The organism is Fluviicola taffensis DSM 16823 (assembly GCF_000194605.1).
In the GTDB taxonomy this organism is placed as follows: Bacteria; Bacteroidota; Bacteroidia; order Flavobacteriales_D; family Crocinitomicaceae; genus Fluviicola; species Fluviicola taffensis.
Genome location: NC_015321.1, coordinates 3,402,617 through 3,517,959, shown reverse-complemented (window position 1 = coordinate 3,517,959; position 115,343 = coordinate 3,402,617). Strand labels below are relative to the sequence as shown.

The following is a 115,343-nucleotide window of genomic DNA, read 5'->3' as shown; positions in this document are numbered from 1 at the left end:
AAAGCACTTCCAAAGGATTGAAAGGTTTCAATAAGAAACTATAAGGCTTTGTTAATTTGGCCCGCTCAAAAATACTTCTATCTGTAGAACTTGTTAAAAACACAAATGGCCTGGCAGATTGTGGAACGTTATTGAGGGTTTCAGCAAAGGTGATTCCTTCAGGAATTCCATTTAGGAAAATATCTATGACAACAATATCTACTTTATTTGCATAAAATAATTGCAAGGCTTCCTGATGAGACCTGGCAACACCAACTACATCAAATTGACTGGAAGTTAATGTTTCGATCAATCTATCACTTTCAGCAACTGTATCTTCAACAATCAGTATTTTAATTTTTTCCATCAATCTATTTCTTTAAGGTCACACTCATTGTTGTTCCCTCCTCTTTTCGACTCCAAATATCCAACTTCCCTCCGTTTTTTGCTAGCATTGACTTACATAAATTCATACCCAATCCTGAGCCAATTTCTTTTTCATGATCTTTCTTTGTCAATTGAGGCGAATCGCTCAACAACTTTATACGTGTTTCCTCCGACATTCCTCTTCCAGTATCTTCCCAATTGAAACAAACCGACCCTTCCTCCTCTTTTTCTAGATTTACGGTAATTTTTGAGCCTGGATTTGAGAATTTGATGCTATTGTCCATGAAATTGCGCAATACAATCTTGAGTGATTCAGCATCTACAAATACTTTTACCGATTTTGGAATCGTATTTTCAAACTGAATGTCTTTCTGATTCAAAACACCTTTAAAATTATAAGCTACTTGATCGATCAACATGCTCAAACGATGCATTTCTTGTTTGAAATAACCGCCATTCGTTTGTAATAGTGCCCAATTCAACAAGTTATCGAGCATATTGTAGGTGTTCGTAGCAATTACGCTGCTTTCTTCCAATTGATTCTCCAAGCTGGAATACTCTTGCTTTTCAACTTTGTCTTTGAGTTGATTGTTACTGACACCCAAAGCATGAACAGAAGACCTAAGATCATGACTAACAATGGAAAATAGTTGATCTTTTGTAGCGTTCAATAAATCGAGTTCTTGTTTTTGATGTAAAATAACGCGCGAACGCAAAACGTTTTGACGGTAAAAGTAAATTCCGAAAACCAAGATTGAAGCAAGTAATATTGCCACAATGAGGTAAGAAGTTAAACGTGATTGTTTTAATTTATTTTCCGTTTCCAAAAGCTCAACTCGTTGCTGTTTTTGCTCTACTGCAAGCCTTTTTTCTATTTGAGCAACTTCGTATATTTTATTTTGATCATTGAGAGAATCCTTCCAAATTTCATATTCTTTTCGGTATTCTAACGCAATATCGAATCTTTTTCTATTTTCCTCTACAACCGCCATATTTAGCGCTGTATTCAGTTTCAATTCTTTTGATCCATATTTCCTTGATAGAATATAAGCTTTCTCAAAATAAGTTATTGCTTTATCGTCTTGATATTGTTCGTAGTAAAGGGTACTCAATGCAATGTATGAGTGGATTAGTGAAACGTAATCTTTTCTTTTTTCAATCTTCTGTATTGCTCTCAAAAGATAATTTTCCGATTTGACGTAACTTTGCAAATGCAAATAACAAATTCCTATGTTGTGTAGCAGAGCGTCAATACGAATCATATTAACCCCTTTTTTATCATTCGTATCAATACTTTTGAAAAGATCCAAGGCTTCATTATAGTTTTCCTGTAAAAGGAAGATTCCACCTCGATTGAAACGGACCATCGTCTTAAACTCAAAATCGTTTCTAACAAGAGAAAATTCTTTCAAGGCATATTTGAGAATTCCTTTTTTATGAAATGCTTCAGCACGATAATAATGAATAAAATCGAGAATTTTTGGATCCTTTACCTTTTGCACTAATTGTTGTGTATTCACCAAAACAGAGTCCCAGTTCTCATGCTGCGCAAAAACAACTACCCTTGATAACCTTTCTAGATCGGGAGACTTTTTAGCCAATATTTGTGTTTTCTCATCAATGAATTTATTATTATCAGACCGTTGAGAAAATGAATGAAAAGAAATAAAAAAAAGCACCACAATTAATGGCGCTTTTATCCAATTAACAAATGTATTCAAATAAAACATTCTTTATACTTCTGTAGTTCTGACTGAAGTCATAACTCCACGAGAAGTTTTTGGCCCAACAGTACAAACAACCATAGTGGAGATGCTTAAAACACTTCCCAAAGAGATTGCTCTACCTCTTGCATCAGTTGTACTTGCTCGAAACTTACAATTTACTTGCACAATTTCGGATGTTAAGTTTGATGCATAACTCGCATAAAAAGATAAGCTACTCGGCTCAGTGGACGAATAATATTGTTTGATCGATACTTGACTTGGGTTTACATTTGCAGGAATCATAAATGACATAATAACATTTAATTGTCCATTTGCAACTATGTATACTGCATCGATATTGAAAGTTTCTGCCAACGAATTTCCACTTGCCGGAAGAATCGGCAGCATAACTGGTTGTACAATATAAGTTTGGATTGCTCCGTCGGTTTCGTTCAATTTCTCGGTTTCGTTTGTGTCCATAAAAGGTTTCATTTAATTAAACAACTAGTTTGTATCCAAAAATGCTACTTTTTAAGCAAAGAAGAAAGAAGTTCTGATTAAAAGATGGAATAAAATAATTTTTGTTTAATCAATTAGCTCTATTTGAGATTCAAACAGATTTTCTTAGATTGAAAATTCATTGGACACATTTCTTGCTCTGAAAATTTCAAAAACAACCTCATCTTATGAAGCAATGTATTTTAACCTTCTCAACACCAAAGATGGTTTTCATTTTTTAGCTTCTTTCAGATTTTTCGGAACTAAAGCTAGTTAATCTCCCCAGCTACCAGAATAAAAGCAAGGATTCATTTACAAATCATTGAATGTAGTTTTTTGAAGGTAGAAAAAATCTAATAACGAGTTATTTCATTTTCTTCTTTTTAGCTGATCCCACAATTATTTCTTGATCCGCAATGTCCCAATGTTCCTGAAAATCCAGGTTTACTTTGATTACCTTAACTCTACAGTTTTTATTATTCTTTGCCAAATCTTCCCAAACTTTGACATGATTTTTGTTCAATTTACCAGTCCAAACCGCCCAGTAAATCAACACGTAGAAATCAGCTTTTTCAACTTCTTTGATTGGATTTCCTTTGAGATCTCGAAACTTGAATAATTCGACCGATAGATTTGAACTATCTGGCTGATTATACTTCGTATCCACATTCAAATTGGGAATAAATTCAAACAAACCAGCGTTGCAAGAAGTATCGCTTTGTCTGTATTCGATGTAATTCCCTCGACTATCGTAAATCGAAGCATCTGGAATGGAGCGTCCTTTTAACATTTTAGGATAAACCCGACTATATACTGTCACAATATTGCTCGTATCCATATCGTTTTTCAAAGCACTTTTCTTGATACCTTTTTCACTTTCAAGTTCTGGGTCTTTAATCCCATACATTTTCTTCATGATTGGATTACAGCTGAGCAAAAAGAAAACAGCCATTAGAGATAAGAAATGTTTTTTCATAGTATCGAAATACGTGTTGTTAGAATGCCGTAAATCTAGGTATTCAAGGCTATAAAAAGGCCTTTTTAACTCATTTTCACATGAAAAATCAGACAAGTACTAAAAATCAATCAGTTATCAGTTATCATTTAACTTGAATCAGCGTTTTTGAATACAACGTCAAATTTTCGCTTGAAAGACAAACTAGTTCTTTGTTTTCAAGAATCTTGAAGCTCCATGTTTCAGTTTCTTCATTTGCGTCAAAATCTTCCGGTGTTGGATCAGCAAACTGTGAATAAATCATCTTTAATTCAAGAATTCCATTATCTACCTTGCCACTTTTAACCAAGTAATAAGTACGACTTCTAGCTGTCCCGCTATACTCACTATAAACACCTGAAATTCCCTCATCTCCGATTGTGAAATCCAACGATGAATTATAAGGCACCATATCATGTGCAAACTGAGGAATATCCCGCGTATCTGACCATTGTCCGACGTAATATGCGTATTCTCCTGCTGGAAGATTCACCACTGGTTTCTTCCGTACCACATTCACTTCTGTAATAGCATCCGTTTCGCGAACAATCTTCCAGTCATTACCGAATTTTCTGAAATACAAATACGATTCGACATCAGTTTTTTTCTTGTTTTCGATGCAAATTTTAGTGAATTGAGCTACAAATTCTACTCCCAGTGTATCTCTGTCATTGTAATAAACTTCGGAATACCCCAATTCTTGTTTGTAAGATGCATGTTTTTTTAACCAGTCTGATTTTTGGGCAAGAATTGCTTGCTTGGTCATCTTTTTAGCATAATACAACACGTCATCTGCATACAGATTTTCAAGATCTGATAACTGGTGCTCACTAATTGCCTGATTCCATTTTTTTAGGATTTTTTTTACGGCATCGTAACGTCGAAACACGTTTTCGGTATTCGGGTCTCTATCCGATTCTTTGGATAAAGCGACCTCATCTTCCGAATGGGTTTTCTTTTGTACATCAACTTCAGAATCCGTTTTCGTTTTGTCTTCTTTCGTGTTTTCAGAACTACAGCCAGATAATCCAACTGCTAGCAGAAAAAAGACACCAATTTGTTTACCAATCATTCAGAGTAGTTTGGTTTGAAGGTAGAAAGAATCAGTTTATCAGTTCGTTCGGATCTCTTACAGGTAAGATGAAATCCGCCAAAGCAGTTCCTTGAAAACGAGTCATAAGTATGCCACGCGTGGTTGAATAAACAATAGATGCTAATGAATTTGCTAGACCACCGTTTATATCCAAATTAGTGTCATCTACTACAACCGTTAATTCCTTGAAGTTTTCGACATTAAAAATGTATGCAAAATGGAATTTTGCCGTTGCTTCCTCCAAATTTGTATTCTCTTTGCTTTCAGTTTTAATTTCAATAAAAAAATCTGATTTAATCAAATTTTCTTCCAAATTAAACGCCAAATCAAATTTTGTAGTGTTATCAAATAATTTAATCGCATTCGTGTCAAAATCGAATGGACTGTTCATTTCCGCATGAAGAATGCGAAATCCAGTTATATGGATTTTATCTGCGATCACTTTAGCTGACACGACTCGATGGGCTTTTATGGGTTGTAACATTAAACTTTTCAAACTTGCTATTTGAAGGATAGCTTCTGTTTCTCCAAACAGTAAAACTTACTTCCTTATGCAAGGAAGAATCAACCACATGCACAGAAGGGACCTGAATTAATTCTTCTCCTAATTCTGCCTGTAGTTTTGCAAGCGATCTTAATGTGAAATTGTGCTCACCATTTAGCCATTTGCTAATTTCTGAAGGTTTTTTATCCAAGCTTTCAGCCAATTCTTTTTGAGACATGCCTTTTTCAGTCAATATTTGATTGATTCTTTTGATGATATCTGCATACCAACGCACAAAGATCTCCACGTCTTTCGGAGTTTCGTCTAGAATTTCTTGTAAGATTTCACTTCTCATACTTCTAAATTTTAATGGTGTTTCAAGTATTCCTAATCAATGATTATTTCTTCTGTTTGACCAAACTGAAATTCACCGTAATTATATGCTTTAAGAATTTTAACTGCAAATTGTTGCGCCTCGTAAAATACCATGCTCGTTTTTCCATCTTGAGCAGCATCACTCGTTTTTTCATCACCATTGAATAATACAACTATTTCATTACTAATTCTCAAGCAATATAAGCGCAAAGGGTAATTTATATGAAAGAATGTAATGGTATCTTTTTCAATTTCACCTTTGGGTGGAATTCCATTTGCACTTCGCTCTTCTCTAAAATAAATGGAAAGAGCTCCGTCTACCTCACCAATTATAGTTGTTAAAAATTTTGCTATTTCTTGAAAATTTCTTTTTAGAGTGTCATTATTTCTGCTTTTTAAAAAGAATTTATCCGTTTCACTGTATGAAGCATCCAGTTGTTTAACTGTATACAATGTACATTTTGATCCCTCGTCATCCCACACTTCAACGGCAAAGCTATTCATTTATTTCAATGTTACAAATTATAATTCACTTATAAGTTAATTCTTGCTTTTTTTATCATATAGTTCATTTATTGTATTGAATTGAAAATCCTTTTTTGATACATAACTAAAATAAATGATAATAGATTCATTTTACTTTTTTGGCTGTAACAATTGATTCGCCATCATCAACAGGATTATCTGTAGATCCTAACTCACAAACTATTTCAGTAGCATCTGCATGAATAGCGTTAGTTATAGCTTCGTTAATGACATCAATTTGTGTCATACGAGGGCTGATATCTTCATCAACAATGCGCTTTATTTCGGCGTACATTTTACTCATAGCAATGCAATAAGTTCTATTAATGATTTTTTATTATTTGAGTATTTAATTGAATTCAATACATGTTCCATTGAATAATCAGGTAATGATTGATCCTTTATCAAAGCTTTCCATTTGTTATTGTAAAAAGTAATTAATTTACCGTCCCAATCTTGGGTTTGTGTTTCTCCATTTTTTACCCACTCAAAACATTTAATTTTAGGATTAGTCAATAAAATACCTTGTTCAGATTCAATCCACCTTAAATTCTCTTGCAATTCAATCATATACCTACGTGTTTGACCTAATTCGTTGTCGAAATCAAAATAAAGATGTTGACCTGCATCAAGTAAAATATTAAATGTGAAGCGCTCAAGTTTTGAAACTAAATCAAAAGCAAGATCTAATTCTCGTTTAAAAATTGGTGTTCCAATATTGTCATGAGAAAAAGGGTTAAAATACCAATCTTTTAAGTTTTTTAAATCAGTCAATTCTGAAGCATTAATACTATTGTCTTGACAAAAATCAATGAATTTTTCTAAATATTGATTTAAAGTTTTTAGTTTTTTGATTTCTGTTATTCCAGTTTCATGGTCAAAATACTCACCGTAATGCTTATTTGCTGGAAGTAGTTCTTTTATTCTCTTTTCTAAAGCTTTTCTAAGATGGTTTGCACAAGAAGGATAATCATGTTTAGAATAATAAAATTCAGCTTTTTGGATATAATCTAATGAATTAAAAAACAAAGGAGTATTGAATGCTAAACCTACTTTTTGATTCGCATATAATTCTAAATAACACCATTTTCCTTTAGATTTTGTTTCAAACCAGTTTTTAGCAACTTGAAACCAAAATCTATCATAAGTTGAAATGAAAATTTGATAATTTGTAAAGAAAGGTTCTGGCTCTGTTTGAATTACATCTGCATTACGTTTTATTCTTTCAATTATTTTATTATCATTCTCTTCATCAACAAAGTGTTCAATTATTGGTTTTTTGAAGTTTTTTAGAATATTTAAAAGAGGTAGTCGGTTACTCATGTCTAGACCTATAAAAATATCGTCTAAATAAAGAATTTTAAAATCAAAATTATTCTGGGGTGTGTTTATTAAAGCTGCAAAATAAATTGAAATTGCCAATGCGGACAATCGAGCTTCATTGAGTACCGTTAAATGATTTTCTTCATCATTTTCAGTATCCAAACCAAATAAACTAACTGATAAATCAATTTCACAAATCGGATGTTTTCCCGTTCGTTCTTTTTTAGAAGAATGTATATAGTCAATATAAGGCTCGATAAACACTAATTGAACTTCAAGATGTGGCTCGAAAAATTTAATAATTTCATTTAGGATTAAATTTATTCTTCGGATATCTAGATCCAAACCTTGAGCAAATAAAGCTAAGTTTTCTTCTTTATACCAAGCTCTAGGAGCAAAAAGAGATTCCCATGAGTGAAGATAAGATCTTTGAGTTACGCTATTTTTTTGTTTAGCCAGGATATTTTCAATTAATAGATTCGCAAACCTTCTTCGAAACTCGGTTCTATCCCGTAAATCATCCATTAAATATGTTTGTAGTAATTCACGATAAGATAGAAAACTATTCAATAAATTTGCTTGTGCAATATAATTTGCTCCTTGGATATTGTTATTTGTCACGCCAAATTCGCGTTGTTCACATCCGTGAACATCTGTAAAAGTTATTTTTACTGACACATCGTTTAATACTTCCGATTGTATATCGGTATCTTCATTTTTGATCCTTGTTTTTGAAACTGCGATGTGTCTTGACGGAATTACTTCTACAGTGTTATCCGAACTATTGAAAAATTGTTTCAAACCCTCATAAACACTTGATTTCCCACTTCCATTTTCACCATAAATCAAAACACTCTTTCCTTCTGGTATAATTATTTTATTTTCTTCACCTCTATTATAAAATGCTTTATAATTGACGAATTCTATTTCGGATATCCGTTTCATATTTTGCTACTGTTCATAATTAATTCAATTTGAGGAATAGCAAGCATATTAAACATAGCTTCTTTTAATGGGTGATTTTCTTGGTTTATTAAAACATAAATTTTCCGAAGTTGATGAACTGCTATTTCACTAATATTTAAATCTGGTAAATCACTTATATATTTAGCAATGTAAAGGTTACGAATTTTAAACTCTTCTTTAAAGTACAACTCAAATACCAAAGCATTGGCAATTTGCTCGAAATATATTAAAATAAAATTGTCATTGAATTCTTTAGAATTTTCCTTTTTAAGGGAGACTAAATAGTCAGTTATTTTAATAAATGGTATTTCTTCAGATTCAGAAACTCTTTTTACTGGAATTTTTTCAAAAAATATTTTTTGGAGTTTCCTACTGCCACCTTGCAATTCAGGGAAATCATCGGCAAAGCAATGATAAAATAATTTTGAATTAAATATACAAGTAAGATATTTCAAATGTTCACCACTCATAATGAAAAACCGATCAGTACACAAAAAGTGGTCATTTTCATCATAAACGAATGGAAAATACTTTGTAATGTCAAGAAAAATTATTTTATCTTTTTCAAAATCGTCATAATATGCGCATTTTCTTAATTCCCACCAATAGTCACCTTTATCATCACGTCTATATAATCCTTTATCTTTACCTGTATATGCGTCACCCTTGAACTTAAGATATTTATATATTGAAGGGAATGAATCTTTGAAAAATTGTTCTGGTTCTTTGCCGTTTCTGTAAAGATTTGTCCATCCGCTTTTGATAGTAATCAAAAATTTATTTTCAAAGTTAGGATACCATTTTTCAATATTTCGAGAACTACTAAGTATTGGTTTAATTATGTGTTCACAATTAGAATCTTCTTGAATTAAAAGGTTTTTGTCGTCTTCATGTATAATAAAACCTTCATTGAATCCAGTTAATAAACCCCTATTGATTTTAATTAACCAGTTTTTTAATGGTATCCCTTGATTTTCGATAAAATCTTTGATATCATAAATATCCTTATCGCCTACAACCCAGGCATTTGAATCTATATTTGTTAAAGGATACTTATTATTTAAAATATAGTGACTTATACTTTGTTGCTTTATATCAAAATCTGAATTTAATTTTATTACTTCAAAGTTTGTGAAGTCACTACTTTTCAAATATAATTTTGATTTCGTAAATAATATATTGGTATCTACAGTAGCCGTTCTAAAAACCTGTACATTTCCTAAATCTACTAAAAGAATTGGTGTCGTTTTTTTAGCGAAAAAATGGCGAAGACTCATTCCATATTTTGCTCTCATCCATTTATTTGAAGTAATGAAGCATAATATTCCTGTATCATTAAGTAATTCTATACTTCTTTCGTAGAAAAGCGAATATATGTCACCAGTTTTTTCAAATGTCTCATAATTTAAATGTTGGTATAGTTTTGCTAATTTCCCACCATCTTTTTGTAATTGAACATAAGGTGGATTTCCGATCACCAAATCAAATTGATTGACTCCAAACATCCAATCTGGATCAAACCACTCAGCTTTGTTATGACCAAATGGCTCCCAAGTACTTAATTTATAGGCTCTAGATTCAGTATCAACAAACAAGTTCATTTGTTCTTTAAAGATTTTCCGTTGAACTTGTGGAAATTGATCCTTAATCTTATATTTCTCATTTCCTGAACTTTGTAAATAATCTGTTCTAAGCTGCTCTAGTTCTTCTAGTTCTTCGAAATGATCAAATAAACCTCGTGACTGTTGTTCTGGAAGTTTCAACAAGGTGTTTGCAGTTACAAACTTAAATTCAAGGTTAGGTAATGGATCAATTCCACGGTTGGGTTTTGAATCATCAATGCGCTCATCGACCACTAAAGTCAAGAAGCAACGTAGTTTCGATATTTCAGCCGCTATCGGCTGAATATCTACTCCATATAGTGAGTTCTGAATAATTCCTATTTTACGTGCATACTGTGAATTTCCTTCTAATTTTTCTTTTACGGCTTTTCTCGCTGTTGCATTTTTATTTTCATTGATACGTTGCTTTATCCACCACACAGCATTTTTATCTAATTTTTGTAGGGCTAAAACGATTTTTTGTAGTACCCCCATTGGAAATGCTCCTGACCCGCAAGCAGGATCTAATATTTTCACTGTATCTAGGGCTTTCAGAATTCCAATTCTATCTGATTCATTGAATTCAATTTCAGCGTTTTCTGACATTTTAAAAACAGTACGCAATTTATGCTGAGAAATAGTTGTTTTATTATGAATGTACTGCACCAACGATTCTGTCGCCATATAATCAACTATCTCGCGGGGAGTATAAAAACTCCCTGTTGCTTTTCTCGCTGTTTCGCCACTATCCGGATCTATTTCTGCTAATAAGTTTTCGAAAATCCGCCCTAACATTTCTGGATCTACACTAACTTCAACATCGGTAACCGAGTTTTCGTCGATTGTAAAATTGTATTTTTCTAATTCTTCAAAAAAAGATTGAAACCATTTATCAGATATGATTAGAGTATCAATATTTTCGGAAAGACCTGTTAATTTATTAAGTCTGTAATAGTCATCAACACCTGGCTCAAAAAGCCCTCCATTTAAAAAGGGAACTTTTTCACAGCCGTATGGAAGATTATCCAACCGTTCGTCCATAGGTGTATTCAATGTTTGAAAGAACAATCTCTCCAGAATTGTATGGTAATAATTTTTATTAGCATTAACAGCTTTTGAGGAAAGTAATTCCTCTGCTATAAGAGAAGCCTCATTCTTTTCTTTTTTCATTTTGAGGAACCAACAAAATACAGAACGACCTATTAATCGGACTGCAAATTCTTGATATACCTGTCTTGCATCCTTTGTAAGATCTGGCAGAATTAACTTCCCATCTCCAAAATCCGTTTGTTTTTTTACGGATCCTATTTTACCCCCCACCAATTCATAGAATTTCTGTTGAATAATCTTGTAAAATTCTTCATTCAGTACATCTACACTAAATGATCTTCTGATATCCTCTAGAGAAAATACTTTTCCTGAAAGTTTACTAAGGAAAATAGTTGGTGTTTGCACTTGTTCCCCTTCTCCTAAAAGATATGTAAAACGTTTAGGTTCGGTTGCTTCAGTTATTACTTCTCCTTCATTATTTAAAACCTTTACTTCAGAAACAAATGACAACCTCCATTTATTCTCTTGTACAAAGACAACTAATGCTCCATCTACATCGTATTGATAAACCTCCCGCAATAATTTCCGTAACCCAACTTTATTGCGTTCTAAAAACACGTTCGCTTTTACTTCAATTTTATACAAACCTATAATTCGATCGTCTGTTGTTGTTATATTTCCTAATTCAAATGCACTGTCAGCAAGATCGTTTGTAGGAAGCGATATTTGTTTTGGTTGCACCAATAGTTGGCGTGCGCCAAATACGGTTTTTAATACTTCAAGCCAATTCTCATGGTTATAAGCATTTGAAAATATCTTTTGTAATTGTGCTTTATCCATGGTGTTTAAATGCTTTTCAATTCTTGGTTAATGAATGTGGTCAATTTTTCAATACTTGGTAACTGCAGGAGGTATTTACTGACAAAAAGGTTTTGATCCATTCCTGCAGTTGCATATTCTACCAATGCTTGGTTTGTATCAGTTACTAACAATATTCCAATTGGTTCATTGTCACCGATTTCCTTCATTTCTTTTTTGTAGTAGTTCAGGTATGTGTTTAGTTGACCAGCATTCGCATGATTGAACTCTTCCACTTTCAATTCAATGAGAATATGGCATTTCAATATACGATGGTAGAATACTAAATCAATGAAGTAGTATTCGTTGCCGATTAGGATTCTTTTTTGTCTTGCTTCCAAACAAAATCCATGACCCAATTCTAATATGAACTCACGTAAATGATCTAAGAGTGCTGATTCTAAATCTGATTCTTCAACAGCATCTTTGATCGGTAGTCCTAAAAATTCGAACGTATACACATCTTTTACCAAACCTTTTTGTTGTTCCGGAACTGTCTGAACAAGGGGTATTAACAATTCTGGCTTTTTAGAAATTCCAGAGCGTTCAAACAACAAGGCATTGATTTGTCGTTTTAGTTCGCGGACTGACCATGTACCTTTAATCGCTTCAATGATATAGAAGGTTCGTTTTAATGGATCTGAAATTGGAATGAGTAGTGTTATATGTGTGAATGATAGCGATTCAATCATTTTAGTAGCGAGAGAATCTTGTGTGCTATCAACGCTTTGGGTCCTGTTTTCCAACTCTTCGGTCAGTGACTGAAGAGTTCCCAATTCTACGTTTTTCAATTCTGCAGTCAGTGACTGCGAAATCTTATTTGAAGGGTTATCCAATACTGCAGTCACTGACTGCAGAATCTCAGGAAAAGCGAAATAAAACTCTCGAAACAAGTTTAAATTTCTAGAAGACAAACCTTTTACATTAGCGATTTTTAGATTTTCAGCTAGTGTTTCAATCAATTTATCGCCATAAGTTGCTCTTTCTTCACCTTTTTGTTCAAACTCAACAATGTAATGACCAATTAGCCAGTTACGCATTGTAAGCAATTGATTTACTGCTTTATTTGCTTGAACTGAAAGATTAGAATCGATCAGTTGAATTTGATGAACGAGGCTATTTATTTTCATGGAACAAAAGTTTCAGTGATCACAATGGAAGGAGTAATATTTACATCAATTTCTTGCTGAGAATCACTTGAATCTGTTTCACTGGAAGAAAGACTGTATTTTTTAGAAAGTAGAATAATCAGATTATCTACTTGACCGTGAGTAATCGAACGCTTATCCAACTCACGTTTCATTTTTCGAATTTCATTTGGCAAAGGAGTAAATGTTCCTTTATCTACCAATTCAATCAATTCAGTGCAAGCATTTTTGGTTTCTTCACTACGTGTAATCCCTTTTTGTTCACGTAAGAACTTTTTGGCTTGCGCACTAATTGCATCAGCTTTATCCGTCGTTGTAACACCTTCGTCAGTAGAACTGAAAAATTCTTTATCAAATTCATCTAATGCAGCTTGCACTTGACCAAAATGAGAAGTAGGCAATTCACCAGACAGTTCGGAAGCATTTGATTCAAAATACTCAGCAGCTTCAATGAAAGTTAAAGGCACTACCTTCTTTTCAGCAGAAACACTATAGAACTCCATTTTATATGGTGATTTCAAAAAGACCAAGCTTGCGTTATTCAATGAATCATCTTTTGCATTTGAATTCTTACGAGCTGTTCGCGCTTTCATAGGAAAAGCTTTGATACGCTTAAATTCAATAGGATTAGCATCTTTAAACTCCCGGATGAAACGCAAATATTTGAGGCGCTTATCTTCTTCGTCAGGCATTCCTTCTTTGAATAATTCAAACTGTTCAACTAACTCTTCATGCGTAAAGACTTGAGCATCTTCACCAAAGGCACTGTGAAATCCTTGAAGCTTAATTAGGGCATTTTTATACAATTTAATTTCTTCATCACCTTGTTGCGAGGGATAGAAGTTGTAATTGTAAACAACACCTGCAATACTTCCAATTCGATTAATACGCCCCGTTCTTTGCATTAAACGGGTTGCGTTCCATGGTGTATCATAATTTACTAATACATTCGCACGATGTAGGTTTACACCTTCAGCCAAAACATCTGTTGTAATTAGAATATGGTAATCGTCTTTTCGCTCACCAATGTAATTTGCATCAAAATTTTTCTGAATCGTTTCAAAAACCTTTTTCCTGTTTTCAGAAGAGATTTTCAACACACCTTTGCCGTCATAGTCCTTCAGCTTTTCATACAAATACTCTGCTGTATCATTGCTTTCTGTAAAAATTACTAACTGTCCAGTTGGGTTAATCTCTTTATTGAACAATTCGTTTTCAAAGGTCTTTAGAAGTTCATCCAACTTGGGGTCTTCTTTGATTTCGGACCATTGTTTGTACAAGTCTTTTAATAACGAATGGTCTTTTTTTAGCCCTTCCAAAAAATCCGGATCAAAATCCTCAGCTTTAAATACATTGTTTCTAGGATTTTCAACACTTATTTTTTCAATTAACTCTTCAATCTCTTCCATTGAAAAGCCTTTCTCAACTAACTCATTTATATTCAAATCAGGAGCAATTAGGACTTTGTCATTCTCAAACATTTGAATCATTCGTTCAGTTGAGACCATCAAATTTCTCAAGGTGATTTTAAACGAATGAAAACTACTTTCCAATCGTTTCACCATCAATGTTTTCATGATTCCAGCAAGCGACTTCGAAACGAGAACTGCTTGCTCATAATATTTATCTCTGTCGTCTTGATTCAAGAAGCGAATAGCTTGATACCTGAAATAGTTGACTTTATCTTCATCGGTTAAATAGAAAATGGTTTGATAAAATAACTTGCCTAATTTGGAATTCAAAGAGTATACAACTGGTTTTAAAGGAGCTATTTCAGGAAAAACAATTCCTTGTTCTTTCAAATCATCAATGTATTTAGGATAGTTCTTTAAATCGCGTCTTGTTCTACGCACGGTAATTTGAGAAATCACTCGCTCACGAATTTGATTATACATATCACGAATTCGCTGTATTTCCGGATTATCTTCCTTCATTATGTCTCTATACTCACGAACTATTGGTCCGAAAAAAGACTGGAGATTTGTTACAGGTAAAGTACTCTTTCTTGCATCCTGGAACAATAATAATTGGTAGTATAAATCTTGAGGTCTGTTATTTAATGGCGTAGCAGAAATCAACATTACTTTTTTGTTTTTTCCTTTTACCAATCCATCACCATTTCTTGGAGCCTTACAAATCCGCTGCAATTGAGCAAAAGTTGCTGAAGCGTGATTTCTATATTTGTGTGCCTCATCAACAAGAATCAAATCATAATCCTCTTTCAACCAATAATTGAGATCATCACCTTTGATAATCTTATCCAAACTACCATTGGTTATAAATTTTGTGTGTTTATCCAAACCAAACATTCGGAATGTGCTTTTCCAATTTTTTTCTAATGCAGGTGGATAAACAACCAATATTTTCGTGTTCATGGAGCCATTAGCTATCATAAAGCGTTTAGCAATCATTGAAGCAACTATTGTTTTACCTAAACCGACAACGTCCGAAAGGAAAAACCCATTATGCTCCATTAACATTGAGAAACCTTGGTTTACTGCATCAATTTGGTAACTTAATTTTTTATAGGTTTTGGGAAGATCTCCAACGGTATCAGGATCATAGTCTATATTCTTACCGAAATACTCGATTAGTAATTTCAGGTAAATCTCGAAAGGAGTATAATTTTGTCCAATATGCGTCTTCTTCTTGAATTCTTTAATATCTGCTGGAAGGATTGGAGTAGATTGCTCCCAAAGGATATTGAATTCTTTTTTAGTAAACTCAACATCATCATAATCTTTCAATGCAATGTTCAATTCATAATTTGGAGATTTTTTGATTCCAAGCCCAGCTTCAGTGAGATTTGAAGACCCCATTATTACCCAACCATCGGAATGCTCTGTATGTACTTCTGGAAGAAATAAATAGAACTTAGCATGCAAAGTTTTAGAGTTGTGTGCACGAACTTCAATTCTACCAGAAATCAAATCTTCAATGAATTTTAAAATTCCATTTTCAACTTCTTCTGAGTACTTCGCATCTTTCAAGTCTTGGATAAACCAATTCAAAAATTCATGTTTTGTTTTAGTTTCATCACCAAAATAGAGCAATCCTTTTCGTTGTGACTCTGCAAACATTTCATCAACATTGATTCCAACAAGGATTTTTATGTCTTTGATATCTTTTAAATATTCTTGCAAAGCAAAATAACCTGAAGATCTGAAATAACCAACCACTGCATGAAATGCATAAATGTCTTTCATGTTTTCAAGAATCCCTTTGAATTTTTGGAAAACGGTCTTATCCTCAGTATTTGTAAAAAACTTAGTGCTCATTCGATTGATCGTTTAATAATTCTTTTGGTGAAACAGATAATATTTTAGCAATTTGATATAAAACCTCAATTGTTGGTTGTCTTCGATTGTTGCAGTAATCATTAACCATATTGAAGCTTTTACCTAGCTTTTCTGCTAACCAGGTTTGCTTAATACCTTTTTCTTGAAGAACATCTTTTATTCGGTTCATGTGATAAAAATGAGATGATGAATTTAGGAAAAAATACCAACGGATAGTTGGTAAAAACAGGAGAGTTATGAACAACTTAATAATCGCAATTGGCTCAACCTTTATTTCCGCTTGTCAAAAGATGACAGCGGAAATAATATCAAATTAAACATACTCCGCAGCCGTGAACGAACCCGATTACCATACAGTTTCTCCAACTCATTCGCATTCAAATTGGTAGTGCCATGGGTTACAATTCCAAGATTTACATGTAAATCATATCTATGCAAAAGTATCTCTGCCATGGAGTTGGTTTCATTGCCGAACTGCTTGATGTTATTTTGGATAAAACAAAAAACTTAGCTTTAGATTTGTCTTCATATTTGCTGGCTAAAAAATTACTGTTTAGCGGATCAATCACAAAAGTTGGGGAGGAATTTGAATAGAATTTAGAACTTTGGAAAAAAAAGCGATTGGATCCACAAATTGAACTATTGAAACTGGTACTTCCAGAGTTATTGGTTGATTTCTTTGACTTCATGAAAGTTGAAAAGCAAAATGAAACGTTGCATCTTTACTTTGAAGAATTAAATAAACCACCAACAGAGCATCTTCATAAAGAATTAATCTCTAAAGGATTCCATGATGAAATTACGATTCAGGATTTTCCACTCAGAGGTAAACATGTTTTTCTGCATGTAAAGCGCAGAAGATGGACTGATAAGAACACCAAGGAGATTGTTCAAAGAGATTGGAATATCGTTGCTAAAGGTACTCGCATGACCGATGAGTTTGCCTCTTTTTTAAAACAAATCAGTCGCTTCTAAACCGTTCAGCTGTCATACTATTGGTTCATTTTATGGTGTCAAGGGTAAGAAACTACAACGACAGCATAAGGATTGGTTAAGTGATTTTAGGAACTGGGAACAGCTTGCTCATGCCAAAGAGTATTTACTTTTTACCGATAATATTGGAACTCATTTATCCCTGGATGAAACCTCTCTATCTCAGGGTGAGCTTTACACCATCATCACCAACAAAGCAGCCAAAGGAAAACAAGGATCCATTGTCGCAATTATAACAGGAACCAACTCCGAATACATTACAACAATACTTCAAAAAATTCCACTAAAGCTTCGTAAAAAGGTAGTAGAAATAACTCTGGATATGGCTGGAAGCATGAATTTGATTGCAAAAAGAAACTTTCCAGATGCTGTGCTTGTTACAGATCGTTTCCATGTCGAAAAACTAGCTTTGGAAGCCGTTCAGGAGCTTCGCGTAAAGCATCGATGGGAAGCGCTCGATGCAGAAAATGAAGCCATTGAAAAAGCAAAGAATCAAAAGAAAGCATACCATCCTGTTATCCTTGAAAACGGAGATACCATCAGGCAATTATTAGCAAGAAGCAGATACGTACTTTATAAAAAACCTTCTAAATGGACCTTCAATCAAAAACAACGAGCGGAAATCCTATTTTATCTTTATCCAGATATCCAAATAGCTTATCAACTAGCACAACAACTGAAAGGGATTTTTGAACAAACCAAAGACAAAATTTACGCTTACACCAAATTGGCCAAATGGCATGAAAAAGTAACTAAAGCTGGTTTTAAATCTTTCAACTCCATATCTAGAACAATCCAAAATCATTACAAAACAATCCTCAATTACTTTGATAACCGAAGTACAAATGCTTCCGCTGAAGCATTTAATGCCAAAATAAAAGCATTTAGATCTCAATTTAGAGGTGTTAGGGATATCCAATATTTTTTATTCCGATTAACGCAAATTTATGCTTAGTCCCCAGAATTTGGTCTTGATCCTATACTATTGGTTTGTAGCAATTCTCAGCCAGCAAGATATAACAGAAAATATGCTGGCTAAATAGCTAGCTGATTTTTTGTTTTTAATTGAAATTATTTGTTTTTGTTGAGAACAGATAAAAGCATGAAAACGCTGTACCTGCTTGAAATTTGGTAGGTATTAACGAAGAAAGCCTCCTTAAAGGAGGCTTTCTAGTGATCCCGCTGGAATCGTTTGTGATTCGGCTGGGACTAGCCAAATGCGGGGGAAACCCTTGTAAATACTATATTTTGTGAAAACTCGCTTAATTCAGGGACCCGAATGGGTCTCTTGAAAATTGCATTGTTTTGTATTGAATCAAAGAACTTTTCCTACACTACAAAGATACGACTTTACTTAGTATCTGCCTACAAAACAGACCAAATTTAATGAGGTAAAATCTTATTTTTTTCTCGTGCGTTGTGTGCGTTTTTTTGGAGATTCTGCAAGCCTTTATATGCTTTCGTATGTCGTAAGCCGTTCACTTCGTGATATGCTTTCAGCGTGAAGCCTTTTGCTTCTAAGGTGATCACGATGCGCCGCTGTTTTCTTTCGGTATAGTTTTCATACACTATCCATACTTTAAACATACTTACGCTATTCATTATGTCGCACCAAAATGAGCCGAATCACGGCAAATTTTATGATGGGTGAACCATGGTTTCAAAGTAAAGTAAACCAAAGCACCACAAGCGTTATTACACGTAAAAAAGGGTCGTTTTACCAACATAACTTTAACGTAACGGACTGAAATTCTATTCGCGATATGAATGATGTTTAAGGGTTGCGAAGGTCGCAATCGGCTAAATCAAAAACTATACGATTATGGCAAGACAAAAAGGTATCATTAAGCTGAAAGGAAAAGTTGGCGACCTCTCATTTTACCAGTCAAGGGATGGGAATCTTGTGCGTGAAAAAGGTGGTGTTGATGGAACGCGTATTGCAAACGATCCGGCATTTGCCAGGACTCGCGAAAACGGAGCCGAGTTTGGTTCTTCCGCGACTTCGGGAAAGTTGGTTCGCGATGCTGTCCGGACGTTGATGATGTCTGCGAGTGACGGAAGGGTAACCGCCCGTTTGACGAAGCTCATGACATCGATCAAGAATCTCGATGCGACGAGCGCGCGAGGTGAACGAACGGTTGGAACGGCAATGGCGCTTCCTGCTGCCAAAGCGCGCCTGAAGGGATTCAATTTCAACAACAGGGCTGTTTTGGGAAGTGTGCTGTACAAATCCTACCAGGTTGATACCGGTACGGGCGAGATCAACATCACGGACCTGGTTCCGTTGAACGATGTTGCTTTCCCGAGAGGTGCTACGCACATGACTTTGCGCGGTGGCTGGGCTAAGATTGACTTTGTGACGAATGAGCAAACGATTGAGTTTACAGATGCTGTAAACCTTCCTATCGATGCCACTCCAAGCAACGTCAACCTGGTTCCGGCTGCGGAACCAGCTGGCGCGGGTGTAGGCGTTTTTCTCCTGATGATTGAATTCTTCCAGGAAGTAAATGCTGTTCAATACTCGCTGAAGAATGGCGCTTTCAATGCGCTGTGCATTGTGGAAGTGGCGTAAAACTCCAGTAAATTATTTATTCATCCGGAAGGAGGTTCGGGCATGATGCCTGAATCTCTTCCACAAGAAAGGACCAATGAATATTATCAAACGCATGAAGTCACCCACCCCGAAGTTCTTCAGGAAGCTTCGAAATTTTGGTCTGATTGTGACAGCTGCGGGTGGCGCGCTTCTCGCCGCTCCTGTAGCCATTCCTGCCACTCTCGTAACCGTTGGCGGTTATTTGGTCGTTGCGGGTTCGGTTGCGACGGCGGTGGCGCAAGCGGTGGTGGCAGACAGACAATAGTTGAACCCTTAAAAAAGTACACATGGGAATTTTCTCAAAGAACCGCGTACCAAAAGATGACCTGGTGCTCCAGGTCAAGATCAGGAAGCGTCCGCGGTTTAAAGCCGGGGCTGAATTGAGCAGTGCTGTGAATCTCACCGTTGAGGTAAACGAAACGGAAGAGCGCGATTCGAATGTGATGGAACTTAAACTCCATCTGTATTCGAAAAGGCTCTTGAAAATTAAGTAAATCCCTATCGTGGGGAAAGTGTATAAACTCTAAAATCCAGTAAAAATGGAACAGAAAAAAGTAAAAAGTGAATTGGTCGTGACTATCAAGGATAAAAAACGACCTCGTTTCAAGGCAGGAACTGAACTGGCTGACAAAGTAAACCTTGTGGCAATTGAAGTTGACGAGGAAACCACCGAGGATACGGAAAGCCTGTTTCTGAGCGTGCATATTCAACGTTCTGCCTCCGTTGCTGCCTTGACGGCAGCTGAATAATTATTAACCGTTTAAAAGCAACTTTATGATTCAGCCAAATGAACATAGTACCGCACTGGGAACGGCAACCGGAACGGTGATCACCGTGGCCGCGAACATTGGTTCGCAGGATTATATCAAGACCGCGATCCTGGCAACTGTCGGAGCCATTGTAAGTTTTGGCGTATCGTTGTTTTTGAAGTGGCTGGTAAAGAAAATGAAACGTTAAAACGTTCTTTGAAATAAAATTGATCGTGAAGGTCGCCCGGGTTTCGGGCGACCTTTTTTAGTTTTACCTTAAAATGTCTCTTATCAGGGCGTACTTCAATTTATTTAAGGTTTTCAAAATCTCCCTATGACGCAGATCTTTAGTGGTTATCTCCTGAAGCAGTTCTATACCTGAATAAAAGATCTTGTTGTTTCTTTTACTGCCTTCAATTCCGTATTTCAGGCAGTTTTTCAGATCGTTGATCCTGATGAACGGGATTGCAGAACCGTAGAGGAATTCGCGGAAACGGTTTCCCTGCCACAACGCGAAAGTGATCCAGTAGAGGGATTCTTTTTCCTGTTCGGACTGGCAGATGCAAACGAAGCAGTTCGGGCAAGGCTCATTAAGCGGTTTTCCACTATTCAAACCCTTGTTGAGAATGAAGAAGTGGAAACCTTTGTATTCTTCGTTCACGCGGTGGCATTTTAGCTTAAACTGAAACATAATTATGGATTAAAAATTATGCTCTGTCGCTTCGCTCCGCGCAATTATTTCAAAAGAAGGAAGAAAAAAAACGGAAAAAAAAAGAAAAAAGAAAGCCCTTTTTCCGGGGCTTGGATTGACTGGATGCAAGGTTTTTTGCTCAAAAAATACTACCCGACCTCATCACGGGAATTGGTTGGGTAGTGTAGATTTGAACTACCAGGAAAAACGATACCAGGAACGAAAAACCAAGGGTGGAGATTATTTGAGTAAAACCCGAAGGGCTTGACCTTGCAGTAAGGCTAGCCAAGCCCCAACTTTGCGTTCATTTTTTATTTTTTAACTTGGCGATGAATTAAATGAAGAAGTTATTTGTTCTCCTTTGACCATTTTAGGTTTTGAGCGTATTTTGTATGGGGAGATATTTCATAATGATATTGTTTTGTACCAATATCATGACCCAAAGATTGAATTAATTCGTCAGTTGCCCAAATATATTCAGAGGCAGTTTGTTCTTGCAATTTCTCTAAGATTGGCTTTTGCTCATCATTTACAACAAGATCGAAAATATCAAAAATGAACATTCCTTTTCCTCCATTATCCATTGTAATAATTGGAGATCTTACTTGATCTTTAAATTTGTAATCAATGAATCGAAATTGTTTCCACGGGAGTATACTTGTGTCAATTAACTCCTCGCAAAACTCTCTCCAAGGTGAAATTTCTCTATCCTTTTTTGAATCAAACCATTTTAAAAAATCTATCACATATTTTCCTTTAACATATACTCGCAAATCATTTTTAGCAATACCTTTTTCTGTTTCAAATTTCCGATCCGGCTTAACTCCTAAATCTTCAAATTTCTGTTCAGAACCCGGAAGTGTTTTGTAACAGCCACCAACAGGCTGATAATAGTTTCTCGTTCTACTTTTCACTAAAAGATAAGAATTTCCAGATTTTATGCGGTATAGATATGCAATGGATATACGTATGTCTTTCTTTCCGTGAAGCCATTTTGTGATAAAATGAAATCTAATTTTTCCATAGTTATCCGTTATGAATGTAACAAGAAGTGTAATACATGTCACAATGCCAGCTTGACCAAACTTCGTTTCCCAAAAGTGCTTATTTTCAATAAAGCCAATAATCATTAGGATTATTGCCACTATAAATGGTATGAGTTTTTTCATATAATTTGAGGGCTAGGTTTTATTTTAGAAATTGTTTCCGTTAGAATTTCATATGTTAGTTCTTTGTCAGGAAATGAAGCAGCGATGGCTTCCGGAAGAATTCTAAGTCTGATATCAGAAAATGAAAAACCAAGTCCATCATTTTTTTCCGGACCCGTAATTTCTGCTAAATGTTCTAATTGCTTTGTGGAAAAGTCAATTCCTTCAAGACTTTGTTTAAATAACTCAATCCTTTCTTCTTTAATAGGTCTTTCGAATTCCAAAATAATTGCAGCACGTCTAACAATTGCTTCGTCAATAAAATGAAGACGATTTGTTGACATAAATAAGACTGCTCTGCCGTTCAGTTCACGTATTTCATCAATTTTTTGAATCAATGTGTTTACTGCTGCTTTTTCTTCCTGGTGCATTTGCATTGTTGATCTCGTTGATGCTATTGCATCAGCTTCATCAATCAAAAGAAAAGCAATTCTACGTTTTCCTGCTTGTCTCTTTAATTCAGAAAAAGCATCATTTACTAAATTTCCCATTTGACCATGCAAACCTTCTCCTCTAACTCTTGTATTTAATTTCAGGAAAAAACCTTCCTTTTTCAGCTCCCTTACCATCCTGTCAGCTATAGCTTCAGCCGAAACAGTTTTTCCAGTACCAGCATCTCCAGCGAGGATAATTAGCGGGTATTTATCTTTTAACTGACCAATAATTGGAAGTTCAACCTTGTGAAATTTCTTACTCCACTCAATCAATCCTTCTTGATCAAGCAACAATTTCAGATTTGAAAAGATTCGCTCAAATTTGCTTTCAAAACCGATCAGATTTTTTGTTCTTTCGGCAATTGAAGCACTAGGCAATTCTAGGATGTTATCAAATATTGATTCTATCATTTGTAGTTGGTTTTTTGAAGTTCATACCCTTTACTTGCGTATAATTGAGCGTCATTCTTCGCTAAATGAGGAAAACTGTTATCTATTGATGACGGTCCCCAGGAAACTTTAAAGTTTTCGGTCACATTTTTTTTACCTTCAGCAGTAAGCATTTTCCATTTCTGGGTGTATGACAAAATGACAGAAAGATGTGTGTTAGGAATATCAGTCCAATCATTATTTTTTCCGGCTCTGTCACTATCACTTGCATTTCCAAGTGAATTAACGAGGAATTTAGAAGCTCTTACAACCTTATCCGATACATTTTCTTGAAGTATAATATCAACTGAGTTTAAGTAATTTCCCTCAGCGAGTTTTAGTATGTCATGGAAAATATTATCCACGTATTCCATAGACCATTTTCCTGTTCTTCTAGCAATTGTTCTAATATCAGCTTCGCAGCCTTCAAATGTTTTTCTGATGTCAAGTACTGTGTAAGTACTGGTTTTAGTAGTAGTTCCGTACATAGTTATTTAATATTAAAAGATGGTCCAAAAACACTTTTCCATTCTTGGATGGTATCTCCTTCGTTATTTTTAGATTGTGCAATATTCAATGTGTCAAAAGCTGCCTCGGCTTCGTCAAATATTTCTTGCCATTTGGTGCGATCAAGTCGTTTAACGACATTATTTTCCTTATTTGTATTATCTGCTACATATATTGGTGAGTCAAATGTTGCAGGGACAGAATTAATCGAATCACTGAACTTAATTATCGGGAAATTTGGTGAGCTCATGAATTGGAAGAATCTAATAATTCCTTCTTCGATATTGGTTTCCACTCCAAACTCTTCATCCAAATACGCGACGATAAGTTCAATAGTAAAAGATGATAATCCAGGTTCTGAATCTGTTGGACATAGTTCTTTATAGTTCTTCCACCATTTTAGTGATCTAACAATAGACGTGTAAGAAGGATTATTCTTTCTGAGATTTGCTGAAAACCCTAATTGTTTTGAAATACTTGTAATGTACTTTTTTCCTCCCCGTCTGCTTGGTTGCCATACATATTCAGCTGGAGAGGCCAATGAAACTACAGGAACGATATCTACCTGTAATCCGGAACCTGTAAATGTAATCGTGAGCGATTTAGTGTTTCCTTCAGCATCGACATCTCTGTCAATATCTTTTTGAGGGTAAATCGCTTTCAGGTACTCAATGATGTAATCGTAGAGCTTTTTCAGATCATTTTGAACATTATTATCCCCTGAAACAAACAGAATCAAATCAATATCAATAGGGTTTTCCCCAGTTGGTTTTAATATTGTGTGTTTTTTCCATGAGCCAGCGATCAGATATTTGGTAACCTTCAAACCATTACTTGTGTCGTCAGATATCTTTTTTTCTAGTTTCTCTTTCAGATTTGTGAGTTGATCTCTGTACTTAGCCATATTTTCTGGCTGAAGTTTTATCTTTTTGACAAAGACGCCTAATTGATTATTATTCAGTAGCATGATTAGATTAATTTATAAATCTATCTCTATCAAACAGTGTTCCCAAAAACATTTAATGCCAAAATGACATAAATTTTATTATAGTCTAGGTAAAACAGCCCTGAGCGCTGCCGCGTGGAGCAAGGCAGCAGGCGAACAGCTGGAGGTTTCCGGAAGCTGTGAAGCAAGTGGAAGAAGGTACGACTGGAACGACGCGAGCCGCCCGCGAGTTGAGCGAGGGTGGAAATGGAGAACAGTTGGAAACTGTGGGAATGACCTATGCAGAATGCACGAGGGTTTGGCGGTTTTTTTGTTTTGCGCAAGTGGCTGTGCCTGGCTACAAAAAATGTGACAAACCCGAAGCCCGAGCGATGTAGCAGGCGAGCATTACTTAAGCGGCGGTGACACCCCATGAATTAATTGTGGACGAGAGTGAGGGACGAGCTTCCGGGAACACCTTTTCAGGGGCTTGGGGTGGCAGAGTAGCCGCGACTGACGACGCAGGACGAACAGGCGAAGAAAACAAGTGAACAGCCAAAAGTGAATTCTGAACTATTGGCTATAGTGAACGCTATAAACAAGGGCGCAGAGCAACGGAGCTTGTATTACCCTTGTTTTTATGTTTTATGAAGCTGTGAAGACCAGGAGGAAGACCGATTTACCTTCCCTGTGATTTTAGAAGGATTATGGATTGAAAACCTAATTGATTCCAACAGAAGATTAGTTTTCAGAAAGATCTACTTTGTACCTTTCTTCAATGAATTCGTTTATCTTTTTTTGATTTTTTTCTTTGATAAGGAAAGCAATTTCTTTTTTATCAAAAGGATAGATACCGAATCCTTTAATGTAATTCCGACTTAATGAGAAATAACCAGATCCGTAAGGCTTACTTGATTTTGTTACGTAGAACCAGAATAATCTTGAACCAAGTACTTTTCTCATTACCTGGATTTCTTCACGCGTTTTAGCAACTAAAGCAAGCCCATTGTAAAATAGAAGATTTTGTTCCTCATTCTCTACAAAGTTTGGACTTGTAGATGAAATGTGCGGGAAGAATAACTTAAATGGCATTTTTTCTAGTGACTGGTTTCGTCCGTATGCGTACCATTTCTCATACTTTCCTTTTCCTTTATCGCGATCAGCTAGAATTTTTTGTTTATCCCTCAAGTATTGATAAGCCATTGGATAAGCATCACGGAATTCTTGTTCATCGATTAATTGAACGTTGTTATCAACGTAGCGATATGGGAATATGGCTTTCTCTCGAATAGCATCAACAGACGACTGTTTAGTGAATTTGTTTGAGTTTATAATGTCTGTGCAAATTCCTCTTTCAATAGGATAAACATGACCATTTTGCAAGTAGTAGAAATTTTCATCTTCTTCGATTGGTTTGAAGATGTAAATATTGTTTTTTAATGTTGCTATTCCGTTTCTGGTCTTGAATTTGTCACCAAGTGGAGTGCCAACTGATTCGATTCGATTAAGTAATTCTATTTCCTGAAGATTCCAACCATTAAAATGATCCAATTCTTCAATACTAATTGTCTGAAATTGGATATTCTCATTTAGAGCCTCCAGAGAATTCAGTTTCGCGTAATTCAGTGTATCTGATGCGCGATTCTGAATGAAGCAGATGCATGTATAGGTAGACTTTGAATTGAATACTTGATATCCACCGAAATCAATAATTGTATTGTCAAATTGAGCTAAATATTCACGAACTGCCCGCCCATTGATGCTTTTAAAAAAGGAATTCATAGTGATATACCCAAGAATACCACCAGGTCTCAGGTAAGTCATTCCAAGTTCAAAAAAAGGAATGTACAAATCAGGGTGACCTGTAGAACACACTTGCCAATTCTGCAAAAGGTCTTTGGATTCATCATCAATATTTCTTGAACAGACATAAGGTGGATTTCCGGCAATTACATGGAATCCTTCAAAGCCCGTTATTTCTTCATTCCAATTAAACGAAAGAGCGTTTCCTGTGAATAAATTGAAATCGAAGTCAACATCTTCACCTTCAAGTAAGGCTGCTAAAGAAAGTAATATTTTGGACCTCTCAATTGAATACTCCTGTATATCCAAACCAAAAATATTGTCGCGATAAATCTGTTTGTAGGTTCTCCCAGTTTGCTGCTTTAAATATTTCGCAGCAGTGTATAGAAAACCTGCACAACCGCATGCCGGATCGCATAGGTTCACACCTGTTAAGTCATTCGTATTGGATAAAGTACTTGTGATAATATAATCCCTGATTGATTCAGGTGTGTAAACAGCCCCAGAAACTATTTTCTCCTGAGGTGAAATAACAAATTCAAATGCTTCAATTAAATCTTCAATCGATCGTAATGTATGAATTCGAGAGAATTCTTCAACCAATTTGAAATCTGGAGAGTTTTTCTTGATTCTTAGAGATGATAGTAATTTACCTTTAACCTTGTCTTTTGAATTAGCATTCAAAAAATTGGACACGATAAGCTTATTGACCTTGATCGGATCATACGAATAAGACTTGAGATATGTTTGTAATTCCTTATTCATTCTCTTTGAAAATACTATCCTGTATTTGATTTAGCATTAGTAATACTTGGTAATGAACTCCCTGAACCTCACTTCTCAGTGTTTCATCTGTTATTTTTTCTAGGGCGGAATTAATTTTGTCATTTTGAGATTTGAGTTTTTCTAGCTTCCACATAAGTTCGTGTACAGGAAGCCAAAGCTTTAGTTCGTCGATAATATATTTAGCTACTAAATCCCCTTCGTTAACCGGAATTATACGTCCTTCCTTCGATCTATTAAATCTCGATTTATAATCATCAATAGTCGGTTTGATAAAGCCCTCTTTTCCATCATTTGGATGGCTGGCATCTTTGGTTGGCCATTTGTTCGATTTATAAGTATTACAATAGTTACAAGCATAAATCAAATTGTAATAATCGTTTGGTGGAACAGTATGTGTGAAATCCTTTGGTTTTTGAGGAATGAAGTGGTCAATAGCAAAACTTCTAATTCGAATTAAATCTAAACTATCGCAGTACCCACAGCGATTTTCAAAATCCTCTCTCAGCGTAGTTCTGTATGAAGAATAATGGTCACAGACTGCTCTATCTGGCCTATGTTCCGGAGTTTTAATTCTAAATGGGTACATCAGTCTTTATTTTCAATTCGTGAAAGGAGTGCTTCTGTTTTTTCTATTAGTTGATCTAACTTTTTGTTGGTGTCTGTTGAATAAAAACTTCTCGGTATAGTACTCTTTGCGGATGTAGTTTTTTCAAGGAAATTATTCAGCTCAACATAGCGATCTTCCTCTGCAGGTAATAAACCCGTATCACTTTGACGTTTTTTCTCTAACTCTTGGACCTCATTTTCAGCTTCTGATAATCGAGACTTATATGACTGTATTATTTTCGATAATTTCTGTTTAAATACAGCAACATTTTTGCCCAACATATCCTCTTTACCATTAACTAGGTTCGCGTTAGAGATATGATCCAAAGCATCCAGTTCATGTGAAGTGAGAATTACAAGGGGGTAATAGTAATTTCGTTGCTGAATTTTTTCAATTAATGAATCTGCATTAAAGTCGAAATCCCCATTGTCATCTAAGCGAAAATCCAGCACCAACATATCGATGCCCGACTGGAAAACATCTTCAACGAGTGTATCTGCAGTTGTTGTATCGTTCATTTCAAAAAGAACGATGTCAAACTCATCTTTTAAAAAATGATAGAAGGAACTTCTTTGTCCCGCATCTTCATCAATATATCCGATTCTGTACATGTTATTGATTTTTTCTTTTAGGTACTGTTACTTTAATCGAAAATCCATCCGTTACAGGGATAAGCTCAACTTTTGCATCGTTATAATCATTAATAACCAATGAAACGATATAAAGACCCATTCCGGTTCCTATTTTATTCCCTTTGCGATCTCTTTTGGATGATTCGTTGTAAGTAAAGATTTTCTCAGGCTCGCTTTGATACTCTGGAGCTAGTCCACAACCGTTGTCTGAAAAAGTAATTTCAATTAATTCTCCTTTATCAACCCAATCAATGGTCACTTCCCTTTGATAATTGCCTTTTTTATCTTTGAATGCACTTAACGAGTTTGACAAAAGGTTATTGAAAATAGCATCCAAATCCACTTCAAACGCACGAATTACGTTTGTCGCGTTCTTATTACCTTTCAATATTACATTGACTTTTCGTTGTACCAATGCTTGATGCCAATTTGCTTCGAAAAGTTCAAAATACTCTCCAATGTTAATGTTGGTTCGTGTTCGCTTGTCTCTTTTCAAAGTACTCAATGAGTAATCAAGCCAGTGTTTGAGTTTTACATCTTCTTCCTGGATCAGTTGAATCATGTAAAATGGATTATCTTGTTGATTGACAGATTTAAGGTCTTCTTCTTTTATATATTTCTTTAATTCCGCGATTAAAAAATCAGTTCTCGGTGAGAGCCTGCTTCTAAGTCCCTTTAACTCGTGAGCAAACGACGAAATAATTAAGCCAACACTAGCTAATCCACGTAATAAACGGATCTCTTCATCCTTATCTTCTATTTCCTGTTCGAAAATTTTTGTTGCCTTCGCAAGAATTACTTCCGAAACGGTTGGTCCAGAGTTACTTGAATTATCATCTGTACCATTATTTGAATTATCGTCTGAATTTTCATCTGAATTTTCATTCGAATTATTATTGTTTTCAGCCTGTTCAGCTGCTTCTCTTAGAATTCGGTCTGCCTCCTCTTGAGCCTTTCTCTTGTCTTCGTCGTCCTTAAATTTCTGCTTAGCAAGCTGTGCAAGGCAAAACATTATTTTGTTCCGATCCTTTTCAAACTCTGCAATAACTTCAATAAGAATATTCTTGAACAGTTCGAAAACATCATTTTCCTGAATTCCTTCACGACCGGATTTATCTTGAAAACTTGAATTTGCAATTCTCGATATATTAACCGTTCCAGCAATTTGATTTGACCCAATTCTATAACCACCCAATCTTTGTCCTGGTCCTGCCGGGCTTTTTGCTTGTCTCTCTCCCAAACCAAGCCAATCTTGACCGCTCTCTCCATATGGACGTACTCTAAAATCATCCCGGAAAATTTTTACACCACCGAATTTTTCGAGCCATGCTTTTCTATTGGCAGAGGAAATATTTTTATATGGAAATCTTTTCTTGTCTTCCGGATCAATTTTGTTTTTTAGAAAGTAAAATGTAAAATCAAATTCTCCTATCTTGCTGATAAGATTTTCATCACTAGATTTAGAACCTATGAGTTCCGTTATAGTCTTGGATATTGTAAAAGTTTTTTTCTTGAAATCGGATAAGGTATATGGGAATTTCTTTAATAATTTATTATCAAATACTTCGCCATATGATTTCTCCAGTAAATTTACATCTAACTCTTCTCTTGTGATCGTTAGTTTAATACTGTGTGATTCGTCAGCCAAATACTCTGCTTTAACTTTATAGTCAAAATCATCGTAATACGCACTGTTTACCTTTCCAAATTCTTCAGGATGAGCCGTGGAAAATAAATGTACACTAAATTCCGGTTGCTCTTGAGGTGGAATCAAAACTTCAAGATTGTCAAACAAGCTTTTCATTGACTCTTCATCCCATTCATCTTTTGGTGGATGAATTTTTAATATTGTTCCGAACTTAAACTCTGTTTCTTCCAGTACCTCTTTGATTTTCTCAAAACCACCAAAATGTTCAAGTAAATAGGATTTGATATCCAGTTCCGCAACAGTATCTAGATTTGCGTTGACTTCATGTATTGCAACTCCTAGCTTTTCAAAGTCACTCCATTGTACACTCCAGATTGAGGCTTCAATAATTTTTGTCTCTTTATCTTCAGAAATAGTTTGCATTTCCGAACCAAGACCTAGCCGGTCAAGAGCAAAACGGCCAATACCTTTGGCTCCTGTTTTTACACGGCCACTTTCAGATAAATAGTTTTGAAGTTTATCATCTGTTCCAATTTTCATCCATTGATTTTTGATAATCTCACTAGTCATTCCAGTTCCATTATCAATCAAATAAATGCATGGAGTTTTACTAAAATCTCCATGATTTTCAAATATTATGATGCAATTTTTTGCATCGGCATCATAGGAGTTTTTAACAAGCTCCACAACCGCTCCTTCTGAGGTTGCGAAGTTCTCTTGGCCTATTAATTTTGCGGTTCTTGCCGATACTGTAAATGGAATTTTAGCCATCTTACTTAGAGATTAGTTTTAGATCTTTGAACACTACTTCCAAAATTTCAATTGGATTAACATCAATCGCCAACGCAACAAGATATAACTCTTCTGCTTTGAGATTAGTCGATTCGTTTAATGCTAACTCACTCAAACGAGAAGGGCTGATACCGGTTTTCCTTGAAACTTCAGCTTTCTTTATCGATTTTTTGTTTAAGTACTCTCCAAACCTGGTCATAATATTCAGTTTATCGATATTTTAATCCGCGCTAAATATAACAACATTTAGAATCCCTTGATTTTTTAAGTAGCCACATTAATTTATTTAATGCAATTTATTAGTATTTGACGGCTATCTATAAACACAGATTAGCTATCAATGGAAAGATTTGTTGTGGTATCAGTGTGCAGTGGCAAAAGCAAGTGTAAAAGCTGTAGGAGCGTAGAGTAACGGAGCGGAAACAGTGAATTACTCTTGTGTGCGGTGACAAAAGCGGCTTTTTATGGCGTTGGGCTGGTGAGATGGCACATGAAAAGCGGCTTTGGGCACAGGGCTTGTCAGGACGCAGGGAAATATTGCTGATAGGATTCGAAGACAAGTTGATACCTCTTGCTAATCGATCTTTGCTATTGATGAAGCGGGATCTTCAAACCGGATGGGAACATAGATAGCCAAGTCTGCAGCCATTAAACGTCCGAGGATAAATTTGACGTTTAGACTGGTCAGGACATTGCAATTAATCTTTCGTAGGATTCAATAATTCGCGAATATCTACTTTCAAGACATCAGCAATTTGAACCAAAGTTTCTAAAGAAGGCTGCATGTCATTGGTACACCATCTTGAAATAGTTGGTGTTGTTTTTCCAAGTTTATCAGCTAACCATTTGTTGGTTCGCCCTTGTTCAACAAGTACCACTTTGATTCTGTTAATTACTCTTTTAGTCATTTTAGTAACGGTATACGTGAACTTATTATCATTTCACAGCAAATATATGTTTTACAAAACAATCATGTTGATAACTTATTTTAGCAATAAAGTAACTTATTAAATCAATTTATTTTTCTAATTCATTTCTTTGTTATAATTTTACGTTATCTAAAAATGATTTAAAACTTTATTATAATAACCTTATTTGCGCACTTATGAGAGAATTATCATCTAAACAATTGATTCTTTCCTTAATCCAGGACGATCTACTCAATCAAAAGCTAATAAATAATCTCCGCGACATTGGTATAGATGCCGGAGATTATCATTTAAATCTCGGAAGTACCATATTCCGGTTGATGGGAATTCCTTTGCCAGCTGACGATATGAAGTATGACGAATATATGGAACTTGTAGCATTGGCGAAATATTTCCCGCTCCACGGTGACCGGAATTTCTCAAACTACGCCTTGGACATTTACGCTTATCTCGAAAGTCTTCAACCGCGACCATCTAAATTATATACCATGAAACAACAGATTTCAAAAAGCCAGATTATCCGCCTTATTACTATGGATCTGTTGAATATTAAGCTTACTACCAAGCTGTCTGAAATCCCACTGGTTCCGGATCATTATATGCTGGGGATAGACGAAATTGTGTTTGAAGTAATGGGTATTGAAGAATTGTCTGATACGCGTGTAGATCAGGTTTACCGGAATTATGCAGCACGGGCGATTAAAGTAAGAGACTTACAAGTACCATTCAACCAGGACAGGATCGACGAACTGGCGGAAGAATTATATGATTACCTTGAATCTGAATCGGTATAAAGACCTGAATGATAACTTTGCAGGGATGGTGTTCTCCTATTGCCTTATTTCGGGCACTTAGAATACGTATCCGTCCAGAGATTGATCGTGAAAAGTATGCGTTGAAAATACTTCGCGGTGATTCAGCCATAGAACGAAAGTCAAAAGTAAAAGTCACACTGGATTATTCCAATGTGACTTTTGATTCATATCAATTTTGAGCTGGACAATCCAACGGGTCGGACTGAATAATTCCGCTCCTCTCTATCTGAAACTATAATTCCCCTCTTTCATCTGCGAAAAAGCACCTGGTCCAAGATCCGTTGCAATTGCACGTCCGTCTATTACGGGATGAACTGTATGTTTTTCATTTAAATAAGAGGTAACTGCATCGTGTAAAGTGTAGTCCTGCAAAGAAACATCGACAGCATTCTTCAATCTGCACATCGTGGAAATCGGTTCTCCCGTTCTATTGCATGATGCCATTTTGTACGTTTTGTCTGGCTCTATGGGTTTACCTTTTATTGTGATCGACTCTACACGGCTACCCTTTTTTGCGGAACTATTAAATTTCACGGTCATTCCTGAAAAGCGGACAAGCCAGCCTCCAAAACGATCATGGTAATTGGAGGCAAAAACATTATTAATTTCCTTCTCGAGCCACTGTTTGATTTGCTTTCCCGTGACTGTACCTATTTTCATGTGCTCGTTTACTGGTAACATACGCCATAAGTCGGCGGTTGTTATCTCAGCTCTTCCGCTTTCATCAGGTACAATAGGAACTCCAAACCTGAAGCCATTCGAAGTAGCAAAATCAGCTCCTGTTTTCCAGCGCAACGCATCGGTAATGAAATTGTCCATTGGATTTTCGACCACGAGGTATCGGTATATAGGAGCTGAGGTATATCCCAATACCGTTTGCATTTCTTTCTTATAAGGCAGAATAGCTCTATCGACCAACTGCTGTACATGAGGGTCTGCTTTGTATTTTGATGGATTAACCTCTATCAAATCGTAGCTGTAGCTGACAATTTTATGGTTCTTAACTTTCAGTTCAAGCTTTCCTAGAAAAGAGCCGAACGCACCAGGCTCAACTACTTTCGCGTATTTTCCTTTTATCGGCTGTCTTATTCGTTCGTGAGTATCATTTCCCAGGATAAAGTCAACACCTTTGACTTTTGGATCATTAGATAACATGATTTGTTTGGAAATTCCGAGATGGGCAACAAGGAACAAAATATCCACCTTCTTTTCATTCTTAAGCTCAGCAATAAGCGATTGCAGATTTTTTTCTACGGAAGTGAATGTTATGCCTTCGCTGTAAGCCGGATTTTGCCGGTCTGGAACTTCAGGATCATTGTATGCTATAAAGCCTATTTTTACTCCTTTTCTCTCGGTGACCCAATAAGGAGGAAATAATGGGTCATTTCCCTCAGCATGGAACATATTGGCTGCGATAACATTTGTTTTATACTTACCCATTACCTCCATCATGATACGCTTACCATAAATAACTTCCCAATTGCCCGGAATCAACAAGTCGTAATTCATGGCCTGAATGATAGGAGGAAAAATCTTTCCTTGTGAACGTACACTGGCACCGCTACCTTGAATAAGATCTCCTCCGTCAATTAATAGCGTACCACCGGGATTTGTTTTCCGGATGCTGTCAGACAAGGTTTTCAATTGTGGCAGGCCTCCGGCTTCCCTAAAAACAACCTGACCATCCTGAACAAACAGATCGGTATGAGGATTCAGATAAGCGTGAATGTCTGATGTCTGCAATATGGTAATGGTCTTCACTGTGTTTTCTGGAGATTTTATCTGATCGCAGCCGACAAAAACTGCGGCCGCAACTACAACAAATACAATTTTCATAGCCTGGTTTTAAAGAATGATTGTTTTGTAACCATGTTCCTGTAAACCAAACAGATAAATTAATCCATTATCGGTTATCGGAACTTCTTTCGGAAGCGTGTTTTTGTCAATTTTCAATTGAGAAATAGACAAGCCGCAGAACAGGAATTTGACTTCTTTGTTCTGAATAGCTTCCAAGACTAAAGCTTGTAACAGACTATCGGCTGAGATTTCTTTTACAAGCTCTCCGCAGATAACAACCTGGAAATCTATATTGGGGCTTTTAGCCTTGAATTCTTTGCCTGTGATAATTGCAGCTTTCAAATGTTGAGCTTTCATGACCAGCATTGCATATTTTCCATTTTTTTTTATTGACTGCTCTGTTTTTGAAATTTCCAGAGATGTCTGAGCTTTTGCTGCGTTGGTTCCTGAAATGCAAAGAACGATCAGCAGGGTGATAAAATATGTTTTCATTTTTTTAATTTTTTATTGTAAATACTGTAAACCTTCGGATTATTGACAATGAAGAATAGCAAACCTCCAAACAATGCCATGTTTTTCCAAAGAGGACCATGAAGAAGGCCATTGCCTAATTGTATGGTGATCGTAATGGGAATGAGCACGAAAAGAAGTGCAATAGAAGCCCAGCGTACGTAGATTCCCATGAGCAACGCAAGACCTCCAGCAAGTAAAATATACCCGGTTATTAAGCCCAATAAATGGGGATCTCCAAAAAATACTGCGAACTTGTGAAATGCTGCCGTACTAATTCGGGCAGCAACTTTTTCTGGTTGTAAAAGGTGTGATATACCTGCCGAAATGAAAATGCCGCTCAGGAGTATACGAAAAATGAGAACGGAAGTACCATTCACCATGAGTTGTTTATTCATAACTAATATTTGATTAATAATGCGTTTACGATTAACTGTAAAACGATTTTAATCAAATCAGGAAGCGCTCAAATATCAGGTATGAAGGAATTTTTTCTTTTTGTTGCGAAAACAGATCAGGTAAGCTAATCATTGAGGTTAAGCCCTCCCTAAGTGGTTCGTCATTAGCAAGAGATACTCGAAGAACGGCTTTCTTACATTCTACTTTCTGATCACCTTCCCGTTGCGCATATAAACTTGAGCAAAGTGTTTTGGGGTTAGTTTTTCCATTGAGTGCTATGTCAGATGATCCTGGGCGAAGCAATTGGCTCAAATCCCTTTTCATCGAACACGGAATACCGACTAACATCACTAATGTGAGCAGCAAAATATTTCCGTATTTTATTCTAAACAATGACATGGATCAAAATTAATGAAGTAAAGCACGAACTTCAGTAACCTTTGTTACAATTTGTAACGAAACTTATGCCTCGATGATACTTTTTTGAAAAAAGATTGAGTACGCCTAATCTGCAATTAAAAACCTTTAAGCAATTTAATCTGATGGCGGTAAAGAAGTATCTTTTTGTCGTTTTCCAGTGCTTTCAAAAGGCGTGAGACGACGACCCTTGAGGAGGCAAGCTGTGTAGCGATCTGTTCGTGTGAAAGGTTGATGAGCGAAGAGTTTGTTGCCTTCGATTTTTCACGAAGAAAATTAACCAGCCGTTCATCCAGTTTTTGAAATGCAAGCTGATCGATCGCTTTCAACATTTCGTTGAAACGCTGCTGCATTGTTTTCATTACGAATATTCTCCATGAAGGGAATTTCAAAATCCATTGATCCATAATTTGAAGTGGCACAGCGAGTAATTCCACATCGTCCTCTGCTACTGCCGAAATTTCGCTTTCGTGCTGCTGCATACAACAGGAAAGTGTCATTGCGCAGCTTTCAAGTGGATTGACATAATACAACAATAATTCCCGCCCATCTTCATCTGTACGGGTAACCTTTACCGTGCCTGACAGAATGAGTGGAATATGTTTGATCAATTGTCCGGGCTGAAGAATTGGATCATCAGCCTTAAGTGACATTGCAATACTATTGTTTTCAATTTCTTGAATCAGTGCAGGTTCAAAAACAGTATTAAAAAACGAATCAATTTTCATTCAATAAAGGTAAACAAAATTAAAGCCCAAATTTTTTCACTAACTGTTCGCGCGAAGCTTCTCCAATATGTTTCCCTGTCTCTTTTCCCTCTTTGTATCCAATAAACAAAGGTATTTGGGTGATTCCCATCTGTGTAGCAAGTTCTTTACTCTGATCTATATCAATGCGTATAATTTTTGCTTTTCCCTCATAATCCTTGGATAACTGGTTAAGCATAGGTTCCATTCTTTTACATGGAGCACACCAGGGCGCATAAAAATCTACAATTATCACATCCCCAGAAGCAATTAGCTTCGCATAATCTTCCGGTGAAACACTGGATGCCGTGGGTTTGGTCGTTACTGTGGATTCCGGCATTCTGGCATTCCTCCAGGATAAAATACCACCGTTGAGTTCATACACTTTTTTGAAGCCTTTTTCGCGCAGATGAGCGGCTGCAGAAGCGCTACGGCCACCGCTGAGACAATATACGAAAACAGGCTGTGAAGGGTCAAGATCTTTTATTTTCTGATCAAAATCAGAACCGTTCCAATCTGCATTTTTGGCGTTTTCGATGTGTCCACCTTCAAACTCACCAGCAGTTCTCACATCTAAAATCGTTGCTTCCGGATTGGCTTTTAATTCAGAAGCAAACTGTTCGGCATTAAGGTTGGTTGACTGCCCGTTTGAGCAAGCGGTAAATAAAAAGACGATACTTGCTAAAAGAATTTGTTTCATATTTTATCGTTTTGTTTATGTCGTTTAGAGTAAGAGGGGTCGTAAGTAATAAAGAAATTTAACCAAATGAGCCGGGATACCCGAAAAGTAACCGGTACCAATAAAATAATCAACGATACGAGTGAAATAAGATATATGCTTACATCCAAATGGAGCCACCAGCTATCGATTATCCAAGTTACAACAAAAACTCCAACCATCAGGGCATAACTGACGTACATGGCGCCGAAATAATACCCGGGTTCCTTTTCGTATTTTTCATTGCAAATGGAACACACTTCGTTCATCTCCATAAAGTGCCGAAGATTGAAAGCGCTGCCTGTTTTAAAAACAGGTGTCTTGTGGCATTTCGGACACCGATTCTTTGCCACAGAATAAACAATATCCTTTATCATAACTCAATAATTTATTTTTCTTTTGGAACACGGCAGTTTCCAGTAGCGCATCCTATACCGAATATTGCAATCACCGTAAAGTAACCGCCTAATATGATACCGAACCACTGTCGCTCAGCACTTGAGGCAATAATTATTCCGATGCCTGCAACCACGTACAGTAATCGAACTAAATGCCAGCCGGTGAATACTCTCGAAATCATACTTTTAGCTTATTTTGTAAACTACTCCAACCCCCGCCATTATGAACATCGGCATAGCCATTTGATTCTAAAACTGTTTTTGCAGAGGCACTGCGCATACCACTTGCACAGCAAGTAATAATTGTGCGATCCTTTTTAGGGAGCTTAGCGAGTTCATTGCGCAATTGATCCAAGGGAATATTTATGGAACCACGAATATGCCCACCCTGAAACTCTCCTTTTGACCGTACGTCTACAATTAGAGCACCTTTAGTCATAAGATCCTTGTAATCAGCTTTTGGTCCTAAACCGAGTATGTTTTGTAAAAAACCCATTATTCTAATTTATTTATTTTGTAAATAATTAATGTCCATCCATGACCCGCCATTGACGCAGGAAATGTTCTGAGATGTTAACCAATTTTGAGCCTGAGCGCTTCGATTTCCAGATGCACAGCAGAGCACTAAAGGACTGGTCAATTGTCTGATTTCATCTATTCTTTCTTTCAATTCCTGCAATGGAATGTTCAATGAACCCGTAACGTGACCTGAACGGAATTCATCTCGAGACCGAACATCAACTATTGTGCATCCCTTTTTTGATAATGTTGTTTTCAAATCCATAAGTGAACTATTATTATTTTTTGTTTGTTGGTGATTTGATCATACTGAACAAAAGACCTCCCATGAGGGTACCGTAAAGCGTGCTGTTTACAGGACTGGATGTTATTGCACAGGTTCCGCTTGCACAACCAACAAAATAGTAGTACAAATATCCTCCCAATGCACCTGCTACAGCACCGATAATTGTCCACTTGTATGTATTAACAAGTTGCACAATTTTAGATTTTTCTCCGTTCATTATCTCCGTTTTTTCTTAGTTGATAAGCCAACCAGAGCATATAAAGGACAAAATCCTACCAAACTTGTAAGCAGGAAAATGACAGAAAATACGATCAAGATAATTCCTAATGTACCATGAATAACCCCATTGTAAAAAAGGACAATAGCTACTATTGCTAATAATGTGCGGATAACCCGATCCGCGGTTCCCATATTTGTTTTCATAGTCTGATATATTTCTACGAAGTTACCGTTTGAATCTGTCGGAATCTGTTACAAATGTTACATTTGAATTTGCTCTGTGGTAAGTAACTAAGTAGGTATTCCAATAATAATATACTGATCAAAAAAATGAAGACAACGAGTAAAATTTCTATCGGGCCAAAGTAGCCTCGACAAAACCAAACGATACAACCTTACAATAGTTAAGCAGTGCCTTTTAAAATTTTGTTCCTAATGTCCATGCCGGTTGATAATAATGATTTTCTGATAGTTCAATTATACCGATATTCAACCCCTTTCTTTTAAGAAGTAATTGTGATGCCACAGATAATCCAGCGTTTCCACCGCCAACGATAATTATTTGATAATGCTTTTCCATATTATTATGATTTTAGTGTGAACAACGTTTCTTTGAGAAGGATGTAAAGCCCCATTATCAGCACAAACCAACCAAAAATGGGCTTTAACTTCGTAGCCTTTATTAGTGTTGAAAGGTAACTGCCGATGAGTATACCAACTATAGCAATTGCCGCTATACTCAGCAAAAATCCCCATTGTACTGATGTGTGGGATAGGGAAAACAAAAATCCCATTAGCGAATTGATAGAAATAATAACCAATGATGTCCCCACAGCTGTTCTAATTGGTAACTTCAGTAGGTTTACCAGAGCTGGGATAATAAGAAAGCCACCACCGGCACCAATCAATCCGGTGATTGTACCAATAAAAACGCCCTGCAAAAGAATTTGAAAATAATTGAATGTTTGTTGGGATGGAATTTCTTCACTTGTCTGTTGATTTTTCTTTATCATACTGTACGATGCAGCAACCATCAACACTGCAAAAAGTAGCATAAGCAGTATGTCTTTTGTAACAGTGAAGCTTCCAATAGTAAATACATCCTGTGGGATAGCAGGAAGTATGTATCTTCTAGTTAGAAAAATAGCGGCAATGGATGGAATACCGAAAACGATAGCTGTTTTGATACTTACCAATCCTTTTTTGAAATAAGAAAAAGACCCTACAGCACTTGTGGAACCAACTATAAAAAGAGAATATGCAGTAGCTAATATTGTATCAAGACCAAATAAATAAACTAGAACAGGAACAGTAAGAATACTGCCTCCGCCACCAATTAGTCCTAAAGAGATCCCTATAAAAATTGATGCTATATACCCTATTACATCCATAGATTTTTGAATTGATACGACAAATTTGCATCAATTCAAAAACCTGCACAGCTACTTTTGTTACATAAAGAATATTTTATTTCTACCCAACCGAACCCTACTTATTCTTCTATGTGTTTGCGTAACCTCGACACTGTGAGCTTACCTAAAACGTGAAAGGCTACAATTAGTCCATTTTATTGGCTGGATATTGTATCTTTTTGTACAAGACATTTAAAAGTGAAGTAAAGATTTACGAATACGAACTATTAATGTATGGGAAATTAGAAACAGGAAATTGCCCAATCAGAAACAAAAACATCCTTGTGTAACCAAAGTAGCTGTACGAGGAAAAAGAACATTGTAATTTCGCATCCTGAAATAGAATAATAATTAAAACCAAAGAAATATGTTTTTTCAACACGTTTATGATAAAAGTCTGGCACAAGGTAGCTATGTTGTTGGTTGTCAAAGAACTGGGGAAGCTATAGTAATTGATGCACAACGCGATGTTGATGTATATCTCAACATTGCAAAACAAAACAATCTCCGCATTACACACATTGCTGAAACCCACATACACGCAGACTTTCTTTGTGGTTCAAGGGAACTTGCAGCAGTAACAAATGCAACAATGTACCTTTCAGACGAAGGAGGCAAAGACTGGCAGTACCAGTTCCCGCATGAAGGGCTTAAAGAGGGTGATATCATCAAGGTGGGCAACCTTTCTTTAGAAGTGATACATACGCCAGGTCACACGCCAGAAAGCATTAGTTATCTATTGACCGACCATCCGGCGACAGATAAGCCCGTTATGGTGTTCACAGGAGATTTTGTATTTGTAGGGGATATAGGCCGTCCTGATTTATTGGAAAAAGCTGCTGGGCTTGCTGGTACAAAAGAAGATGGAGCCAAACAAATGTTCCAGTCATTGAAAAAGTTTGCCGCACTTCCAGAATATGTTCAGGTATGGTCAGGGCATGGAGCAGGTTCAGCCTGTGGAAAAGCTTTAGGAGCCGTAGCGAGTTCTACAGTTGGATATGAGAAAATTAGAAACTGGGCTCTTCAATACAGCGAAAATGAAAAAGGCTTTATCGACTATCTTTTAGCCGACCAGCCCGAACCACCGAAGTACTTCGCCATGATGAAGCACTTGAATAAGGTTGATCGTCCATTATTGACAGAGGTTCTGAAACACCCCAAGTTAGACAAAGATCAGTTTATTTCTGCCTATGAAAAAGGTTTTAAGGTGATAGATACCCGAAATAAAGTGGAATTTGCCAAAGGTTTTATCCCTAACACTCTAAACATTCAGGGTAATAACTCTTTCTCTACTTGGTGCGGTTGGGTGTTGAACTATCAGGAGCAGTTTATTTTGGTAGCCGAAGACAGTCAGATGGAAGATTTGACCCGTAAACTGATGCGTATAGGCTTGGACAATATTTACGGCTACATTTCAGATGTAAATGCTATGGGAATTGAGCTACAAACGGCAGATGTCATTTCTTTGGAAGAATTTAAAAATTACGTTGGAAAGGAAAATGTGCAGATAGTAGATATTCGTGGTGCATCGGAATATGAAGCAGGACACATTGAGAATGCGGATCATGTATTTCTTGGAACATTGCAGGACAACTTGGATATGATCAGTAAAGACAAACAGGTAGTTATCCATTGTCAGGCAGGTGACCGATCATCGATTGCATATTCTATCCTTGCTAAAAACGGCTTTAAAAACGTTAAAAACTTTTCAGGCGGAATGAAAGAATGGTTAGCAGAAAATGGTAAAACAATTATGTCACTCGGTAAAATTTAAATCAGTTAGCAAAAATGATTAGTGAAGAAGAAAATGATATCAAATGTTGCGTAACGCAATGCGAAAATCCGCTAGACCAAAGCTATTGGAACGAACGTTGGCAAAAAAATGAAACAGGCTGGGATATTGGACAGGCTTCACCTGCCATTACGGATTATATGGCACAATACCACGATAAAAATGTAGCCATCCTGATTCCCGGTTGCGGCAATGCCTACGAAGCAGAATATCTTATTGCGAAAGGATTTGCAAACATTACCCTGATAGACATTGCGCCGAAAGCAATTGAAACGTTAAAAGAAAAGTTTGCCGACAAACCACAAATAAACGTTTTGTGCGAAGACTTTTTTCTTCATCAGGGTAGTTACGATTTAATCATTGAGCAAACATTTTTTTGTGCTATTCCACCCGATAGGCGAAATGAATATTCAGAAAAAACGGCTTCATTGCTCCATCCGAATGGTAAAATAATAGGTGTGTTGTTCGACAAACAATTTAACCAGTCGTTTCCACCTTTCGGCGGGTGCCCGTGCGAATACAAGCCGATTTTTGATCCGTATTTTACAATTAAAACGATGGACGATTGTTACAACAGTATTCCTTCAAGAGCCAATTCGGAAGTATTTATTAACCTCACAAAAAAATAGAAAATCAAAAGAATACGTGAGCAACCGATAAAGTTATTGTCTTCTTGTATTTGGCATTCAGGTAAAAGAATTGGAAATATTAATTAATGAAATAGATAAAAATAAATGCTAGAATTTTTAAAACAACCCTGGCCTTGGTACGTAGCTGGCCCTTTAATAGGACTAACCGTACCAGTACTTTTAATAATTGGTAACAAATCATTTGGAATAAGCTCGTCACTGAGACATATTTGTGCATCCTGCATACCTGCCAATATTCCATTCTTTAAGTATGATTGGAAGAAAGAAATTTGGAACCTCGTTTTTGTATTCGGGATATTCTTAGGTGGTATGATAGCCATCAATGTTTTGTCTAATCCTGAACCTATTCATATCAACCCAAAGTTGGCAAAAGAATTAGCTGGTTATGGTATAAACAATTACAATAACCTCGTACCTGAAGATATTATGAACTGGTCTGTCTTATTTACCCTTAAAGGCTTTATTTTAATGGTAGGCGGTGGCTTTTTGGTAGGTTTCGGGACGCGTTATGCGGGAGGTTGTACAAGCGGACACGCTATTATGGGACTATCTAATTTACAGTTACCCTCGCTCATTGCCACCATTTGCTTTATGATCGGTGGGTTTATTATGGCGAACCTTATCCTACCATTTATACTTTCACTTTAATATCCACACGAGATGCAACAAAACAGAGATATAGAAAAAGATTTACAAAATCGTGAATTAGACGCAATGTGTGTAAATGAAAGCTTGTTGAAGCACAAATGGTATCATAATATCAAATACCTGATTGTAGGCATATTGTTTGGCATCATCTTCGTAAAATCAGAAGTTATCAGCTGGTTTCGCATACAAGAAATGTTTCGCTTACAATCTTTTCACATGTATGGCATCATTGGAAGTGCTGTAATAACTGGTATGATTTCGGTTTTATTCATCAAAAAATTCAACATCAAAACCATTTACGGCGAACCCATTAAAATTGCATCTAAAACATTGAATAAAGGTCAAATCTATGGTGGTCTTATTTTCGGTTTGGGCTGGGCCATTACCGGAGCATGCCCAGGTCCACTCTTTGCACAGATTGGTACTGGAGCGACTGTTATTGCAGTAACTTTGCTAAGTGCCATTGGTGGAACATGGGTTTATGGTCTTCTCAGAGAGAAGCTGCCTCATTAAATAATAACGTTTATGTATTGGTTTCGGAAATTGCTGATAACAGCGATGTGGATATCTATTGTCCAAAATTTACAGGCACAACATCATTACAATGCTTGGTTTCGAGGTACGTTAAGCATTCCAGTCGGCGAAAAATTCAAAATAGTTAACGAGTTTCAGCATAGGAGACAAAACGGCTTTGAAAACGAGAATATATTTGATAATAATTTGATGTTTGCTTACAGGAACTGGGTGCATTACCAACACAGTGAAGATGTAAAGTTTTCAATTTCGCCATTCGCTTATTTTTCAAATTATAAAATCATACAAGAGCAGGCAGACGAAACAGCTATACCAAACAGTGAAATTCGTTTTTCGGTAGCAGTTGAATTACAACACGAGATCCTGAAAAATTTTTATATAGTAGATAGGTCAGCCCTTGAATACCGGATATTTGACAATCATCAATCAGACATCACACGATTACGAAACCGTTTTGGCATTCGCTACGATTTTACCCGAAAGCTAAAAGTGAGCATTTTTGACGAGCTGCTTTTTAACCTTTCTGGAACGACACATCATCATTTCTTTGATCATGACCGTTTAGGACTGAATATCGAATACAAACTTTTACCAAATTTAAAATTTGATATTGGTTATATGCACATTACCCGATTATCTTTGGCTAGTACAACAAAAGGGCACGAAAACAATCTCTATCTGAATTTTACGTATCAACTGAAAAACCTAAAATCGAAATGAATGCTCAACAACAAGCAAGTAAAAAGCATCTTAAAAATCAGTAACCTTCTTAATCAGATTGGTGCGTGTGTGAGGGTGTTCTTGTTGCTATTAGGATCAATGAACGAAGTGTTCTTTTTCTCATAGCACAATCATGGGATACACTCGACTAAAACAAGGAGCAATCACGTTTTAACCCATGCAAAAAGTGACCTCAAAGCGGGCTCACTTTTCTTTTTACGTCCATTTTTGTATTTACTCCAAATCAAATGGGAAATAATCTCTATTTTCCGAAGGGGGGAATTTAGATCTCTCTTCGTTTTTAGGTTCTTTAAAACAAATTCTATTTTCTCTTATCCTTTGCCGAAGCCGGGAATGAGATCAAATTGAACATTTCCCGCAGCCTTGACCGCACACGATTTCCATACATAGCTTCAAGTTCATTCGCATTCAAGTTTGTAGTTCCATGCGTGAGTACTTTGGAGTAGATGAGGTGATCATACCGACTTAGCAGGATCTCGGCCATGGTATTGCATTCGTTTCCGAAATGCTTGATGTTTTGCTCAATGCCTAGATCGTCGAAGCAATAAATGTTGGATGACTTGCCGTATTTGTGAATGACCTGGTAACCATCTTTGATGAATTCGAAGGTGATATCGCGCGCGGGCTTCATGAGGTGTCTGCGATCCGGATCGAAGAACGGACGGACCAAGTTCATGAGTGAGGTTTTGCCACAGCCGACCGGACCACTCAACAGGATTCCTTTCCGCAAATCAATGTTGCTTTCCCGGCATCCGTCTTCATCCTTGATTGCGTAAAGCAACAATTTCATGATGATGGAATGGTCTTCGCGCTGCAGCTGGAAATTTTGGCCGTACTGCGCTTTTCCAGCTTCATTCAAATAATGGAAACAGGCTGCGCTATCGTAAATTTTCTTGTTGTCCTGGATGGTATAGAGCTGCATAATTTGACTTTTCGAGTGTTTTACAATGGTTCGGAGTAGTTTTTATCCGGATCGGTGCTCAACTTGTTTTTTGGAACGAACGGAGATTTGAATTTTTCGTGGTTGAGCATCCAGTTCCTGGCTGCTGCCTGCCAGTTTTTCATGGGTGTTTTTCCGCTGACGAGCCAGCCGTTGGATTCGAAGTGGTTGAAGAATTTCTGCGCTTCGAGTTCCGGAAAGTTCTTTTCCTTGAAATGTTCGCGGACGGTTCGCAGATCCGGCTTAACAAACTGATTTGATTTTGATTTTTCAGCTTTCATATTCCCTGGCTTTTGTGAGGAAGAATTTTTTTCTTCCTCCAAATTGTTTACTTGTTTCATCTGTTTCTTATTGTTTATAGAAGGTCGCACTGCCCTTACACGACCTTTATCACTACTATTATCACTACCCTTATCAGTACTATTATCAAAATTGTACAGGTTAACGAGGCTTCCACGGAGTGGACTGTAAGAGGGTAAATATTGGATGTACCCGAACTTGTCGAGTTCCTTCAGGCATTTGGTATACGTGTTGGCAGAACCGATCTTGGAAACTGCCATGATCTCTGCACGGGTGATGGATATGGGATTAGCGAACCTATTCATGTTCCAGAACTGGAAAAGGGCGATGTACAAGCTGACGTGGCAAGGCGTGAGACGCTTGTCTTGTGCGAATTTATCGAGGACTCCTGAAAGGTGCCTGATGTAGTTGACCTGGAATTCATTTTGATGCATTCGGGATTCGGTTGCGCATGTTTTGCTGCATGACGTTGTTGATGTCTTCCTGCGAATAGAGGATTACACCGCCGACCTTTGTGAAAGGAATTGTGCCATTGATACGCAGGTTCTGCAAGGTACCTGGGGAAATGCTCAACAGTCTTTGCACCTGGTGCGATTTGAGCCAGCGCACTTCGTTTTTCTTGGTTTCTTTTTCCGCAGGGTGGGAAATGATCTCGCGGAGTTCCTCGAGCAATTCGATCTTGAACTGTGCAAGATCTTCCTGTGTGATGATGTTTGCTGCCATTCATTTGATTTTAATGGGTTATGGCGACAAATGTGAAGTGTTTGGTGGAAAGGGTTTCATGACTCATGAACAGGTCATGAAAGATTTGGGGTGAATTGGTTGTGTTTGTTGTGGTTTGGGTACAGGATCATGCACCGGGTTGAAACCCGCTGTTGCAAGCCTTGCGATTTTTGTGCTTTTGGCGGATCATGATCCGCCACTACATGTTATTTTGAATCTTTGATTGGGTAATTTTTGGAAATCATTAGTTCATCATGAGTCATGAATGTAGTCTTCATCGATTCTTCTGGAAAGCGCGTCTTTGAGTTTATCCAGGAACTTGGTTACATCAGTCTTTCGGTTCTTGATCTCGCTGAAGGATTGGTAAGGTGAATCAATCTTCAACCCGAAGAACAATTCAAATTCGCTGATGATGTCTTTGATATCTATGTTGCCGTTATTGATTGCATTGGATGAAGCCAGGGCGTAAATAAGTTCGATCATGGCGACTTTGCTTCCTGTCCATTTAAGTTTATTGATCCTTGCTTTTCCTTCTGGCTTTTCATCCTTCAGGTTGCGCAGCTCTTTTTCAACGTAGACATAGAGCATATCGTTGGAAAGCAGTTCTGCGATGATCAGGTCATTCTTCGAGTCACCGGGACTGGACAGTGCAACGATTGTTTTTTCCGTACAAGTGGAATCAAAGCAGTTTTTACGTGTAAAGTATTCGTGATCCTTATTCGTCTGGTTGCTCCGGTAGTAGTCAATGAAGTCGATGTTTTTCTCATGAAAAGATTGCATCCGCTTTTTCTCTTTTCGGAAGAACTTTCTGATCTGTTTCGGACTTTGGTGTTTCTTACGGACCTCAAACTCGAAGAGCCTGTAAAAGTAGATGTACCTGGAAAGCAGTTTCGGCTTGTAATGTTTGAAGTATGCTATTTCATCTTCCAGACTTTTAAATTGGGTTTCGGATTCAGTGTCTTTCAGTTTGGAGGAATAGGTACTTACGATTTCCAGTGAAGTACTGGCCAATTCTTCCGAACTGGATGTGTCGATGTCAATGAAACTCAACTTGTGTTCCATTTCGAATAGTAGGGTTTGTATTTTACTTAGCATCCCAGTGGTGTGTTTCAGTGGTGTTAATAAACGATTAAGCCACTGTTAAGGTTACATTTGGACTAAAAAAGTAATTTAGCAAGGTTCGCGAATAATGGGAATCGGGCGCATTTTTTTGAGGGTGAAAGCTTTGCCTTTGTTTAAACGTCGGGCGACGATCTGTTGACCGTGCTGAACTTGAAAGCGCAGAAGTAGACGGCTTTCGCAATTAAAAAAATGTGCTTCCAAACGGCAGCTGCTGTTGATCAAGGCACAGCTGATGCATCCGTGCGGAAGGCGAAGGACAAAAGCCACATCCGGGCGACGTGGCTTTTGATTAATGGTTACCCGATTTTGGAAAGAGGACTTGTGTTCGCCAGTGATAGCTTATCGCGTAGAGTTTTCATATCATCGCTCACTTTCTTTTCTACAACCTTGGCATATACTTGGGTGGTACGGATGCTTTTGTGACCAAGCATGGAACTGACGGTTTCGATTGGAACGCCATTGGCCAACGTAACGGTTGTTGCAAAGGTGTGACGGGCAATATGAGTGGTCAGGTGCTTTTTAATGCCGCAGATGTCAGCCAGTTCTTTCAGGTAGGAATTGTATCGCTGGTTGCTGTTTACTGGCAGAAGCTTGTTTGACTTGATGCAGTATTCGTCGTTTTTGTACTTTTCGATGATCTGCAGAGGAATCGGAAGCAGGGGAACGCTTTCGCGTGTGCCTGTTTTCTGGCGATTGGTGGAGAGCCAGTATTCCTTATCCAAGCCGACAATGACAGCGTCGTGCTGAAACTGGTAAACATCGCTGTAGGCGAAGCCTGTGTAACAGCAGAACACGAACACGTCGCGCACTTCTACCAAGCGTTGAACGCTGATCGGCTTCAGGCGAAGAACTTCCAGTTCGTCCTGGTTCAGGATTTCTCTGTCTGTGCTGACGTAGGAGCATTTGAACAGGTTGAAAGGATTGGACGGAATCCAGTCCAGGCCAACGGCCATGTTCATGATCTTCTTCAAGTTCTTGATGTATTTGTGCGCGGTGTTTGACTGGATCCGGTCTACTGTCAACAAATGGTGCTCGAACTCGGTGATGAATGCCAGGCGCAGTTCGTGTAACGGCATATCTGAAAGCTTGAACTTCCGTTCCATGTATGCTACAACCTTGTTTTTGGTGATCTGATAGCGCATCAGTGTCTTGGGCGAAATCTTGCTGATCTTGACCATATCTGCCATTTTGAGGTTGTGGTAGTCGAAAGCATCGCAGATGGTTTTGTACTCCGGTTTATCTTCTACTCCCAAAAGTTGGTTCTTAATTTCATCCGGAGTGGGAATGCGATCTTGTAATGACAGATCGAAGTGAATGCGGTCAACCTTGCTAAGCAAGGTTTGCAGAAAGGTGTTGGTTAGACGAATGTCTTCTGTATTTCCTCTAACTGTTTGTGTAGTTGCGTTCCACTTGTCAAGAGCAACCCATTTCTTGGTTGAAATTTCAACGCGCAGTCCGTCAATTGTAATGCGCAAATAAATAGGCGCTTCACCATTCTGGCGGACTTTGGTTTTCTTCACCATTAGAATTCTACTGTACGTGAAATTGAGTTTCATATCTCATCGTTTTTTGGTCACCGAGAGGTCACCGATTAGCATTTATGTCCTTGTAGCTCTAATGCTCCAAAACCCAATATTTACAATGCTTTTCGAGATTTAGCGAGACCTCTTTTCACGAAGATATAGCAGGTCTCCGAATAGGTCTCCTGAAATATGTTATTAGTTGTTTTCTGATGAATTTTGATTTAAAAAGAAAACCCTGCAAACATTAAATTTACAGGGTTTTGATAAAAAACAAAGGGAAGCTCTCGCTTCCCTTGTGATCCCGCTGGGATAGTAATGTGATCCGTCTGGGGACCATAATATCTTTGAAAACTACCACTTTCCTTACTATTTCGTAATATCCAAATTTCTGCTGGCTGATTTGCTGGCTGAAAATTTGCATTGAATTAACGCTATTTGAAAGATCGTTTTTCTTACGGTAAAGATACAAAATGATTCGCAATTAACAGCAAAAACAGTCAAATTATAGGATAAAATCACTCACTTTTTCAGGATCTAAACCAAGGTATTGAGCAAACTCTGAAACAGTTATTACTTGGTGTTGTTCCTTCTGAAAATGTGTTTTCATTTTCTTCATTAAGTAACGACAATAGCGCTCACTTTTGCCAGTAATTAGCATGATGTCTTTGGGATATATGACTAAGCGCTTTTCTTTCATTATTTCATATACTATCCATAGGTAATCTGTGGGTGACCCTGGGTGTAACTATACACAAAATTAGGTACTATTTGAGGCTTTTCAAGGTGCAAAAACGGCACAAAACAGCATAAAGTTTATGATACGGTATAGGTCTATTGTAATGCTTTGCAATTCGTTGAATGTTTGTCTTGTCAATATGCTTCAGACGCGCGCAAATCTAGATTTCTGATTCATCTTGAAAGGTGAAATGACCTACCTAGAAATCGGTCAAACAGAAATACGAAATACAATGGCACGACAAACAGGCCTTATCAAATTAAAAGGCACATTAGACAATGTCAATTTCTACAAATCGAAAGATGGAAATCTTGCGCGCATGAAAACGTCTGTTGACGGTAAGCGTATCGCAAATGACCCAGCTTTCGTTCGAACTCGTGAGAACAACTCCGAATTTGGTTCTTCTGCAAAATCTGGGAAGCTCGTAAGAAGTTCTTTGCGCCCATTGATGCAGACTGCAAGTGATGGTGGCGTAACCGCGAGAATGACGAAAGTAATGACCTTGATTAAGGATTTTGATACTCAAAGTTCTCGAGGTGGACGAACTGTTGCTGGTGGCATCACCGATGCTGCAGCAAAAGAATTATTGAAAGGGTTCAATTTCAACAACCGTTCAGCTTTGGGAAGTGTATTCTTCAAACCCTTCACAGTTGACGTGAACACTGGAGCGATTACCATTAACAACTTGATTCCGATCAATGATATTAACTATCCTCAAGGTGCAACTCACGTAACATTAAAATGTGCCTGGGCAAAAGTTGACTTCGCGACTGGAGAAACTGACACTCAAATCTCACCGGAATCAAACTTACCACTTGATTCAACGTCAACAGATGTGACGTTAACACCTCCACAAGCTCCAGCAGGACAAGGAACAAACGTTTTTGTTTTGTGCTTGGAGTTCTTCCAAGAAGTAAATGCAGCGCAGTACTCGTTGAAAAACGGTGCATTCAATGTGTTGTCAATCGTTGAAGTAAGCTAAACTATTGAGTCATGAAAAATTCAAATTTACAAGACCCGAAGTTTAAAGACCATTTGAAGTCTTTCTTCGCGCGTTGCACTAGCGAAACGCCTCCTTTCTTCAAAAAACTCCGTTTGGCTGGATTAGTAACAGTAGCTGCAGGAACGGCATTGTTGGCCGCTCCAGTTGCTCTGCCCGCAGCACTTGTAACCGTTGCAGGTTACTTGATCGTGGGTGGAACTGTGGCTTCAGCTATGAGTCAAGCGGCAATTGCTGACGATGGGAAGAAAAACGATGAATAATTGAAGGATTTCTCATCAAAAAGAAAACCGAGTAATTAATCCAAAAGCAACTAGCAATGACGCCACATCAGGACACCACAACAGTTGCAGGAACGGTTACAGGTACAGTGTTTACCATTGCTGCGAACATCGATTCGCAAGATTTTTCAAAGACAGTGATTCTCGCATGTGTTGGTGCAGTGGCCAGTTTCATTGTTAGTTTGATTCTCAAGCGGATTTGGAAGTATTTATCAGAATAAATGAACGGCACTCGAAAGGGTGCCGTATTTTTTTGGTTAACTATTTTCAACTATACTTTTAGCAATTAAATCTAAAATTGGTTGAACTATATTCATCATCCAAGTCTCTTCTTTAAATACGAGCATTTTACAATCTTCAACTTCCATATTACTACTTAATCGAAATAGTTCCTCTGTAACTTTGCTATCATTTTCAAACATCATCAAGCTAAACTGGTCCATAATTATAAGATAAACATCTCTACGGGGTGAAGCAAATATCAAATTTGAAGTTTGATCTTTGAAAGTTTCAGATGTAATTATGGATATTGGATAAAGAGGAATTTTATTCATTGATAAAAACACTTTTTGTAATTCTGACTTATTCACTGATTTATGTAAAACAAGTGATTCCCGAATTTTTTCCTCAATTTCAGGTATTATCTGAAAACGATTGAAAACAGCATGATTTGTAACACTACTTCTCCAGAAAATAGAATAAATCATTAATCTAAAGACCTTGCTATTCATTGTTTTAAAAAAAACAATTGAAAACAGTTTCTTGTATGACGTTAGGGTATATTCCCCATTATTTGATTTTTGCTTCCATGTGTTAAAGACATCAGAACAAATTGTTTCTAGTAAACTGAAATAATCTTCGCATTCTGGGCACAGAATATAATTTTCTTTAGGTGAATCTTGAATTGTATGTTTGGGATGATTAATTGGATTCGAACTTGATACTTGAAATCCTTTTTTTTGCTGTTTAGGACCAAATAATTCCTTCGAAAGAAATTTAGGTAGAATGTGAGAATTTGTCTTCGTTGAAGGGTTTGTTAAACATAGGAGACAAATATCAGAAGCGCTTCTCTTCATAGGATTAAGTTTAACGATTGGTGATGCTAAAAATACGTGAATTTCATTTTTCCAGTTAATTAAAACCCAAAAGAAAAAGAGAAAAAAGAAAGAGCAAACCCGAGTGGCTAACATTTTAGGCATGCAAGGTTTTTGGAGAAAAAATGATTACACCGAATGTAATTTGAAAGTTGATTGTTCTGTGAACTAGGATTTGGTAGTTGAAACCTGCATTTTTTATTCAAAATTCATTTTAACCTTGCAGGGCTGAAATGAGACACTATCTTGCTTTTGTTTTTTTTTATTATTCAATTATGTAGATTTTTGATTGAACAACAAATTACCAAATAAACGAATTTGATATAAATCAATATGATTGCCCCATAGACGACCAGCTAACATATTTCAAGATGGATGATTCTGAAGAACCAGTTAGCTTACATTCAACATTTAGGTATAGATCTATTTTATTGTGAAATGAAACTGAACATTCTATTTCATCATTTTCAAAAAAAATCCGATTATCAGTTATTGTGATGCTTTTATGGGCAAAGTACGAACAAGGTCTAGTTCTATAATGTTCTAGGAGTCTTAAAAAATCAATTTGAAAAATGGGGACATAATCGAGGTAAAATTGAGCTGGATTAGCAGGGTCATTAGTATTGCGTTTAAAACAAATGACTTCGTAATAAGAATGAGTCTTTGCACCAAAAATCGCATCACTTATGGAATTAATGTAACCAAGCACGTTTTTTTTTACTTCAACCGATCTTACATAAATCCCATCTAAATGAAATGGAGTTTCTACCATATAGTTCTTTTAAATGTTGGTTAAATATAGATATATTATTAATCCATTTAAAGAACCTATTTAACTATGGAAGATAATTAATGATTGTAAAACGATGGGTAAAACAGCCTTGAGCGCTGCCGGTGGAGCAAGGCAGCTGGCTTAGTGGTAAAAGGAAAGCATTAAGTGCATTTCCAAAAGAAACATAGGTTAGAATTGTAGCGTTTATCTCCAGTAAGAACCATGATTTATATGCTTTTCTTACCACTAAAGCAAAACGGAGTGTTTTGAATGGCTTTGCTTTAGCAATATAAACGGCCAGAGAAACATGGAGAGCGCGAGCCGCCCGCGAGTTGAGGGAAGGTGGAAGACAGAAATGGGCAGGGACTGAACAGCTGGCGACCTATGCAGGATGCACAAGGGATTGGCTGAGTTTTTGTTTCGTGAGTGGATGCGCGTCGGCTAGACCAGCTGTTACTTGCAACGCAGTGGAGAGTAAGGGCTGGTGTGCGTTGCGAAAATGCTCCCTGGCGAAATCATCCTGTAAGGTGATACGACAGGAGGCATTTTGCAAATGGAAAAGCAAAGGCCTTAGGACTAGGTACGACGGCTCTAAGGCTTTTGTTGTGTGGAACGGAAAGTTGCTGATTGATATTTTGCAGATGGGAACCAGTTTACGGAACCAAGGGCGCAAAATGAGAACAGCTACTTGAAGTGGGGATTACAAAAACTGTGACAAGCCCGAAGCCTGACTGATTTAGCAGGCGAGCATACACAAACAGCGGTGACACCCAATGAAACTAAAAGGAAGGGAGTGACGGGACTAGCTTCCCTGACGAACTAATTGGGGAACATCCGTAGTAAGCTTTCAGCTACTACGGTGTGATGGGTGGCAAAGGAGCTGTGACTGACAACGAAGGATGAACAGGCTAAGAAAACAAATGAACAGCCAAAAGGGAATTCTGAGCGTTGGCTAAGTGAGTGCTAAAAACAAGGGCGCAGAGCAACGGAGCTTGTATTACCCTTGTTTTTATGTTTTTCTGAAGCTGTGAGAACTAGGCGGAAGACCGCTTTACCGTGTCTAGGATTTCAGGAGGATTTTCTTAGGATAACGGACTTTATCAATAGGATCTGACAGAATAATAAGCGTTGGATATTATACTTGGGTTTATTATATTTGAACTGATTTAGGTGGTTAGGTTAGGTTGATTAAAAAGCAGTAAGACTCCCGTTTTGCTGCTTTTTTTTGTTTTATTCAATAAAGAAGAAACATTAAAAAACATTGGTTTGATTAGATATTTTTCTGAATCTATGAGAATTAAACCTGATGTACAAAATCTTAAATCTCCTTATCTATTTCTTCATCAATTTTATCCAGATACGATTGAAGATTTATTGCTGGAACGGTCCCAATAGCTTGCTGTAAATAACGTGTAAGTTGCATGAAGAATGTTACCAGTGAATTCTCTTGTTTACTGAAGCGTATTTCATTAAAATTTCTTGCTGCATAGAATTCCAAATATTTTTCTTGGCCAGTCTCCATAATTTCTTCATTTGGCTCATAGTCAACAAAAAAACTTCCGTAATCTGCAATACAACCTAAATCGATACTTTTTAACCCTATCTGCTTTTTGATATGTTCCTGAATAGTATCATTATTCTTGTGAGTATATGTATTTGTACTACACAATATACCTCCAAGAATCTTTGTCAATGGACGAGGCGGGAACTTTTTGCCAGAATTGATCATATCAGTACTAGTTCTATGTAATTTTCTTACACTTTCGATTTTATTAGCTGCATATTCGATATATGTTTGATCATCAACATTTCCCTTTATATCAGGTTTCACCTCAAAAACAGCATATACTCCTTCCGCTGGAATATAATGAAATCCATTTTGCGTGAAAATAAATGGAGTAAACCAATTATCATAAATCACAATATCCATTTGATGACTTGTATTTCCCTCGTGATCAATCACTATGGCCTTATCGACACTGTACCTATTTGGCAAATAGGCTCGTAACCATTCAATCCAAGCATTTTCAAGCGCATCACCTTTGGATCCAGGATGTGTTATGAATTCTCTATTTGTACTTAGGGCTGCGTTCATTTGATTTTGTAAGCCCTTAAACAAGGACTTAATATCAATCTTTTTATTTTCACTCATCGTGCTAAATCGGTTTTTAAATTTTCTATCTGATTTTTCAGGTATTCATCTCCCAGTCTTTTAATCTCTTCCCATTTATTCAAATGACAATTCTTGAATTTCTTATTGGATCCACAAGTACAAGGTTCATTGCGACCAATCCATTTGGAGGTTCTAATTTCATTTAGTTCCAAAAGCACTTGCTTTTTATCTGTGTTGTCTAATTTTTTTATATAGAACTCCCAAATACCTGCATTACCATGATCATATTCCCCATCAGCATATTCCCCATTCAGTTCCCGAAATGTTTCTCTACTTAAATGAGGCACAAGTACTTTATCCAAAAAGAATTTAAAGGTTATCCCGTTTTTTGAAATCAATCGTTCTTCAGGTTCTACAGCAAGGCAAAGAGTACCGTCTGGATTAACGTGACGGAAATCTTTCCTTGGTATTTTCTTACTCGTCTCTATAACTTTGGGGAAGCAATTGGGGTAACATTTCAGAAAGCTTATTGAAACACTATAACGATCGACCTCTCCATATTCTCGGTCTGAAAGTACTATGTCACCTTCGACCAATAGAAATTTTCCATTTTCTATGATTTTTAGTAGTGGAAAATGCGTAATCGCTTTCCTTATGTCATTCAGCTGATTTCTCATCTATTACACCAAGGTTGACTAATTACACCTGAACGTGACAAGTTTAAAGCTGCTTGTTTTCGCTTCGCTTCTTCCTCTTCTTCATTGTAGAAATCATCATTAACAGGAAAATAAATTTTTAAGTTCTCGTCATTAAGCTCAACCATTTCTAGAATCTGTTTCATATCTAAGTGAAGGTTGTATTTCTCAGAATCTGTCATTGTACTAGATACAACGTTATTGGAATTAGCTGGGTCTACTAAACGGATGGTTTCAACGTTATCTCGTATATACTCCATTACCATTTTCAATTGCTCCCAAAGCCCTGTTGGTATTTCAGTACAATTCTCAAATGCCCGAATTGTTATGAGTTCGACGAAAAATGATTTTACTCTACTCTGATTCTTGTTAGTTTTCCATACTTTAAGAAGTCGAACAATGCTTCTCTCAGCATTTTTACCCTTTACAAGATTGATATGCTCTTGTATATTGGTTTGAGTTGTACTTGCAGGTTGAAGTAGTTTTGGACGAACGTGAAGATTTAGTCTGTTGGTCTGAGCATAGTCATCAGCAAGTAATTCACGACCCGGAACAACATCCATTTGAATTTCATCACCGTCAATTACAAAAGTAATACCAGTCGAAACTCTTTGTTTTCGAGTTTTGTATTTGACCAAATCGTCATCTTCGAATTCTTCGTTTAAGAAATCGTAAACAGCATCAGCCATTTCCTCCAATGTCGTAAATGCATTTCTTTTGAAGGGTTGGCATAAATCCAAATCAAACTTCGTATTAATTGCATCATGTTTTGCATATGAGCCTGAGTTAATTGCACGAGTTACAATTTGATCTTTAAATTTTGTTTGAAGAGCATCTTTGACGATTTCTCTTTTCTCGATGTACTTTGCCAATAGATCATCTACATGACTCATTCTGTGGCTCTCAAGTGCGCTAGCTAAATAATTATTTTTATTCATTTTATAGTATTAACCTTGTTTATTAAAAAAGGGCCTTTCACCCTTCTGGTTTTTATTTTGAAACTGCGCGAACGATCGCTGCTATTCCAAAGAACAACAACATAATTGTTGCTCCTTTTGCAATCATTTCAGCATTTTTACCATTTGCTTGGATACAGTTATCCTTGTGGCAAATGCTTACCTGATCATTTTTAAGTAAAAATTTATTCATAAAATAAGTTTTATGTTTCTATTCATGGCCTCTTTAGAAAGCAGAGAGGTTCGCTCTTTTTTGTAGTAGTTTATTTCTTTCCTTTGCTGTCAGAACGATTACTACGAATGTGTTCGGGAACGGTAATCGTTTTCCCATTAACAACACGAGTATGTTCAGGAATTCTATTAAACTTCTTTCCTGATGAGTCTTTTGCCATCTTTTTAGTATTTATATTATACAATACTCCTTCACCTCTCGTCAGAAAGAAATTGACGTGATTTTGACGCAAATCAATAGCGCAACCCAGCGTTGGATTGAAAATGTAATACAGGAATTTTAGAGAGAATTTATTGTTAGGTCAAAAATAGTAGTAAGTTTGCACCTTAAAATTCAAAACTCAGGTATCCTTTTACCTGTTTTTGTTTCCAATTAAAAGTCCTTTTGATTTGGTCGTCGGAGGACTTTTTAATTTATCTAACTTTTTCACCGCTAATCTCGTAACAGCGTTGATTAATGACAACTTGTCAGTTTTCATTAAAATGTGTTGTAATTTATGTGAAAAAGAATCTTGTCTCATTTGTGAAACACAATTCTCGACAAAGAAACATAAAATTTATTGTTTCACCAAAGAAACAATCGTATATTTGTCGAAACGTTATCCACATTTTTAACCAATTATCAACATGAGCTCATCAATAGATACACTAAAGTTCTCTGAGATGATCAAATCGAAAAGAGGCAATACTGGACTGCGACAGCTATCAAGTGAAATAATGGTTAGTCCTTCAACCCTATCAAGAATAGAGCAAGGAAGTTTACCAGATATTGAAACATATTTGAAAATTTGCAACTGGCTAGAAGTTTCACCTGAGTTTTTTACGGTTCATTCTGAAAACAGGGACGAGAAAAATGTAGTAATTGCACATTTACGTGCTGACACTAGTTTACCTTCGGCAACAGCAGAAGCATTGATACAAATGATAAATATTGCCTATGCCTCCGTTGAAAAAGAACTCATTTAAAAAGGGCTTTAAAACTTGGGCTGACAAAAAATCAATTGAATTGCGTAAAGACCTTGGATTGAATTCGAATGATGCTTTGTGTGCATTCGACTTGATTGCGCATTTGAATATCCCACTATTTGTTCCTCAAGATTTCAAGGAATTAGACACGAAGCATTTGGATGAACTTCTAGGTAATGGCAAAGAACATTGGTCTGCTGTAACAATACCTTTAAAAAACGATAAATACCTAATCATACATAATCCAGAACATTCAGCACAACGACAACAAAGTAATTTGATGCACGAGCTTGCGCATGTAATTTGTGACCATAAAGTTGATCCAAAGATTGAAGAAACTGGATTGGCAGGAATGCTAAGACATCATGATCAAGAACAAGAAAATGAAGCTATTTGGTTTGGAGGATGTTTACAACTTCCAAGAGAAGCATTGATATGGGCATTGAAGAAAAGTATGACTAACAATGAAATTGCTGAGCATTTTAATGCAAGTGTAGAAATGGTTAGATATAGGATTGGTGTAACTGGTGCCAAAATACAATTAGTGAGGATGAGGTATTAAGATTGAACTTATTAATTAATAATCTATTATTCCTAAATCACGCGCAATATCTTGCATAAATTTGGACATTGGGCGTTTATGAATATCCTGTACACGTGGGTAGTTACCTAAAATAATCCTTTCAAAATGCTCTTTAGAAAGGAAAAGCTTAGGAAAACTATGATTCAAACTTTTTTTATAGTGAAAATCATAAATCAGACTCTTATCGATTAAATCCAAAATAAGATCATTTTGAGTGCTATATATTCCTTTTATATCAAATGTGGCTTGAAAAGAACTGAATCCTTCGGGTAGATTTGAGTTTTCAATAAAATCGAAATCAATGTCTTTATTCTTTTTATCGAGCAAATATTTTGCCTCATCATACGACGATAATTTAAAACTGAAACTTGAATTATCTATTAAATGCTGATCGTCTGAATACAAATGAAATTGAACCTTCTTCTCAAGTTTCACATTATTACATGAGGCACAAGAAGGATACAAGTTGAAAAGCGAAATACTTAACATTGGAAATTCCGATTTCGGATAATAATGATCAACCTGAAACTTCGCACGGACCTCATCACGCCCTTCATTATCGATTCTATCTACAGATACTGTCAAACTTGAATTGCAATATACACAAGCTTTAATGCCAATTTCTTTGAAGTAAGCTGGATAAAAATCAGATCTAAGTTTAGTATAATTAAGTGCTTTTAAAATTTCATTCTTAATTGAACTCTTTACTATTTCAATCTTGTTTTTCACTTTTTTTTCAACTAATGGTACAGCTGGTAAAGAGGGAATGAGTAATTCAATATCTAGTGGTGATTTTAATAAAAAATCACTCTCATTTTTAAACAATTCAATGGTTTCATATAGATAAATACAATCAGCTGTTGACGAGGGCGCTAATTCATTTAATTTTTTTAATGCTTCATTATGTTGCCCAATGATTTCTATTCTGAATTTTTCTTGAACTACTTTTATTCTATTTATATCAATAGCAATCATCATTTTAGATTTTGAAGTTCAAGCAATTTATCGATTTGAAATTGTAAAAAATCATTTTTACTTTCAGGGTATGCTTTTGCATACAAACTGTTGAGACTATTGGTTAGAAGTGGCTCGCCTATAATTTGAATTATCTTTTCAATTTCTGTAAGACGCTTAGGAAGAATACTTATTTTCGCTTCAATTACTCCTTGTAATTCCTCGATGATTTCACTTATCTTGATTTTAGCAAACTCCCCCATAAATCCATTTTCTAAAAAGAAGTCATTTGCTAATAAATCATGAATGTTTGCGCCAAAAGTTTGATTTTCTTCATTAATTGGTAAACCATCTTTCAATTTCAGGATATTGGATGACGGGATATCTGACAAAATAAACGGTGAATGAGTTAAGAAAAGAATGTTAATACTAGAGTCTTTTGGTAATCCAAGACGATTAATTGAATCAATCATTTTTTTTATTAATTGTCTCTGGTATTCGGGGTGAAAATATAACTCGACTTCGTCAAGAATAATATTAAATGAATTATATTCATTTTCATTAGAAACCAAATTGCGCAGATGATAGTTGACTGTTTCGATCGTATTGACAAATTGTTTTTGACCGGAGCTGAATTTCGAATATTGTGATCTGTCTTCAAACTGATAATCAATTTCAAAAATTGAACTCAACGAAATCAGTAAATCAGGATCTTGAATTAAATCCAACATTTGCTGGAATTCATCAAACTCCATCCATTTATCGTCCTTACTCGCTAATAATATTTCAGTAGCAATTTTCAATTTATTTTTAAAAACATCAATGAGCTGTTTTAACTTTAAATGCTTGTGTGATTTGCTTTTCCAAATTGTTTCTATGCAATAATTAGTTACTTGATTCAACTCAAAGCCAGAATAATCAGCACTTGAAACAAATTTATTGAAACCATACAATTTATCTGTCTTGAACAATTTTCCAATAAAGTATGCCGCAATAAAATCTACTATTTCAGATAAAGCGTCATCGTACATCTTCTTTTCTTCTTCGGAAACGTCTTCTTCAGCTGGTTTCGATGTTAACTTTGTATCATTAGTTGGCTGACCGAATAGTTTCGATAGAAATTCAAGATTCGATTTTCCCTCATTGTGAAACTTGTATTCCGCTATTTCTGGAACGATGTTCACAAACAAAGAATCTGTCTCCCAGTTGTAAGTAACTTCGTAATTAGTGTATCTTTCTTTTAATGAAAATCGAACCTTCGTTATTTTTAGATCTAAAATTTTACCTGACTCAAAAGCTGAACGATTGATTCTATATTTACTAAGCTCCTCTTCTCGATTGACGTCAATGTTACCATTTGATTTTTGTGGATTAATTACAACAGGAGTTTGATATCCATCATTTTTGTGATACAGATAATCTATCCATTTTCCGATATCCTTTCCGTTTAAACCGTAAATGGAATAATTAAGAAAGATTGTATAGAAAATTGAGCTGAATTTCAGCTTTTCACCTTTCGGTTCCACTCCGGCAATCAGTATAGTTTCAACCCCCTTTAACTTCTTTATAATTATAGTTTCACCCTCACTATTATTGAAAATCAGCTCAAAACACAAACTACTTTTCTTAAACTTTTCAAGTCTCTTTTGGTATTTTAGTGTGCTTAAATTTCGTTGAGCAAATTCAGATCGTTTTTTACCTAATTCACTAAGTTTTTCTTCTTTTGTTTCAGAATCTGATTCAAGGAGAAGGTTCTTAATTTGTTCTTCAAGAATTTTAACCTGGTTATTATTATATTCCTGGTTCGTTTGATTTTGAAGGATTAGTTTTTTTTCGGTGATCCACTCTTCTTGAATGGATAAATCAAACATTGCTTTAAGGAATATTTCCGTTAACGCACTCTTTCCACTGCCGTTTTCACCAACCACAGCAGAGATGTTTATTTTCAAATCTTCTGATGAATAAAGATTTTGTTCTTCATTGAGAGAAGTGAAGGATTCAATTGGTACTCCCTTAAATTTTTCGTAATTATTATGTGTTAACTTGACTTGAACTTTGTTTTCAAGAATGAAATATTCATAGTCTTGATAAAACTTATAAATCATTCCTTCCTTTAAATTCTTTAAGAATTTTGGGTCACACCCTTCAAGCGGTCTTATCGCCAATAATTTAAATCCATTCATTTTCGATTGTCCATTCACCGTTTTACTTCCACCAATTTATTTCGTTACCTACAATCTGTTTGTAGTCAACTACATTTAATTCAAAATGCTCTATTCAACATTAAATTTTTTCATCTATTTCTTTATACTTCTCGATAAACAAGGAAATCTTTTTAAATACATTCTGCTTTTTTGTCAAATACTGTGGGTTCAATGGACTCATTTTAGGCAAAATTGCATTCAACTCGGTTCCATTTTCACTTGTGTATTTGCGTTTTAGAGAAGCTGATATGTATCGTATTGCTTCTTCCTCATTTAAGTTTTCCTCTTCAATCAGTTCTGAAGCCTCTATCTTTAATTTCTCCTGAGCGTATGCATAGAATAAATCTAAAACATTTGCTTTGTCTTGAATTGTTTCGAGGTCTGTTTCATTAATGAAATCAACAACTAGGCCTTCTTTTGCTCTATTTCCTATACTGGCACGAACAACTCTACGAATTTCTTCTATTAAAGAGGCTTTGTCTTTGTTCTTTTTGTTTTGCTCGAAAATTAATTCAAGGATATAATCAAGGTTTATTTCTTGCGATTTAAGTAGGTCTATTTCAAAAACCACATCATCCCAATCAATTTTTGATTCTTCTGCTTCCTTTCCACCTTTCTCTCTTCTTAACCAATCACGAATATCATTGTAGGTTGACCTATAATCTTGTACGGTTCTTTCTGGAAGTAATTCGATTTCTTGCAATACTACAATGTCATCGTCTGATAAAAAGTGAGTTTCTTTAAACGTTTCAATAGCTTCTGGATCGTTTTTGTCTATTGCCTGAAATGCTTTGAGATTGCTAAATTCATCGTAATTCTGAAGGATGTTTTCAACTCGCAAGTACTCTCCAAAGAGTTTTGAAAATTCTTTTTTACTTTTTTCTGTTTCAATTTCATCTGGATTCGGGAACTTTTCATTCAGTTCATTTACGACCTCTATATATCCTCTGCGTGCATCGCCTGTGGTACTATCTGTAAATCCTTCTAAGTATTCTTTGAAACTCTTTTCAAGTACTACATTCTTGGTGTTTTTGTCACCAAATAGGGTGATTGCCTCAACTGTGGCATTTTCTAAATCTCTGAATGTAATAATGTTTCCAAAAGTTTTTGTAGCATCATAAATTCGGTTGGTACGAGAAAAAGCTTGCATTAAGCCATGATAACGCAGGTTCTTGTCTACAAATAAGGTATTCAAAGTTGGTGCATCAAAACCAGTAAGAAACATACCAACAACTATGATTAGATCAACTTCTTTACTCTTTACCCGTTTGGCAAGGTCACGATAGTAGTTTTGAAACTCTTTACTTTCGACACCAAAACTGGTTTTAAACATTTTGTTGTAGTCATTGATGGCTTCAGTTAAAAACTCTTTGGAACTGCTGTCCAACGCATTTGGCTCAAAAGACTCGTCGACAATTTCACCAATGGCATTTTGTTCTTCATTTGCTGCGAATGAGAATATGGTTGCTATTTTTAGCGGCTTATCACTCTCTTTTTGTAAACGGTTTATTTCTTCATAATAGCATTTGGCAGCATCAACACTACTTACTGCAAACATAGCATTAAAGCCCTTGTTGCTTCCTTGATTTCTATGGGTTTTTATCCTGAAGTTTTGTAAAATGTATTGAGAAATCTCACTTATACGAGCGGGATGCAAGAAGGCCTTTTTATTTTCTGCAGCACTCAGTTTTTTCTCATCAATTTCTGTTTCTATACTTTTAAAATGAGGGCGTACATCGTTATAATCTACTTTGAATTTCAATACCTTCTCATCCCTAATCGCATCCGTAATTACATAAGAGTGTAATTCAGTACCAAAGACACTTGCAGTTGTCTCTGCACCTAAAGCATTTACAGGAAATATTGGAGTGCCCGTAAAACCAAATTGATAGAATTTTTTAAACTTTTTGTTCAGGTTCTTTTGAGCTTCACCAAATTGAGAGCGATGCGCTTCATCAAAGATGAACACTACTTGCTTTTGGTAAATGGCTAAATCACTCTCCGTTTTCATCAGGTTGTTTAGCTTCTGAATGGTTGTGACAATAATCTTATTGTCTTCTTTTTCGATATTACTTTTTAATCCTGCTGTGCTATCTGATCCATTAACGCTATCCGGAGAGAACCTTTGGTATTCTTTCATTGTTTGAAAGTCCAAATCTTTACGATCGACTACGAAGAATACTTTATCGATAAAATCCAGTTGGGTTGCTAATCTTGCCGCTTTAAAGCTGGTAAGGGTTTTTCCTGAACCTGTAGTATGCCAGATATAACCACCGCCTTCGGTCTTAGACCAATTTTTAGATTGAAATGAACTATTGATTTTCCATAAGATTCTTTCGGTTGCAGCAATTTGATAAGGTCTCATGGTCAGCAGTGTATCGCTAGTATCAAAAACGGAATAGGTTAATAGTACTTGTAAAAGCGTCTGTTTCTGAAAAAATGTTGCAGTAAAATCCTTAAGGTCCTTAATTAAAGCATTGTCAGACTTCGCCCAATTCATCGTAAAGTCAAAGCTGTTTTTATTTCGCTCAACTGTATTAGCAAAATAACGGCTGTCGGTGCCATTGGAGATAACAAAAATCTGTACGTATTTGAAAAGAGAATTAGTGCTATTCAGACTCTCTTTGGTATAGCGATGTACTTGATTAAAAGCTTCACGTATAGCAACCCCTCGCTTTTTTAACTCTACTTGTACTAAGGGCAAGCCATTGACTAAAATTGTAACATCATAGCGATTTGCATGTGTTCCTTTTTGCCCAAATTGTGAGATTACCTGAACTTTATTGCAAGCGACATTCTTTTTATCGACTAAGTAGATATTTTGGATATGTCCATCATCAAAAACAAAATCGTATATATAATTGTCATGGATTTTCCGTGTCTTTTCAACCAAGTTATCACTTGGTTTGTCCAAATACTCTTCTACGTACCTAATCCATTCACTATCAGTGAACTCCATATCGTTCAGTGTTTGAAGCTGAATTCTGGCATTTGCAAGCATAGCTTCAATCGTGTTGAGATTGGTAGGGTTGTCATACCCTTGATTGATTAGGTCCTGTAAAAATTCCTTTTCTAGCGCTGATTCTGTTTGGTAAACTGCAGGAGCTTCATTCCAAGCTGAAAATTTGATGTATTGATCAAGAACAATAAAATTGTTTGATTCTGCGATGGTTTTATACTGTTTCATTTTGTTCTATTAATTCAGAGAATTTATAATTACTCTCTAAATAATTTACTAATTCAATTAGCTTATCTATATCGTTTTCTTGAACTTCTCCAATTTCATCACCTGCATGAGCAGAATGACTTGAAAGGTTTAAAATACGATTTGCAAAAGGGTCTGGTTCTCCATTTACAATTGGTAATAATTTTTCCCAATTAGAATACCCCAAAAAAGTAGCAGTTTTCTCCAAAACATTTCTAATAAAATTAAAATGAAATTTTTTTATTAGGATAGGATTGTTTTTAGCTTTTTGAATTTCCCTAAGAAGTTGTAAATGATATGAAAAAGGAGTTTTTCTGCCAAGTTGTTCGAGGCTAAAATTACCATCCGAAAATTTAACAAAACGATACTTTATAGAATTGTCAGAGTGATATATCCATTTTTTTACACCAATATTTTGTTCACCTATTATATACAAAGGATTTGGTATGTTATTATTGAGTTCGTTTGAAATAACATTATAAAACAACGGGTTGTGTGTTGTTATTATAAATTTAAGTTCTGAACTACTATTTTTTATTAATCCAGAAAGACTAACTGCTAATTCAATGAGATGATTATCATCCAATGAACTCACTGGGTCATCTATGAAAACATATTCTAAATTATTAAATTCATTTGTTGCACGATTAGTTTCATCGGTCTCGTTTAGTGTCTCAATTGCCTCTTCTAATAAACTATAAAAAACACACCAAATAAAATTACTTTCTTCTGCTTTAGAAATTTTAATATTAGGCAAACCTTGGTCGTCACCACTTGCCAATGAAAATGTCACCTCTGAATATGCCTTAATGATAATATCATTCCTATGCTCATCTTGAGTAGTATATTCTTCATTAAAAACCGGGGTTATTGAAGCATTAGAATAATGCTGAAAATTGGTAATAATATTATTATCTAAACCTTGGTCTTTTAAATATTTTAATGCAAATCCCGTAAAGTTGTTAGGTCTTATGATTAACTTTCGATTAGTGTCTGAATTTAGATCATTATCCCAATAAAAAAGGTCCTCAGTAAAGGCATTGTAATACAGGACTTTAATTCCTGTATTTTCTTCATCTTCCACATCTTTTGGAGCAACCTCAAGCCTGAACTTTCTTGATAAGCGTGTTTTACCAGTTCCATTGAATGCATAAATCAACTGTACCTTTTTATTTGCAAGTTCCAGTGTTTTTGCTATTTCAGTTAATGTCTGTCCCATTTGAATAAGTTTAATTTTCTTTTGGAAAGGATAGAAGTAAATCCCGGTAATATTCATATTGCTTTTTACGCAATTCTATTTCTTTGGGTAAGCCTTCGCTTATTGAATCGGTAAGTGTGTCAAACTTGTCTAAAATGGATACAATTCGTTCTTGTTCTTTGAGAGATTTTTTTGGATCATTTGGATAAGGAATTGGGATTTTTGTTTTCTTTAGATTGTCATTGTAAAGTCTCTGAATTGTTCCTCCATCTGCAATTTCCCACTTTACAATTTGGTAAAAATAAAATAGGTATTTGTTTAATACTTTGCTTTCGTTGTTTTCAATCCAAACAATATTACTATCCTGAAAATATGCATCATGACCATCGAAAATGACAGCTCTACCAATTGTTCCACTTGCAGAAATTAGGACTTCTCCAACTTTTGGATAATTATATTTTGACCGATATTCGTCAAATAATTCCTTGGAAATATAGGCATTAGGTTCTTTCCCAAAAGTGCCTATTTTATAAAACGGAATAACCCCTATTTCTGTGGTTTGTTCCTTTAGAATACGTTTGCACATGCGAACATCTCCAACCCAACCCAAACTCTTCAATTCCACTTCTATTTCATCAAAACGAAACAATTGCACCCGATAATAATTATACTGCTGTTTACGCGCTGTAAGTTCTGCTGTAAGTTCTGCTGTAAGTTCTGCTGTAAGTTCTGTAAAGACATCAAGAATGGCAACTATCTTTTGTTGAATTTCGAGGGGTGGGATGGGGATTTGAATACCTCCAACTTTAGTAGTATTTATTGTTGGGACTCCCCCTTCGCTTTGTAATTCTGTTATGCTCTTCTCGTTTGTTTTAAGGACATAAAACAAAAACTTGTTGTCAATTTTAGACTTATAATTTTCAATAGGTAGAACTGAGAAACATTTGTCGTTTAAGTAGAATTTACTTACTATGAAGCTAACATAACCTGCATTAGCTCCAACTCGTGAAATCGTAACAGAATTTTCTCTTCTATTGAATTTTTCAAAGTATCCCATTGGTTCCTTTCCTCCACTAATGATCGGATATGGTGCAGAGTCGGAACTGTCATTTTTGGTTATACCTTTCCCTGTTTTAATTTCACAAGTATCCCGTAGTGTTTTCCATTCAACTTCTACACCTTCCAATAATTTTCCTAATTCACTCATGCTTCAATTTCTTTTATAATTGCATCAATATCAGCACGTAACGCATTTATCTTTTCTACTGTTTTTTTTACCTCCTTGTTCAAATCAAGGATGTTAATCTGCTCTCTATTGTCTTTGGCTTCCACATAAGAACTAACAGAAAGATTATACTCGTTTTCAGCAATTTTGGTATTGTCTATAGATATTGCTTCATATGGGACATCTTCTTTGCTATCAAATAGCTCCATAACTTTCTCAATGTGTGTATCAGTCATCACATTGTTATTCGTTACCTTCTTAAAGAAATCTTCACCACTCACATCAATAAACTGTGTTTTGGTATCCGTTTTATGTTTTGAAAGCACTAGAATAGTTACGGAAATAGAAGTGCCATAAAACAAGTTTGGAGCTAAAGCGATAACAGTTTCTACAAAATTATTATCAACCAAGTATTTTCTAATCTTTTGTTCGGCACCACCACGGTAAAAAATACCAGGAAAACAAACTATGGCTGCCCTTCCTTTACTGGAAAGGTAACTTAGTGCATGAAGTACAAATGCAAAATCTGCTTTTGATTTAGGTGCTAGTACACCTGCAGGTGCAAAACGGTCATCGTTAATCAATGTAGGGTCTCCATCACCAATCCAGTTTACAGAGTAAGGAGGATTTGAAACAATGGCATCAAACGGTTTATCGTCGCCAAAATGTGGATCTATAAGGGTGTTGCCAAGTGCAATATTAAACTTGTCGTAATTCACGTTATGCAAAAACATATTCATACGGGCCAAGTTATAAGTCGTATGGTTTATTTCTTGTCCAAAAAAGCCTTCTTCAATGACATGATTATCAAAGTGTTTTTTTGCTTGAAGCAGTAAAGAGCCAGAACCTGCTGCAGGATCATAAATTTTGTTTACTTTTTCTTGTTTGTGCATTGCCAATTGCGCAATGAGCTTAGATACGTGCACAGGTGTAAAAAACTCACCGCCCGATTTACCTGCATTAGCTGCATAATTACCAATGAGAAATTCATAGGCATCGCCAAAAAGTTCTATTTCGCTGTCTTCAAAATTGCCGAAATTTAGTTGCTCTACACCTTTCAAAACGGAAGCTAAACGGCTGTTTTTATTTTCAACGGTATTGCCTAGTCGGGAACTAGTTGTGTCAAAATCTGCAAATAAACCTTTTATATCTTCTTCCGACGGATATCCAAACGCAGAACTTTCTATCGATACAAAAATGGCTTTTAAATCTGTATTGAGGTTTGGATTGGTGTTTGCGGTTTTCGCAACATTTACAAAAAGCTGGCTAGGATAAATGAAATATCCTTTCGTTTTAATCGCATCATCTTTTATTTCTGGTGTAATTACATCATCAGATAGGTTTGGGTAGTCCACACCATCATCACCACCTTCAATGTATTTCGTGAAATTTTCACTAATAAATCGATAGAAAAGCGCACCCAACACAAAGTGTTTGAAATCCCATCCATCCACAGAGCCACGTACTTCGTTGGCTATTTTCCATATTTTAGCTTGTAATTCAGCTCTTTGCGCAATGCTTGTCATTTTTTGTCTTTTAATAATTCTTTTGGTTCTACATTTAGAATCTCTGCAATTCTATATAGCACCTCCAAACTTGGTTGGGTTCTATTTGAAGCATACCCGTTAACAATATTGTAGCTTTTGCCCAATTGCTCAGCTAACCATACTTGTTTAATGCCTTTTTCTTCAAGAACTTCTTTAATGCGATTCATAAATCGATATTCAAAAGCCGTGAATATAGGAATTACACACAGAAAACACACTAAAAAACGGTGAGATTATTTTGTTTATCAGACTCGAATCACACTCTGATTTCACTTCCTTTTATCCAAACTGGACTCCACAAATGATATGAGATTAAACATACTCCGCAACCGCGAGCGAACCCGATTCCCATACAATTTCTCCAATTCATTCGCATTCAAATTTGTAGTTCCATGGGTTACAATTCCAAGATTTACGTGTAAATCATATCTGTGCAAAAGTATCTCTGCCATGGAGTTGGTTTCGTTGCCGAATTGCTTGATGTTGTTTTCTATTCCTAGATCATCAAAGCAGTAGACTTTTCTGGATTTTCCGTATTTGTGGATTACTTGGAAACCGTCTGCATGGAATTCTGAAGTAACGTTTCTTGTAGAGACAACTGGATAATCAAATTCAGGGAAAACAAAGAGCTTTAAGAGGTTCATTAAGGAGGTTTTACCACAACCGACTGGACCAATTAGAAGTATTCCCTTGTTCAGGTCTATTCCATGTTCAATGCAATTATCTTCTGCACGAATGGCGTAGATGATGAGCTTGTAGATGATTTCTTTGTCTTCAGCATGGAGACGGAAGTTGGAGCCGTATTTTTGCTTTCCTGCATGATTGATATAGGCAATGCATGTTTTGAAATCAAACTGACGGATGTTGTTTTCGATAGTGAAGCATTTTTCGAGCATATTGTTGGTTTTGGTCAAGGCGATAAATCACCTTGACGGGGTTAAAGTGGAACCGAGTAATCTTTGTTTTGGTTGGTATGCAGGTTTCCAGACTGTGGAGCTTCTGAAGAATTCCATTTGCGAGAATTGATAATCCAATTGCGCGCTGCAGCTTTCCAGTTTTTCATTTTGGATTTTCCACCAACTAACCAACCGTTAGATTCGAAGTAATTGAAGAATTTATGAGCTTCTGAATCCGTAGATTCTTGTTCTAAAAAGAAACTTTCTATTTCTTCTGATTTGGGAGGAGAAAAACGCAGTTTTTCGTTTTCCCCTTTATTTGTTTTAGGCTGTTTTAATTGTTTAGTATGTTTTATATTGTTTATATAAGGTCTCACGCGTGGTTCACTCGTTGTATCAGTGCTAGTATCTTCATAGTTCTTTGCTAGTTCACTCGTTGTATCAAATATGAACAAGTAAACTAGACTACCTTTTTGCGGATTTCTGGAAGGTTCGTATTTCAGATAACCGAACTTGTCGAGTTCTTTCAAACACTTCAAATAGGTATTTACTGAACCAATTTTTGAGGCTTTCATCATTTCAAAACGACTGATTGAAACATACTCTGGAAACTTTGCATGATTCCAGAGATGAAACAAAGCATAGTACAAACTCACATGCCAAGGAGACAGGCGCTCATCTTCCACAAAGAGATCGTTGATTTTTTCAATATGAGTGATGTAATTCATCTTTGGACAGTAAGAATAGAAGACATAAACCGTGTGAATGAAAGGCGAATGGAGCTTGATTAAAGCGAAAGAAGCATTTGAATGAGTTCGGGTTGTGGATGACAATCACTCCGGTCTTTACGGAAATTGACTGATGAAAAAATGCCTGGCTTACCATCTAATGCAGCAAGAGAAATATCCCATTGCTCTGTGGCAATTTGTTTGGGAATCTGATAAGTTGCGCAAAGTTTTTGAAGCAACTGATTAAGACTTTGAAGCTGCTCGTCTGTGTAGCGATGGAAATAACGAGAACCTCTAAATTCTTGACCGTAATCGATTATTTCCGAAACATCAACTAATGAATTTGTCATAGAGTAAAATAGACCATCTATGTTTTTTAATGGCCCTAAACAGGAAAGTGTAATGCCAATAGAATGTTGGTCGAGCGAAGTAAAATCTTTGCCTTTGATACCAATGTGATGGATCCAATAATGAGATTCGAATGTTTGGTAAATGGTGCCATCGCGATCAATGATAAAAGGCGAGCCAAATTTTGTTGGATTGGTGTGCCAAAAGGAAACAGTATCCTTTGGAGACGAATCACTGTTTGAACCGTGTAACACAATTTGCTTTTTGGTGTATGCCGTTCGGAAATAACGTGATTCCAGCAACGGAAGTTGAATAATTTTCATGAGGAATGATTTAGAAAAGTGAGATTAGAATTTGTTTCGCATGTTGTCTTCAAACAGGCGGTTGATGTCTGCTTCATCGTAGAAAAGGACACCGCCAATTTTTGTAAACGGAAGTGTGCCGTTCAAACGAAGTGTTTGAAGAGTACCAGGAGAAATGCTGAGCAAGCGTTGAACCTGATGCGATTTCAGCCAGTTCTTTTTTGGCTCTTCATTTTTCTGTGGTCCGATATTGAGTTGGTTCTCAATGATGGTTTTAAATTCGAAGATGAGGTCTGATTTGAATTGCTCCAGATCCTCAACAGTTACAATTTGTGCTGCCATAAAATTTGATTTTTATTTGTATCAAAGAGAACCGAATAAAATGAGGAATTGGGGTGGTAGTGGGTTGCACCACCCCACATCAACCCCTTATAAACACTAAGAAAAATCTAAATGAAAATTTTTGATAGAAAATTTGAATTGGATTAAAGATGATTCAACTTGTTCAGCATTTGAATGACTTTTTCCTTGATAGCATTTATCGTGTTAGTGTCAGGTTCATAGTACTTGTTCGACAAACTTTTGATGGAAATATCCTGCACTTTTGACGTTTGAAAATTGTCCGTAATTTGTTCCATTAACTCACGGTGTGTTTTACTGGAAACCAAATCTGTTTCTGAGAGCATTCTTACCAATAATGCGAGTTCGCTCACCGAGCAGTTCATCTTCACTTTCTCACTTTGATTAACATTTGCTGAACTGGGTTCATTTGGCAATTGAAGGTGAACCGGACAAGTAGATTTCAAAAACCAGATTTCTTCTTCCAGCCATCCGATTACACTTGATTTTAGCGACACTACATTTCTGTCGTACTGAACTTCATTGGAAGCAACGATTTGATTCACACTTTTCAACCAAGAATAAAGCGTGTGCTGCTTTGATTCGAGGGATGGGAGTTTGCTCAATTCCTCCGAAAACTTAAACGCGAGATATGTGAAATAGCTTGGGTTATTGTAATTCATCTCAATCAAGTACCCGTGTAATAATTCAATGCTATTGGCCTTTTGATTTTCCTTCGCGAAGAACCGAAGTAGTTTGTTGGTGAAGCATTCAATAAACATCAACTGATGGTAGGTTAATCGGTTTTTTGGATTGACGTTGGAAACCAATAGAAGCGGTTGAAATAATGCCTCTAGGAATTCAGCATCATAATACTGACTAATAATATTGAGTTTCAAGCGTTCTACGCGAGGTTTCAGGCAATTAACCCGCGAAGAAATCACATTGAATGGCACGAATAATTCACGATCCAAATACTTCGAGTAGAACCGCTCCAAGTGTACCAAAATGTTCTCTAAACAATCGTAACCAAGTGCGAAAATGGAAGTTTTGTCGTAGAGCTTTATCGACCTAGAACGCGTTAAACGATCCAGGTGAAAAAGCTGAATCACATCGATTGACCAAGTTAACAGTGTTCGTTGAATTTTTCGAATAGCGCTGTACAAATGCTTTTCTTTACATGCGTTAATTGTTTCCTTCAGAAATGTATAGCATTGTTTCTCCAGCTCCAGAAAACGATTCGAAAAATAGACAAACCGCAACTCTTCAAATGAGATTTTGGACCAATGACTTGAACTCAAAACCAACACTGTATCGCTTGCCTGTTTTAGTGGTTTTTGGAAGGACAGGAATTGTTCAGGTGCGACATTGAGCACCTTAAGAATTTCTTGAGAGACAGGAACATCAAAATCAAGAAGGACTCCTTGAACCGAAGGTGAAAGATAGGCCTTTGCAGTTGGATGTACTTGTACAAATGATTCAACGATTTTGATTTTCTTCTGTGTCTGCTTGTTTCTCCACCTGATAACATTGACCTCAATACATTCACCGAACTTATTGAAAAGCCAATTTTCGTATTTGTTTCTGTCTGTTTGCGGATGATCATAGCCAGTGTTTATTTCATCCAATAATGCATCGAAGGTAATGGTTGAGGTCATACAGGAAGAAGTTAAGCGTCAGTTGAATTAACAGTAACGTAACAAAACGCTAATATGACATAAACGGCACGAAAAAAAATGTTAAAAGTTTGATTAGACGGAAAATGACCTGATTATTCTTCCTCTTCACCAAAATCTAATTGAAGATTGAATAGGCTGCCAAGCGTATTTCCATGGTCTTAAAAATCGCGGTCTAATTCTTAGCTATTTATGATCCATTTATCGAAATGGTTACATTTGTACTTAGTGAATAGTGGTTAGGTATAGTGGTAATACGAGTTCTTCGCATTACCACTATTTTAATTTAATCAACACAGCTAATGACCAGTTTATTCTCATTGAGTTCTATTTTCACTTCTTGCCCTGCTTTAAAACCCATTTCTGCTAACCATTTTCCTTTTAATAAGATTTCTGGAACGATGGTTTTATCATATTTCCGAAGGATAAAACGTGGTTGTATTTTGATTTTTCGTGATTTCATGGTTAGCTGATTTTGGTTAATGATTTATCTGATATAGGAGAAAGTTTTGCTCTCAAAACATTCATATCGTCGCTGACTTTTTGTTCCACGACCTTTGCATAGATTTGAGTAGTTCGAATATTGGTATGGCCAAGCATGCGACTTACAGTTTCAATAGGAACGCCATTTGCGAGCGTGACAGTAGTTGCAAACGTATGGCGAGCAATATGGGAAGTGAGTTTCTTATTGATTCCGCATAGGTCCACGATTTCTTTCAAATACGAATTGTAGCGTTGATTGCTATTAACAGGCAACAGTTTATTATACTTTTTACAATACTCATGTTCCTGGTACTTTGCAATTATTTCTAGTGGAATGGGAAGTAATGGAACACTTTCTTTGGTTCCAGTCTTTTGACGAGCTGTGGACAACCACAAATTGCCATCTAAACCTTTCATTACCGCTTCCTTTTCGAATTGGTATACATCTGCATAAGCGAAGCCAGTATAACAGCAGAAAATGAACACATCGCGCACTTCTTCTAAACGTTCTGTGTGCAGTTTCTTATTCATGATGATGTTCAATTCATCTTGGTTCAAAATCTCGCGTTCCGGATTAGTGTATGAACATTTGAAATGGTTGAATGGGTTCGACGGAATCCAATCTAAACCAACGGCCATGTTCATGATTTTCTTCAGGTTCTTGATGTACTTATGCGCCGTATTTGATTGAATGCGCTCGACGGTCAAAAGGTAGTGCTCAAATTCAGTGACAAACGCTAGACGCATCTCTGGAAGTGCCTTGTCATTTGTTTTGAACTGCTTCTTGATGAATTTTTCGACTTTGTTGCGTGTGATTATATATCGTGCATGCGTTTTAGCAACTACTTGCCCCGCTTTTACTTTCTCGAGCATTTTTAGATTGTGATAATCGAAAGCTTCGAGGATTGTTTTGTGTTTTGGAGCGTCTTCTTTTTTTGGTTTGTTCAGGTAAAGGTCTCTGAGATCTTTACTTGTTATGAAGCCGAATTTGGTTGTTTCCACAACGAACAAATGCGAGATATCGCTTTTTGCTTTGTCCAAAAAGTTATTGATAATGTGCGCGTATTTGTATATGTTTTTTACGCGAGAAGATTTTGAATCCCACATTGATAATGGGACAGAATGAGGGGTTGAGAACTCTGCTCTTTTACCGTCAACGTATATTCGAATATACAACGGAGCAAGTTCATCTTTCGACCTTTGTTTGTTCAGATAGAACAAAAAACTGAGCTTAAGATTTGTCTTCATATTTGCTGGCTAAAAAATTACTGTTTTAGCGATCTTAAAACGCTAAAACGATGCAAATAAAATGCTCTATAACCTATAGTGTGATTAGGATAGAGCAATTCTCAGCCAGCAAGATATTACAAAAAATCTGCTGGCTGTACAGCTGGCTGATTTTTTGAATTTAATTGATTTTATTTGTTTTTGATGAGAACAGATAAAAGCTTGAAAACGCAGTACCTGCTTGAAATTTGATGGGTATTAACGAAAAAAGCCACTCGAAAGAGTGGCTTTTTGTGATCCCGCTGGGAACCAGTATGGTTTTAGAAAGCCCTTTGTTTACAAGGGGTTCAACAATTTGAGTTATTTGGGTGACAAAATAGGTGACATAAAATCAACTGTGTTTTGCCTTAATTTGAAAGAACGAATTACTTGCGTAAAGATAGTGATTTATACCCCAAACCCAACTAAAAACCAATAAATTAAATGATTCTTTTTGATACCTCATCAGGGTCTAAACCGAGGTATGAACACATTTCTGTGATGGTGATACACTGATGGTCCAATTTGTTGAAATGTGCTTTCATTCGCTTCTGGAGATAGCGAGAATAGCGTTCACTTTTGCCAGTGATCAGCATGATGTCTTTCGGATAAATGACTAAGCGCTTTTCGTTCATGGTTTTTCATACTCTATCCATACTTAATCCATACTCAATCCTTTCTGTATGATAATGGAAGATTGATACAAATTTAAGTCCTCTGCCACCCTTTTCAAGGTGCAAAAACGGCATAAACAAGCACAAAGTTTATGTATCGGTATAGGTCGCTTGTGTGAATTTGATTTTCAATGAATGTTTGCACTGTCCATGTGTTTGATGAGCGCGCGAATCTAGAATCAAACAAACACCTGGACAGGTGAACTGGCCGACCTCAAAACTGGTCACATTTAAAATCTAGAAATCATGGCAAGACAAACCGGTCTTATCAAGTTGAAGGGAACGTTGGATAACGTGAACTTCTACAAGTCGAAGGATGGGAACATGGCGCGAATGAAAACATCAGTTGATGGAGCGCGAATTGCGAATGATCCAGCGTTCGTTAGAACGCGTGAGAATGGACAGGAATTCGGTTCTTCGGCGAAAGCAGGAAAGTTGGTTCGCGGAGCATTGCGTACTTTGTTACAAGTAGCTAGCGATGGCGGAGTAACTGCCCGCATGACCAAGGTAATGACCTTGATCAAAAATTTCGATACACAGAGTGCACGTGGTGGACGAACTGTAGCGAATGGTATTGCTGACCCAGCTGCAAAAGAATTGTTGAAGGGCTTCAACTTCAACAATCGTTCAGCGATGGGAAGCGTATTCTTCAAACCTTTCACTGTTGATACCAACACGGGAGAAATCAGCATTCCTGGATTAATTCCAATCAATGATTTGAATTTTCCGCAAGGTGCAACCCACGTAAGCTTTAAGAGCGGATGGGCAAAAGTGGACTTCATGGACGGAGGATCAGAAGTTCAACTTTCACCTGCAGCGAATTTGTTGATTGATTCAACATTAGCGAACGTGAACTTGACTCCGCCTCAAGCACCTCAAGGAGCTGGAACCAACATTTTCGTGTTGTGTATCGAGTTCTTTCAAGAAGTGAACGGAGCGCAGTACTCTTTGAAAAACGGAGCTTACAACGTGCTTACGATTGTTGATGTGAGCTAATCGAAGTAAGCGAACTAATCAAATTAGTGTCAAACTTCATGGTCCTGGTTCTTTTGAATCAGGATCTTGAAAAATCAGAGAAATCATGAAGATTAAAGATCGATTGAAATCAAAAACACCAAAATTCTTCCGTGTGGTTCGCACTGTAGGAATTAGCCTCGTTGCTGCAGGCGGTGTTTTAGTAGCTGCTCCTGTTGCCATTCCTGCTGGTTTGGTTGCAATGGGTGGTTACCTCATCGTAGCAGGAACCGTTGCGACTGCTGTAGCGCAAGCAACGGTTCTAGAGGAAAAAAAGTAATTGTCTCACTTCTAAAAGTAAGCATCATGTCAGAAGTATCAAAAATGGTAGAACCTACGAAGGTTCATTTAAAAGTAAAACGTCCACGACGTTTCAAAGCTGGAGCGGAGTTAAGCGGAGCAGTCAACTTGGTAGGTGTTGAAATCACCGAAGAAGTTGATGCGGAGATGAGTCGTTTTGAGTTGGTAATCAGCTTAGAAACGACTTACACTGAGCACGACAGCTGCGAAGAGTAAGAACATCGTTTAAATTAAACAAGTAAAGCCATGCAACACACAAGCGATCACACAACCAGTGTTGGAACAACAGCCGGAACGGTGCTTACCGTTATTGCGAATATTGGATCGCAAGATTATATCAAAACCATTGTGCTGGCACTAGTGGGTGCAGTCGTCAGTTTTGGCGCATCTTGGTTATTGAAACGGCTTACAAAAGGAAAATAATTAAATAGTAACGGCACTCGAAAGGGTGCCGTTTTGTTTTTTGTTTAACGGTTTGCAGCTACCCGAAGGTGGCGATTTAGAAGCACTTCACTGTCAACCAAGCAGAAACTTTGATTGAAGCACAAAGCTTAATTTAACCACCGAACTGCCACTTTTGGGTAAGGGCTGTTGTGTGCTGCCTCTTTTCAAATCGTCTTAATTATGTCAAGGGTCAACTTTCTAATTTCACTTTCAAATTTTGAACCCTCTGATGTTATACCGTCAAAATAAGAAGGCTGTATTGGATTTTCATATAAACCATCATTTGTCAGTACTTTATTCAGACTATTGAAACTATTGATTAAAGGTTCGTTTACCGTTGAGTATTTTGAACTATTGCAATCTTTTAATAAATCTAAGAACACTTTAATCTCTTTATCTAAAATGTTTGTTCTTGAAATTATTTCTTTTCTCTGTTCTTCTGTCAATACTGTCAACGACCTTAACTCATGACAATAGGATTTTAAGTTAATTAGTTGTGCTGAGATACTCTTTAAATCGTCGAGTAAATAGTTCTTGATGATTTTGTTGTTCTCGTATTGATTTTTAAAGTAGTAACCAATAATAATACCTATGACAATTGTTGTTAGCCAATTTAGAATTTCTGAATACCTAATTTTCTCATCAATTGATATGGGAACTTTACTTTGAAATATTATTCCAGCAATAGCGCCTATGATTAGAAAAAGCAAACAAATTAGTATCACTTTTATTCTAGAAGAAATAAAATCTATTGCTTTTTTCATTTTTTCGTAATTGGGTTATTAATTTCGTCTTGAAATGCTTTTATCTTAGCATTACTATCACTGCAAACGAAAGAAATATGTTTTAACAATAAATTTGAAGCTTCTTTTTTACCAATTAGTTTACCAAGCTCATATGAAAATTTTCCAAACGAACCTGATATAAAGGAGGATGGGTAGCCATTCATACCTGTCAAGTCTACTTCTAATAAAACATTTTCATAAATAGCTGCTGTAAGTTTTGCCATCAAATGGTCGTATAGAAATACTTCACCCGATGTTTTTCCCTCAGTTCTATAACGACCAGCAGGATACGGTGAAAAATCCTTTGCTATGTTTATTTTGTATTTAATTTCCATTTTATATGTTGTTTGAATATGAAACTTCAAAGTGAATAAAAGTGCCGTCAAAGTTATGACTTAAACTTTGATTAGTCTTATCTTTAACATTGATCATTTGGTCATTTGTTATGATTGTGAATTTTGTAAATTCTGGATTTTTAGCACAGTTTATAATTTGTTTAACCCCTTTACCACTAATCTCATTGTCATTTTCTCTTGAAGAAATTATTTTTCCTTCTAAGAAAGGCTTAACTAATAAATTATTTCCAGGAATAAAAACATTAGCAATCCGTCTGTATGAATCAAAACTTGCACTCTTGAATATACCAATTCCCAAGTCAATGAATGAATATTTTATCGTTTTTTCACTTTCATCAATAAAATAATATAACCACCAATTAATGTTAGCCTTTTTCTTGTCAGCGTGATTTATTGTGTTTGACATTGCTTCAACAAGTAAGTTATAAATATTATCTGTGTCATAGTTTATTCCATTTTGCTGGAAGAGACTTTTGCAAACTGCGACTGCTTCACCTGCAATTTCGCCTTTGACTTGATTATTTGTGGAATGCTTCCATAGCTTATTGTTGTCAGCAACTCTCTTTTTTCCACGACTACTAACGAAATTATACAACCCTGATTCTATAAATAGCTTTCTAAGATTTGGGTCTTCTGGTGCATTACCATATATTCCGACCTTCATACTTTTCCTGTCTTTTAAAACAGCAATTTGTAATATAATTATGTCAGGTGAAAGATTTGTAATTTTTGAAATGTCAATTTTAACAGGCTGGTCAGATTCTACATTCTCTTTAATCAAATTGAAGTATTTTACAACCTCGTCTGAATTATCAATAAATGAAAATTTTTGGGGTGCTTCAAGATTGATAATTCCTTTATTGATTCGTTCAATATGTTTATGAATTTGAAGTCGTCTTTGCAGTTTGTTATATGCTTTTCTTTTCTTCCATTTTTTAGTTCTTCGATTAGCTTCATATTTGGCTCTTATGATTTGCCTTTGAAATGATTGTTTGTTCATAAATAGTCAAATATATTTTAAAGAGTTTGTTCTGTCTTTAAGGTTGCATACGACTTAATTATATTTCCATAAAAATGAGACTTAGACATCAAATAGGTGGTGTAAAGGCCTCACAGTATCTCTTTATTTATTTCAAATATATTGAATTATATATATCTCCAAACAAATCAGCATAAAAAAGCCAGTCTCAAAGACTGGCTGCTGCAGCAACTTCCAATTGCTTCAATTTTTCAATCATACTCAGGTGCTTTTTCATGTTTTGCTCAAGGTATCGGAGTAACAACATGCGTTTTTTGAAGTGCGGACATTCCGGATTGATTTGGTTTAAGCGTTCCTGGATTAATTTATCCATTGTTTGAATCCGAATGTATGGAATTACGGATCCGATTAATTCGCGTTCGCAGTTTTTGCCTTTCCAAAGCGCATAACAAATCCAGAAAAGCAATTCACTTTCTTCTTGGTTTTTGGCTTCGCAAACAAAGCAATTTGCAGTTGGCTTGTTCAATGGCTTTCCTGCATTTTTTCCTTTGCACAAAATGAAGAAAACAAACTCTGTGCGTGATTTTCCATCGCTGTACTGTGATAACTTGTAATTAAGCATAACTATCGTTTTAAAAGATATGCTTTAGCGCTTCGCGCACATAGTTTTAACCCAAAAGAAAAAAGGAAAAAAAAGAAAGTGCAGCTTTCAGGCAGACAGTTGCCAACAGGCAAGGTTTTTAAAGACTTTTTTTGAAAAATTTAAAGCAGATGTATATATTTTAAACTTTGAAGAAATTGTTTGAGAAACGATTAAAAAAAGTGTTTAAAACCCGAAGGGCTTGACCTTGCAGGTTTGCAGCCAGTGCCTAACTTGCATTTGTTTTTTAATCTTTCTTGAAAACAGAACTAGCCTCTGTTTCTTTTTGGTTTTGATGTGAAACCTTTTTGTTGTAGCACAACACACCACTGATACAAGGACACAAACATTTGACGACGATTGGAACCAGGAGCGGAAATAGCTGCCTGACGACGAATGTAACGCATGTGTATAGCTAACTGATTTTGAGACATTGAAGCCAAGATTGTTTTGATAACTGCTGGATTAATGTGATACATGACCTTTTGGAATTATGGGGAATGTATTCACAGCAAGACAGCTAGGTTTAAATTCTACTATAAGCAATCCATCACATCAAAAAAACAGACGGCGAAAGCGAAGCGAAGCTCCTAGCCATTTATGGCTTCTTGGGCGTCAGCTCGTTTTAAGAGAAGATAGAATCGATGGTTAGAACCACAGATTGCAAACAGAACCACTATTTATCGGATGATTGTTCTTAGAATTAAAAAAGGGAAAACAGCCTTGAGCGCTGCCACGTGGAGCACGGCAGCACGGCTAAGCGCTTTGGAAAAGCATGAGGGTTGCGAAATGCTTCCGAAGCGCTTAAGTCAGTGGAAGGAACTGAAATGGAGGTACGGAATGAGGGACTGGAGCGCGCGAGCCGCCCGCGAGTTGAACGAAGGTGGAAGACCAAAGAGGAACCCAGAGGGGGACGTGGACGACCTATGCAGCATGCACAAAGGTTTGGCACACTTCAGCAAGCTAGGTGGTCATTTTGAAAACCACCTAGCTTGGTTTTTGTTTGAGGAGGAAGAGAATTGGAAGGACCAGCTTTTTTGTGGCGCGTAGCAGAGCAAAAGTGCTGGAGTGCGGTGCGATTGCCTGCCAAAGCTGCATCCTGTAAGGTGCTGCCTTTGGCTGGGAATGCGCACATGGGAAAAACAAGTGTGTTCATTTCATTGGGCTTAGCCCGAAATGGACACTCTTGTTGTGGGGATTGGATAGCTCTTGGATGTAGATTGGCTGATGGGATGCTGTAAGCCTCAGCCGCCAAGCAAGACCATGGGCTAGCCAATTGAGGGACAAAAACTGTGACAAACCTGCAGCCTGAGAGAAGTAGCAGGCGAGCATCAACACAAGCAGCGGCGACACCCCAACTAACTCAAGTGAAGGGAGTGACGGGACTAGCTTCCCTGAACACATTATTAGGGGTTTGGGGTGTCAGAGAGCTGCGACTGACGACGCTGGAAGAACAGGCAAAGAAAACAAGTGGAAACCCGCATGCTGGAATTTTGGAAGCACGGAATGGAACGGTCCCGAAAAGCCCGGGCTTCGACAGGCTCAGCCAACGGACCCGCTTGTATTAGGCTTTATTCGGGATGTTTTTCTGAAGCTGTGAAGACAAGGAGGAAGACCGCTTTACCTGGTCGTTGGGTTTTGGAGGAATGTTAGGCCGAAGCCAGAACCCATCCTGCCCCACTGGAAACGGAAAGCTTGGTGAATGGTTTGGCTCAATTGCAAGCTAAAAATAGCGACCTTGGAAGCTCATAATTTAACTTCAAGCAATGTGCCATAAACCATTTGCCAACTTGGAGTAGAAAGCGGATTAGGCAGCCTGAAAAACGAAATTATTATACTTTGCGACTATTGTGATATGAACTATTGTGATTCTTTTGTATCTTTAACCCGATTTAGGTGGTTAGGTTAGGTTGATTAAAAGAGAAGCAAGACGCCCGTTTTGCTTCTCTTTTGTTTTGAAACAAACCCATTTACACCTCAATTAAAATCAAAGAGAAATTATCTGATGCCTCGTTATGAAGTCTTTTTTCAATCCTAGACATCGCTTCTTGATTGTTATCTGATGTATTTAAAATTTGTTGGATTTGAATTGGAGAAAAAATGTCATGAACCCCATCCGAGCAAATAATTAATAGATCCTCTTTTTGAAGATCCTCAATTAAATGGAAGTCTGCTGTTGAATTGGTTATGTCTCCATTGATTGATCTGGTAACAATATGTTTGTATTTCACTATTTTATCAGGATCATTAATTATTGAGGTGGATTTCATTTCATTAATTAATGTATGCGATTTGGATTCAAATTTCAGTTTGTTATTTCTGAAATGAAAAATTTGAACATCCCCAACCCAAAAGCACAATGCATTTTGTTTGGATAAAATGATACCACCGACTGTGGCGCCCATTTTTGATTGAATTGCTTCAATTTTCTCCCTAAGGAGAACATTTGAATTATCAATTGCTAATTGTATACCATCATAATTGATTTCATTCATTCCATCAAGTACTGACAGAATAACATCATTAGTCAATTTTGCCGCAATATCACCATTAGAATAACCACCCATCCCATCAGCCACTATCAACAAATATTTTTCAGATGATAGAGTGCTAATTAAGATTGAATCTTGATTAGTTTGTCTTTTTCCGGTATGTGAAAATGTTATTGTTTTCATTTTTTGCCAGTTGCTTGAATGGTTGCTCCTCCATGTTTAGTTACACGAGGTCTAGTTGAAATTTTTATAGGACCATTTGAAATAGACTTGTCAGTTGCTTTTGTTGACCATAAAAATCCTTCACCAGGATTTAACGAACTCATGTCTGCCGCTTGAAGTGGTGTTAATTGTGTAATTGATTTTTGAATATGTTTTAGCCACTGCGGACTATTAAATTTATGCAACAACACAATTGAGCTCAATTCAATGATTTCATTTGGTAAACTCGGTGGGTCTTGACTTGCAATCATAATACTTACACCTTTATGTCTCATTTCCCTAATGGCAGTAACAATGGTCGATGTCAAATCCTTGTTATCCATGTATTTATGTGCTTCGTCAAACACTATAAATTTGTTGAAATGATTTCCATCTACAGCTTTTACGGATGAAAATATATTCAGCATAATTACGAACAATCCTAACGCTTCCTCCTTCACAATAAATTCATCCCTTAGGTCGACAATAATTAAACGTCCTGGTTTGAGCGTATCCTTTAAAACAAAGCTATCATCAATATATTCTCTTGCGAAACTTAATTTTTGACGAGCCAAAGCCTTTTGACCATTAGAAAGTAAAATTGAATCTTCTACACCTTGTGAAATACCATCGATAGATAAATTTCTTCTTTGCTCCTTCATAATAGCTTTTAATTGCTTTATGTAGGCAGAATCATTACCAATCGCGCCTAATAGAAACATCCAATCTTGAACGTTTAGTTCATTTGAATTAAATGCAATTGGAAGAACCTTAATTGATGGGAATTCAGACTGACGTTCTTCAATTTTATCCATTGGAGTAAGGATTATTACATCATCAACATTTTTTGGATCAGCACCATACTTTTCTTTAAGTTTTCTTAATTCACCGTCCTTATCATTGGGGTAAATCATAGAAGTAAATTCCGGTTCATAATCCATACTTTCACTGTAATGAAAAATTACTCCAGCTAATGGAGAAGGAAGCAAATTTACTTTTTCAAAATTCTTCAAAACCATTTCGGAAATTGTTCCAATTGTATAACTCTTTCCACCCCCTTGAACTCCGAATAAGCTAATTGTATTTGTTTCACTAAGATCAATTGCGATCTTTTTTCCATGTATTGTTTCACCTAAAATCCCGTATTGTTCACTTGGCGAAGTTTTACCAATTAATATGTCGAAATTTGGCGCTTCAAAGATTTTGTTACTGACTATTGGCTTATCAGGTACATTTTCTATCACAGCTTCCGTTTCATTTTCTACAACTCCCGATTCTGTAATTTCTTCTTGTTTTGCAAACTGGCTTTTTAATAGATCGTATTGCGTTCCTGTTAATTTAGAATTTGGATTTGGATCAATCTTTATTCCTTTTGAATCTAGAAAGCTTACAAGGGTTGTTATTCCCATATTTAATAAACCTGCAACTTTACCCAACCGAATTGGTTTACCTTGATTATTTTCAGTTGGATTAACGATTTCCATTTCAGAATCTATATTTTGATCATTATTAATCTCAAATTCTTCTGCAATAGAATTTTCCTTCTCAAAAACAATTGAGTCAATTGGCGTAATCGATTCCCTCTTTGGGGAGGTAAGTTCTGCAAATTGTTGAATAAAAGGTTTAAGTTGATTTTTGACACCAAGAGCCTCAAGAAGATCAATATCTTCTTCCTGATCTTCCAATCTTTTTGTATTCAAATCAGAATCTGGATCTAAAATATCTTCTATAAGACGATGTCCGAAAGTGAAGAATGTTATTTCATCACCGGAGATTTCCTTGACTTGCTTTTTATTTGCTGAAAAGTTGTAAATGAGCCCTATTCTATTAAAGTCTAAATTGAATCCTTGATCTAATTCTTGCAAGAAAGATAAGTAGGTAGCGTAAGCATTTTCACTTAAATAATTGTATCGATAAGCCCTTTCAATATAAAAAGTAAGCAATGACCTTAATTCTTTATTTTTGATCTCGCGATCAAGCCTGTCGAATGAAAATTGATATGTTGAATCAAAATGATAACGCAATGCTTCGATAGTGTTTTCAATTTGTTCTTTCATTTTTATTTTAAGTTCTTCATTCTCTCTATCTGCAAGCGATTTGCGACATTTAATTTCGATAACTGTGATCTTAATTGATTTTTTGTCCGGATCAATTGAAACAAGAAGATTGTCAGCCCTACTTTTATTATTGAGAGGTAATTTTTCAAATAGTTCTTGATGTAAATCTATTGGGATTAAAAAAGCATCAGTAAGTAACCCCTTTTTTTCCAATACTCTTTTTGTAAAAGCAGATCCAATTACTTCAAACGCTTTATTTTTAGTAGAATTCAATTGTAAGACTAAGGAGCTACTTATCGCCCGAAGGTCCTCTAATAATATTTTTATTCTTCTTTCATCCTTAGGATCATGAATGTTTAATCCAAAATCAGAAAAATGTGGACCAAGTAAACCAAGAACTTCTGACGTTGGACGAGTGGTGAGAAAAGATGATATGCCATTTACTTCTTCACCCGGAACATAATCTAACAAGAAAGGAATTTTACCTTCTTTTGAAGGTTGATCATATATTTGTGGCCCTAAATTCTTGTCGAAGGTTACTACCCAATCCGAATGATCATGTAAGTGTGCCAAAAGTACTTTATCCTTATCGTTAAGCCTCAATTGTGTAGATGGTATTGAATCAGTTGGTTTTGAAGCTAAAGCTCCACCTGTAAAACTCTGTATTGCATTAAAGATTCTTATCCCTAATTCTCCTGAATCACTATAGTGTTTGATTAATTCATTACCAATTAGAAAACGATTCCACTTGATTTCATTATTATTTTCTTCAACATAAATTGAAGCCTCTGAAACTAAACCATTCAGGAAGAAGTTTCTTTGTTTTTGGAATGGTTTGATTAGTTCAATTGTTACTGGAAATGGGCTTACTACAAAACTTAAATGAGCATTAAATCGAGCTGGTGCAGAAAGATAATCGTCAATTTCATTGATTGAGTATCGCAATTTAGGAAAAAGTCTATTTTTTGAAGGTTGGGAGAATGATTCTGCTTCTTCAGTAATGTTGTATTCTGGATTCAATAATCTTTTAAATCCTTCACCATGCTCGATTATTTTATCTTCCCCTTTAAAAATTCTAATTTCATATTTTAGATTTTTAAATTGTTGTTCCTTTTCAAGTTCAACTAAACTATCAGAAAAAATCGAAGCATCACCAGCATTAATAAGGTTGATAACTAGTGAATCTGTGTAAGGATGTTGATAAACGTAATTTTTTAGATGCTTAATAATCAGTTTTTGACTTATTTCAGTTTCAACATAGTTTTCTTTGGAAATGTTTAATAACTGACGAAAATACTGCTTTAAATGGCGTGTATTTGATGTGAATCGTTGTTTATCATCTTGCGTTTCAGATAAAAGATAGATACCCCATCCAAAAGATAATTCACCTGCATAATGGTAATTTGAATATTCATTTGGATCAACAATTATCAATGGGTTGTTTTCGTTTGATAATTTACCTTCGAACATTTCATCTAAAGATTTGGTCCAATTTTCAACATGACCTCTAAATTCGTTTGTTTCGGATTCCCAATTTACAAATACGTCTAACAAACTTATTGACCAAATTAAACGTAAAGGATGAAGAGGTGAGAGAATTAATGCATCTACTCGCTCTCCGTTTGGAAGTTTAGTTTTTACTTTTGCTAAATCCAAAAATTGAAGCTCTGACAGAAACTGTTGAAGTTTTGATGTTTCATCTGCATCAATGTCCTTACTCAATAATTTTTCATTCAAATTATCAATCCAATCTGCAAAAAGCCTAATATACAACAAGACATCACTTGAAAAGTTAAACAAATCAGCTGTTTCGATTACGCCATTGTCGGTTTCATTTGAAGAAATTATTTTAGAAAATAAAATTTCACGTGCTTCGATTAATTTCTCAGGAACAATTGAATTTATACTGCTTTCAACGAACTTTATGCTTTCAAAACCGATTGCTGCAGAATTTGATTTCAGAACACCTTTTACATAACCAAATTGATTATTGTGTTTCAAAAATTCATTCTCTATTAAACGAAGTTTAGAGGATAAATTAATCTGATAATTGTGTTTTTCCGAATATCTAATATGAAAGGTAGAAGTATGTTTTGTAATATCATTGATCCAGATATTTGAACCCTCAATAGGTTTAGGTATTGATACAGAATTACCGGCTTTTAAATTATCTATACGGAATTTAAAAAATGCCTGTAGTACATTGTTAAGTTTATCTTTACGTTGATTTTCTTCCCTTTCAACTGCCTCATCAAGTACAAAGAAAAAATCTTCAGTGTCGGAAGTTCGCTTATAAGGGAATTCACTTTTAGAAAGCTCTGGGTTGTCTGCACGGTTTAATTCCCATGCCGATTGAATCTTTGATTCTTTAAAGTCATCATCAAAATTCAGTGTATTTCCATGTTCGTCTTCTGCAACGACTTTAAAAAAGTAAGAGCCTTCTTCAGTAATATTTGAATTTAAATCAACGGAAACCTCTCTGTAAGGTCGGGAGGAAGTTGAGTTTTTCAATTTTCGAAGAACTGAAATTTCCTCTCCAGCATAGCCATCCACAGCCATTAGGATAACCTTGAAATATTTAAGGTCATTGGTTGAGTTGGGTGGTGGATTTGTATTGAATTTTATTTTTACGGTTGAATTGGAATTTGCCCGGGAATGAAGAACTTTTATACCGTCTTCTACTTTAAAATCATTGGATTTTATTTCCTCAATTGACAATTTAAATTCTTTAAAATTCAGGTCTGGAATTGACCAATTGGAAAAGTTTAAATTGGGATAATCATTATAAATTGAAAAACAAATTTCTTCTACGCTCTTGGAATTACTCTCTGCTTTTAAGAAGTCAATTATTTCCTTTTGCAATGTATGTGCTTCTAGTGGTAATTCACTGATACGATCATACAATGGCTTATTGAAAGAAGCTAATAAATGTGAACTTTCAACATTGAAATTCAATCTTGATTTGATTTTATCCAAATCAATAGTTAGTGCACTGTCAGGAATTAAATTTAAATGATAAAGTAAATTACCAATGTTGTTCTCTTCATATCCAATCTCTTCTAAATTGAGTAAATATTGAATTATTTGGACAGTTTTGATTCCCGTGCTTCTGAGATGTCCAAAAATGTCATTTGTGATAATCTGCGAATATTCCGGGGGAATACTTTTGATCAATTCATTTTTTAAACTTTCTTCAATTCCATCTAATGAAATTTCTTTGAATGTTGCATTGCCATAGGAATCTTCCGCAGCAGTTCTGCTATTTGAAGGAATCAAAATCAATAATGGTGAAGATTCCTGGTTTCGATATTCAATTAATTTAGAGGCCGAAATACACTTCTCATTATCTATAATATTGGAAACGATAAATACATTTATTTCAGGAAACTCAGTTTTTACGCGAGACCATAAAAATTCTAATTCATTAAATCCAAGCCCTGTGATTTTCATACAATGACCCGGAATAGCAATTTTTAAATCTTCCTTATATAGATTAAGAATTAATTCAATTACTCTTTGATAGTACTTACTTATCATACAATTAGTTATTTAATTCATAGCGTGGACGAATTCTTTGAAGAATATAGGCATCACTCAAATCGTTATAAAAACCGATTTGACGCAGTTTTAATTTGAATGCATCAACATTTTCTTTAAAGGCTAAATGGGTGCTGAGGTCAGAATCTTTAAATCTATTCTCTGATAAACCATTGATAATGATTCCATACCTATCCCTAATTTGCTGGATCAGCTCTTCAATTGATAGACTTTTTGTTTGAAATTGACCATTTTCAGCTTCTAACACTAAAATTTGAACCAACGTTTCTAATAACCTTGTCCCCATAACAAATCTTCTAGGATGCTTTTTACTTCTTCCTTGAGCCATGAATCCGCGATCTGTGTTTTTCTGAGAAAGGTTGTCAATAAACTGAACGTTGTATCTATATTGGTACGAACCGCGCGCTTTTACAATAAGTTCTATGTACTTGTCGAAGTAATTATCTTCATATCGAACCATATCATCAATCAAAATCTTATCGTCCTCGTCTAATTGATTATAAAGATTATCCCATTGAGTTTCAAAGTAAATTTCAAAATTTGCGTTACGTTGTTTTAATGCTTCAAGTGCTTTATCTATGTTGTCGGAATTTGTTTTGTCCAAATGCAATCTTCTCAAAGCAGCATTTATTTGAAACGTTGCTTTGATATAATCATAAATATGATTTGTTAGGTTTTCTGCATCAGATGCTGAGATTTCAGCCACTTTACTTTCAAAATTGTCAGTTGCATCAACAACAATATTCCATTCGCTATCAACTTCCGTATTGCCTTCTTTTACCATTTTAGGAAGTGAGTAGACAAGTTTCTGGATATACAAGGAAAGGTGAAAGGAAGTGATAGTTTTTAAATAATCAATTAATACATTTCTTGGAATCAATCTTTTATAAACTAATAATCTCCTTACATCATCACAAAAGAGTTCAGCTTGTTTTAGTAATAAAGGTTTTATTTGATTTAATGAATTGCCAGTTTGAAGGAAACCTGGATTTACATTTTTTATCAAATGTAATAAACCTAAACTATCAACATCAAGCTTATTTCCAGGTGATATTTGATTTGTTGTTGAATCCCATCCTTCTAATAGAAAACTTTTCAATTCTTCACGTACTGTTGGATTTGCGCCTAACATTAAATATACTTGATCAGCTGTATTATAATCACGAGTATTGGATGCGTTTCTTACACGATAACTTTCAAGGTGAATGGGTCTCATGGATGATATTTTTTCCTTTTCGACATTTCCCCTGAATACCATGTTAACAAGGTTACTTCTTAGCCAATATTCGGCAGCTTCGGGGAATTCAGAAAATCCCTCTGCATGCCCATCTTCCTCCACTTTTTGGAAAGCCTTGATCAGATTCGATAATTCAATGAAAGTATTTCCACCCGCTCTTGCTCTTTGTGAAGGACGTTGCCCATTCCACTGCAGAAGCATGAATAAATTCACTAATGTGTTGTCAATATTAATCGCTTTCGCATCAGCTGTGAAAATAAGTTCATTGCGAAATAAACTTTCCTCTCTATTTAATTTTATTGCCATTATTCAGTGATCATTGGTTCAATTCGTAAATGGTTATTTGCATTTTTTGAAATTCTAAAGAATTCAAAGTTGTCTTTAGTTACAACAACCTCTGAATAATAAAGATTTTCAAGTAAATTTTTGAATATTAACAATTCAATAAAACGACCTCTTAGATCATTTAAGGATGGTGTAAATCCACGTTGTATGAAATAGAGCATTTCATATAAATCCAAGCTGATTGTTAATTTGATATGTTTCTCTTCTTTATGTCTGAACGTCAAACTATCAGGTTCATATTCGAGATATTTTACTAAATGATCTGTTCGATTTACAAATAACTCAAATGAAGTCAAATCAAACAATCTGAATGATTTACTAATTGGATCAATTATTTCACTCGATGAGAGTACTAGGTATTTTTGATCGATACCAGGATTATCACATCCCTCATTCAACGAAATTGCTCTTGAAATACTTGATTTCGTTAAATCACCCTTATCTCCCTGTTTTAAAACATCAACAAATCTGTAAACGGAATGGTATGGGAGTCTTTTTAAAAAAGAAGGAGTAAGACCAGATTGATCGTTTTCCGTGGAAGTTGGAATATCGGATTGAATCATTTCAGACTTACCTTCAAAATATTGATGTCTAATGAATGTTTTTTGAATGACTTTTACACGTTTTACAATTAGTTCATTTTGTTCGTGGACTGGAACCCAAATCTTGTTGTTGTTGAATTCATGAAGCAGGTCTGATTCACGATTTGAGAATTCCATGAAATTTTTTTGTGTATGCTGACCAAAAAATAAATCTCTGTCTGATTCAGGAATTGAAACTTCTCCAATATCAGTTTCCCTTAACAACTTAATCAACCTGTCTTGATTCCCTGTATCTTGAGTTGAAGGGTTCGTAATATTGAAGTAATAATACTGCCAATATTGTTCAGGATTTAATTTATTGGATTCAATTAATGAGCTAATATTTTCGCAATGGTTATCACGTGTAAGAACAAAAGCAATGAATGATCTCAAATCACGCATTGTGATGTGAAGTTCACGTTTAAGATTTGCTGTTCTCAACAGCCATTCCATTCTCGTTATCACTTCATCACCTGAAGAAGAATCATTAAATGAATCAACATTATATTTAATGAAACAGTTTGATGACAATTTACAACTATCACATTTGTTCCATAGAGATTTGTTTGTAAGAGCTTTTATTTGTTGTCTAAAAAGGCTTGATTCTTCTTGATTAGATGATGTAACAGATCTTAAATTTAAGTTAATGATCATCATTCCATCTGGAAGCGGATGATGGCCTTCATTGTAAAAATAATTCTCTATTGAATCATGAAGTGATTTATGCTTGGAAGATGTCTTTAAGAACTCGACTAGGCGACCTTCATTAATCGCAATTATTCTGCCTTCAGATGCATCAGAGTATCTTGATAAGTTTTCAAATGGTTTAAAAAATTGTTCAAGGACTTCATTATTTGCTTTTTCATCTTCATCTTGTGAACCATCATAATTACTTTCAAACAGAACGTCACCTATTTTGAATTTCGCTCCATTTTTATGTTCAAAGTTTATTAATTCCCTAATGCTCGGATCTGTTTCTATTTTTCGAATAAAAGCCGTTTTCCCGTCTCCCGCATTCCCAGTAATAATCAATAGTTTATATCTACCGTCTAGAATATCCGGGATTAATTTTCGGTCTAATTTTGAAGGAGTATACGTTAAGTCATCGAACTCATTTGAAGAAATCGATGCTCGTGTCCCGAAATTCCCTTTTTTTGATTGACTGTATAGTGAATTAATGTATTCGACAAAATCTAATCCTTCGACATCTACCTTGAATTGTGCAAGTTTATCATGATGTTCCTCGAAAACATTAATCAATTGGTCATATAGTTTATTAATATTTCCATCATTGAAATTCCTAGCGCCACCTTGCCAAAACGGTTCTTTTATAATAGTCTGGTTGTCGACTAATAGAGTCAACTCAATTTTGTCGTTCAATGAAATGCTTGTTCTATAACCATTGAGCTTGTTTTTGAACTTGTCGAAAGTGGATAGTAAAGTGTTTTTTAAGTCAAAATATTTGGTCATACCATCTATCAAGGTTATTCTTAAATTCGGTTGATGTATAAATAACTGAATGTGGTAGAGATGATTTTCTTTAATAATTGGTCCAGATTCTTCGACTTTTTCTTTCAATAAATTTTCTTCACCGATCAATTCAAGTGCTTCAAGCATTTGTTGTGCATTTGTAAATCGATCATTTGTATTTGTTCTAATAGATTTAGCAAGGAAATCATTAAAAGCATCCGAAATTTTATCATTGAATTGATTCGGAGAGATGGGCTGAGTGCTCATCATTGGATATTTCTGTGGAAACCATGGGTATTTTTTACAGACTAATTCATATAGAGTAATACCCAATGCAAATGTATCTGCTGAAGTATTCCAATTCACTTTCATTCCATCCGCAATCAAATCTGGTGCTAAATATGGATTTGTACCAACAAAGTCTTTGTTGTCATCAACGAAGGATGCAACATTAAAATCTATTAATACGAAACGCTCCTGGTTATCCCAAACGATGTTTTGAGGTTTAAGATCGCGATGGATAATTGCCTTAGGTAAACTTTGCATTGAAACAAGAGCACTTAAAATATCATGAGCCAATTGGTATACTCTATGAATTGGAAGTCTTGCATCAGTGTTAGTATATGTACTAAGGTTTTCCCCTTCCAAGTATTCCATTACAGTAAAAAACTGACCAGTAGGAGCCATGTCATTCCAAACGAACTTCACAATATTCTTGTGATTCAAATCCTTCAAAGCGTTATACTCATCGGTTACTGATTTTATATTAACGCTCTCATGGAAAAGTTTCAGTGTAAAATATTTGTCTTGAATACTATGCTTGACCTTAAAAACACGTGAATAGCCCCCTTTTCCTAACACTTGATGAATAACATAAGCGCTGATTCTATCTCCCTCCTTTAAATCATACGAATTGACATAAGGCTGTGAAGTGTCAATTTTCGGTAAATTATCTTGCTCAGTTTTTACACCCTCAATTGAATTTTTAATCAATAATTCTAATTCATCAATTGAATCTAATCTTTTAGAGTCATCCGTAAGTATTGTTTTCAAACAGATCTCATCAATCCATTTTGGTAAGGCATGGTTTTTTGAAGTTGGCAATCTATCAGTTGGAAGCTGCCCTCCAATTCGATCTAATTCATAGGGTGATTTGATTGGTTCTTCACCAACAAAAAGCCAATAAATGAGAATTCCAAGTGAATACAAATCAGAAGCTCTGGAGGCATCACCAACAGTTAATTCCAAGGGGTGATATGCAGTTGCATTTTGCTCATTGATTGTGGCCATTACTGTGTAGCCTTGATCATTATGATCAGTAAAATAGGATTTGCCGAAATTTCCCAAATAAGCATAACCGGCACTCATGTATACATTATCGGGATTAATATCTCGATGATAAATATTTTCTTTATGCGCCTCTTTTAAAGCTGCAGTAATATTTTTAATGATGTTAATCTTTTCTTGAAATGTGAATGTTTTTGACCTTGCTTCAGCTCTCAATGAGTTTTCATCTAAAAAATCTGAAATTTCATAAAACAAATGATTTTCCTCATCAATTTTAAACTCAACGTTTAAAATAAATGGTTTAGCTTTTATTTTTTGAAGAGCGCTATACTGGTTTTTAATAGAATCTTCTCTACGGCGCAATTCTTCTGATGAGAGCCCAGCTACTTGCAAAGAAAACTCTTTAACTCTCTTTTGAATGGAAGAAGTTACTCCCTTTGGCTTAACTAAATATTCCGTGAAATTAGGTTCCTGTTGTAATACTTCAAGAATCTCGTAACCTTCAACTTCTCGTTTTTCTCCAGGTGATTTCTTACTTTGATTACCAATTAAAAATTGAACGATTTGATCCGCTAATTCTTGAATGTCATTTGGTTCTTTTCCAATAGAATCTGGATTTGTAATAAACTCGATTAATTTATTGTTTAATTGAAAGGTCAACTTTCCAGCTTCCTGATAAAATATTGGAAGAGATGTATTAGGGAAGGAAAGAGTGACCATGTTTTGAATCCATGATTTGCCCCAGCTGGGATTGGTTTCTTTTAATTTTGAAGCCAAAATCGAGGTCTTTTGACGTCCAGTTTTAAGCGGATTGGCTTTTTGACGATCATTTAGGTACCAATAATTGTCATCACCTTCAATTCGTCCTTTCCAGTCCTTATTTTCAATGTTATAAATTCCATGTGGCGCTACAACTATTAGGTCGTACTCCCAATATTGGGTTCTATTGTTCCTTGGATTAGTAGAAGCGATCTCAACATTCGGGATTAAGTAATAGTTGTCTGGTAAATTGATTTCCAAGAAATCAAGTAAGCGTTTTTCACCGGTGTTTACTACCGATTCAAAGTAGGGAGGTTTAGTTATTTTTGCCATGATTCAATTTCTTTTTCAATGAGTTCATTTGAATTAAATTCGTTTAAAGCCGCTTTATCAATTTTTGAACTTGCTTCTTTAACTTCTTTATTGAATCTCATTATTAATTTTTCTTCAAGAAGAAATTTTGGTATAGGAATTCTTTCAATGTAGTCACTGTTTATAACTTCTTGAACAGAACCATATTTTTGAAATTCGATCAATTTTTGGCCATAAAATGATTTAAGATAAATGAAAATTAAACCTGAATAATTTTCATTTGGTTTTACCCTAATCATATGGTCATCGATATAGATGTCGGCTAGTGTTTTATTAATTCTAACAACATTTCCAACTGTCCCTGTTCTAGAGATTAAACTCCAACCTTCTTTGACTTGAAGTTTAGAATATAGATCCACCTTACGTAATGATAATACAAAGTCAGTTTCAGGTTTCATTTTCATCATAGATGAACTCTTAAAAAGAAAATTCCCATTTTCAGAACCTTTTAATTGCTTCTTACCAAAAAGCATTGGATGAAAAATTTCTGAAATATCCTTTAGTGTGATATGATCTTGTTTAGAAATAACATCATAAATTCTTCTACCTGGTCCACAATTATATGATGCATCTAAACGCTTTTCAAACATTTTAATATCACGAATTTTTCTAAAAGAATATTTTATATTTTTTCTCTCAATTTCTATTTCAAGTAAAGTATTTATTTCATTAATTAATTTGCTGAATGTGTTATTTGCCTCTGTTCTCAGATGACTTGCCTCTTTAATTAATTCATGGATTTTTACTTGTTTTTCTCGTGAAATGATAGGGACTGGTAATTTTGAAATTGTATTGGGTTCAATTCTTGGGACAACAGAACCATATATATAAGATTGAATATAATTATAGGCTGTCGGTGTTGAAAGATATGCAAATAAATAACCATATAACATTTTCGAGTTATCAGCGATTATTCTTATAATATCTTGAGATCCAATGATTCCATCTAGTTCATTTCCTATCAATCTAACATTACCTACCGTTCCTGCGCAACTTAAAAGTATTTGGTTATGTCTTAGGGTCATATCTTCCTGACGAGGCGTGTATTTTTTTGAAATTATTTTCGAAACATCCAATGGATTTAAATTCATCATATGTTGAGCAGAAATATAAGGAATTCCGTACTCTGGATTAGAAATGAAAATTCGTTTAAAAATACCCCCAGTAAATACTTTTTTAGTTACTTCTCCTAAAGGTAAAAATGGACAACCATTTTTTTGTGCTGCTCCAATTCTTTTTTTTCCATAATTCAAATGAAAATTCGGCTTTAAAATTCCTGAATTAGAGTTAATTGTGTTACTAGAAACAATTGCTTTTTTCATAATCAATTTTCTTTTAAAAAATTGATATACTCTTGAGCAATGATCGGCAGATCATCATCAAGTTGTTTCAACTTTTCCTTTCGAATTTTAACTTCATTCGCGCCATCTTTTTTGCGAATAATATATTTGGTTTCTATATCAAAAAGCAATTCAGCGCCATCTTCATCACGTAAATAGATTGGATTGCCCCGACGATCTTTACCTAACTTTTCGGCAATAGCCATAAAAACATTATAATCATCATCACCATCTAGAGCTAAATTTCTTTCCAACTCAGATTTTTTTTGTAGAAATAATAACGAGGCTTGAACACCAACTTGGGGTAAAAAGGCCTCTACTGCCAAATCTATGGAGGCAAGGATTTTAAATTTTTCAAGGATCCATTCACGAACATGAATGGTGTTTGGATTTCCTAATATGCCATCAGGTAATACAATAGCCATTTTACCACCTTCCTTTAGAAAATCATAACATGCTTCAATAAATAATACTTCAGGTGCATCGCTATATTTTGATAGAAAATAGCGTGATGCTATTTCTTGTTCAACTTTCACTTTTGCTCCAAAGGGTGGATTGGTAAAAATCACATCGAATTTACCCCTTGCATCAGAGCCATAAGATAGATCATCCTTCATATTCCTTAGGCTATTATTAATCGACATATTTATTTTTTCAATTTCTGCCGGATGCTCCCAATTTGGATAAGCTAATGAATTGACATGAAAAATATTGGCATGACCATCACCAGCCATCACCATGTTCATGCGAGCCGCCTTCTTTAAGTCTGGGTCAAAATCAAAACCAAATATGTTGTTTTCGGCATATTCACGGACTTTTTCATTTACTTCATATGTATTGTATTTTTCTGCAAGTAAAGGGCCATCAAGATCAGGAAACATCTGTTCCGTTATTTTTTTTCTAACATGATCCAATACCATAACAAGGAATCCCCCTGAGCCACATGCTGGATCCAGAACACGGTCAGTTTCTGTTGGGTCTAACATTTCAACCATTGCTTTAACAATATTTCTTGGTGTGAAAAATTGACCAGCTTCTTGTTTTAATGTATTACTAACAATTGTTTCATAAGCCATTCCTTTAACATCAATAGACGCGTCAAGGAATGAATATTTGGCTAGTTCTCCTGCAATAAATGCAAGTCCTTTGTCAGTTAATGCAATCGATTCATTACCATCAAAAACTTCTGAAAAAACCTGATCATTTTTTAATTCGTCAAATAATCCTTTTATTCTTTTTGCAACTGCTTTTCTGCCTTCCTCTGTGTTTTGTTCTTTAACACCAACCCAGAACTTTCTTCTATAACTCTCTCCCTTTTCTGCGCAAATAAAACGACGCTTTTCATCGTATAATTTACAAAAGATGAGGTTTAGTAATTGCCAAAACGCATCTTTTTTACGCCCCTCGTTTCCATAGATGTAATCATGCGAGCGCTTGAAGACTTTAATAAGTGAGTCATTAGCAGGTTTCCTACTGCTTGAACGATCTGCACGATCGATGTCCTCTAAGGTTTCACCTTCACCAGGAAAGTCCGAAAGATCGGTGAATTCAACATCGTAGCCTAAAGCATCTTCTTCTTTTTGAAGAAAATGATAGCTTGATCCATTTGCCCAAAGTCCAAATTCACAACTTGCAACTGCGCCCATTGCATTTTCTAATGTCGGAGCAATTCCCTTTTTCTTATCTGTATCTTTGATTTTATCGTCTTGAACTATACAGATCCTGATAATATTATCTTGGATGTGTGATTTACTTTTTTCAAACACAACTAATTCAACTTTCTGCTTCTTCGGTTTGTTTGTGTCTGGATCAATAAAATCAATTTTAAAATCACGTTCCATATCTTCAAGATCATACCCGTATTCTTCGTTCAACATTCTGATGATCGATTGAAGGTTTGATTCGAGCGCAGACACTTTTTTTACTTCATTGGTCAGAATACAAACTAACTGGTTGTCCTCCAATATTATTTCATCCTGTACTTCGATTTCCTCTGACATAGTATTTTTATTTTTCAAGTTCTTTGATTAGGTTTTGAAGTGAGGTGTGCACTTCATCGTATTTTAATTCACTATGAGTTTCTAATATTTGGTTGATTAATTTGCTATCTTCTTCAAGTTCTAATTGACTGCTAATTATGTTGACGAATTTTGATTTTGCAGTTAAATTTCCATTTATAAGATTTGCTATGTCTTTTGCCAATAATACTGAACCACCGGTTATTCTTGAAAAAGGTTCGGCATAAACTTCATGATAGTACTGAGATGCACGAGACTCATGTAAATCCAGATATTTCTTCATGATAAAACCAATATCTTCGGCATCGCGATTTCCCGATAAATTACGGTCTGCCCATGCTATTATCTTTAAATAGAAAACACCATCAATTGTTGCTATTTTGATGCTAATTTCATTGTCAAGTTCAACTTTTATAGTTGCTTCTTCAACTTCTGAAAAACCCACTACAGACATTTCTATACTATCATCTGGAGGCCAAGATATTTTCGAGTCATGATTCATTATGGAACCAAAGGGAACAATATCTAAACTAAATTGATCTTTATAAATAAACCTTTGCTTATTATCTGGATCTTTTTTAAAAGAACCCAGGCTTAACAATCCTTTCTCCACAATTTCAAACTGATTCCAATCATTTATTGCAACTGCCAAATCCAAATCATAAGTCAGTCGTGCTTTTGATTCACGATCAAATAATTGCATGTATATATCTCTTGCAGCTGCACCAATAACAAAGAATTGTATACCTGTATTATTAAAATACTGATTTACCTCTTGAAATATAGGTTTAAGTAGAGGATGGGTCAGTTGATCACTTGATATGCTGTAATTCATTTTCAAAGATCATTTTAGCTGTTTCAATATTTCGTTCATACCCGCTTGTCATTAGATCAGCATAAATAATTAATGGAGGAGCTGTAATGTCTGTTTTAGCCTTTTGATTCCAGAATATTTGATAGATATCCACATTGCCTTCTAAATCAGGAATCATTTCAAGGGTTCTAGACAAATCAGCCAATTCGTTATTTGTGTAAAGTGTAAATTTTTCAGGTCTTAGATAATTAGTAATTATTGATGCTCCTGGTTCTCCGCCCCATACACATGGATCGGTCATGTTGAGTATTGAAGCATCTTTAAAATTATGTTTTGAAATAAATCTCATTTTTTTTCTAAAAATCCTAGGCTTTAATATGTCATTATATGCAACTATCCATCTTTCTAAAAGCTCATTTTGATTTTTCAGCAATCTTTTTTTCTTTGTTTTAAGCAAGAAATGCATGTCCTCTAGTTCTGACATGATGTTACTAACTGACCCGATAGATATTTTTGTGTTCTCAGCTATTTCTCTATAAGACAGCTGCAAATTTCGAGGCTCGGAGAGCAGAAAGAATAAAAGTTTCACTCCTGCTTCTTGAAAAGCCCTCGTTTGGTTGTTTTTTTCTTTTTGTGTAGCTTTCTGGCCTTCTATAAAAACATATAGATTTCCATTTCGTATGTTGGTATTTCCAGAAGTATCAATGTAATTTATTCCATTAATACGTAATTCTTGCGCTGCGTCCTTTGAAATGTAATCAGCTATGAAAATGATTGTTTTGCGATCATTGATTGGAAAATCGATCATTCTAGAAAGAACAATTCCTTTATTTGAGTTACGAACATTGGATTGAGCAATCACTTTGAAGCGATGATCATTTATTGTGAGCACTGCGTCATAATCATTTCTTTTGCTCTCTATCTCAATTTTAAAGTCGGTGAGACTTTCCAATTTTGATACTGCATCATAGATATAATCGTTGTTCCTGTACATTGATCGTTCAATATTTATTAGTGTTCATTGTCACTGAACAGTCAAATATAATGAACAAAATATAATGAGCAATATAAATGATCAAAAAATAGGTAAGATCTACTTTCGCTTGTCAAAGGATGATTCTGCAAAAAAAACAAGATTAAACATACTCCTCAACCTCGACCGTACCCGATTCCCATAAGCATCCTCCAATTCTTTTGCATTTAGGTTCGTTGTTGCATGCGTAATGGTTCCAAGTTGGGTCATGAAATCATAACGTGAAAGAAGGATTTCTGCCATGGTGTTACAATCGTTTCCGAAGTGTTTCATGCTGCGTTCAACTCCCAGATCATCGAAGCAGAAGATTTTATTTGTCTTACCATACTTGTGAATAATTGGATAGCCTTCTTGGTTGTAGGCTGCAGCAATGTCTCTTGTTGAAACAATGTTGTACATGGTTTCCATGTAAGCAAACTTTCGCATGATGTTCATGAGGGAGGTTTTACCGCAACCAATTGGACCAGTCAGCATCAAACCTTTGTTCAAGTCTAAATTGTATTTTTTGCAATTCTCTTCATCACGAATAGTGTAAATCAGTAGCTTGTATAAAGTCTCTTTGTCCTGGTGAAAGATTTCAAAATTGGAGCCATACTGAAGCTTTCCGAAATATTGGATCCAAAGCAGTGAACGATTAAAATCATAGTGACGGAAATTGTTCACTAAATCGTATGGCAATTCTTGTGGGCGTTGTGGTTGTTTCATGACTACAAGGGAATGTTATAAGATTTGTTTTCTTCTGAACTAAGAATTTGTCCTGGTGATGGCGGATTGAATTTCTTCGAATTGATCATCCAGTTCCGAGCAGCTGCTTGCCAATTTTTCATGGGAGTTTTTCCACTGACAAGCCAACCGTTGGATTCGAAATGGTTAAAAAACTTTTGAGCTTCAATTTCTGGCGCTTTTTTCTCAATGAAGAAGCTATTAACGTCTTCAAGTTTTGGTGGAGAAAATGATCCCGATTTGTCTTTTTTGGGCGAATGATTACTCACCCTTTCAAGAGTCTTTTCATTTTTGTTTTTTGATGATTTTTTGGAGGGCAAAACATTTTTTGCCCTTTCTAAATGTTTATATTGTTTATTAATGTTTATATTGTTTATATAAGGTATCACCTCCATCTCACTTGCATTATCACGAGTGTTATCAGATGTGAGACACATACTATTATCACTTTTGAGACACGAACTATTATCACTACTATTATCAAATCTGTACAAGTTCACCAAACTACCAATGAATGGATTATTGGAAGGTAGATACTCCAAATAGTTGAACTGATGAAGCTCTTTTAAACACTTTGTGTAAGTGTTCACAGAACCGTGTTTGGCTGCATGCATCACTTCCGATCGAGAAATACTCAAACGCTCTGGAAACTTGGCTGCGTTCCATTGATGAAATAAAGCCAAATACAAACTGATATGATAAGGCGTTATGCGTTCGTCCTCATAGAACAACTCATGTATGCGCTCAAGGTGCTTGATGTAGTTCATGTTCGAAGTATATGACAATGAATGTTCTGAATTAAGACCGGTTGCGCATATTCGATTCAAACAAGCGATTGATGTCTTCTTCATCGTAGAAAAGGACTCCGCCGATTTTGGTGAATGGAATGGTACCATTTAATCGAAGGGTTTGAAGCGTTCCTGGAGAGATTCCCAACATACGTTGTACTTGGTGTGACTTGAGCCATACTTTTTTTGATTCTTCTCTTTTGATGGTGGTTGCGTTGAACTGACCATCCAATAGATTTTTCAATTCTGAGATGAGATCTGTTTTGAATTGTTCAAGGTCCTCAATTGTTACAATTTGTGCTGCCATTTTTTTTGATTTTGATTTGCAACAAAGAGAAATTAAAAAAATGAAAAAAGGGGGTGGATGGGGGTGGATCCACCCCCAATGAAACCCAGATAAACACTAGAAAAAATGATTTAAAAATTTTTTGGTAACAATTCAGAAATAGGCTTAAAAATGAATTTCCTATCTTTGAAACTGAAATAAGAAATTGTAGCAGAAGCTATTTTTTGGGTAATCGAAACCGCCAACTTTGAATTACACCCCAAAAAGGATAGTCTGATGCCTGCGCATGCGCGGGTACGGACCTACTTGGGGTGTGGGCGCTTGGCGGTGCCTGATTACTTGTAGCATGTGGCCCGCGCTACTTATTTGAACAAAATGACACACTCAAAACAAAAACCAAGTAGCGAATTGGACGAATTCGCAGCAATGAACAATTTAACTGTTCAAGAACTGCTTGCCCTGTCCATTTCAGAAATCGAACAACTTTCCGGATTAACTGCTCATTTACTTGTTGAGATTATTCAGCTGCAGCAAGTATGATCATTTGCTGTTCAAGCGGTTCAACAAATCAATGATGATTCCTTTTACAGATGCAATCGTGGTATGGTCAGCTTCATAATATTTATTGGACAAACTTTTAGGAGAAATCTCTTTAACCTTTGATGTTTGGAAAGTCTGTGAAACTTGTTGCATCAATACTTTATGATTTTTCACACCAATAATTCCAGTTTCAGAAAATAATCTGATCAATAAAGCCAATTCATTTACCGAACAATCCAATTCCATTTTTGGAAGTGGATCTGATGAGGTAGTTTTTACTTGGCCAATTGGATTTCTTTTCTCAGTTTCATTCAAAAACCAAATTTCTTCTTCCAACCATTTTTCAATCCAATAGCGCAAAGGCTTGTTACTTGGTTTGAAAGCAATATCTTCAATGACCACTGTTTGATTAACAGCTTTCATCCATTTCAACAATTGCATCAATAATTCATGCTTCTCCAGGCTTTCTATTCTCTCATTCATTTTCGCAGTCAAGTAAGCATAATAGTTCGGACAATTGTAATTGAGACTAAGTAAGACAAGGTGCAGCTGCTCTATTTTGTTTGGTTCATTCTTCGTATCATAGAAAAATCGAAACAAGCGTTCCACTAACACTTCAACAAACATCAGCTGTTGATAGGTGATTCTTTTCTTTTGAGAAACGTTTGAAATCATGAACAGAGGAGCGAAAAGCAATTCATTGAATTCTGCATCGTACTTCTTTGTGATAATGGTTGTTTTTAATCTTTCTACTTTTGGTTTCAAGCAATTTACCCGAGAGGAAATGACACTGAATGGAACGAAAAGATCTTTGTCCAAATACTTTGAGTAATGCTTTTCCAAATGAACTAAAATATTTTCCAAACAATCATACCCATGAGAAAACAAGGTGTATCGATCATACTGCAGCTTTTGCGACCTAGAACGCGTTAAGCGATCCAAGTGAAAAAGCTGAATTAAATCAGTTGACCAATCAACAAGTATTCGCTGTAATTTTTGAATCGAACGTTTGACTTGTTTTTCTCCGAGTTCAGAAAGCGAGTATTTCAATTGAGCATAACATTGTTTCTCGAGTTCCTGGAACTTCGATGCGAAATACAAAAAGATCAATTGTTCATTGGTGAGATTGCTCCAGTGATGATTGGAAAGAAACAAAACTGTATTAGATGCATGCTTAATCGGTTTCTGAATTTCCACTAAATCGTGTTGCTCAATTTTAATTTGAAAAAGCACTTTTTCCAATTCAGGACAATGTTCCTTTGGAATGGGAGCTTTTTCTGTATTTCGAATGTAAATCTTACTCTTTGGATGATTCACCGGAAATGAATCGATCACTTGAAAATCAATTCCTGCAGCTGCTGGATTGAAACGTAAAACATTTACCAATGTACATATCCCTAACTGATTATTCAGGTAGTTTTCGTAGTAATCTCGTTTTAAAGTTGACGCATTGTAGGCTGATTCAATTTCTACCAACAGGTCATCAAAGGCAATCGTTAAGGTCATCTTTCAGTTGTAGTTGTTGCACTAGCGGTGTATCTAGCTGTATACTAACGAAGAAAGATGCTAAAGTGACATAATGGATTGAATAATATATGTTAAAATGAAGCAAATAAAATGAGCGACTAACAGCCGCTCACTTTTTTCATTTCTTTTTGAGTTGTTTTTGATTGAAGAATTGACTTCAATTTTAGCATATCATCACTTACTTTTTGTTCAACCACTTTGGCGTAAATCTGAGTGGTTCGTATGTTGCTATGACCAAGCATTGCAGAAACTGTTTCAATGGGAACACCGTTGGCCAATGTTACGGTAGTTGCAAAAGTATGGCGAGCAATATGCGAGGTTAACTTTTTCTTTATACCACACAAATCAGCAATTTCTTTCAAGTAGGAATTGTAACGCTGATTGCTGTTCACTGGAAGGAGCTTGTTGTATTTCAAGCAATACTCATGGTCCTGGTACTTCGATAAGATTTCCAAGGGAATTGGAAGTAATGGAACACTCTCTTTGGTTCCTGTCTTTTGACGATTGGTAGATAACCACAAATTACCATCTAAGCCTTTCATTACAGCATCTTTTTCGAATTGATATACATCTGCATAGGCAAAGCCTGTATAGCAGCAGAAAATGAAAACATCACGCACTTCTTCCAAACGTGCGGTGTGCATTTTCTTGTTCATGATGAGGTTCAATTCATCTTGATTTAAAATCTCACGATCAGGACTGGTATAAGAACACTTGAACTGCGTAAAAGGGTTCGAAGGAATCCAGTCTAGACCAACAGCCATGTTCATGATCTTCTTCAAGTTCTTAATGTACTTGTGAGCGGTGTTAGATTGGATTTTCTCAACAGTTAAAAGGTAATGCTCAAATTCGGTTACGAATGATAAGCGCATTTCAGGCAAAGGCTTGTCCGCTGCTTTAAATTGAAGCTTGATGAAGTTTGCCACTTTGTTCCGAGTAATGTGGTACCTAGTCAAAGTCTTCGGAACTACCTTACCAACTTTTACTGTTTCTGCCATTTTAAGGTTGTGATAGTCGAATGCCTGGAGGATGGTTTTGTGTTGGGGTGTTGATTCTTTTCCTTGAAGTTTGTTTTTAATTTCAAGCGCGCTTGTTTCTTTTCCTAAAGAATGTGCCTTAAGAAATTCTTGATTAATGAAGTTTGTGGTTCTTTCAACATAACCATTGATGAAAGCAGCTTCAGCGCAAAGAGCTTTAACACGATCATTTTTACTATCCCAATGTGACTGAAGAATAAAATGACGAGTTGAAATTTCAGCCTTCACTCCATCAACGTAAAATCGGATGTAGATAGGAAATTTGTTGTCTTTTCCTTTTTGCAAGTTAAGCCTAACCCTAATGGCTAATTTTTGATTTTTCATATTAAATTCTTTAACGATAAAATGTTTAAGAATTCGCTCTCAAAATAGGTGACAAAAGCAGTTGAAATTATGAACCTGATACACGATTAATGAAACAATTAAATTTCATTCTATCCCAATACTGCATTGACGTAAGCGTAATTTCTGTCACCTAAATAACAAAGAAAAAATGGGTGACAAAATAGGTGACAAAAAGTTTCAATTTAATTGAGTTTATTTGTTTTTGTCACCCAAGATAAAAAGACTGAAAGTGTTGGTTTTCTTGAAATTTAGAGGCTTTTAACGAAAAAAGCCACCTCGAAGGTGGCTTTCTAGTGATCCCGCTGGGATTCGAACCCAGGGCCCATACATTAAAAGTGTATTGCTCTACCAGCTGAGCTACGGAATCATTCTATTTCAATCGTGTCTGCCTCATTCGTTAGACGGGTGCAAAGATAGGTATCTTTTGTATTTACGCAAGACTTTTTCTGAAAAAAATCGTAAAAAAATCATTCAATCCCTCTAATGCGTTGAATTATAGGGTTAAATTAAATTCAACTTTTTGTGATGCTTTTGCAACTTTTCTGTTTTTAACCCTTTTCAACTGTCTTTTTCCAATATGAAAATCGTTCTTTTCAATATGAAAAAGTTTTCCTTTTTGGCATTAGAGAACTATCCGCTACAGCTCCCAGCCCAACTAGGCTTTAACATTTCTTGACTTTATTCGGTATGAAATTCGAAAAGAGTTGTGCGTTGACATGCTAAAACGTTCAGCCGCGAGGAAATCATACTTCTATAGGTCACTCAGCGCGAAAAGTAAATTAAAATACACCCTGTTGATACGAAATAGTTTCAACAACGAATAATAACTAAAAATAACGATCATGGAAAAGTACCCGTTTTTTGGATTACGTATTCAAGTATTAGATGATAACCCGTTTTACACCACTTTGTATAAATTGCAGTTGGAACGCGAATTATTGACAGCTTATTCCATGCATCAAAATCATTTCAAAATCAGCACATATACTGATTCGGCGGAATTCCTAACAGATTTACCTGGAATTCATTCCATTTCTTTCTTGGATTACAACTTAGGAAATAATTTAACTGGATTGGATGTAATGGATAAAATTAAAAGACAAACTACTTTGGCTAAAGTCTACATCGTAACTGATGAAAATAATTCGTTCATTCTGCGTTCTTGTTTGGATGCTGGGGCAGATGGAATCATTTTTAAAAACAATGAGCTGATGGAACTTTCATTGATGGTGATTCAACAAACGATAAATAGTCCTGATTTTCCCTATCAATTAAATGTTCCTCGAATCAATTAGAAGCAATTCTATACATGTGAATAAACAATTGATGTGTTTCAAATATTTTAAAAATCTAACGCTGTAAAATTAGATATGTTCGTAAGACAACTAAACTCCTTACGATGAAAACAAATTTACTTTTTGCCGCATTTATTGGATTCATATCTTTTTCGAATGGCGTTCATTCACAAGTGGATACTACTTTGCTTCAAAACAATATTCCTGCGTGGGTTTTACCCGTTTTGGAAAAATCAGAGATAGCACAGAAACATCAGCTTTTAACACCATTCAATCCCTTTTATTTTGAAGCCGACTTTACGGGAGATAATATGGTCGATATTGCCTTTTATGTCGAAAATAAAATCGACAAAACGAAAGGTGTTATGATTATCAATAACGGAAAAAATTTGGTCTATGTTATTGGTTGTGGAACAGCTACGGACATGGGCTCTTCCCTATCTTGGGCAAAGCGTTGGTTCATTTACAGAAACAGGTACATTATGAACGGTGGAAATAAAAACAAAATCACCCTTAAATATCCTGCAATTCAAGTAATTCGAAGTGAAACAAAGAGTTTGGTCATTTATTGGAATGGAAAAAAATACAAAACGTTTATTCAAGAATCGTAAATCTAGAACAGAGGTATCAAAAATGCTTGCACTAAAGCTTCAGCGCAGGTGTTTAAGGAAACTATTTTGAACTTTTGAACTTTTGAACTTTTGAACTTTTGAACTTCTTAGAATAAATCTTTCAAATGAGGTCCCATTTCCACTTCAATATCTTTCCGAAGTTCCATTAATCGAATAGCATATTGCTGCAACTGGGTTTCGCGCTCCGTATTAGGAATCCATTGATTGGTTGGTTTAGACTTTCCATTTTCATCCACAGAAACGAAGACAATCACACAATGGGTTGTCTTTTCGTATTTATGCTCACTCATTTTTCGGGAAAACACATCAACACCAATATGAATACTTGATTTCCCTGTATAGATAACGCGTGCTTGAATCTTCACCAAACTTCCAATATGAATGGGTTTGAAAAAGCGAATTCCCCCTACGTAAACAGTTACGCAATAGCCTTCTGACCAAGTAGAAGCACATGCATAAGCAGCCTGATCAATCCATTTCATTACAGCACCACCATGAACTTTACCACCAAAATTCACATCTGTTGGCTCACTTACAAACTGAAAGGTAATTTTATCTTGCATAAAACGAATGTACTAAATAGTTTGTTTTAATTGAATTATCTATTAATTTTGTGTGAATTTAAACAAAAATACAACCTTTTGATTTTTTTTTCGTTAAAAGTATACTGAAAACTAATACATAAGGGATAATTCGATTTAGCTAATAATGATTTAACACTTTATTGTTATCTGTTAATTGTTAAAAAAACTTATCTTCGAACTATAAACATAGAACTGATACTCCTGTTACCTTGACTATACGAATATGAAAAAACTACTTTATTTCCTATCATTCTCCATGATAGTTTCCTCGGCGTGGTCTCAAACTCCAAGTGGCTGCTTCAGTTCGGGGAACGATATTTCATTTACTAAGAGTAATGGAAACTCTAGAGGAATGACAAAAGGAGATTTTGACAACGATGGTCTTATGGATGTTGTTGTTGCACATAACTCAGGACCAACTAATTACTCCTTCTTAAAAGGATTGGGAAATGGAAAATTTGGAGCTCCCATAAGTGGTAACACTGGTGGAACCCAAACAACTCATATATTAAGCTCTGATTTTAATAATGATGGTAATCTAGATATTGCAATAGCAAGCAATTCAACTAACTATGTATCAGTGCTTTTAGGCAATGGAAATGGAACTTTCGCCACTGCCACCAATTACACAATAACTTTACCAAAATACTTAGCTATTGGAGATATTAATGAGGATGGCGCAAGTGATATTGTTGTTTCATCTGGAAATGCACATGTATCATTATTAGGAAGTGTGGGAGCACCTGGGACATTTAGTTTAGGAACAGTTTTTAATGTTGCAGGTATGGTATCTGATTTAAGGCTTGGTGATATGGATGGAGATAACCATTTAGATGTTGTTACAGCAGGTACTAATGGAATTGGGATATCTCTAAATACTCCCGGAACCTTAGGAACTTTTGCTACAGCAGTTTTGTCTTTAGCTGGATCAGGTCCCTTCTCTTTGACCTTATGTGATGTAGACAATGATGCTGATTTGGATGTAGTAAATACAAATAAATCATCAAACACCATTTCTGTTAAGAAAAACAATGGGGCGGCTGTCCTAGGGGTGGCTACAAATTACTCTACTGGAAATGGCCCTGAAGGAATTGAATACACAGATTTCAATGGAGATGGGAATAAAGATTTTGCAGTTGTCAATAATTTAGGATGTTCAATGTCTATTTTTTATGGAAGTGCAACTGGAATATTAACCTTGAATCAAACAACTCAATGTCCTGGAGGTCCTCGACTTTTGGTTATTGATAATTTCAATTTAGATTCTCATCCAGATATCATCACTTGTCAAATTACAGGTTCATTTGTAAATTCATATTTAGGAAATGGAACGAATAATTACATTTTACCAGATATTCATGCCACAGGTAATACACCAAAAAGTATTTCTTCGAATGATTTTAATGGTGATGGAAAGAAAGATTTAATTGTAGCTAACTCAGCTGATAATAATTTCCAACTTTTTTTAGGTAATGGGACTGGTGGATTTACATCTTCGGGGACTTTTACAACAGGAACTACTCCTTCATCAATCATTTCTGGAGATTTGGATGGCGATGGTGATATGGATGTCATTACTGCCAATTTTGGATCAAATAATATTTCTATTTTCTACGGAAATGGTTCTGGCGCGTTTTCTGCTGCAACAAATCTAAGTGTTCAAACAGGTCCAATTCAAGTTCGAATCGGAACTTTAAATGCAGATGCATTTCCTGATTTAGTAGTAGCAAATCAGACTACAGGATCAATTTCTGTTCTTTTATCAAGTGGTGCAACTAGCTATAATACTGCTGTCAATTATACCACCAATGCATCTGCTGCTGCAATTGCCATTTTTGATAGAGATGCAGATGGGGACAAAGATATAGTAATAGGGCATAATGCTACAAGTTCTGTATTAATGAAATTTACCAATGATGGTACAGGTACATTGACTAACTCTGGAAATATTGGAACTGTAGCAATATCCAATATTACTGCTTTAGAAGCTACGGACTTAGATGGTGATGCTGACTTCGATTTGATTTTTACACATTCAAGTGGAATTACTAAAATATATAACGTAAACGGAACTGGAGCGCTTGGAACACTTGGTGCAACAGTTGGCTCTGGAAGTAACATAGGAAGAGGATTAACCATTCTAGATATTAATAGTGATGGCCGTCAAGATGTTGCAGCTGTATATTCTCCTACTGGTCAATCAGCTCAACTAGTTGTTTCAATAGCTAGTTTAACTGGAACAAATGCAATCTATACGTTAACAAATGGTCCCAGAACCTTTGCTGCAGAGATAGGAGCAGCAGATGTAGCTGCAGGAGATTTTGACGGAGATGGAAGAATTGATCTTGCTGTAGTAAATGAAATAAGTAACTCATTTAATATCCACTTCAACAAAACTCCAAAAATCACTGCTGGTGGCCCATTGACTTTCTGTAATGGAAATTCTGTAACACTTACCTCTACTCCTGCTTTGTGGTATGATTGGGATCCAAATTCAGAAACAACCCAAGCAATCAGTGCAACTGCTACAGGTAATTATTACGTAACGACTTCTTCTTCTTGGAGTGACTGGTGCTCAAGTAATTCAAACAGCATTTCCGTAACGGTATCTCCTGGACCTTCTGCTCCAACAGTTACTCATCCTGGAGGAACAACGATTTGTCAAGGAAACACCGTTACTTTAAGTTCTTCGCAAGCAACAGGAAACCAATGGTACCGAAATGGAACACTTATTTCAGGTGCTACTAACCAAACGTATCTTGCATCCATTTCAGGTTCATACACTGTTACTTATACAACTGCTGGTTGTACTTCGCCGCAGTCGACACCTATTGTTTTAACAGTAAGTCAAACTCCTGTTATCACAGCTATCGGCCCAACAACTTTCTGTGCGGGTGGTTCTGTTATTTTGCATTCGGATATTCCAACAAATCTTTCTTGGTCACCAGGTGGTGCAACCACTCAAGACATTACCGTATCTGCCGGAGGAACTTATTTCGTCACCAATACGGTTGGGGTTTGTCCTCCTTTACAATCAAACTCAATTGTTGTAACTCTTGCTGCAAACTTACCAACGCCAACTATCTCACCTGCCGGACCAATTGTATTATGTCCAGGAGGAACAGTTACTCTTACTTCATCTTCTGCAACAAATAATATTTGGTCGAATGGTCCTTCTACACAGTCCATAGTTGTGAATGCTGCAGGAACTTACTTCGTACATTTAGATAACGGATCTTGTGCTTCTGCAAACTCGGTTGCTGTGACAGTAACCATGGCTACAACTCCAGCTACTCCAACAATTACTGCTGGAAGTGCAACAACATTCTGTGCGGGCGGTTCTGTTAATTTAACTTCAAGTGCGGGAACATCTTACGTTTGGACTCCAACCCTCCCAACAACTCAGACAAACAATATCACAACATCTGGATCTTATTCAGTTCAAGTGACCAATGCAGCAGGATGTTTGAGTGCTCCGAGTGCTCCAACTGTTGTTACGGTAAATGCATTACCAACTACACCAACGATTACTGCTGGAAGTGCAACAACATTCTGTGCGGGCGGTTCTGTCAATTTAACTTCAAGTGCTGGAACAACTTACACTTGGTCTCCAGTTTTACCTACAACACAAACAAATAGCGTTACTGCTTCTGGTTCATATACCGTACAAACAACAAATGCTGCGGGATGTTTGAGTGCTCCGAGTGCTCCAACTGTAGTTACAGTAAATGCACTACCAACTACACCAACGATTACTGCTGGAAGTGCAACAACATTCTGTGCGGGCGGTTCTGTTAATTTAACTTCAAGTGCTGGAACAACTTACACTTGGTCTCCAACTTTACCTGCAACACAAACAAATAGCGTTACTGCTTCTGGTTCTTATACCGTACAAACAACTAATGCTGCGGGATGTTTGAGTGCTGCTAGTGCTCCAGTTGTAGTAACTGTAAATGCATTGCCAACAGCTCCAACCATTACTCCTGGTGGACCAACCACTTTCTGTGCGGGTGGTTCTGTTACTTTAACTTCAAGTCCTGGAACTACTTACGTTTGGACTCCAACTTTACCTACAACACAAACAAATAGCGTTACTGCTTCTGGTTCATATACCGTACAAACAACTAATGCTGCGGGATGTTTGAGTGCTGCTAGTACTCCAGTTGTAGTAACTGTAAATGCATTGCCAACTGCTCCAACCATTACTCCTGGTGGACCAACTACTTTCTGTGCGGGTGGTTCTGTAGTATTAACTTCAAGTGCTGGAACAACTTACACTTGGACTCCAACTTTACCTGCAACACAAACAAATAGCGTTACTGCTTCTGGTTCTTATACCGTACAAACAACTAATGCTGCGGGATGTTTGAGTGCTGCAAGTACTCCAGTTGTAGTAACTGTAAATGCATTGCCAACAGCTCCAACCATTACTCCTGGTGGACCAACTACTTTCTGTGCGGGTGGTTCTGTTACTTTAACTTCAAGTGCGGGAACAACTTATGTTTGGACTCCAACTTTACCTACAACACAAACAAATAGCGTTACTGCTTCTGGTTCTTATACCGTTCAAGTAACCAATGCTGCAGGATGTTTAAGTCCTGCAAGTGCTCCAGTTGTAGTAACTGTAAATGCATTGCCTACTACTCCAACTATTACTCCTGGTGGACCAACTACTTTCTGTACGGGTGGTTCTGTTACTTTAACTTCAAGTGTTGGAACAACTTATGTTTGGACTCCAACTTTACCTGCAACACAAACAAATAGCGTTACTGCTTCTGGTTCATATACCGTACAAACAACAAATGCTGCGGGATGTTTGAGTGCTCCGAGTGCTCCAACTGTTGTTACAGTAAATGCACTACCAACTACACCAACGATTACTGCTGGAAGTGCAACAACATTCTGTGCGGGCGGTTCTGTTAATTTAACTTCAAGTGCTGGAACAACTTATGTTTGGACTCCAACTTTACCTACAACACAAACAAATAGCGTTACTGCTTCTGGTTCTTATACCGTACAAACAACTAATGCTGCGGGATGTTTGAGTGCTGCTAGTGCTCCAGTTGTAGTAACTGTAAATGCATTGCCAATAGCTCCAACCATTACTCCTGGTGGAGCAACTACATTCTGTGCGGGTGGTTCAGTTACTTTAACTTCAAGTGCTGGAACAACTTATGTTTGGACTCCAACTTTACCTACAACACAAACAAATAGCGTTACTGCTTCTGGTTCATATACTGTTCAAGTAACCAATGCTGCAGGATGTTTAAGTCCTGCAAGTACTCCAGTTGTAGTAACTGTGAATGCTGCTCCAGCAACTCCAACTATTACTCCTAGTGGACCAACTACTTTCTGTACGGGTGGTTCTGTTACTTTAACTTCAAGTGCTGGAACAACTTACACTTGGACTCCAACTTTACCTGCAACACAAACAAATAACGTTACTGCTTCTGGTTCTTATACCGTACAAACAACAAATGCTGCGGGATGTTTGAGTGCTGCTAGTGCTCCAGTTGTAGTAACTGTAAATGCATTGCCAACAGCTCCAACCATTACTCCTGGTGGAACAACTACTTTCTGTGCGGGTGGTTCTGTAGTATTAACTTCAAGTCCTGGAACTACTTATAGCTGGTCTCCTTCTGGAGGTCCAACACAAACAAATACTGTAACTACTTCTGGTTCATATACTGTTCAAGTAACCAATGCTGCAGGATGTTTAAGTCCTGCAAGTACTCCAGTTGTAGTAACTGTAAATGCTGCTCCAGCAACTCCAACAATTACAGCAGGTGGACCAATTTCATTCTGTACTGGCGGTTCAGTTACTTTAACTTCAAGTGCGGGAACAACTTATGTTTGGTCTCCAGTTTTACCTACAACACAAACAAATAACATTACGACTTCTGGTTCTTATACCGTTCAAGTAACCAATGCTGCAGGCTGTTTGAGTACTGCAAGTGCTCCAGTTGTAGTAACTGTAAATGCGTTGCCAGCAACCCCAACTATTACTCCTGGTGGACCAACTACTTTCTGTGCGGGTGGTTCTGTCAATTTAACTTCAAGTGCTGGAACAACTTACACTTGGACTCCAACTTTACCTGCAACACAAACAAATAGCGTTACTGCTTCTGGTTCTTATACTGTTCAAGTGACAAATGCTTCAGGATGTTCAAGTCCATTAAGTGCACCAGTTGTAGTAACTGTAAATCCTTTACCAATTGCTCCAACTATTACTTCAGGTGGAGCAACTACATTCTGTGCAGGTGGTTCAGTTACTTTAACTTCAAGTGCGGGAACTTCTTATTTGTGGTCACCAGACGGAGAAACAACTCAATCTATTCTAGCAACAACTTCAGGACCTAAAACGGTTCAAGTTGGTGATGCAAATGGCTGTCTAAGCTTACCAAGTGCAGCTACAACAGTTACAGTAGATGCTTTACCAACTCCTCCAACCATTACAGCTAGTGGATCAACTACTTTCTGCGTGGGTGGATCAGTTACTTTAACAGCATCCCTTGGAACAACTTACTTATGGTCTCCTAATGGAGAAACAACTTCATCTATTTCCGTTTCAAACTCAGGATCTTACTCTGTTCAGGTAACAAATACCGCTGGATGTACTAGCTTATCTAGTGCACCTACAGTTGTTACCGTAAATACAATTCCTCCTACACCAACCATTACTGCGGGTGGATCAACCACTTTCTGTGCAGGAGGATCCGTTACATTAACTTCAAGTACTGGAACAACTTACACTTGGACTCCAACTTTACCTACAACACAAACAAATAGCGTTACTGCTTCTGGTTCTTATACTGTTCAAGTGACCAATGCAGGTGGATGTACAAGCGCACCAAGCGCACCAGTTGTAGTAACTGTAAATGCCTTGCCAGCTACTCCAACAATAACTGCAGGCGGATCAACTACTTTCTGTGATGGTGGATCTGTTGCCTTAACTTCAAGTATTGGCACTTCTTATTTGTGGTCACCAGACGGAGAAACAACTCAATCTATTCTAGCAACAACTTCAGGACCTAAAACGGTTCAAGTTGGTGATGCAAATGGCTGTCTAAGCTTACCGAGTGCAGCTACAACAATTACTGAGAATGCATTGCCTGCTACCCCAACAATTACACCAAGTGGACCAACTACGTTCTGTGCAGGCGGATCTGTAACTTTAACAGCAAGTCCAGGAGTAACTTACTTATGGTCAAATGGACTGTTTTCTCAATCAATTAACGTTACAACTTCTGGAATTTATACAGTAGAAGTCACAAATGCTGCGGGATGCTCAAGTGCAGTAAGCTTAGGTGTAACAATAACTGTCAACCCTTTACCAACTGCGCCTACTATTACAGCTGGAGGGCCAACTACATTCTGTGATGGAGGCTCTGTAACACTTACTTCTAGCTCTGGAAACTCATACGAATGGTCAACTACAGAAACAACTTCATCTATTGTCGTTACTACTTCAGGACCTAAAACGGTTAAAGTAATCGATGCGAATGGATGTATTAGTCCTGCTAGTTCTCCAGTAACAATAACGGTGAATGCTTTACCTGCAACACCAACAATAACTGCTGGTGGACCAATCACTTTCTGTGCGGGAGGTTCGGTGACTTTAACTGCATCACCTGGAACAACTTACTTATGGTCTCCTAATCTAGAAACAACTTCATCCATTTCTGCTACAACTTCAGGTTCTTATTCCGTTCAGGTAACAAACGCAACAGGCTGTACGAGCTTATCTAGTGCGCCGACAATCGTTACTGTAAACGCAATTCCTCCTACTCCAACAATTACTGCGGGTGGAC

The 115,343-nt window shown here is 36.2% G+C and carries 113 protein-coding genes and 1 tRNA gene (2 of these 114 running past the window's edge); 28 read left to right on the top strand and 86 right to left on the bottom strand.

Annotated features, from left to right (window positions below; all coding sequences use genetic code 11):
• The 14 genes from FLUTA_RS15305 to FLUTA_RS15240 form a co-directional block, all read right to left on the bottom strand.
• Positions 1 to 346 carry the 5' end (the start) of a LytR/AlgR family response regulator transcription factor gene (locus tag FLUTA_RS15305; RefSeq protein ID WP_013687801.1) on the bottom strand. Its footprint begins 401 nt before the window's first position, so only the first 346 of its 747 coding nucleotides appear in the window; its start codon is at positions 344 to 346; its stop codon lies beyond the left edge, outside the window.
• 4 nt (positions 347 to 350) lie between these two features.
• Positions 351 to 2,087: a tetratricopeptide repeat-containing sensor histidine kinase gene (locus tag FLUTA_RS15300; RefSeq protein WP_169312093.1), complete on the bottom strand. Its 1,737-nt coding sequence runs from the start codon at positions 2,085 to 2,087 to the stop codon at positions 351 to 353.
• A 12-nt stretch (positions 2,088 to 2,099) separates the two neighbouring features.
• Positions 2,100 to 2,552, bottom strand: a complete 453-nt coding sequence (locus FLUTA_RS15295) for a hypothetical protein (protein WP_013687799.1) — start codon at positions 2,550 to 2,552, stop codon at positions 2,100 to 2,102.
• A 382-nt stretch (positions 2,553 to 2,934) separates the two neighbouring features.
• Entirely contained in the window at positions 2,935 to 3,546 is a 612-nt protein-coding gene (locus FLUTA_RS15290; RefSeq protein WP_148235448.1) for a hypothetical protein, read from the bottom strand.
• Between the two features lie 124 nt (positions 3,547 to 3,670).
• Positions 3,671 to 4,636, bottom strand: coding sequence for a hypothetical protein (locus FLUTA_RS15285; protein WP_013687797.1), 966 nt, complete (start codon positions 4,634 to 4,636; stop codon positions 3,671 to 3,673).
• A 31-nt stretch (positions 4,637 to 4,667) separates the two neighbouring features.
• A complete protein-coding gene (locus FLUTA_RS15280; RefSeq protein ID WP_043023864.1) occupies positions 4,668 to 5,111 on the bottom strand; it encodes a hypothetical protein in 444 nt (147 codons plus the stop codon).
• Entirely contained in the window at positions 5,101 to 5,496 is a 396-nt protein-coding gene (locus tag FLUTA_RS15275; protein ID WP_013687795.1) for a helix-turn-helix domain-containing protein, read from the bottom strand. Before FLUTA_RS15275 ends, FLUTA_RS15280 begins: the two co-directional genes overlap by 11 nt.
• A 32-nt stretch (positions 5,497 to 5,528) precedes the next feature.
• Positions 5,529 to 6,020: a hypothetical protein gene (locus FLUTA_RS15270; protein ID WP_013687794.1), complete on the bottom strand. Its 492-nt coding sequence runs from the start codon at positions 6,018 to 6,020 to the stop codon at positions 5,529 to 5,531.
• A gap of 127 nt (positions 6,021 to 6,147) precedes the next feature.
• A complete protein-coding gene (locus FLUTA_RS15265) occupies positions 6,148 to 6,345 on the bottom strand; it encodes a hypothetical protein (RefSeq protein WP_013687793.1) in 198 nt (65 codons plus the stop codon).
• A complete protein-coding gene (locus tag FLUTA_RS15260; RefSeq protein WP_013687792.1) occupies positions 6,342 to 8,309 on the bottom strand; it encodes an AAA family ATPase in 1,968 nt (655 codons plus the stop codon). Before FLUTA_RS15260 ends, FLUTA_RS15265 begins: the two co-directional genes overlap by 4 nt.
• The gene (locus FLUTA_RS15255; protein WP_013687791.1) at positions 8,306 to 11,821 is read right to left on the bottom strand and encodes an Eco57I restriction-modification methylase domain-containing protein; all 3,516 of its coding nucleotides are present in this window, start codon (positions 11,819 to 11,821) and stop codon (positions 8,306 to 8,308) included. The genes FLUTA_RS15260 and FLUTA_RS15255 overlap by 4 nt, the downstream gene beginning before the upstream one ends.
• 5 nt (positions 11,822 to 11,826) lie before the next feature.
• On the bottom strand, positions 11,827 to 12,969 hold the full coding sequence (locus tag FLUTA_RS15250) for a PDDEXK nuclease domain-containing protein (RefSeq protein WP_013687790.1): 1,143 nt from the start codon (positions 12,967 to 12,969) through the stop codon (positions 11,827 to 11,829).
• The gene (locus FLUTA_RS15245) at positions 12,966 to 16,265 is read right to left on the bottom strand and encodes a helicase-related protein (protein WP_013687789.1); all 3,300 of its coding nucleotides are present in this window, start codon (positions 16,263 to 16,265) and stop codon (positions 12,966 to 12,968) included. Before FLUTA_RS15245 ends, FLUTA_RS15250 begins: the two co-directional genes overlap by 4 nt.
• The gene (locus tag FLUTA_RS15240) at positions 16,255 to 16,455 is read right to left on the bottom strand and encodes a helix-turn-helix domain-containing protein (RefSeq protein ID WP_013687788.1); all 201 of its coding nucleotides are present in this window, start codon (positions 16,453 to 16,455) and stop codon (positions 16,255 to 16,257) included. Before FLUTA_RS15240 ends, FLUTA_RS15245 begins: the two co-directional genes overlap by 11 nt.
• A 263-nt stretch (positions 16,456 to 16,718) precedes the next feature.
• On the opposite strand from FLUTA_RS15240, the gene FLUTA_RS21630 reads away from it, so the two are divergent.
• The 8 genes from FLUTA_RS21630 to FLUTA_RS15200 all read left to right on the top strand — a co-directional run bounded on the left by FLUTA_RS21630 (position 16,719) and on the right by FLUTA_RS15200 (position 20,829).
• A complete protein-coding gene (locus FLUTA_RS21630) occupies positions 16,719 to 16,880 on the top strand; it encodes a hypothetical protein (protein WP_169312092.1) in 162 nt (53 codons plus the stop codon).
• A gap of 27 nt (positions 16,881 to 16,907) precedes the next feature.
• Complete coding sequence (locus tag FLUTA_RS21760; protein WP_043023560.1) at positions 16,908 to 17,261, top strand: ISAon1 family transposase N-terminal region protein; 354 nt, start codon at positions 16,908 to 16,910, stop codon at positions 17,259 to 17,261.
• 19 nt (positions 17,262 to 17,280) lie between these two features.
• A complete protein-coding gene (locus FLUTA_RS15230) occupies positions 17,281 to 18,234 on the top strand; it encodes an ISAon1 family transposase (RefSeq protein WP_043023561.1) in 954 nt (317 codons plus the stop codon).
• 867 nt (positions 18,235 to 19,101) lie between these two features.
• Positions 19,102 to 19,851, top strand: a complete 750-nt coding sequence (locus FLUTA_RS15220; RefSeq protein ID WP_013687786.1) for a hypothetical protein — start codon at positions 19,102 to 19,104, stop codon at positions 19,849 to 19,851.
• Between the two features lie 76 nt (positions 19,852 to 19,927).
• Entirely contained in the window at positions 19,928 to 20,137 is a 210-nt protein-coding gene (locus FLUTA_RS15215; protein WP_013687785.1) for a hypothetical protein, read from the top strand.
• A gap of 22 nt (positions 20,138 to 20,159) precedes the next feature.
• On the top strand, positions 20,160 to 20,366 hold the full coding sequence (locus FLUTA_RS15210; protein WP_013687784.1) for a hypothetical protein: 207 nt from the start codon (positions 20,160 to 20,162) through the stop codon (positions 20,364 to 20,366).
• Positions 20,367 to 20,411: 45 nt separating this feature from the next.
• Entirely contained in the window at positions 20,412 to 20,621 is a 210-nt protein-coding gene (locus FLUTA_RS15205; RefSeq protein WP_013687783.1) for a hypothetical protein, read from the top strand.
• Positions 20,622 to 20,646: 25 nt separating this feature from the next.
• Positions 20,647 to 20,829 carry a hypothetical protein gene (locus tag FLUTA_RS15200; RefSeq protein WP_013687782.1) on the top strand — a complete coding sequence of 61 codons (183 nt, stop codon included), beginning with the start codon at positions 20,647 to 20,649 and terminating at the stop codon, positions 20,827 to 20,829.
• 63 nt (positions 20,830 to 20,892) lie between these two features.
• Here the strand turns inward: FLUTA_RS15200 and FLUTA_RS15195 are convergent, their stop codons facing one another.
• From FLUTA_RS15195 to FLUTA_RS15140, 11 genes are all read right to left on the bottom strand, one after another.
• Complete coding sequence (locus tag FLUTA_RS15195) at positions 20,893 to 21,312, bottom strand: DUF6943 family protein (RefSeq protein WP_013687781.1); 420 nt, start codon at positions 21,310 to 21,312, stop codon at positions 20,893 to 20,895.
• Between the two features lie 347 nt (positions 21,313 to 21,659).
• A complete protein-coding gene (locus FLUTA_RS15190) occupies positions 21,660 to 22,481 on the bottom strand; it encodes an SMODS-associated NUDIX domain-containing protein (RefSeq protein ID WP_043023862.1) in 822 nt (273 codons plus the stop codon).
• On the bottom strand, positions 22,478 to 23,245 hold the full coding sequence (locus FLUTA_RS15185; protein ID WP_245545450.1) for an ATP-binding protein: 768 nt from the start codon (positions 23,243 to 23,245) through the stop codon (positions 22,478 to 22,480). The genes FLUTA_RS15190 and FLUTA_RS15185 overlap by 4 nt, the downstream gene beginning before the upstream one ends.
• A gap of 116 nt (positions 23,246 to 23,361) precedes the next feature.
• Positions 23,362 to 23,871 carry an HORMA-1 domain-containing protein gene (locus tag FLUTA_RS15180; RefSeq protein ID WP_013687778.1) on the bottom strand — a complete coding sequence of 170 codons (510 nt, stop codon included), beginning with the start codon at positions 23,869 to 23,871 and terminating at the stop codon, positions 23,362 to 23,364.
• Positions 23,872 to 23,873: 2 nt separating this feature from the next.
• Complete coding sequence (locus FLUTA_RS15175; protein WP_013687777.1) at positions 23,874 to 24,857, bottom strand: CBASS oligonucleotide cyclase; 984 nt, start codon at positions 24,855 to 24,857, stop codon at positions 23,874 to 23,876.
• A gap of 699 nt (positions 24,858 to 25,556) precedes the next feature.
• Entirely contained in the window at positions 25,557 to 27,383 is a 1,827-nt protein-coding gene (locus tag FLUTA_RS15165) for an HsdM family class I SAM-dependent methyltransferase (RefSeq protein ID WP_013687776.1), read from the bottom strand.
• The gene (locus tag FLUTA_RS15160) at positions 27,376 to 27,990 is read right to left on the bottom strand and encodes an HNH endonuclease (protein WP_013687775.1); all 615 of its coding nucleotides are present in this window, start codon (positions 27,988 to 27,990) and stop codon (positions 27,376 to 27,378) included. The genes FLUTA_RS15165 and FLUTA_RS15160 overlap by 8 nt, the downstream gene beginning before the upstream one ends.
• On the bottom strand, positions 27,990 to 28,622 hold the full coding sequence (locus tag FLUTA_RS15155; protein ID WP_013687774.1) for a hypothetical protein: 633 nt from the start codon (positions 28,620 to 28,622) through the stop codon (positions 27,990 to 27,992). Before FLUTA_RS15155 ends, FLUTA_RS15160 begins: the two co-directional genes overlap by 1 nt.
• A 1-nt stretch (position 28,623) precedes the next feature.
• A complete protein-coding gene (locus FLUTA_RS15150) occupies positions 28,624 to 31,062 on the bottom strand; it encodes an ATP-binding protein (protein WP_013687773.1) in 2,439 nt (812 codons plus the stop codon).
• 1 nt (position 31,063) lies between these two features.
• On the bottom strand, positions 31,064 to 31,282 hold the full coding sequence (locus FLUTA_RS15145; RefSeq protein ID WP_013687772.1) for a helix-turn-helix domain-containing protein: 219 nt from the start codon (positions 31,280 to 31,282) through the stop codon (positions 31,064 to 31,066).
• A gap of 499 nt (positions 31,283 to 31,781) precedes the next feature.
• The gene (locus tag FLUTA_RS15140) at positions 31,782 to 31,991 is read right to left on the bottom strand and encodes a helix-turn-helix transcriptional regulator (RefSeq protein ID WP_013687771.1); all 210 of its coding nucleotides are present in this window, start codon (positions 31,989 to 31,991) and stop codon (positions 31,782 to 31,784) included.
• Between the two features lie 197 nt (positions 31,992 to 32,188).
• Here FLUTA_RS15140 and FLUTA_RS15135 point away from each other — a divergent pair, with 197 nt between their 5' ends.
• Both FLUTA_RS15135 and FLUTA_RS21445 read left to right on the top strand, forming a co-directional pair.
• The gene (locus tag FLUTA_RS15135) at positions 32,189 to 32,806 is read left to right on the top strand and encodes a hypothetical protein (RefSeq protein WP_013687770.1); all 618 of its coding nucleotides are present in this window, start codon (positions 32,189 to 32,191) and stop codon (positions 32,804 to 32,806) included.
• A gap of 8 nt (positions 32,807 to 32,814) precedes the next feature.
• Positions 32,815 to 33,006, top strand: coding sequence for a hypothetical protein (locus FLUTA_RS21445; RefSeq protein WP_148235446.1), 192 nt, complete (start codon positions 32,815 to 32,817; stop codon positions 33,004 to 33,006).
• 43 nt (positions 33,007 to 33,049) lie between these two features.
• Here the strand turns inward: FLUTA_RS21445 and FLUTA_RS15130 are convergent, their stop codons facing one another.
• From FLUTA_RS15130 to FLUTA_RS15070, 13 genes are all read right to left on the bottom strand, one after another.
• A complete protein-coding gene (locus FLUTA_RS15130; protein ID WP_013687769.1) occupies positions 33,050 to 34,663 on the bottom strand; it encodes a bifunctional metallophosphatase/5'-nucleotidase in 1,614 nt (537 codons plus the stop codon).
• 9 nt (positions 34,664 to 34,672) lie between these two features.
• Positions 34,673 to 35,116 (bottom strand): hypothetical protein, encoded by a 444-nt coding sequence (locus tag FLUTA_RS15125; RefSeq protein WP_013687768.1) that lies wholly within the window; start codon positions 35,114 to 35,116, stop codon positions 34,673 to 34,675.
• On the bottom strand, positions 35,113 to 35,532 hold the full coding sequence (locus FLUTA_RS15120; protein WP_043023860.1) for a DoxX family protein: 420 nt from the start codon (positions 35,530 to 35,532) through the stop codon (positions 35,113 to 35,115). Before FLUTA_RS15120 ends, FLUTA_RS15125 begins: the two co-directional genes overlap by 4 nt.
• A 52-nt stretch (positions 35,533 to 35,584) precedes the next feature.
• A complete protein-coding gene (locus FLUTA_RS15115) occupies positions 35,585 to 35,932 on the bottom strand; it encodes a hypothetical protein (RefSeq protein ID WP_013687766.1) in 348 nt (115 codons plus the stop codon).
• Positions 35,933 to 36,048: 116 nt separating this feature from the next.
• Positions 36,049 to 36,678 (bottom strand): Crp/Fnr family transcriptional regulator, encoded by a 630-nt coding sequence (locus tag FLUTA_RS15110; RefSeq protein ID WP_013687765.1) that lies wholly within the window; start codon positions 36,676 to 36,678, stop codon positions 36,049 to 36,051.
• Positions 36,679 to 36,697: 19 nt separating this feature from the next.
• The gene (locus FLUTA_RS15105; protein WP_013687764.1) at positions 36,698 to 37,396 is read right to left on the bottom strand and encodes a thioredoxin domain-containing protein; all 699 of its coding nucleotides are present in this window, start codon (positions 37,394 to 37,396) and stop codon (positions 36,698 to 36,700) included.
• Complete coding sequence (locus FLUTA_RS22050) at positions 37,393 to 37,689, bottom strand: DUF983 domain-containing protein (RefSeq protein ID WP_169312091.1); 297 nt, start codon at positions 37,687 to 37,689, stop codon at positions 37,393 to 37,395. The genes FLUTA_RS15105 and FLUTA_RS22050 overlap by 4 nt, the downstream gene beginning before the upstream one ends.
• Before the next feature lie 301 nt (positions 37,690 to 37,990).
• Complete coding sequence (locus FLUTA_RS15090) at positions 37,991 to 38,308, bottom strand: rhodanese-like domain-containing protein (RefSeq protein ID WP_013687761.1); 318 nt, start codon at positions 38,306 to 38,308, stop codon at positions 37,991 to 37,993.
• A gap of 9 nt (positions 38,309 to 38,317) precedes the next feature.
• Positions 38,318 to 38,596 (bottom strand): rhodanese-like domain-containing protein, encoded by a 279-nt coding sequence (locus FLUTA_RS15085; protein ID WP_013687760.1) that lies wholly within the window; start codon positions 38,594 to 38,596, stop codon positions 38,318 to 38,320.
• 13 nt (positions 38,597 to 38,609) lie between these two features.
• Entirely contained in the window at positions 38,610 to 38,834 is a 225-nt protein-coding gene (locus tag FLUTA_RS15080) for a DUF6132 family protein (protein ID WP_013687759.1), read from the bottom strand.
• Positions 38,834 to 39,040 carry a YgaP family membrane protein gene (locus FLUTA_RS15075; RefSeq protein WP_043023857.1) on the bottom strand — a complete coding sequence of 69 codons (207 nt, stop codon included), beginning with the start codon at positions 39,038 to 39,040 and terminating at the stop codon, positions 38,834 to 38,836. The genes FLUTA_RS15080 and FLUTA_RS15075 overlap by 1 nt, the downstream gene beginning before the upstream one ends.
• A gap of 214 nt (positions 39,041 to 39,254) precedes the next feature.
• Entirely contained in the window at positions 39,255 to 39,416 is a 162-nt protein-coding gene (locus FLUTA_RS21440; RefSeq protein WP_013687757.1) for a lycopene cyclase family protein, read from the bottom strand.
• A gap of 4 nt (positions 39,417 to 39,420) precedes the next feature.
• Positions 39,421 to 40,227: a sulfite exporter TauE/SafE family protein gene (locus FLUTA_RS15070; RefSeq protein WP_013687756.1), complete on the bottom strand. Its 807-nt coding sequence runs from the start codon at positions 40,225 to 40,227 to the stop codon at positions 39,421 to 39,423.
• A gap of 388 nt (positions 40,228 to 40,615) precedes the next feature.
• Between FLUTA_RS15070 and FLUTA_RS15065 the strand changes: the two genes are divergently transcribed.
• The 5 genes from FLUTA_RS15065 (at position 40,616) to FLUTA_RS15045 (ending at position 44,592) form a co-directional block, all read left to right on the top strand.
• The gene (locus tag FLUTA_RS15065) at positions 40,616 to 42,022 is read left to right on the top strand and encodes an MBL fold metallo-hydrolase (protein ID WP_013687755.1); all 1,407 of its coding nucleotides are present in this window, start codon (positions 40,616 to 40,618) and stop codon (positions 42,020 to 42,022) included.
• A gap of 14 nt (positions 42,023 to 42,036) precedes the next feature.
• Positions 42,037 to 42,669 carry a methyltransferase gene (locus tag FLUTA_RS15060; RefSeq protein ID WP_013687754.1) on the top strand — a complete coding sequence of 211 codons (633 nt, stop codon included), beginning with the start codon at positions 42,037 to 42,039 and terminating at the stop codon, positions 42,667 to 42,669.
• A 105-nt stretch (positions 42,670 to 42,774) separates the two neighbouring features.
• Positions 42,775 to 43,338 carry a YeeE/YedE family protein gene (locus tag FLUTA_RS15055; protein ID WP_013687753.1) on the top strand — a complete coding sequence of 188 codons (564 nt, stop codon included), beginning with the start codon at positions 42,775 to 42,777 and terminating at the stop codon, positions 43,336 to 43,338.
• A 12-nt stretch (positions 43,339 to 43,350) separates the two neighbouring features.
• Entirely contained in the window at positions 43,351 to 43,851 is a 501-nt protein-coding gene (locus FLUTA_RS15050; RefSeq protein ID WP_013687752.1) for a DUF6691 family protein, read from the top strand.
• 12 nt (positions 43,852 to 43,863) lie between these two features.
• Positions 43,864 to 44,592, top strand: a complete 729-nt coding sequence (locus FLUTA_RS15045) for a DUF2490 domain-containing protein (protein ID WP_013687751.1) — start codon at positions 43,864 to 43,866, stop codon at positions 44,590 to 44,592.
• Between the two features lie 322 nt (positions 44,593 to 44,914).
• On the opposite strand, the gene FLUTA_RS15040 is transcribed toward FLUTA_RS15045, so the two are convergent.
• From FLUTA_RS15040 to FLUTA_RS15015, 6 genes are all read right to left on the bottom strand, one after another.
• Positions 44,915 to 45,535, bottom strand: a complete 621-nt coding sequence (locus FLUTA_RS15040) for a P-loop NTPase family protein (protein ID WP_013687750.1) — start codon at positions 45,533 to 45,535, stop codon at positions 44,915 to 44,917.
• 20 nt (positions 45,536 to 45,555) lie between these two features.
• The gene (locus tag FLUTA_RS15035) at positions 45,556 to 46,287 is read right to left on the bottom strand and encodes a hypothetical protein (protein WP_013687749.1); all 732 of its coding nucleotides are present in this window, start codon (positions 46,285 to 46,287) and stop codon (positions 45,556 to 45,558) included.
• Positions 46,274 to 46,576: a helix-turn-helix domain-containing protein gene (locus tag FLUTA_RS15030; RefSeq protein ID WP_013687748.1), complete on the bottom strand. Its 303-nt coding sequence runs from the start codon at positions 46,574 to 46,576 to the stop codon at positions 46,274 to 46,276. Before FLUTA_RS15030 ends, FLUTA_RS15035 begins: the two co-directional genes overlap by 14 nt.
• 252 nt (positions 46,577 to 46,828) lie before the next feature.
• A complete protein-coding gene (locus FLUTA_RS15025; RefSeq protein WP_043023856.1) occupies positions 46,829 to 47,638 on the bottom strand; it encodes an RteC domain-containing protein in 810 nt (269 codons plus the stop codon).
• Between the two features lie 356 nt (positions 47,639 to 47,994).
• Positions 47,995 to 49,254: a site-specific integrase gene (locus FLUTA_RS15020; protein WP_013687746.1), complete on the bottom strand. Its 1,260-nt coding sequence runs from the start codon at positions 49,252 to 49,254 to the stop codon at positions 47,995 to 47,997.
• 469 nt (positions 49,255 to 49,723) lie between these two features.
• A complete protein-coding gene (locus FLUTA_RS15015) occupies positions 49,724 to 49,918 on the bottom strand; it encodes a hypothetical protein (protein ID WP_013687745.1) in 195 nt (64 codons plus the stop codon).
• Between the two features lie 271 nt (positions 49,919 to 50,189).
• Between FLUTA_RS15015 and FLUTA_RS15010 the strand changes: the two genes are divergently transcribed.
• From FLUTA_RS15010 to FLUTA_RS15000, 3 genes are read left to right on the top strand one after another with little or no spacing between them, the layout of a single operon-like run.
• The gene (locus FLUTA_RS15010) at positions 50,190 to 50,939 is read left to right on the top strand and encodes a hypothetical protein (RefSeq protein ID WP_043024366.1); all 750 of its coding nucleotides are present in this window, start codon (positions 50,190 to 50,192) and stop codon (positions 50,937 to 50,939) included.
• Positions 50,940 to 50,950: 11 nt separating this feature from the next.
• The gene (locus tag FLUTA_RS15005; protein ID WP_013687743.1) at positions 50,951 to 51,220 is read left to right on the top strand and encodes a hypothetical protein; all 270 of its coding nucleotides are present in this window, start codon (positions 50,951 to 50,953) and stop codon (positions 51,218 to 51,220) included.
• A 56-nt stretch (positions 51,221 to 51,276) separates the two neighbouring features.
• Positions 51,277 to 51,459 (top strand): hypothetical protein, encoded by a 183-nt coding sequence (locus FLUTA_RS15000; RefSeq protein ID WP_013685345.1) that lies wholly within the window; start codon positions 51,277 to 51,279, stop codon positions 51,457 to 51,459.
• A gap of 36 nt (positions 51,460 to 51,495) precedes the next feature.
• Here FLUTA_RS15000 and FLUTA_RS14995 read toward each other — a convergent pair whose 3' ends face one another.
• From FLUTA_RS14995 to FLUTA_RS21960, 7 genes are all read right to left on the bottom strand, one after another.
• Positions 51,496 to 52,437 (bottom strand): hypothetical protein, encoded by a 942-nt coding sequence (locus FLUTA_RS14995; RefSeq protein ID WP_013687742.1) that lies wholly within the window; start codon positions 52,435 to 52,437, stop codon positions 51,496 to 51,498.
• Between the two features lie 223 nt (positions 52,438 to 52,660).
• The gene (locus tag FLUTA_RS14990) at positions 52,661 to 53,104 is read right to left on the bottom strand and encodes a hypothetical protein (RefSeq protein ID WP_013687741.1); all 444 of its coding nucleotides are present in this window, start codon (positions 53,102 to 53,104) and stop codon (positions 52,661 to 52,663) included.
• 1,318 nt (positions 53,105 to 54,422) lie between these two features.
• Positions 54,423 to 55,199 carry a DUF6602 domain-containing protein gene (locus FLUTA_RS14985; RefSeq protein WP_245545448.1) on the bottom strand — a complete coding sequence of 259 codons (777 nt, stop codon included), beginning with the start codon at positions 55,197 to 55,199 and terminating at the stop codon, positions 54,423 to 54,425.
• A gap of 53 nt (positions 55,200 to 55,252) precedes the next feature.
• On the bottom strand, positions 55,253 to 55,894 hold the full coding sequence (locus FLUTA_RS14980; protein WP_013687739.1) for an SEC-C metal-binding domain-containing protein: 642 nt from the start codon (positions 55,892 to 55,894) through the stop codon (positions 55,253 to 55,255).
• Positions 55,891 to 56,850, bottom strand: coding sequence for a nucleotidyltransferase family protein (locus FLUTA_RS14975; RefSeq protein ID WP_013687738.1), 960 nt, complete (start codon positions 56,848 to 56,850; stop codon positions 55,891 to 55,893). Before FLUTA_RS14975 ends, FLUTA_RS14980 begins: the two co-directional genes overlap by 4 nt.
• 52 nt (positions 56,851 to 56,902) lie before the next feature.
• Positions 56,903 to 57,061 carry a hypothetical protein gene (locus FLUTA_RS21625; protein WP_013687737.1) on the bottom strand — a complete coding sequence of 53 codons (159 nt, stop codon included), beginning with the start codon at positions 57,059 to 57,061 and terminating at the stop codon, positions 56,903 to 56,905.
• A 70-nt stretch (positions 57,062 to 57,131) separates the two neighbouring features.
• Entirely contained in the window at positions 57,132 to 57,260 is a 129-nt protein-coding gene (locus FLUTA_RS21960) for a hypothetical protein (RefSeq protein ID WP_013687736.1), read from the bottom strand.
• Between the two features lie 466 nt (positions 57,261 to 57,726).
• Between FLUTA_RS21960 and FLUTA_RS14970 the strand changes: the two genes are divergently transcribed.
• Positions 57,727 to 58,065, top strand: a complete 339-nt coding sequence (locus FLUTA_RS14970) for a helix-turn-helix domain-containing protein (protein WP_013687735.1) — start codon at positions 57,727 to 57,729, stop codon at positions 58,063 to 58,065.
• Positions 58,037 to 58,627: an ImmA/IrrE family metallo-endopeptidase gene (locus FLUTA_RS14965; RefSeq protein ID WP_013687734.1), complete on the top strand. Its 591-nt coding sequence runs from the start codon at positions 58,037 to 58,039 to the stop codon at positions 58,625 to 58,627. Before FLUTA_RS14970 ends, FLUTA_RS14965 begins: the two co-directional genes overlap by 29 nt.
• 15 nt (positions 58,628 to 58,642) lie before the next feature.
• Here FLUTA_RS14965 and FLUTA_RS14960 read toward each other — a convergent pair whose 3' ends face one another.
• From FLUTA_RS14960 to FLUTA_RS14895, 15 genes are all read right to left on the bottom strand, one after another.
• On the bottom strand, positions 58,643 to 59,626 hold the full coding sequence (locus tag FLUTA_RS14960) for an HNH endonuclease (RefSeq protein WP_043023855.1): 984 nt from the start codon (positions 59,624 to 59,626) through the stop codon (positions 58,643 to 58,645).
• On the bottom strand, positions 59,623 to 61,785 hold the full coding sequence (locus tag FLUTA_RS14955) for a hypothetical protein (protein WP_169312090.1): 2,163 nt from the start codon (positions 61,783 to 61,785) through the stop codon (positions 59,623 to 59,625). Before FLUTA_RS14955 ends, FLUTA_RS14960 begins: the two co-directional genes overlap by 4 nt.
• A gap of 100 nt (positions 61,786 to 61,885) precedes the next feature.
• Positions 61,886 to 64,993 carry a type I restriction endonuclease subunit R gene (locus FLUTA_RS14950; RefSeq protein WP_013687731.1) on the bottom strand — a complete coding sequence of 1,036 codons (3,108 nt, stop codon included), beginning with the start codon at positions 64,991 to 64,993 and terminating at the stop codon, positions 61,886 to 61,888.
• Positions 64,980 to 66,230 (bottom strand): AAA family ATPase, encoded by a 1,251-nt coding sequence (locus tag FLUTA_RS14945; RefSeq protein ID WP_013687730.1) that lies wholly within the window; start codon positions 66,228 to 66,230, stop codon positions 64,980 to 64,982. Before FLUTA_RS14945 ends, FLUTA_RS14950 begins: the two co-directional genes overlap by 14 nt.
• A gap of 10 nt (positions 66,231 to 66,240) precedes the next feature.
• The gene (locus FLUTA_RS14940; RefSeq protein WP_013687729.1) at positions 66,241 to 67,416 is read right to left on the bottom strand and encodes a restriction endonuclease subunit S; all 1,176 of its coding nucleotides are present in this window, start codon (positions 67,414 to 67,416) and stop codon (positions 66,241 to 66,243) included.
• Complete coding sequence (locus tag FLUTA_RS14935) at positions 67,413 to 68,960, bottom strand: type I restriction-modification system subunit M (RefSeq protein ID WP_013687728.1); 1,548 nt, start codon at positions 68,958 to 68,960, stop codon at positions 67,413 to 67,415. The genes FLUTA_RS14940 and FLUTA_RS14935 overlap by 4 nt, the downstream gene beginning before the upstream one ends.
• Complete coding sequence (locus FLUTA_RS14930) at positions 68,957 to 69,148, bottom strand: helix-turn-helix domain-containing protein (RefSeq protein ID WP_013687727.1); 192 nt, start codon at positions 69,146 to 69,148, stop codon at positions 68,957 to 68,959. The genes FLUTA_RS14935 and FLUTA_RS14930 overlap by 4 nt, the downstream gene beginning before the upstream one ends.
• 102 nt (positions 69,149 to 69,250) lie before the next feature.
• Positions 69,251 to 69,877, bottom strand: a complete 627-nt coding sequence (locus FLUTA_RS14925) for a P-loop NTPase family protein (RefSeq protein WP_013687726.1) — start codon at positions 69,875 to 69,877, stop codon at positions 69,251 to 69,253.
• 41 nt (positions 69,878 to 69,918) lie between these two features.
• Positions 69,919 to 70,605 carry a hypothetical protein gene (locus FLUTA_RS14920; protein ID WP_013687725.1) on the bottom strand — a complete coding sequence of 229 codons (687 nt, stop codon included), beginning with the start codon at positions 70,603 to 70,605 and terminating at the stop codon, positions 69,919 to 69,921.
• Positions 70,606 to 70,664: 59 nt separating this feature from the next.
• A complete protein-coding gene (locus FLUTA_RS14915) occupies positions 70,665 to 71,276 on the bottom strand; it encodes an N-acetylmuramoyl-L-alanine amidase (protein ID WP_013687724.1) in 612 nt (203 codons plus the stop codon).
• Positions 71,277 to 71,300: 24 nt separating this feature from the next.
• On the bottom strand, positions 71,301 to 71,597 hold the full coding sequence (locus tag FLUTA_RS14910) for a helix-turn-helix domain-containing protein (protein WP_013687723.1): 297 nt from the start codon (positions 71,595 to 71,597) through the stop codon (positions 71,301 to 71,303).
• Positions 71,598 to 71,740: 143 nt separating this feature from the next.
• Complete coding sequence (locus FLUTA_RS14905) at positions 71,741 to 73,252, bottom strand: hypothetical protein (protein WP_013687722.1); 1,512 nt, start codon at positions 73,250 to 73,252, stop codon at positions 71,741 to 71,743.
• 304 nt (positions 73,253 to 73,556) lie between these two features.
• Positions 73,557 to 73,733: a SymE family type I addiction module toxin gene (locus FLUTA_RS21200; protein WP_013687721.1), complete on the bottom strand. Its 177-nt coding sequence runs from the start codon at positions 73,731 to 73,733 to the stop codon at positions 73,557 to 73,559.
• Between the two features lie 2 nt (positions 73,734 to 73,735).
• Positions 73,736 to 75,001: a site-specific integrase gene (locus tag FLUTA_RS14900; protein ID WP_013687720.1), complete on the bottom strand. Its 1,266-nt coding sequence runs from the start codon at positions 74,999 to 75,001 to the stop codon at positions 73,736 to 73,738.
• Positions 75,002 to 75,459: 458 nt separating this feature from the next.
• Complete coding sequence (locus tag FLUTA_RS14895; protein ID WP_013687719.1) at positions 75,460 to 75,654, bottom strand: hypothetical protein; 195 nt, start codon at positions 75,652 to 75,654, stop codon at positions 75,460 to 75,462.
• 285 nt (positions 75,655 to 75,939) lie between these two features.
• Between FLUTA_RS14895 and FLUTA_RS14890 the strand changes: the two genes are divergently transcribed.
• The 4 genes from FLUTA_RS14890 (at position 75,940) to FLUTA_RS21620 (ending at position 77,430) form a co-directional block, all read left to right on the top strand.
• Positions 75,940 to 76,689, top strand: coding sequence for a hypothetical protein (locus FLUTA_RS14890; protein WP_013687718.1), 750 nt, complete (start codon positions 75,940 to 75,942; stop codon positions 76,687 to 76,689).
• Between the two features lie 85 nt (positions 76,690 to 76,774).
• On the top strand, positions 76,775 to 76,987 hold the full coding sequence (locus FLUTA_RS14885) for a hypothetical protein (RefSeq protein ID WP_013687717.1): 213 nt from the start codon (positions 76,775 to 76,777) through the stop codon (positions 76,985 to 76,987).
• A 26-nt stretch (positions 76,988 to 77,013) separates the two neighbouring features.
• Positions 77,014 to 77,223 carry a hypothetical protein gene (locus FLUTA_RS14880; RefSeq protein ID WP_013687716.1) on the top strand — a complete coding sequence of 70 codons (210 nt, stop codon included), beginning with the start codon at positions 77,014 to 77,016 and terminating at the stop codon, positions 77,221 to 77,223.
• A gap of 30 nt (positions 77,224 to 77,253) precedes the next feature.
• Positions 77,254 to 77,430 carry a hypothetical protein gene (locus FLUTA_RS21620; RefSeq protein WP_013687715.1) on the top strand — a complete coding sequence of 59 codons (177 nt, stop codon included), beginning with the start codon at positions 77,254 to 77,256 and terminating at the stop codon, positions 77,428 to 77,430.
• Positions 77,431 to 77,615: 185 nt separating this feature from the next.
• On the opposite strand, the gene FLUTA_RS14875 is transcribed toward FLUTA_RS21620, so the two are convergent.
• The 16 genes from FLUTA_RS14875 to FLUTA_RS14790 form a co-directional block, all read right to left on the bottom strand.
• Positions 77,616 to 78,215, bottom strand: a complete 600-nt coding sequence (locus FLUTA_RS14875; RefSeq protein ID WP_013687714.1) for a hypothetical protein — start codon at positions 78,213 to 78,215, stop codon at positions 77,616 to 77,618.
• Entirely contained in the window at positions 78,212 to 78,571 is a 360-nt protein-coding gene (locus FLUTA_RS20935) for a DUF4325 domain-containing protein (RefSeq protein WP_013687713.1), read from the bottom strand. Before FLUTA_RS20935 ends, FLUTA_RS14875 begins: the two co-directional genes overlap by 4 nt.
• 1 nt (position 78,572) lies before the next feature.
• Positions 78,573 to 79,592 (bottom strand): hypothetical protein, encoded by a 1,020-nt coding sequence (locus FLUTA_RS14865; protein ID WP_013687712.1) that lies wholly within the window; start codon positions 79,590 to 79,592, stop codon positions 78,573 to 78,575.
• A 187-nt stretch (positions 79,593 to 79,779) separates the two neighbouring features.
• On the bottom strand, positions 79,780 to 80,193 hold the full coding sequence (locus tag FLUTA_RS20930; protein WP_013687711.1) for a DUF6943 family protein: 414 nt from the start codon (positions 80,191 to 80,193) through the stop codon (positions 79,780 to 79,782).
• A gap of 287 nt (positions 80,194 to 80,480) precedes the next feature.
• Positions 80,481 to 80,690, bottom strand: coding sequence for a hypothetical protein (locus FLUTA_RS14855; protein WP_013687710.1), 210 nt, complete (start codon positions 80,688 to 80,690; stop codon positions 80,481 to 80,483).
• A 1,491-nt stretch (positions 80,691 to 82,181) separates the two neighbouring features.
• Positions 82,182 to 82,886 carry a PP2C family protein-serine/threonine phosphatase gene (locus FLUTA_RS14840; RefSeq protein ID WP_013687709.1) on the bottom strand — a complete coding sequence of 235 codons (705 nt, stop codon included), beginning with the start codon at positions 82,884 to 82,886 and terminating at the stop codon, positions 82,182 to 82,184.
• Positions 82,883 to 88,498, bottom strand: coding sequence for a methylation-associated defense system ATP-binding protein MAD8 (mads8, locus tag FLUTA_RS21680; RefSeq protein WP_013687708.1), 5,616 nt, complete (start codon positions 88,496 to 88,498; stop codon positions 82,883 to 82,885). Before mads8 ends, FLUTA_RS14840 begins: the two co-directional genes overlap by 4 nt.
• Positions 88,499 to 88,502: 4 nt before the next feature.
• Positions 88,503 to 90,062 (bottom strand): methylation-associated defense system protein MAD7, encoded by a 1,560-nt coding sequence (mads7, locus tag FLUTA_RS14830; RefSeq protein WP_013687707.1) that lies wholly within the window; start codon positions 90,060 to 90,062, stop codon positions 88,503 to 88,505.
• Entirely contained in the window at positions 90,062 to 94,531 is a 4,470-nt protein-coding gene (gene mads6, locus FLUTA_RS21755; RefSeq protein WP_013687706.1) for a methylation-associated defense system protein kinase MAD6, read from the bottom strand. Before mads6 ends, mads7 begins: the two co-directional genes overlap by 1 nt.
• A complete protein-coding gene (gene mads5, locus FLUTA_RS14820; RefSeq protein WP_013687705.1) occupies positions 94,519 to 95,892 on the bottom strand; it encodes a methylation-associated defense system restriction endonuclease subunit S MAD5 in 1,374 nt (457 codons plus the stop codon). The genes mads6 and mads5 overlap by 13 nt, the downstream gene beginning before the upstream one ends.
• A 2-nt stretch (positions 95,893 to 95,894) precedes the next feature.
• Entirely contained in the window at positions 95,895 to 97,910 is a 2,016-nt protein-coding gene (gene mads2, locus FLUTA_RS14815; protein WP_013687704.1) for a methylation-associated defense system DNA methyltransferase MAD2, read from the bottom strand.
• Positions 97,911 to 97,917: 7 nt separating this feature from the next.
• Positions 97,918 to 98,763: a nucleotidyl transferase AbiEii/AbiGii toxin family protein gene (locus FLUTA_RS14810; protein WP_013687703.1), complete on the bottom strand. Its 846-nt coding sequence runs from the start codon at positions 98,761 to 98,763 to the stop codon at positions 97,918 to 97,920.
• The gene (locus tag FLUTA_RS14805; RefSeq protein ID WP_013687702.1) at positions 98,741 to 99,736 is read right to left on the bottom strand and encodes a type IV toxin-antitoxin system AbiEi family antitoxin; all 996 of its coding nucleotides are present in this window, start codon (positions 99,734 to 99,736) and stop codon (positions 98,741 to 98,743) included. The genes FLUTA_RS14810 and FLUTA_RS14805 overlap by 23 nt, the downstream gene beginning before the upstream one ends.
• Before the next feature lie 99 nt (positions 99,737 to 99,835).
• Positions 99,836 to 100,480 carry a P-loop NTPase family protein gene (locus FLUTA_RS14800; protein ID WP_013687701.1) on the bottom strand — a complete coding sequence of 215 codons (645 nt, stop codon included), beginning with the start codon at positions 100,478 to 100,480 and terminating at the stop codon, positions 99,836 to 99,838.
• 2 nt (positions 100,481 to 100,482) lie between these two features.
• Complete coding sequence (locus FLUTA_RS14795) at positions 100,483 to 101,265, bottom strand: hypothetical protein (protein WP_013687700.1); 783 nt, start codon at positions 101,263 to 101,265, stop codon at positions 100,483 to 100,485.
• A gap of 31 nt (positions 101,266 to 101,296) precedes the next feature.
• Positions 101,297 to 101,593 (bottom strand): helix-turn-helix domain-containing protein, encoded by a 297-nt coding sequence (locus FLUTA_RS14790; protein ID WP_013687699.1) that lies wholly within the window; start codon positions 101,591 to 101,593, stop codon positions 101,297 to 101,299.
• A gap of 354 nt (positions 101,594 to 101,947) precedes the next feature.
• Here FLUTA_RS14790 and FLUTA_RS21615 point away from each other — a divergent pair, with 354 nt between their 5' ends.
• The gene (locus FLUTA_RS21615) at positions 101,948 to 102,112 is read left to right on the top strand and encodes a hypothetical protein (RefSeq protein ID WP_169312089.1); all 165 of its coding nucleotides are present in this window, start codon (positions 101,948 to 101,950) and stop codon (positions 102,110 to 102,112) included.
• Here the strand turns inward: FLUTA_RS21615 and FLUTA_RS14785 are convergent, their stop codons facing one another.
• The 3 genes from FLUTA_RS14785 to FLUTA_RS14775 all read right to left on the bottom strand — a co-directional run bounded on the left by FLUTA_RS14785 (position 102,113) and on the right by FLUTA_RS14775 (position 105,388).
• Entirely contained in the window at positions 102,113 to 103,618 is a 1,506-nt protein-coding gene (locus FLUTA_RS14785; protein WP_013687698.1) for a hypothetical protein, read from the bottom strand.
• A 119-nt stretch (positions 103,619 to 103,737) separates the two neighbouring features.
• The gene (locus tag FLUTA_RS14780) at positions 103,738 to 105,000 is read right to left on the bottom strand and encodes a site-specific integrase (RefSeq protein ID WP_013687697.1); all 1,263 of its coding nucleotides are present in this window, start codon (positions 104,998 to 105,000) and stop codon (positions 103,738 to 103,740) included.
• A 315-nt stretch (positions 105,001 to 105,315) separates the two neighbouring features.
• Positions 105,316 to 105,388, bottom strand: a tRNA-Lys gene (locus tag FLUTA_RS14775).
• 475 nt (positions 105,389 to 105,863) lie between these two features.
• Here FLUTA_RS14775 and FLUTA_RS14770 point away from each other — a divergent pair.
• Positions 105,864 to 106,316 (top strand): response regulator, encoded by a 453-nt coding sequence (locus FLUTA_RS14770; protein ID WP_013687696.1) that lies wholly within the window; start codon positions 105,864 to 105,866, stop codon positions 106,314 to 106,316.
• A gap of 104 nt (positions 106,317 to 106,420) precedes the next feature.
• Positions 106,421 to 106,927 (top strand): hypothetical protein, encoded by a 507-nt coding sequence (locus tag FLUTA_RS14765; protein WP_013687695.1) that lies wholly within the window; start codon positions 106,421 to 106,423, stop codon positions 106,925 to 106,927.
• 107 nt (positions 106,928 to 107,034) lie between these two features.
• Here FLUTA_RS14765 and FLUTA_RS14760 read toward each other — a convergent pair whose 3' ends face one another.
• Positions 107,035 to 107,511 carry an acyl-CoA thioesterase gene (locus FLUTA_RS14760; RefSeq protein ID WP_013687694.1) on the bottom strand — a complete coding sequence of 159 codons (477 nt, stop codon included), beginning with the start codon at positions 107,509 to 107,511 and terminating at the stop codon, positions 107,035 to 107,037.
• Between the two features lie 244 nt (positions 107,512 to 107,755).
• Here FLUTA_RS14760 and FLUTA_RS14755 point away from each other — a divergent pair, with 244 nt between their 5' ends.
• Positions 107,756 to 115,343, top strand: the 5' portion of a protein-coding gene (locus tag FLUTA_RS14755) for an FG-GAP-like repeat-containing protein (RefSeq protein ID WP_083800567.1). 4,643 nt of this gene lie beyond the right edge of the window; 7,588 of the gene's 12,231 nt are visible here — the first part of the coding sequence; it begins with the start codon at positions 107,756 to 107,758; the stop codon falls past the right edge of the window.

Excerpts from the sequence above, each read along its gene's own strand:
- FLUTA_RS15055 (WP_013687753.1), top strand. The coding sequence starts at position 42,775 with ATGCTAGAATTTTTAAAACAACCCTGGCCTTGGTACGTAGCTGGCCCT.
- FLUTA_RS15030 (WP_013687748.1), bottom strand. The coding sequence starts at position 46,576 with ATGGCAGCAAACATCATCACACAGGAAGATCTTGCACAGTTCAAGATC.
- FLUTA_RS14950 (WP_013687731.1), bottom strand. The coding sequence starts at position 64,993 with ATGAAACAGTATAAAACCATCGCAGAATCAAACAATTTTATTGTTCTT.
- FLUTA_RS14980 (WP_013687739.1), bottom strand. The coding sequence starts at position 55,894 with ATGAGAAATCAGCTGAATGACATAAGGAAAGCGATTACGCATTTTCCA.
- FLUTA_RS15120 (WP_043023860.1), bottom strand. The coding sequence starts at position 35,532 with ATGAATAAACAACTCATGGTGAATGGTACTTCCGTTCTCATTTTTCGT.
- FLUTA_RS15025 (WP_043023856.1), bottom strand. The coding sequence starts at position 47,638 with ATGGAACACAAGTTGAGTTTCATTGACATCGACACATCCAGTTCGGAA.
- FLUTA_RS15000 (WP_013685345.1), top strand. The coding sequence starts at position 51,277 with ATGACGCCACATCAGGACACCACAACAGTTGCAGGAACGGTTACAGGT.
- FLUTA_RS15015 (WP_013687745.1), bottom strand. The coding sequence starts at position 49,918 with ATGAAAGAAAAGCGCTTAGTCATATATCCCAAAGACATCATGCTAATT.
- FLUTA_RS15200 (WP_013687782.1), top strand. The coding sequence starts at position 20,647 with ATGATTCAGCCAAATGAACATAGTACCGCACTGGGAACGGCAACCGGA.
- FLUTA_RS14925 (WP_013687726.1), bottom strand. The coding sequence starts at position 69,877 with ATGCTCGAAAAATGCTTCACTATCGAAAACAACATCCGTCAGTTTGAT.
- FLUTA_RS14895 (WP_013687719.1), bottom strand. The coding sequence starts at position 75,654 with ATGAACGAAAAGCGCTTAGTCATTTATCCGAAAGACATCATGCTGATC.
- mads6 (WP_013687706.1), bottom strand. The coding sequence starts at position 94,531 with ATGGCAAAAATAACTAAACCTCCCTACTTTGAATCGGTAGTAAACACC.
- FLUTA_RS15080 (WP_013687759.1), bottom strand. The coding sequence starts at position 38,834 with ATGAACGGAGAAAAATCTAAAATTGTGCAACTTGTTAATACATACAAG.
- FLUTA_RS21630 (WP_169312092.1), top strand. The coding sequence starts at position 16,719 with ATGCAAAAGTATCTCTGCCATGGAGTTGGTTTCATTGCCGAACTGCTT.
- FLUTA_RS14945 (WP_013687730.1), bottom strand. The coding sequence starts at position 66,230 with ATGGGACAGACATTAACTGAAATAGCAAAAACACTGGAACTTGCAAAT.
- FLUTA_RS15035 (WP_013687749.1), bottom strand. The coding sequence starts at position 46,287 with ATGCATCAAAATGAATTCCAGGTCAACTACATCAGGCACCTTTCAGGA.
- FLUTA_RS21440 (WP_013687757.1), bottom strand. The coding sequence starts at position 39,416 with ATGGAAAAGCATTATCAAATAATTATCGTTGGCGGTGGAAACGCTGGA.
- FLUTA_RS14840 (WP_013687709.1), bottom strand. The coding sequence starts at position 82,886 with ATGAAAACAATAACATTTTCACATACCGGAAAAAGACAAACTAATCAA.
- FLUTA_RS15020 (WP_013687746.1), bottom strand. The coding sequence starts at position 49,254 with ATGAAACTCAATTTCACGTACAGTAGAATTCTAATGGTGAAGAAAACC.
- FLUTA_RS14800 (WP_013687701.1), bottom strand. The coding sequence starts at position 100,480 with ATGAAACAACCACAACGCCCACAAGAATTGCCATACGATTTAGTGAAC.
- FLUTA_RS21620 (WP_013687715.1), top strand. The coding sequence starts at position 77,254 with ATGCAACACACAAGCGATCACACAACCAGTGTTGGAACAACAGCCGGA.
- FLUTA_RS21625 (WP_013687737.1), bottom strand. The coding sequence starts at position 57,061 with ATGAATAAATTTTTACTTAAAAATGATCAGGTAAGCATTTGCCACAAG.
- FLUTA_RS20935 (WP_013687713.1), bottom strand. The coding sequence starts at position 78,571 with ATGGAAATTAAATACAAAATAAACATAGCAAAGGATTTTTCACCGTAT.
- FLUTA_RS15160 (WP_013687775.1), bottom strand. The coding sequence starts at position 27,990 with ATGTACCCATTTAGAATTAAAACTCCGGAACATAGGCCAGATAGAGCA.
- FLUTA_RS15005 (WP_013687743.1), top strand. The coding sequence starts at position 50,951 with ATGAAAAATTCAAATTTACAAGACCCGAAGTTTAAAGACCATTTGAAG.
- FLUTA_RS14795 (WP_013687700.1), bottom strand. The coding sequence starts at position 101,265 with ATGAACTACATCAAGCACCTTGAGCGCATACATGAGTTGTTCTATGAG.
- FLUTA_RS15135 (WP_013687770.1), top strand. The coding sequence starts at position 32,189 with ATGAGAGAATTATCATCTAAACAATTGATTCTTTCCTTAATCCAGGAC.
- FLUTA_RS14770 (WP_013687696.1), top strand. The coding sequence starts at position 105,864 with ATGGAAAAGTACCCGTTTTTTGGATTACGTATTCAAGTATTAGATGAT.
- FLUTA_RS14965 (WP_013687734.1), top strand. The coding sequence starts at position 58,037 with ATGCCTCCGTTGAAAAAGAACTCATTTAAAAAGGGCTTTAAAACTTGG.
- FLUTA_RS15290 (WP_148235448.1), bottom strand. The coding sequence starts at position 3,546 with ATGAAAAAACATTTCTTATCTCTAATGGCTGTTTTCTTTTTGCTCAGC.
- FLUTA_RS15070 (WP_013687756.1), bottom strand. The coding sequence starts at position 40,227 with ATGGATGTAATAGGGTATATAGCATCAATTTTTATAGGGATCTCTTTA.
- FLUTA_RS14810 (WP_013687703.1), bottom strand. The coding sequence starts at position 98,763 with ATGAATTACAGCATATCAAGTGATCAACTGACCCATCCTCTACTTAAA.
- FLUTA_RS21615 (WP_169312089.1), top strand. The coding sequence starts at position 101,948 with ATGACACACTCAAAACAAAAACCAAGTAGCGAATTGGACGAATTCGCA.
- FLUTA_RS14940 (WP_013687729.1), bottom strand. The coding sequence starts at position 67,416 with ATGAGTGAATTAGGAAAATTATTGGAAGGTGTAGAAGTTGAATGGAAA.
- FLUTA_RS14935 (WP_013687728.1), bottom strand. The coding sequence starts at position 68,960 with ATGACAAGCATTGCGCAAAGAGCTGAATTACAAGCTAAAATATGGAAA.
- FLUTA_RS14855 (WP_013687710.1), bottom strand. The coding sequence starts at position 80,690 with ATGTATCACATTAATCCAGCAGTTATCAAAACAATCTTGGCTTCAATG.
- FLUTA_RS15060 (WP_013687754.1), top strand. The coding sequence starts at position 42,037 with ATGATTAGTGAAGAAGAAAATGATATCAAATGTTGCGTAACGCAATGC.
- FLUTA_RS14880 (WP_013687716.1), top strand. The coding sequence starts at position 77,014 with ATGTCAGAAGTATCAAAAATGGTAGAACCTACGAAGGTTCATTTAAAA.
- FLUTA_RS15285 (WP_013687797.1), bottom strand. The coding sequence starts at position 4,636 with ATGATTGGTAAACAAATTGGTGTCTTTTTTCTGCTAGCAGTTGGATTA.
- FLUTA_RS15270 (WP_013687794.1), bottom strand. The coding sequence starts at position 6,020 with ATGAATAGCTTTGCCGTTGAAGTGTGGGATGACGAGGGATCAAAATGT.
- FLUTA_RS15140 (WP_013687771.1), bottom strand. The coding sequence starts at position 31,991 with ATGACTAAAAGAGTAATTAACAGAATCAAAGTGGTACTTGTTGAACAA.
- FLUTA_RS14955 (WP_169312090.1), bottom strand. The coding sequence starts at position 61,785 with ATGAATGGATTTAAATTATTGGCGATAAGACCGCTTGAAGGGTGTGAC.
- FLUTA_RS15110 (WP_013687765.1), bottom strand. The coding sequence starts at position 36,678 with ATGAAAATTGATTCGTTTTTTAATACTGTTTTTGAACCTGCACTGATT.
- FLUTA_RS14975 (WP_013687738.1), bottom strand. The coding sequence starts at position 56,850 with ATGAATAAAAATAATTATTTAGCTAGCGCACTTGAGAGCCACAGAATG.
- FLUTA_RS15210 (WP_013687784.1), top strand. The coding sequence starts at position 20,160 with ATGGGAATTTTCTCAAAGAACCGCGTACCAAAAGATGACCTGGTGCTC.
- FLUTA_RS21200 (WP_013687721.1), bottom strand. The coding sequence starts at position 73,733 with ATGAAATCACGAAAAATCAAAATACAACCACGTTTTATCCTTCGGAAA.
- FLUTA_RS15075 (WP_043023857.1), bottom strand. The coding sequence starts at position 39,040 with ATGAAAACAAATATGGGAACCGCGGATCGGGTTATCCGCACATTATTA.
- FLUTA_RS15050 (WP_013687752.1), top strand. The coding sequence starts at position 43,351 with ATGCAACAAAACAGAGATATAGAAAAAGATTTACAAAATCGTGAATTA.
- FLUTA_RS14995 (WP_013687742.1), bottom strand. The coding sequence starts at position 52,437 with ATGCCTAAAATGTTAGCCACTCGGGTTTGCTCTTTCTTTTTTCTCTTT.
- mads8 (WP_013687708.1), bottom strand. The coding sequence starts at position 88,498 with ATGATAAGTAAGTACTATCAAAGAGTAATTGAATTAATTCTTAATCTA.
- FLUTA_RS15190 (WP_043023862.1), bottom strand. The coding sequence starts at position 22,481 with ATGAAAAAACTCATACCATTTATAGTGGCAATAATCCTAATGATTATT.
- FLUTA_RS14905 (WP_013687722.1), bottom strand. The coding sequence starts at position 73,252 with ATGACCTCAACCATTACCTTCGATGCATTATTGGATGAAATAAACACT.
- FLUTA_RS14865 (WP_013687712.1), bottom strand. The coding sequence starts at position 79,592 with ATGAACAAACAATCATTTCAAAGGCAAATCATAAGAGCCAAATATGAA.
- FLUTA_RS14805 (WP_013687702.1), bottom strand. The coding sequence starts at position 99,736 with ATGTACAGGAACAACGATTATATCTATGATGCAGTATCAAAATTGGAA.
- FLUTA_RS14960 (WP_043023855.1), bottom strand. The coding sequence starts at position 59,626 with ATGATGATTGCTATTGATATAAATAGAATAAAAGTAGTTCAAGAAAAA.
- FLUTA_RS14875 (WP_013687714.1), bottom strand. The coding sequence starts at position 78,215 with ATGAAAAAAGCAATAGATTTTATTTCTTCTAGAATAAAAGTGATACTA.
- FLUTA_RS15040 (WP_013687750.1), bottom strand. The coding sequence starts at position 45,535 with ATGCAGCTCTATACCATCCAGGACAACAAGAAAATTTACGATAGCGCA.
- FLUTA_RS15180 (WP_013687778.1), bottom strand. The coding sequence starts at position 23,871 with ATGTACGGAACTACTACTAAAACCAGTACTTACACAGTACTTGACATC.
- FLUTA_RS15125 (WP_013687768.1), bottom strand. The coding sequence starts at position 35,116 with ATGAAAACATATTTTATCACCCTGCTGATCGTTCTTTGCATTTCAGGA.
- FLUTA_RS15215 (WP_013687785.1), top strand. The coding sequence starts at position 19,928 with ATGAATATTATCAAACGCATGAAGTCACCCACCCCGAAGTTCTTCAGG.
- FLUTA_RS14930 (WP_013687727.1), bottom strand. The coding sequence starts at position 69,148 with ATGAATCGCATTAAAGAAGTTCTTGAAGAAAAAGGCATTAAACAAGTA.
- mads7 (WP_013687707.1), bottom strand. The coding sequence starts at position 90,062 with ATGGCAATAAAATTAAATAGAGAGGAAAGTTTATTTCGCAATGAACTT.
- FLUTA_RS15155 (WP_013687774.1), bottom strand. The coding sequence starts at position 28,622 with ATGTACAGAATCGGATATATTGATGAAGATGCGGGACAAAGAAGTTCC.
- FLUTA_RS15205 (WP_013687783.1), top strand. The coding sequence starts at position 20,412 with ATGGAACAGAAAAAAGTAAAAAGTGAATTGGTCGTGACTATCAAGGAT.
- FLUTA_RS20930 (WP_013687711.1), bottom strand. The coding sequence starts at position 80,193 with ATGCTTAATTACAAGTTATCACAGTACAGCGATGGAAAATCACGCACA.
- FLUTA_RS14760 (WP_013687694.1), bottom strand. The coding sequence starts at position 107,511 with ATGCAAGATAAAATTACCTTTCAGTTTGTAAGTGAGCCAACAGATGTG.
- FLUTA_RS15255 (WP_013687791.1), bottom strand. The coding sequence starts at position 11,821 with ATGGATAAAGCACAATTACAAAAGATATTTTCAAATGCTTATAACCAT.
- FLUTA_RS14765 (WP_013687695.1), top strand. The coding sequence starts at position 106,421 with ATGAAAACAAATTTACTTTTTGCCGCATTTATTGGATTCATATCTTTT.
- FLUTA_RS15245 (WP_013687789.1), bottom strand. The coding sequence starts at position 16,265 with ATGAGCACTAAGTTTTTTACAAATACTGAGGATAAGACCGTTTTCCAA.
- mads5 (WP_013687705.1), bottom strand. The coding sequence starts at position 95,892 with ATGAAAAAAGCAATTGTTTCTAGTAACACAATTAACTCTAATTCAGGA.
- FLUTA_RS15045 (WP_013687751.1), top strand. The coding sequence starts at position 43,864 with ATGTATTGGTTTCGGAAATTGCTGATAACAGCGATGTGGATATCTATT.
- FLUTA_RS14920 (WP_013687725.1), bottom strand. The coding sequence starts at position 70,605 with ATGAATTACATCACTCATATTGAAAAAATCAACGATCTCTTTGTGGAA.
- FLUTA_RS15295 (WP_013687799.1), bottom strand. The coding sequence starts at position 2,552 with ATGGACACAAACGAAACCGAGAAATTGAACGAAACCGACGGAGCAATC.
- FLUTA_RS15010 (WP_043024366.1), top strand. The coding sequence starts at position 50,190 with ATGGCACGACAAACAGGCCTTATCAAATTAAAAGGCACATTAGACAAT.
- FLUTA_RS14890 (WP_013687718.1), top strand. The coding sequence starts at position 75,940 with ATGGCAAGACAAACCGGTCTTATCAAGTTGAAGGGAACGTTGGATAAC.
- FLUTA_RS15265 (WP_013687793.1), bottom strand. The coding sequence starts at position 6,345 with ATGAGTAAAATGTACGCCGAAATAAAGCGCATTGTTGATGAAGATATC.
- FLUTA_RS15105 (WP_013687764.1), bottom strand. The coding sequence starts at position 37,396 with ATGAAACAAATTCTTTTAGCAAGTATCGTCTTTTTATTTACCGCTTGC.
- FLUTA_RS15150 (WP_013687773.1), bottom strand. The coding sequence starts at position 31,062 with ATGGCTAAAATTCCATTTACAGTATCGGCAAGAACCGCAAAATTAATA.
- FLUTA_RS14915 (WP_013687724.1), bottom strand. The coding sequence starts at position 71,276 with ATGAAAATTATTCAACTTCCGTTGCTGGAATCACGTTATTTCCGAACG.
- FLUTA_RS15085 (WP_013687760.1), bottom strand. The coding sequence starts at position 38,596 with ATGGATTTGAAAACAACATTATCAAAAAAGGGATGCACAATAGTTGAT.
- FLUTA_RS15260 (WP_013687792.1), bottom strand. The coding sequence starts at position 8,309 with ATGAAACGGATATCCGAAATAGAATTCGTCAATTATAAAGCATTTTAT.
- FLUTA_RS14780 (WP_013687697.1), bottom strand. The coding sequence starts at position 105,000 with ATGAAAAATCAAAAATTAGCCATTAGGGTTAGGCTTAACTTGCAAAAA.
- FLUTA_RS15195 (WP_013687781.1), bottom strand. The coding sequence starts at position 21,312 with ATGTTTCAGTTTAAGCTAAAATGCCACCGCGTGAACGAAGAATACAAA.
- FLUTA_RS15250 (WP_013687790.1), bottom strand. The coding sequence starts at position 12,969 with ATGAAAATAAATAGCCTCGTTCATCAAATTCAACTGATCGATTCTAAT.
- FLUTA_RS15130 (WP_013687769.1), bottom strand. The coding sequence starts at position 34,663 with ATGAAAATTGTATTTGTTGTAGTTGCGGCCGCAGTTTTTGTCGGCTGC.
- FLUTA_RS22050 (WP_169312091.1), bottom strand. The coding sequence starts at position 37,689 with ATGGAGATGAACGAAGTGTGTTCCATTTGCAATGAAAAATACGAAAAG.
- FLUTA_RS15065 (WP_013687755.1), top strand. The coding sequence starts at position 40,616 with ATGTTTTTTCAACACGTTTATGATAAAAGTCTGGCACAAGGTAGCTAT.
- FLUTA_RS15240 (WP_013687788.1), bottom strand. The coding sequence starts at position 16,455 with ATGAACCGAATAAAAGATGTTCTTCAAGAAAAAGGTATTAAGCAAACC.
- FLUTA_RS15115 (WP_013687766.1), bottom strand. The coding sequence starts at position 35,932 with ATGTCATTGTTTAGAATAAAATACGGAAATATTTTGCTGCTCACATTA.
- FLUTA_RS15275 (WP_013687795.1), bottom strand. The coding sequence starts at position 5,496 with ATGAGAAGTGAAATCTTACAAGAAATTCTAGACGAAACTCCGAAAGAC.
- FLUTA_RS15175 (WP_013687777.1), bottom strand. The coding sequence starts at position 24,857 with ATGCTACTGAATAATAATCAATTAGGCGTCTTTGTCAAAAAGATAAAA.
- FLUTA_RS15220 (WP_013687786.1), top strand. The coding sequence starts at position 19,102 with ATGGCAAGACAAAAAGGTATCATTAAGCTGAAAGGAAAAGTTGGCGAC.
- FLUTA_RS14885 (WP_013687717.1), top strand. The coding sequence starts at position 76,775 with ATGAAGATTAAAGATCGATTGAAATCAAAAACACCAAAATTCTTCCGT.
- FLUTA_RS15165 (WP_013687776.1), bottom strand. The coding sequence starts at position 27,383 with ATGAATAAGGAATTACAAACATATCTCAAGTCTTATTCGTATGATCCG.
- FLUTA_RS15145 (WP_013687772.1), bottom strand. The coding sequence starts at position 31,282 with ATGACCAGGTTTGGAGAGTACTTAAACAAAAAATCGATAAAGAAAGCT.
- FLUTA_RS14790 (WP_013687699.1), bottom strand. The coding sequence starts at position 101,593 with ATGGCAGCACAAATTGTAACAATTGAGGACCTTGAACAATTCAAAACA.
- FLUTA_RS15090 (WP_013687761.1), bottom strand. The coding sequence starts at position 38,308 with ATGGGTTTTTTACAAAACATACTCGGTTTAGGACCAAAAGCTGATTAC.
- FLUTA_RS14785 (WP_013687698.1), bottom strand. The coding sequence starts at position 103,618 with ATGACCTTAACGATTGCCTTTGATGACCTGTTGGTAGAAATTGAATCA.
- FLUTA_RS21445 (WP_148235446.1), top strand. The coding sequence starts at position 32,815 with ATGATAACTTTGCAGGGATGGTGTTCTCCTATTGCCTTATTTCGGGCA.
- FLUTA_RS14910 (WP_013687723.1), bottom strand. The coding sequence starts at position 71,597 with ATGGCAGCACAAATTGTAACTGTTGAGGATCTGGAGCAATTCAAATCA.
- FLUTA_RS14900 (WP_013687720.1), bottom strand. The coding sequence starts at position 75,001 with ATGAAGACAAATCTTAAGCTCAGTTTTTTGTTCTATCTGAACAAACAA.
- mads2 (WP_013687704.1), bottom strand. The coding sequence starts at position 97,910 with ATGTCAGAGGAAATCGAAGTACAGGATGAAATAATATTGGAGGACAAC.
- FLUTA_RS14970 (WP_013687735.1), top strand. The coding sequence starts at position 57,727 with ATGAGCTCATCAATAGATACACTAAAGTTCTCTGAGATGATCAAATCG.
- FLUTA_RS14990 (WP_013687741.1), bottom strand. The coding sequence starts at position 53,104 with ATGGTAGAAACTCCATTTCATTTAGATGGGATTTATGTAAGATCGGTT.
- FLUTA_RS21960 (WP_013687736.1), bottom strand. The coding sequence starts at position 57,260 with ATGGCAAAAGACTCATCAGGAAAGAAGTTTAATAGAATTCCTGAACAT.
- FLUTA_RS14985 (WP_245545448.1), bottom strand. The coding sequence starts at position 55,199 with ATGAACGCAGCCCTAAGTACAAATAGAGAATTCATAACACATCCTGGA.